This is a genomic window from Actinopolymorpha sp. B11F2, assembly GCF_040195635.1.
Lineage (GTDB): Bacteria > Actinomycetota > Actinomycetes > Propionibacteriales > Actinopolymorphaceae > Thermasporomyces.
Map to the genome: position 1 here is coordinate 1 of NZ_JBEFTX010000022.1, position 115,343 is coordinate 115,343.

Below are 115,343 nucleotides of genomic sequence, written 5' to 3' on the forward strand. Positions count from 1 at the left end.
CGTCCTACGGCATCGTCTCAACCAGAACCCAGAACTTCCCCAAGGACAACGCCATGTCCCACGGCACCGTGTGGGTCTACATGGACCCCGCCCCAACCAACCCGTGCCAATACTTCATCGAAGAGCAGTAGGAGCCACTCTGGCCTCTGCCGCAGCGGAGCCGCCCTCCGCCGACGGCCAATCTGCCTCGGCGGTGCGCGTCCTCGCCTGGTCCGCTGCGTTCAGCGCGTGCGCCGCAGGGGTGACAGTGGTCCTCAAGTCGATCGAACGCGCCCGCCAGGCCTAGCTGGCGGTGTGATCATCTCCGTATCGAACCGCCCGTCATCTGCGACGACAGGGTGGAGGCGCGAGGCCCTCAGCTTCAGCGGTCAGTGCCCGCGTCGTGGTCCATTCCGCCCTTTGACTACGACCGGGTTGTTCACGAAACGGTCCTATTCGCCGGTGAATTCCTAGTCGGCGGACCCGAGACTGGACGTCAGTGTTTCGACGCAGGTGGCCGGGCATAGTCCCATTGCTTGAGTCGTCGCGATAGGCAAGGGCCCGAAGTGGTCGCAAGGAATGTGACCAACGAGAACATCGCCCGTGTTGACGTCCTGGGAGGACACTTCATGCAGCCGGTTCCGTCACGGCGGTCCCATCGGCAGGTACCGTCAGGCACGGCGCGTCGTCGAGCATTCCTCCTTGGCGCGGCGGGCACATTTGCCGGACTGGGCACCATCCCTGGCGATGCTTTCGCGTCGCCGCGCGTGCTCGTTCCCGGCGCCGATGGCACACCGGGAGACGGTCGGGGACCGACCGAGTCATGGGTGGATCGGATGATCCGTCGCATGTCCGTGCGGCAGAAGGTCGGCCAGCTCTTCGTCACCCGTGTCTACGGCAGCGCCCCTGACACGGTGGACTCACGTAACACCGCGGATTTCGGCGTCCCGACACCTGCCGACGTCGTTGAGAAGTACCACCTCGGCGGTATCTGTTATTTCACCGTCACCGACAACGTCGTCGACCCGCCGCAGGTCGCCAGGCTGTCCAACGGTCTGCAGCGGGTAGCGGTCGCCTCCGGCGCTGAGCTTCCACTGTTGATCTCGACTGACCAGGAAGGCGGAACGATCGTCCGGATTGGTCCACCGGCGACCCAGTTCGCCGGCAACATGGCGCTTGGTGCCAGCCGCGATGTCAAGGCCGTACGCGACACCGCAGCCATCCTCGGCCAGGAGTTGCGTGCCATCGGGATCAACCAGGACAACGCACCCGTCGCTGACGTCAACATCAACCCCGCCAACCCGGTGATCGGTGTTCGGTCGTTCGGTGCGGACCCGAACCTGGTCAGCAGGATGACCGCTGCCCAGGTCAAAGGATTCCAGCGGGACGCGAAGATTCTCGCCACGGCCAAGCACTTTCCCGGGCACGGTGACACCGCGGTCGACAGCCACACCGGTATCCCGATCATCACCCACTCCCGGGAGCAGTGGGAAGCGATCGACGCGCCGCCGTTCAAGGCTGCGATCAGAGCTGGGGTCGGGGCGATCATGACTGGTCATCTGGTGTTTCCCGCGCTCGATCCGTCGGGCGACCCGGCCACCTTGTCGTACCCGATCATGACCGGCATATTGCGTCAGGAGCTTGGCTTCGACGGCCTGGTCACCACCGACGCACTGGACATGCAGGGGGTGCGCGACAAGTACGGCGACGACCGGGTGCCTGTGCTTGCGCTCAAGGCAGGGGTCGACCTGCTGCTGCTACCACCGAAGTTCGACGTCGCCTATGACGCGGTGCTCGAGGCAGTCGACAACGGCGAGATCAGCGAGATTCGGCTGAACGAGTCGGTCCGGCGGATCCTTACCTGGAAGTACACCTCGGGTCTCGTGCGCAACCCGTACGTCGACGTGGACCGGGTGGCCTCGATCGTAGGAACGCCCGCACACCTCGCCCGAGCCGACCACATCACCAACAAGACCACGACGCTGATCAAGAACGAGGTCTCGGTGCTGCCACTCTCGCTACGGCAAGGATCGACCGCCTTCGTCTGTGGCAGCGGAACAGGCACGCAGGCGTTGGCGGACGAGTTCGAGAACCGGAACGTGTCGACGACACCGCTCAACACCGGAACCCAGCCCACTGACGCCGACATCGAAACTGCCGTTGGTCAGGCTCGGATCGCCGACGTGACCGTGGTGCTCACCCAGCGGGCATGGGACACGAACAACACGGACCCGCAGCAGCGCCAGCAGCTCCTGGTCGAGCGGCTCCTGGCCACTGCCAAGCCGATCGTGGTCGTCGCCGTCCGGGATCCGTACGACATCGCGCACTTCACCGATGTCCAGACGTTCCTTGTCAGCTATATCGGCAACACTGTGGCCATGCGCGCCTGTGCCCAGGTGCTGTTCGGTGAAGTTAACCCAACCGCGAAGCTCCCGGTGGCGATTCCGAGCGTCACCGAGCCGGGCAAGACGCTGTATCCGCTTGGCTGGGGCCTTTCGTACTGACAGAGCGGTGAGCACGGCTGAGGCTCTTGTGCCCGACGCGAAGCCGGCCGAGGAGCTGACGCAATGAACGTGCACGAGTCCGCCCTGCCCTGGACGAGCGATCTGCGGGTGCGGCTCGACTGGCACAGGCCACTGTGCGCCGGCCGGTTGGTGAGCTTGCCTGTAGCGCTGCTGGGTCCGTCGTCGCCGGCCGGTGCTGGCGCCAACGACGCGCTCAGCAGTCAAACACCGACCAGCAGATGTCGTTTCGCAACCGCTGGTCGTCAAGTACGAGTTCGCGAATCGCCTCCGGGAGCTGGTCACGCTGCCACTGGCACTCGAGTCGGCCTGCGGCCGCAGCCTCGTCCTCGGGCGCGGCAGCACGTACGGCCTTGATCGCGTACGCGGCCGCACCGAGTTCGTGCGCCGCGACGTGGGCGACGGCCCCGGCCTGGCCAGCAGCGTACGCGGCATGCCGTGCTGCCCCACGCAGGTCTCTGGCCGCGCCCATCGCATGGCCGCCCGCCGCGCGAGCCTGCATCATCCTGACCTCGCCCCGCACCCAAGCGCGGGCATGCTCGATCGCCTGACGCGGTCGGGGGTCCTTTGGCTGAGCCGACTCGAAGAGGTGAAGGACGTGCTCCGCACAAGATGCCGCCCAGAGAGCAAGGAGATGGTGATCCGAGTCCGTGAGGGTCCCACCGCGGCGGATCGTCACGAAGCGAGGGTCCCGGACCTTCGGGAGGATCATGGTTCGCACTCCTTCTGCTCGCATCCGCCCATGCCCACGGGCGCGCACGCGCGACCAGGCACGCCCCAAGTAAAGCCTGCGTACCCGACAAGAGCAGTGCTGGCTCAGGAGACCAGGTGGCAGATGCTGAACGTAGGTCGTTCGCATGCTGCACGATTCCATCGCCCTGGACTCGGTGGAGACCCTGGCCGATCTCGCCAGCAGCAGGGATGTCCGGTGAGGGATCGGCGGATTCTGGCGGTGGTCACAACACACGGTGTGACCGTGACTCACGCCGGCTCGCCGCACGATGGCCCTGTCCCCGCTCGTCCGCCTGGGACGGGAGCATCCAGCCCCGCATGAAGCGCTGCCGACGGTCGAACGCCCAAGACCCACATGACCGACGGCTTGACTTCGAGTGCGCTCTAAGGGCCATTCTGGTCGCGTGAACGAGGAACCGGACGTCCAGACCTGCGGCGTAGCCGAGATCACCCCCGACGTCGACGAGCCGCTCACCGTCGGGCAGGTTGCCACACTGACCGGGCTGTCCGCCCACACCTTGCGCTGGTACGAGCGGGTGGGCCTGCTGGAAGGCGTCGCCCGTGACCGGTCCGGCAATCGCCAGTACACGCAGATCGACCTGCGGCGGCTGACGCTGCTGATGCGCCTGCGCGCGACTGGTATGCCGGTCAGCGAGATGGTGCGTTATGCCGAGCTTCTCAGGGCCGGCGCCCATACCGGGCTCGAGCGTGCAGAGCTGCTCGAGGCGCACCGCGATCGGGTCCTGAGCCACATCGCCGACCTCCACCGCGATCTGGACGTGATCAACAGCAAGATCGCGGGATACCGGCGAGCGCAGCCACCCGCAGTATCGGCGTAGTCGTTCACGCACGTTCCGGGCTTGACGCCGAGCCCTCCTGAGAAACCAGGCGTCGACACCTCACCATCCCAAGGGAGCACTGCATGCTGTATCGCACCATGGGCAGTCGCCGGACCGTCAGCGCTCTGTGCCTGGGCGCCATGAGGTTCGGCAGCGAGACCGAACCCGACACATCGACGGCGATCCTCGACCGTTTCGTCGAAGCCGGCGGAACCTTCATCGACACGTCCAACAACTACAACCAGTCGACCGGCCACGGTGGCGAGAGCGAGGAATTCCTCGGCCGCTGGATGCGTTCGCGAGGCAACCGTGACCAGCTTGTCATCGCCACCAAGTGCGGCGCCAGGACGACCACGCCCGGCAACCCTGACGATGCGAACTGGGAAGGCCTTGCCGCCTCAACCATCGACTCCGCCGTCAAGGGCAGCCTCACTCGGCTGGGCATCGAGCGCATTGACTTGTACTACGCGCATATCGACAACCGAGCCACTCCATTGGACGAGACCGTGGGTGCGTTCGGGCGGCTCGCCGCCGACGGCGTCGTGGATCTGGTCGGGTGCAGCAACACCACCAGCTGGCGGTTGGAACGCGCACGGCGCCTTGCCGCCGACCAGGGCGTCGCCGCATATTCGGTGCTTCAGCAGCGGTACACCTACTTGTGGCACAACCCAGTGCGGGGCCACATCGAACGTCTCGGTACCCCGCATTTTCGGCACGTCGGGATAGAGCATCTCGACTACCTCAGGGAGCATCGGGACATGACGCTGGTGGCGTACGCGCCCCTGCTGATCGGCTCGTACGCCCGTACCGACCGCCCGTTTCCGGCCGAGTTCGGGTATGCGCATCCGACTGCGTACGTACGTTTCGAAGTCTTGCGTCAGGTCGCTCACGAGCTGGGCGCCACCCCCAACCAGGTCGTGTTGGCATGGATGCTGCACCACGATCCGGTCGTCGTCCCGCTCTTTGGTGCGTCGTCGGTGGGTCAGCTCGATGAGGCGTTGGACGCGCTCGAGATCAGCCTGGACGCCGAGCTGATGGACCGCCTCACCAACGCCTAGGCTCTAGGTCGGCCGCGTTCCCAGCTCGAGCAGGTTCCGGTCCGGGTCGGCCGGGTCATACAGCACGCGTACGTGCGTCTGCCCGCGCAGGCCCGGTCCCGGATCGCGCCGGACGTAGTCACTGGTCGCGGTGTAGGTGCGGCCACTCTGGTCGTCGTGCCAGGTCGCGTGGACGACGTAGGGATGGCGACCATTCACGCGTATGTTGAACTCCAGCCCGATGTGCGCGATCTCCGCCCAGATCTCCCTGCCGTTCCGCCGTAACCACGCCCGCTGTGCCAGGATCCGCCGGCCCTTCACGAACAGCGTCACCCCGATCGGCGTGAACACGATCCCGAGACCGCCGGTGATCAGCGGGACGAAGTACGCCGCGCCGACCGAGGCGAGTCGGGCGTCGTTCGGATCGTCCGGGTCGTAGGCAACCTCGACGGTGTCGCCCACCTCGTATGCGGGTGGGTTCGATCCTTGGGAGCTCTGGAACGAATAGGTCTCGCCGTCGACGGTGAACTCCACCGTCGGGTACCAGGCGGTGCCGGACCCGTTGCTGCCACTGCTGCTCGAAGTCTGTTCCGTCAGCTCGACGACCTTGCCGTCGAGGCGCTCGGCAGAGCTCAGGAAGCTCACCGTGGAGACCACGACCCAGACGGTGACGACGAGCAGGATGCTCCCTACGAGACCAAAGATTCCGCCCAGCAGTGCATACAACCGACCCTTGTTCATGGACCAAGTCTGCCTCTTCCGCCACGACGCTCATCAAGGGATCCCGGCGGAGGAGTACACGGGACCTATGAGGGTTCCGGTCAACGATTGGTGAGGAGGGCTTGTGCGATATCGGTGTGGCGGGGCCAGACCCTGGTCTGGCCGGACTCGATGTCCCAGAGAACGTTTTGCAGGACGCGACCTGCGGTCCATGCTCTGGCGCGCTGTCGTTCCATGGCCAGGACCTCGGTCATCAGGTCGAATCGGCACCGGAGAGCGCGGTGCAGGTCGCCTGTGGCGATCAGGTCGTCCCATCGGTTGCCGAGCGCGGGGAGCAGCTCGAACCCAGGATGCCAGCCAGGGGGCACGGATCGATGGCAAGCCACGGCTCTCGCGGATCGCGGTGGTGGGTAGCCAGGATGTTGTCGTAGTGCAGGTCCAGTGCAGGAGCCGGTCACCGGCTTCTCCGAGTACCTCACCGACCGTGGCTGGGTCGGCCGGTGCGCTGCCGATGACGACGGCTTGGGCACGGCTGGGGGTTTCCGATGACCCGACGGCTCCGTCGAGTTCAGATAGGTCAGGCGTCAGGGCGACTAGTGCAGCGAGGTGGCCGCCTGCGGAGTGGCCCCAGATCCCGATCCGGTCCTGATCGACTTTGTAGCTGTCGGCATTGGCTCGTAGCCATCGGATCGCTGCTTTCACGTCGCGGATCTGGGCGGGGAACCTCGCGTCGGCACTCAGTCGGTAGTCCACACTTACGGCGACGATGCCATGCGCGGTCAGGAGCGCGCATCAGTAGCTGACAATGTCCGCGCGTGTTCCGGCAAACCAGCCGCCGCCGTATGTCTTCAGACGGGCTGATGAAAGTAGTAGCAAAGACCGTCGGGAGCGACGACGAAGAAGACCTGAAGCTTCTGCCCGTCGCGCTCGTCTACGCGCCAGTTGCCGATCTTGATGCCGTTGGCTTCGAGTTCCTTCCTGGCGCGATGAATGTCCGAGACCAGAATTGCGGCGCCATCCTGCGAGGCATCGCCACCGTTGATCGCAAACCCGATCTGTACGCCGTCGCGTGCGAGGATCACCGTGGGATACGGAGCATGCCGCCGCTCGACCTCGCTCAGGCCGAACGCCTTCGAGTACCACTGGGCCGCGACATCGAGATCGGTGACGGGCAGGGCGAGCACGTCCTTCTGGTACGGGAACGCCTCCTTGAACAATGGTGCTTCATTCACCGGAATCTCCCTGCCGTCAAGGTGTCAGCCCTGTTCGAGCACGATAGCGAGCGACGACGCCCCCGTGAGCCCCTACCGCGCCCGCAGACGGTTGCAGCCGTCCATAGGTCGCCCGGCCGGGAGCCATAGTGCTCAACCTTCGACGCATTGCGAAGATGCGTCAATAGCCCGGCTCGCCCGGGACCCTCATGATGATCGGCTGGCGCCCGCAGCGTGGCGTCGGCGACGGCGAGGTCCCTCCCAGAGCTGACCCGGCGCCAACTCCCTGTAGAACACCTCGAACTACGCACCGCATACGACGGCCCCACCTCCGATACCGGCTGATCGCAGGACGGGGGCAGTAGTCGCTCCCTCCGCACACCTGCTCCACCCCGTCCAGCCCGAGGCGGGACGGCTGGCATTTGGCGACCTTCTTGGAATTCGGATCAGGCTGTTGTCGGTGCAGCCGAACGCACGGTCCGAGGTCGAACCTGCTGACTGTGGCTGGTGGTGGGAGGCCCCGTCGGGCAACCTTCGCAGCGCCCCAAGCATCTACACAGTGCCGAAGTGCGGCAACAATTCGGGGAGAGGCACATCATGAGTAATCGCATCGGTATCACCGTCGGCGGCCGCGGCACTGGCCGTGGTGGGCGGTTCGGTCTCGGCATCAGTGAGCGCGCAGCAGCCCTACGAGCGCGAGGTCACCTCCTTGTGAGGACCCGCCGCGTCGGCCCGATCGTCGCGGCGGCGGTCCTGCTCTCGGCGACCCTGCTGGCGTTCGCGCCGACGCCACCGGCTCACGCCGCGACGAGCTACCAGGGCAGGGTCACCGCGACGGCGCTCAACATCCGGAGTGCCCCGACGTCGGCAGCCGCCGACGTCGGCACGCTCCGCTACGGGGCGACCATCAGCATCCAGTGCAAGGTGTTCGGGCCGTCCGTGGGCGGCAACTCGCTCTGGTACAAGCTGTCCACCGGGAAGTGGGTGACCGCGCGTTACGTCGCCAACATCGGGTCCGCGCCACGGTTCTGCGGCGACGGGCAGGAGTACGAGGGACGGGCGCTGTCGTTCCTGAACGTGCGCAGCGGTCCGCACACGGCGAACGCGACGGTGTCGTCCGCGCCACAGGGCACGTTCCTGGCACTGGTCTGCAAGGTCGACAGCCAGTCGATCGACGGCAACCCCCGCTGGTACCAGCTCACCGGCGACGGCGGCGGTCAGTGGGTCGCCGCCCGGTACGTGTCGAACGTCGGCTCCGCGCCGCCGTACTGCTGACAGCGCCACGGGACAAGAGGTGGCCGGGGGGCATCCCCCGGCCACCTCTTCTCGCGCACCGCTCGATACGCGGGGCCACTGACGAGTGCGGGGCGGCACGACCGGAGCGTCGCCCTTGACAGCAAGTGCGTGCGCGACGACTCTCTGGGTGCGAGGCCGAGGTGACCTGCATGAGGGAGCACGTGTGGGCGCCGGCCTGCTGGGGGGAGGACTCTCGTGTTCTTCGAGGAGTATCCGATCGTTCTGCTCGGGGTCATCATCGTGGTGATCGAGGTGTGGTTGCGGATCCGCGAGCCGATCTTCCATCTGGTCGCCCGCGCACTCCGCAGGAACACCCCGTCCTAGGCGGTGGGCTATGCCGGGGCCGGGCGCGTCGAAGCCCACCGCGGCCGAAGGACCGCAGCCCACGGTGCTGGGTGTCGCCGTCCGCGACGACAGCTGGTTCCGTCGGGTCGACCCGCGTCTCGAACTCGACCCGGGTGCGCGCGCTCCGGACCTGTTGAAGGTCCCGGCCGATGGTGCACAGCGGATCCTGCGCCAGACCGTACGTCTCGTCGCTGACATCCCGCGCGGGTCGTCGCCCGACGTCGTGTGGGTGGACGGTGCCAACGAGTTGCTGGTGCACACCGGCGGAATCGGTCTGAGCTGCCTCACCGGGCTTGTCATCGTGACCCTCCCGGTGACCTGCGACCAACTCCGCGAGGACGCGGCGACCCAGGTCCCGCTCGGGGTCGGCACTGCCGACGCGCCGAGTGGGCTGGTGATGTCGACACTGACCCGGCCGCTCGGACCGGACGTCGTCCTCGACGCATGGTCGACGGCGCTGATCGCCTTCGCGTGGGAGGCCGCCGTCCACCTGGCGCAACAGTTGTGCGCGGCCGCCGGCAAGGACGCGTCCGGCCGAGCGCTGGTTCCCGCGTCCATCGCGGCGGAACGCGATGTCCTGCTGATCCAGCCGATGGCTCGGCATCGCATCGCGTGGAGCCGGGCATGACGCTGAACGCCGAGAGCCTGGATGCGTTCGCCCAGCTCGCGAAGGCGATCGGACTGCTGGAGAGCAACGGCCAGCCCAACCCGTCGTGGTTCGGCGACCCGATCGGTGCGGCTACCTCCACCGGTAACCAGCACGGTCTGCGGCACCTCCTCGCCGACGACGACCAGCGAGAAGGCCTGCTCGGCTTCGTCGACGAGGCGCTCGGCCCGCCCGAGCGCGGCGAGCGGTCCAGGCAGACCTGGGTGCCGCTGTTCACCGAGTCCGACCCGCACCTGACCGTGTACGCCGTACTGGAGGAGACGGCAGGTCACGTCCGCCTCGGCGCAGGGCTGGAACACACGACCGCCGGCGGGCCTCCGCGCGTGGCGACCCGCGTCCACGTACCCCTCTTCAGGTTCGCGCGCCGTGGAGAGCCGGCGCCCGCCGAGGCCGGGACGATGCCCGGCTGGCTGCTGCTCGGTACGAACGGAGCGCGGGTCGAGATCGGGGTAGCGGCGACGTTCAGCGAGAGTGCACCACCTCCTCCCGGAGAGCCCGCGATCGCCGGGATCTGCTTCGACCTCGCCATCCCGACCGCCCCGGGCGACCAGCTCGGCGTGAAACTCGAGCTGCGCGGCCTGCAGCTTCCCGGTGCATCCGCGCCACGGGACATCGCCGTCGATGCGTCCAGCCTGGACGAACTCGGCTCAGACGTGCTCGACCTCGTCCTCGGACTGGTCAGGGCCCAGGCGGACGTGCTCACCGGCCTCGATCCAGCGCTGGCGCCGTTCCGCGCGATCGCCGGGCTGTTCGGTCTGCGCGCGGTGGCCGGGTTGCCGCCGCTGCCGCTGGCCGACCTGCCGGCGCTCGGCCCGTCCGCCCTCGTCGGCTGGGTGGAACAGGTGCTGGCCGACGACACCGCACGGGACGCGTGGCTCGGTGAGCTGGCCAGCCTGGTCGACGGGACGGTGGTGGCCGCAGACGACGCCGTACGCATCACCGCTGGACGGCTCGACGTCACAGTGGGGGTCCGCGTCGGTTCGGGCGCGGCCGTGCACGCGGTCCTGGTGCCGTGGGTGGAGGTGTCGGTCGACACGCGGTCTGGTGCCCGGGCACGCCTGAGCGCCGACCTGCTGCGTGCCGACACGGGTACCGGTGCCTGTACGGCGCTGCCCAGCCTCCGTGCGGAGGCGGTCTTCGGCGCCGACGCGGGCGGCACAGCGCTGCTGGCCGGCTCCACTCCGAGCGTCGGCAGTCTGCACACCGGTGTCGCGCTCGACCCGACCGGTCGACCCGCCTTCGTCCTCACCCTGCACGATGTGGTCGCGACCAGCGGCGGTCCCCACCACGACGTCCTCGACCTCTCCTCGCCGTCGGCCGCGCTCGACTCCGCGACGGCCGTACTCGAGAGTGCGCTCGCTGCCGCGATCGACGGCCTGGGTCCGTCCGGCGCGTTCGTCAACCGGCTGCTCGGCCTCGACCCTCCGGCCGGCATCGACCCGCTCGACGTGTCCGCGTTCTTCACCGACCCGCTGGGCGCGGTCCGAACCTACTGGAAGGACCTCACCGCCGATCCGGCCGCGACCGCGGACGTCCTCGGCCGGCTGCGTGCGCTGCTGACCGGCGCTCCTGTCGCGTCCGTAACCGGGTCGGGCACGACGACCGCCCCCTGGCGGGTGGAGCTGGCAGACGGCGTCGAGCTCGACGTGTGGCGGGACGACGACCAGCTCCTTGCCGATCTGATCGGTCGGGTCACCACGCCGGTCCTTGCCGAGTACGAGGTCGCCGGGACGCTCGGCATCACCCTGCTGCGCGCCGACCTGTCGCGGGGCACCGCCGCGTTCCTCGTGGAGGCGCACGGCTCGCTCTCGCTCAGTCGGCAGGATTCCGAGCCGGCGAGGCTCGCCCTCGGTGCGGCGGCACTGGAGGCCAGGGCGTTCGTCGCCCGGGCGAACTGGGCACCGGGACGCGGGTTCAGGACGACGTTCGGCGCCGAGGATCTCGCCGTCGTCGTCGGCGGATCCGACGAACGGATCCCGCTCGGCCTGCCCGCGCTGGACGCCGACGGGAGACTCGTCCTCCCCACACCGGACTGGGACGCGGTCGAGCGCGCCGCCGGGGTGTTGCTTGCGGAGCTTCGCCTGCCGGTGGTCGACGCGCTGCTCGCCCTGGTCGGCTGGACCGGCACGGGCGCCCACCTGCCGCTCGCCGGACTGGTCGGAGCCGACCCGGGCGCGGCGCTACGCGAGTGGCTGGCCGACCTCGTGCTCGACTGCGACCGGATCAGGCTGGCGCTCGGACCGGTGGCCGCTCTGCTCAACGGATTCCGCTGGTCGGCGCCGCTCGGGACGGGTTCGGTACGCGATCCGTTCCGTTGCCCGGTGGCGGGTGAACCGCGCGCCCCTGGCCTCGCTGTCTGGACCGAACCCGGCTGCCCACCGAACACCGATGATCTCCTCCGCAGTCTCGGCTCGTTGGCCGGGGGCGAACGCCCGGACCCGGCCGTGCTCGTCGGAGTGCTGCGCGGTTCCGCGCAGGCGCTGCCGGACCTGGCCGACCTGCTGGTGGGACGGGCCTCGCTCGCCGAGGGACTCGGACTGCTCCTCACCCGCTGGGCGGGCACGGACGGGTTGGTCGGTCGTCCCGCCGCGCTGCCGGACGACGTGACCGCCGTCGAGCTCGACGGCCTGAGCTACGACGAGTTGGTCGCGCTCGGCAGCGTGGGCCACCTGGTCAGCGACGTGCTCGACCCCGTTCCCGTGGCGGTGGTCCACGTTGGATGCGAGCCGACCTGGGTGACCGACCGGCCGGTGGGTACGGCGTTCGACCGCAGCGGGGCGGACTCGTCCGGGACCGTGCCGGCGGTCGGGGGAGGCACGTGGTTCGTCCGGCTGCCGACGCCAGCCGACGCGGCGACCGCCCGCCCCGAGCGTGGTGGCATCGGCGAGCAGGCCGCCAGGCTGGCCGGGGTCCTCGCCGACCGGAGCGATCCGGTTGTTCTCGTGGGGTACGGCGCGTGCGGTGCCGCCGTGATCCGGGCCGCGTCAACGCTGGCCGCCGTCACGGACGTCGTCACCGTCGGAACGCCGTGGGCGGGGCTCGCGGTCGACAGCCTCAGCGGCGGTCTCGGTGGAGACGCGTTGCGGCTGCTGCGGCGACTGCGTCGGGCGGACGAGGAGACCTGGCCGGACCCGCTCCTCGCGCTGGAGGCAACCCCGCTGGAGCAGGTCCGAGGAGTCGTCCGCCGCAGTCTCGACGTCCTTGCTCCCGGCCGTGACCTGCCGTCCGCCGGCGCCGAGGCGCGACGGCCCGGGCTCGCGGTGCACGCGGTGTTCGGCAGCCTGGACGAGGAGTCGCTCGGGCACGGCCTTGCCGCCTTCGTCGCGGACGGGATCCAGGCCAGGGTCGCGGCGTCCGCCCTCGGTTCGCCCGCGCTCGACACGGATGGCGACACCACGCCGACCGCGGTCCACGCCGGCATCGATCTACCGGTGACCGACCTGGACCTCGGCGGCCTGCGGGTGGGCGTGGGCGCGACGGTCGAGCTGTGCCAGATCGGCCGGGCACCGGACGGGCCTGGACTCGCGGCGTCACCGGTCCGCGGCGTGGTCGTCGACGTCCACCTCGGCGTCACCGACGGCTGGCTGGTCGGTGGGCCGGGCTCGGGCAGCACGATCGGCGAGCTGCGCTGGATGTCGGCGCGGATCGACGTCCCGCTCGACGGCCGGCCCGGCGAGACCGAGCTCGTCCTGCACGAGGCGCTCGGGTTCGGCGTCGACCGCGAACGGTGGGTCGTACGAGCGGACCCGACCGGTGCCGCGCCCGGCGTACCAGCCGCGGACCTCACCACCGCGGTGCCCGAGGTCCGGGTCCTGCTCGCGGACGTGGTGGCACGGCTGCGCGCAGCGTCCGCGGACCTCGCGACCCTTCTCGACCTGCTCGGGCTCACCCGCGACGGAGGCCTGGACCCGGACGGGCTCGACCGGTTGCTGTACGACACCGCCGTAACGATGCGCGCTCGGATCGCGGACGCACCCGCCGAGGTCGCGAGCCTGCTGCGTGCGCTGGTCCCGGCGGCTACCGGGACGGGAACTGCGGTGGGGTGGTCCGTCGGTCCAGCGACAATCGGCCTCGACGTGGCCACCGGCTCCCTCACCGGAGCGCTGCGGGCCACCACTCCCGGCCTGCCGCCGTTCGCGGTCGACGTGGCGATGGGTCCGACCGATGTGGCCGCCACCGCGAGCCTCGGAGCACTGGATCCGTCGGCCCTGGGCGGCGAGATTGGGGGCGGCCTGCGACTCCTCGCCGGGGCGAGCCCTGCCACCGTGCGGGTCGAGTGGGCGGCGCCGGACGGGAGTGTCCGCGAGGTGGCGCTGGTGCCGAGCCCTGACCCCGGCGCGGTGCGCGACCTCGCGACGGTCCTGCTTCCCGCGGTGACCGCGCACGGTCTGCTCGGTGCGCTGCGACAACAGGTCTCCACAGCCGCCGCGTCGGCCCTCGACGCCGCCCTCGACGCGGTGGGCCTGCTCACGCCGCCCGACCCGCTCGGCTTCCGGGACGTCGTCCTTCCGATCGGGCTGATCCAGGAGCCAGGCGGCTGGCTGCGTCACGGGGTGGCGAGCTGGCGGACGAACGCCGCCGCCAGTGCGGTCGCGCTGCTCGACGCGTTGGCGCCGCTGGTGGTGCCGAACCGTGGCGCCGCGGCCGGCTGGCCGATCGCCGAGGGCGCCGTGGTGAGCTACGCGGTCGAGTCCGGCGACCGGCTGCGCCTCGTCCTCGACCTGTCGTTCGACGTCGATGGCGGCGACGGGACGACGGTGACCACGCACGTCGGTGGCGGTCTGGTGATCGGGCCGGACGCACAGCCGCGGCCCACCCTGGACGTGTCGGTCGACGTGGACGGGCGGGGCCTCCGGTTGGCGGTCGCTCCCGACACCGACCCCGCCGTCCGGCTCAGCCTGCTCCGGCCGCCGGCCGCGCCGCTGCCGCTCTACCCCGACGGCCCCGGACTCGGTGCCGCACTCGCCGCCGCCGGCGAGATGGTCCTACCGCCGGTACTCGACGCGATCGCGGCGCATCGCGACGACGCCGGAACGTCACTGGTGAAGGCCGTCGGTCAGGCGGTCTTCGACCTCTGCGCGGCCCTCGACCTGCGGGACGGCACCGACTTCACCGCCGCCAGACTGGCCGCGTTCGCCGAGAACCCGGCGGCCCGGTTGGGCGCGCGGCTCCCCCAACTCGTCTCCACCGGCGCGGCGGCCCTGGCCGCCGCGCTCGATCCGGACGGGTCGGTGGTCACGGTCACCACCGGCACTGGCACTGGCACTGGCACCCTGACGGTCGGCTTCGGCACCGGCGCACCAGTCGTGCTCGTGCTGGACGCGAGTGGTGCGGTGCCCGCCCTGGAGCTTCGCGCCGACGTGGACATCGTCGGCGTCGGCCGGTTCGTACTCGAGCGGCTTCGGCTCTCGGCCGCGGGTGTCGAGGTGGCAGCGCTGCTCGGTCCGGTCGTCCTCGACCTGGGATCGTTCGCGCTGCGGCCACTGCTCGCGATCCGGGCCGGCAGTGCCCTCGGTTCGGGTCGCATGGTCGGGGTCGGGCTCGCCCTCGACGACGACGCCGCCCGGGCGGTCGAGTTCCGCTGGGGTCTGGACGCCGACCCGCCGACGCTCACCGCGGTGCAGCGTACGGCGCGCGGGGAAACGCTCGGGTCGGCGACCGAGGCGAGCCAGTGGCTGCTGGCGCTCGCCCTGTCCCTCGCCGGTGGCCTTGTGGCCGACGGCCTGAACGGCGTCCTCACCGCGGAGGCGACGGCCGTCCTGCGGGGCGTCGTGTTCGGCGACAGCCCGGGCAGCACCGAGGTCGACACCGGTCTGGCACTCGACCTCCTCGACGCCGATGCGCTGCTCGCCCGCCTGCAGCGGCTGCTCTGGAACGCCGCGCAGGAGCCCGCGTTGTCGGTCACGCTGGGCGGCCTGGTCACGATCGCCCTGGCGAGCACCGGCACCACCACCCGGCAGCTCGGCATGAGCCTGTCCATCGTTCCCGGCCGCCGGTTCACCCTCGTCGAGGGCGACACCCGGGTCGAGCTCGAGGTCGACGCCAGCTGGGTCGATCCCGACGTCCCGGCCGGCCTGGCCATCTACGTGCTGTCCGGCACGTCGGCGACGACACTGACGATCGACCCGGACGTCTCGGTCGCCGGCCTCGGCGTGCGCTTCACCAAGGCGTCCGGGCCATTGCTGTCCCTCGGCGCGGTGACCCTGGACGCCATCGCCACGCATGTCTACGCCGAGGCGTCGCCGGCCGGTACCGGTGGCGGCGTACGCCTCGAGCTCGCCGGCCTCGCGTTCTCACCAGGCGGCGGGGGTGGCACCAACGCGGTCGCCAACAGCATCCTGAACGACGCCGGCCAGGCCGGCGCGTCCAGCCGCCCGGCGTTCTCACCCTCGCTCGCCGTCCAGCAGCACCCTGGTCTCGACCCGGCCATCTCGCTGCGGGCCGGACCGCCGCCGGGGCCGTGGTGGATCCTGGTCCAGCGCCAGCTCGGCCCGCTCTATCTCGAACGGCTCGGCTTCGACTCCGTCGAGACCGAGGGGACAGTCAGCCGGATCTCGCTGTACTTCGACGGCCGGGTCTCGATCCTGGGGCTGACGGCGGCGGTGGACCGGCTCTCGCTCAGCTGGACCGGCGGCGACGTGCTCGACGTCGACAGCTGGGCGGTCGACCTGATGGGGCTCGCCGTCGCCGCGGACCTATCCGGCGCGTCGCTGGCCGGCGGCATGCTCAAGACCATCGGCCCGCCCGAAGACGGCCCGGTGTCGTACGTCGGGATGCTGCTCGGCCGGTTCGGCGTGTACGGCCTGTCGGTGTTCGGCGGCTACACCGACGACGCCGGCGACCCGTCGTTCTTCGTCTTCGGCGCCATCAACGGCCCGATCGGCGGCCCGCCCGCCTTCTTCGTCACCGGTCTCGGCGGCGGCCTCGGCATCAACCGCGGCCTGCGGGTGCCGGACGACGCCGCCCGCTTCCACGAGTTCCCGTTCATCGCCGCGCTCGACCCGGCCGCCCGGCCGCCCGAGGACCCGATGGACGAGCTCCGCAGGCTCAACGCGTACTTCCCGCCGCAGCGCGGCAGCTTCTGGTTCGCCGCGGGGATCAGCTTCACTTCTTTCGCGCTGGTCGATGGGATCGCCGTGGTGGCGGTGTCGTTCGGTGACGGGCTGGAGATCAACCTGCTCGGGCTGGCCCGGATGGCGCTGCCCCGGCCCGAGGCGGCGCTGGTGTCGATCGAGTTGGGTCTGCTGGCCCGCTTCTCCACCCGCGAGGGTGTCTTCCTGATTCGGGCCGCGCTGACCGAGAACTCCTGGTTGCTCTATCCCGACGTACGACTGAGCGGCGGATTCGCGTTCGCGACCTGGTGGAAGGGACCGCTCGCGGGACAGTTCGTCCTGACCCTCGGCGGCTACCACCCCGACTTCCACCGCGACGGCTACCCGCAGGTGCCGAGGCTCGGGCTGGCCTGGCGTGTCAGCGACCAGATCGCGGTCAAGGGCGGCGCCTACCTCGCGTTGACGTCCGAGGCGTTGATGGCCGGCGTCGACGTCGAGGTCACCGCGAACTTCGGCTGGGCGTGGGCGCGCGTCGCGTTCGGCGCCCACGGCATCGTGTTCTTCGATCCGTTCTGGTACGAGGTCGAGGCCTACGCGCGGATCTCGGCCGGCGTGAAGATCAGCACCTTCTTCGGCACGGTCAGGATCAGCATCTCGACGAGCGGCCGGATCACGGTATGGGGGCCGGAGTTCTCCGGCCGGGCGAGGTTCGAGGTCGGGCCGTGCGGCATCACCGTCCCGTTCGGCAGCGGACGCCGGGTCGAACCTCGGACCCTCAGCTGGCCCGAGTTCGTCGCGAAGTACCTCGAGGACGCCGGCGGCGGGACCGCCCGGGTCCTCTCGGCGATCACGGGGCGGGGCACGCTCCCGGCGGCGACGGGTGGCGACCGTTCCGCGCCGACCTCCGACGGCACGCCGACGCGGCCGTTCGAGGTGTACGCCGAGTTCGAGCTCACTGTCGTGACCACGGTGCCGACCTCTGCTGTCGACGTCGACCTGGCCGGCGGACCGGTGCCGGTTCCGGTGGTGCGCTCCGACGGCCTGCCGGCGACGCTCGGGCTGAAGCCGATGCGGGCCGGCAGTCTCAGCTCGACCCTGCGCATCCGGCTCGCGCGGAGGGATCCCGTCACCGGCGTCTGGACCGCGCTCCCCGACCAGCTCCGGGTGCTCGGGGGCAACCTCGCGGCCGCACAGCTGCGACCGGAGGGCAGCGCGGTCGGCCGGGAGTCGTTCCCGATCGGGGCATGGGGCGCTCCCGACGCGCCCGGCCTGCCCGCCGCGCCGCTGCCGAAGGGGGACGTGGTCCGGGCGGGCAACCAGGTCCGGCTCGTCGCCGAGGCGACGACGATGGCGCGCGGCCCGGAGATCGACTACTACCGGGTGGAGGCATCCCGGCGGCCGCTGCCGTTGCAGGCCGGTGGCCCGTCGCGCGGTGACCTGCTGGCGACGGCCGGGACCGTGGCGGTGCCGCAGCCGACGACCGTCGCGGCGGCACTGCAGGCAGCCGGCGAACGGCTCTTCGCGGTTCCGGTCGAGGCCTTGCCGGCCGGTGTCCTGTCGTCCGGCACGCGCAGCGGCCTGGCGCGGGCGTCGTACCGCGGCGAGGTCGCAGCGCCACCGCTCTTCGGCACGCTCGCGGACGGGATGGTCGAGGAGAACGCCCACGACCCGACCGCCGCACGCACTCCACCCCCGCCCCCACCCGAGCCCCGGCCGCTCCGGCCGCCTGTGGTGGTCGGCTACCTGACGGCGGGTAGCGGAGTGGCCGCCCGGGCCTCCGGCACCACGGTCTCCGACCGCAGGATCAAGCGACGTCCAGCACCGACCCTCGACTCCGTGCAGGCCCGGCTCGGCACGCATCTCCCCGTACGCCTGCACACAGTCGTCGCACCAGCGACGGAACGGTCCGGCACGCTCGCCGTCGAACGGGTGCCACGGACCGAGGCGACCGGAGCGGCCCGGTCCTACCCGCTCGGGAGCAGCGCGGTGGGCGGGACGGTCGGCGGCCTCACCGGCGGTTTCGAGCCGGTCGGCGCCACCGCCGACGGCCACGCCCGCGCCGCCCGCGCCGCCAGTACAGAGGCGGAGACAACCGGACGGCCGCTCGACTCCGGCGAGTTGATCGTGCTCGCGCTGCCGGACGCGTCCGTCGACGTTCCCCGCGGCCGGTCGGGGCCGCGTCCGGTGCTGGCGGTCGACGGGCAGGCCAGGGTGACCGTCCTGCGGGGTGACGGCGAAGTGGTCGTCGACACCACGACAACGGACAGACTCCCGCTGCCGGCCGGAGCCGCGCTGGTCGCCGTGCAGGCGGACGGCGTGGTCGACGACGGTGACGGGGTGGCCGGCTGGCACATCCGGTCGCGCGTCTGCTCGCTCGGCTCGCACGCGGCACTGGCCGCCGGTTGCGTCCTCACCGCCGACGGCGGCCCGGCCACCCGCGGTGCCACCTGGCTGACCGCGGGCGAGCTACTGGCCGCCGCCGCCGCCGTACGCACGCGGTTCGCCCGCCCGGTCCGAGCCGTCGCGATCGTGGTCGAGGAAGGCGATGCCGACCGGGTCGACGCGGTGTCGCTCGACCTGTCCGGCGCGCGCCGCGCGACGTACGCCAACGGCGACGAACAACCGCCGACCGTCCTGCTCAGCGGTGATCAGGCGGCGCTCGTCTATCCGGTGGAGCCCGAGGAGCCCGGCAAGCGGCCCGTCACGGTCCGGGTGCGGGCGGGCGGCGACTGGCAGGTGACCGGCGTACTCGGCGCCGAGCACGGCGTCGACGAACTGACCAGACAGGTCGTCCGCAACGGCGTCGTCGCGGCCGGCGGCCGGCTGCTCGCGGGCACCGCGAAGGGCTGCCGGATCAGCTGGGACGACCAGGGAACAGGTGACGCGCATGGCCGTCGGTGAGGGAAAGTTCGTGCTGTACTCCCGGATCGAGCCACCGTTGCAGGCCGGCGACTACCGCTTCACGACCAGCCAGGTGATGAGCGCCACCGGGCACGACCCGGGCCAGTTGCCGGTCGCCGAGCTGCCGACCCACGTCACCGTGCGCGCGCCCCGCTACACGCTGCCGCCCGACCAGGTGCTGTCGACGTACCCGCCGGCCGGCAACGAAGGCGCGTACGGGACCCGACTTCCGCAGATCGTGATCCGCCGCCGGACACTGCCCTGGGAACGCCAGGTGCAGAACGGCGTCCCGCCCTCGACCCCGTGGCTCGCACTCGTGCTGGTCGCCGAGGGCGAAGCCGAACTCCAGCTCAACCAACCGGTGTCCGAGTGCGTGACGCCCGGCCGGACCCTGCCCGGCAAGGCGGACGTCGAGCTCGGCAACTACCTGCAGATCCGCAAGTCGATGGTCGACCGGATCTTCCCCACCCAGCTCGACGTCCCACTGCTGGCGCACGCGCGCGAGGTGGACATCCACGACACCGAGCTGATGATGGGCGACGACGACGGCTTCCTGGCCGTGGTGATCAGCAACCGGCTGCCCCTGCAGGGACACGACGCGGACGGCACCGAGGTCCCCGTGAAGTACCTCGCCTGCCTGGTCAACCTCGAAGGACAGTTCACCAGCCTGCTGCCCAGCGCGCCGCAGCCCGCGCCCTTCAGCCCTCTGCCGGTCAAGGTCGCCACGACCTACGCCGACCAGGCCCAGTGGGACCACACCACGATGGGCCGGCAGCCGTACGACGTGAACATCGGGCCCGCCGGCACCATCGGCACCGTTGGCACCGTCACCGCCGTCCCCAACCCCGGAACGAGTGCCGTCCGCTCGACCCAGCAGGCGAGCTGGTCCGCCCAGCCGACGGTACGAGAGCACGCGGACGTCTACGCCGAGATGGCCCGCGACTTCAGCGAGGCGGTGGTGTCGGGCTATGTCGCGGGCGAGTTCGTCGCCGTGGACCCGACGCTGCGGTTCCCGGTACTGCTGCACTGGAGCTTCACGTCGTTCGGCACCATGACGTTCCGGTCGCTGGTCGAAGGGCTGGACTCGGGCCTGCTCGGCACGGTCGGGGACGCGGAGGCCCCCGACGACACGGTCGCTCCGGATGTGACGGGGCGGCCGCCGATCGAGGTCGTCGAGACCGGGCACACCGGGCTCGCGCACCGGACGAGACGCGGCGACCCGGTGCGGTCCTGGTATCGCGGCCCGTTCGTCGCGCATCCCACCACCGACTCACCAGGTGACCGGCTGCCGCTCGCGCACGCCGCCGACCAGCTCCGGATCGTCGTACCCGACGGCCGGGAGGACATCTCGCTCGCGGCGGCGTTCGAGATCGGCCGGCTGCTGGCGCTCGCGCGGCCGTCGATGATCGCGGCGCTGATGCGGTGGCGGCAGGACGGCTACCAGACCGCCCGCCGGAAGGCGGTGTGGAGCGACCACGTGCGGTTCCTCGACGAGGTGCTCGGCGGAGACCGATTGCTGGACGGACACCTCGGTGTGCGGCTGGGTAGGAGCCTGGGAAGCGCCGTCGCTACCAGGCCGGGAGACTTCCTCGGCGACCCCGCGCCGCTGGTGTCGCCCGGTCGACCGCTGCCGGTGGACGAAGGGCCGGAACGCCTGCTGGCCAGGGGATTCGGGCTTCCCGCAGACCTCTTCGACGGCGATGCCGTGACGGTGCTCGACCGGCTGCGCGACACTCCGGTGCTCCGGCCGGACGGTCTCCGCGACGCGATGACCCCGCAGGTGCGGGACACCCTGGCCCGCACCCTCCACCGCGAGGTCGACCGCCTGGTCGCCGACACCCTCGCGGGCGACGCCCGCCGGCCGGACGCGTTGGAACGGCTGCTGGCCGGTCTCGAAGCCGGTGCCGCCGAGGCGGCGGAGACCAGCGTGACGCCGCGGTCCGGACGCGAGGCGGCAGAGACCAGCGTGACGCCGCGGTCCGGACGCGAGGAGGGAGAGACCGGTGAAGGTTGATGCAAGCACGGTGCTGAGGGAGCTGCCGCTTGCGCTCAGCGAGCTGCCGCCGGTGGCCATCGCCACCGAGGACGACGGCGACGGCGCGATCCCGGCCGAGCTGCGGGAGTGGCTGGTGAGGCTCCGCCTGCTCGACGGCGTGCCGTTCGCCTACCTGGTAGCCGACTCCGAACTGCTGCCACCGGAGTCGATCCGCTGGTTCTACGTCGACCGGCGCTGGACCGATGCGCTGGTGCAGGGCGCGCTCGCGGTCGGAACGGTCAACAGCGACGACCGGACCCAGCTCTCGAACCAGTACCCGCAGGTGCGCGCCGAACTCGACAACGAGGAACGCAACCTGCGCCGCCAGGCCGGCTCGAACCGGTACGCCGGCGAGGCCGGGCCGATCAGCGGCTTCCTGCTGCGTTCGCAGGCGGTGTCGGGGTGGCCGGCGCTGCACGTACGGGCGTTCAGCATCGATCCGGGCCCGGACGCCGACGAGGCGAGGGTGCCGGAGGACCAGCCCGGGCGGATGCGGCTGCTGCGGTTGGAACGCCTCGCTCCGGCGGTGCTGCTGTGCCTGTTCGACGGCGTGCCGATGGTGGTCCATCTCGAAGAGCCCCGGCAGGGGGTGCAGTTCGGCTTCGACGCCACGGGCGACGACGAGAACGTGCGGGCCACGCTGCGCCCGCGCGACGCGACCACGTTCGACTACCTCCCGGGCGCACCGGTCGACGTGCCGTTCCGGGCCGGCGCGACAGGTGTGGTGGACATCCAGCAGTTGGAGCGCCGGCTCAAGGACCGTGCGGGCAGCGGCGCGGCCGACGGCCTGGACAGTTCGGAGTACGCCCTGCAGCTGGTGCGGTTCCCGTTCCGGCAGGTGTTCGGCGATCCCGCGCCCACTCCGGTGCGGTTCGTGTTCCGGCCGACCGTGTCGTACCAGGCGATGGTCGACCAGGTGTTCCGGACGGAGGGTCTCTGATGGTCGATCCGCAGAGCCGCCGCGACGTCCCCTTCGACCGCCGGTTCACCGCACTCGTGCAGGCCGGCGCCGCGCTGTCCACCATCGGCACCTGGGACGACCGGCTCTCCCGCCGCACCCGGATCCTCGTCCCCGTCGACGTCCAGGCGTTCGTCGTGCCGCCCGACGGGGGCGAGGTCACCGTCGCGATGACCGGCGGCCCGGGCGATCCGCCGCCGTTCGAGACCGGGAGCGTCCGGCCCGCCGGCGTCCACCTGCACTGGGCGATGCCCGACGCCCTGGTCTCGGGCGCGAGCGATCCGTCCGGAGAGTCTCTCGACCTGCCCCGCCTGCCCGACCGCTGGGTGGTGGTCCGCACCCTCCAGCCCGTCGGGAGTCGCGAAGTACGCCCGCGGGGCTGGGTGATCGACGCCCGCACCGGATCGGTCACCCCACTCGCGACCTATGCCGGCACGCCCGATCCCGCGCCACCCGACACCCCTGTGCTCGAGCCGCTCGACGCCGCGGCCGGTGGCTCGCTGATGTGGACCGCGTCGTACGAAGCGAGCGCGGGCCGGTTCGGCTTCCACGACCCGCTCGACGACCTGACCAGTGGAGAGAAGTTCGCCGGCGACCAGGCGGCGTACACGGTGGCCGGCTGGTGGAATGACCTCGGCGAGGACCCGCTCGCCGCCACGACCGGGCCACGACGGCTCGACGCGCGCCTCGCCGATCTCGGCTGGTACGTCGTGCACGACGCCGACGACGACGCGCTGGTCGAGGAGGACCCCCGCCTGACCCGGATGCGCGAAGGGATGGGGATGCCCTCGCCGAAGGACGCTGCTCCGGCGAGGATCACCGGCGCCGACGGGAGGACCGTCTCCGGCGCGCTCGACGACATCGCGTTCACGGTCAGGTCCCCGGTGCGGGCCGCCGATCTGGTCGTCATGACTCCGGCGCTGCCGCGTTACGCGACGCTGGTGCACGGCAGCGTGCTCGGCGTTCCGGTCACGGGTGCCCTCCCGTCGGCCGACGACCGGCCCGATGCCGCTGCCCTCGGACTCGCGCTCGGCCAGGACGTCGACGACGTTGTCTCGGCGTTCGGCGCCCAGGTGCTCGGCCTCGATGCGACCCTTCGGCGGTCGGCGGAGAGCCTGGTGGCGGCCTTCACCAGTGGCCTGATCGAGCAGATCGGCAGCCCCGACGGCCTGGAGGACCTCGCCGAACGCGAGCACGGCGACGGGTTCTGGTCACTGCCCGGCGCTCCACTGCCGGCGGCGAAACCGGACCGGCTGCGCGCGGAGGACACCGCTCCGCTCGGACCCACGCGGGTGGGCCGCAAGGGCCGGGCCGCACAGCCGCCGCACCGGCTGGGCACCAGGCTGGGATGGGCCGACGTCGAGCTCACGTTGACGTCCGGCACCGGAGCGAGCACCGCGGCCTCCCGGCGTACCGAGGAGACACCGCCCGCTCCAGCCGGGGCGGCGCTGTCGGAGTCCCGCGAGGTCATCCGGCCTGCACCGCGCTACTTCCGGCCGCAGCCGCCGATGCTCGCGTTGCGGGGCGTACGACCGAACCACCGGCACCACGGCGACGGTCTCTACGACGAGCAGGGCCGGCTGCGCTGCCGCTACCCGCGCGAGTGCGTACCCGCGATCGACGGTGTCGTCACGGGCTCTGCCGTGCTCGGCTCGCTCGGCTCGGGCGCGGTGCCCGACGAGGTGCTCACCGTGGTCCGCGAAGCCGTGCTGCTCAACCTGTACGGCCTTCAGTGGCTCGTCGAGGCGGGCGCACCGGACGCGTCGCTGGTCGAGGTCTACCGGACCAGGCTCGCCGCCGAGATGGTCCGGCTGTACGGCGTCGACGGCCGCTACGACGGCACGAGCCACCTGGCGGCCGCGGCACCCGCGCCGGCCCTGGCGCCGGGCGACCCCTGGGAGGGACGGTCGACGAGGGATGAGCTGCTCGACCGGCAGATCACCGCCGAACTGGCCGAGCACGCGCTGGTCAGGGGCACCCCGCCGAGTCCGGTGGCGATCACCACCTGGCGGCAGCCGTGGGTGCCACTGTGGCTGGAGTGGAAGGTCACCCTCGACGGGCACGACTCCACGGCCGGCTGGCAACTCGCCGGACTCGACCTGGACCCGACCACCGACCCGCCCACGGATCCGGGCGCCGACGTCAGCAGGACTCTCGTCGGTCGCAGCCCGCTGAGCCAGGGGGTGTCGCGGGCGCTGCACGAAGGAATCCGCCGCTGGCGGGAGGCTGAACTCCAGCGCGACGCGACCGGGAGCTCCACCCTGCCGACGTCCGACCAGGACCTGCTGGGGCGCCTCGGAGATCTGCTCGCCCCGCTCGATCTGGTGTCCGCCTCACTGGACGGCCTCCGCGAGCAGCTCCTCGGCATCCCGTACGTCGGCGTCCTCCACAGTGCCGACCACAACGACAACGACAGTGCCAACGACAACGACGGCAGCGACGGTGCCGACAGCCTGCCGCGGGCGACCGGCGCGCCCGTCCCGCTCTTCGGCGGGACGCTCCGGATCGACGCCCTCCGGTTGGTCGACGCGTTCGGCCGGGTGCTCGACATCCCACCGGAGGCGGTAGCCGGCACCGCCACCACGCTCGACCTTGAGGTGGACGGGCTCGCGGGCGGCATCCGGATGCGCCCACGGATCCAGCACCTCGCCCGGGCGCTCTTCCGGCTCGTCGACCCGGGACAGCCGGCCGGTACCGACCCCGCCGAACTGCGGGAGGCGTACGTCGACCAGCTCGACCCCGCCGCCGCGGTCAACCCGGTGGCAGGGTTCCTGCTGCCCGACCACATCGACGAGGCGTTGGAGGCGTTCACCGTCGCCGGTAAGCCGATCGGGCAGCTCGGCCACGACGCCGTGAGCGGCGCGGTGACCTGGGAGACAGCGCCGGGCCGGCCGCTGCCACCCGACGCCGGCCCGCTGGCCGGGCTGGACGGCCAGGCACGGATCACCGGCGAGATCGCCGCCGGCCTCGTGCAGGCCGACGTCGCGGCGCGCGACCTCGACCCACCACCCGGCATCAGCGCGTTGTCGGCACTGCTGCGGGTCATCGACACGACGCTGTGGACCGTCGACACCTTCGCGGCGATCGGTTCGCCGACCGTCGCCGGTCTGGTGGGCAGGCCGGTGACCGTGGTCCGGGCGACGCTGCGGTTGGACGCGCCCGACGACCTCGACGAGGTGGACGTGGTCGCGCCAGGCGGGCCGGCGGCGCGCCGGGCGGCGTACGACGCGATGCGCGAGCAACGGTTCGCGTTCCGGCTCGGTGCACTCAGCCGGACCGACGACGCGCTGCTCGGGTTCTACCTCGATGACGACTACGCCCACCTGCGCCTGGTGGACCGGGCGATCGCCGCCCAGGCCATCGACAGCGGCCGCCAGCGTGGGCACCTGGGCCTGCTCGGCCAGGTCGCGGTCCCGGACGTCGACCCGCTCGTCCACCCTTACGTCGTTCCCGACGGCACGATCTGGCTTCGGCCCGGCCAGACTGCGCGCCTCACGCTGCTGATGCTGCCGGTCGGCCGGGTCCACCTCACGTCCGGGGTCCTGCCACGCAAACAGCTCACGCTGTCGGACGAGTGGACCTCGCCCGGGCTGCGGAGGCTGGTCCCGTCGGTGCGGGTCGGACCGGTCCTCGTCGACCCGGCCGAGATCCGCCTACCGCTCGTCACGCTGCTCGGCGACAAGCAGACCTTCACCCGGCGGACCGGGCCGCTCACCTGGCGGGACGACCCGATCGTCGCCGCCACCCAGACCGCGTACCTCCCGCGACTGCCGCACGAGGCGCAGGAAGGCTGGATCAGGGTCACGCCCACCGAACCAGGCAACGAGCCAGGCAACGAGCCAGGCAACGGACCGGGCAACGGACCGGGAGAGCCGTCATGACCGAGCCGACGCCTGCCACGTCAGGTAGCTCACGACCGTCACGACCCAGGACCCGACGGTCGGGACGGGCAGCCGAGCGGCATTCGTTCGTCGCCAGCCGGGTCGGTGAGTACGACGCCACCGCACTCGCGACCGCGATGTCCGACCGGCTCGCGGCCGAGGCGTCAGCCGCCGGCGTCCCGATGGAGCTGTTTCCCTCTGGCGACGAACGCCGGTGGGTGCCGATCGGCCCGTCCGTGACCCGCGCGTTCTCGTGGTTCTTCGCGCCGTCGTTCCCCCGCGCCACCGGCCGGGTCCGCGATGTCGCGGTGAGCGGCGACGGCCGCCGGGCCTATGCCGCGACCGCGAAGGGTGGGGTCTGGTACACCGACGACGGTGGCGCCACCTGGTCGCCCGTGGGTGGCTGGGCTGCCAGGTCGGCGGTGGCCGGCGGTGTCCACAACGCGCAGTCCTGCGGCGCGCTGCTCGTCGCGTTCGCCGATCCGCCGGGCCCTGACCCCAAGGCCGACGCCGCACGGGACTTCGTCCTGGTCGGCACCGGTGAGCTGCAGGGCTTCGGCCGACCACCCGCCAGGCCCGCGCTCGCCGGGCGGGGTGTCCTCGCGGCGTTGGGGCCGGCGACCAAGCCCGGCAACGACCCCACCTGGGAGCCCGAGGCCGGGAGCGGTGTCTTCGAAGGCCTCGGCATCTTCGAGCTGGCGCGGGACCCGGCGGCGACCCCCGGCAAGGCGACGAGTCCCGGCGTCGACCGCGTCGCGGCGGGCACCAGCGCGGGCCTGTTCCTCGGCACCCGGCGCCCCGCGGCGGCGCCGCACAACGGGGAGTTCACCTGGACGGCGAAGCCCGCTCTCGGCACCTTCATGGGCCTTCCCGCCGGACGGCAGCCGATCGTCACCGAGGTGCTCTGGATCGCCCGCGGCGGCAATCCAGACGGCCGGATCCTCGTGGCGGTCGCGCTCGGACTCGAGACGCCCGCGCGGGCCGGCGTCGCACCGCCCGGCAGCGGGGTGGCCTACACCGACGACCTGGGCACGACGTTCCACTGGGTGTCGGGTCTCGACCCGACCGCGTCCGGGGCGGTTCCCATGGTCGGGCGGATGAGCTTCGCGAACCCCGAGGCGGACCGGGTCTATGTGCTCGGCGACCGCCAACCCGCCGCGCCGACGGCCACGGTCGCCACCGTCTGGCGGATCGAGACCGCGGCCGCGGCCGCCCCGTCGGCCGACCTGATCGCCGGCGTGCCCGTCGTGTGGGTGGGCAACTCGCTCGGCAAGAAACAGCGCGACTACGACCAGGCCATCGCGGTCGACGTGGTGGGCGGCGTGGACCGGGTCTATCTCGGCGGCAACACCGGTCCTGGCGGAGCGTCGCTGTGGTGCCTCGACGTCAGCGTCGGACCGGCGTTGGTGCCGACCGCCGGAGTCTCCCGCACGGGTTCGCCACCAGCCGGTGACGGTGCGGCCACGGGTGGACACATCGGCGGCAGCATCCACCCCGACGTCCACATGATCCGGCTCGCCGGCACCCATCCGAACCGTCAGGTCTGGGTCGCTACCGACGGCGGCGTCTTCGTGTCGACCCAGGCCGGTCGCGCCCACACGTTCGCCCCCCGGGCGACGGGCATGGCCGCATTGGAGGTCAACTTCATCGCCGCCCACCCGACGTCGAGCCACTTCGCCGCCATCGGTACGCAGGACAACGGTCGGCAGTCCCGGGTCGGCGACCAGGTGTGGCACGACACCATGGATGGTGACGGTGGCGGCATCGTGATCCACCCGAACGAGTCGCAGGTCATCGTCTCGCAGGCGTTCTTCGCGGCATGGGACTGCGATCCGCTCGCCGGTTTCGTGAACCCCCTCACCCAGGGAGCGTTCGTCGACCCCACCAGCGATCGGGAGAGCGAGGCGTCAGCCTTCTACTCCGGTGCCGCGGCGGTCCGGCACAGCCCCACGTCCGCCCGGATCGCGCTCGGAACCAACCGGGTCTGGCTCACCTCCGATCTCGGCGTCGCCGCGCAGAACACCTGGAACGTCCTGCCCTATCCCGGTGGACCGCTGACCAACCCACGAGCGGGCGGGAGCGACCCACCGGCCAGCCGCAACGTCGGCATCCCGGCAGGTACACCGCTGCCCGTGGTCAGCGGCGGCAAGGGACCGCTCGGCGAGGTGGTCACCATGAAGTGGGTCTCGTCGACCACGATCCTCGTCCTCTTCGCGAACGGGCTGGTGCGCTGGACCGAGGACCCGGTCACCCACCAGTGGACCTCGCGGCTCCTGGTCGCACCGAGCAACGTCACCTTGACACCGCCAGTCATCGACGCCCCGGACCCGGCCGTCAGCATGCTGAGCGACGTCGCGCCCGTGCCTGGTACGGACGACTTCTACCTCGCCACGACCGGCACCCTGGCGAACGCCGCCGACACCTGTCTGTACTTCCACGACGCGAGCAGCCGGTTCTTCGCCACGTCGCTGCGTACCCAACTGGCCGCTCTGGATCCGGCGTACGCGGTGGTCGTCGATCCGGTGGAGGTCTCCGAGGTCTATGTCGGCACCGTGACCGGCGTATGGAAGGGGGTGCGCGGCGCGGGTCCGCCAGCACCCGGCGCACCCTGGCCGCACACCTGGGCAACCGACATCAACGGACTCCCCCAGGTGGCGGTGCAGGATCTCAACATCTGGGTCGACCCGGACGGCTCCGCCGACAGCCCACGGCTGCTGCGAGCCGCTACGCAGTCGCGGGGCGTCTGGGAGCGCGACCTGCGAGCCGCACCGGACCCGAAGCGTACGTACCTGCGGGTGCACGCCCGCGACGACCGGCGGCGGCTGCCGACGCCGATGAAGAATCCCCGGGTCAAGCCGGGCCGGCCGGACGTCGTGCCGTTCGCGAGCCGGGACATCATGATCCGGCCGCGAGCGAAACCCGCCACGGCGCCACGGTGGCCGCTCTCGCCAGGTGCGTCCATGAACTTCGGCAACGCACCCGCGTACCAGCTGTGGACGTTCCAGACCGCGTTCCGCTGGCTCTATCCCTCTGTGCACGCCGACGGCCAGTGGCCGGGGACCTTCAGTGCTCTCCTGGAGCTCCACCGCAGCACCGCGCCCGCCCTCGGCCCGGTCGAACCAACGATCAACAAGGCGTTGTGGGACGCCGTGGTCGGCGGCACGCACCTCGACACCGCCGGAGCCGTCACCAGCAGCGCGTCCGACCCCCTCGCCGTGTACCGGCCGGCGTGGCAGACGCCGCTCGCGATGGACGCGGTCGCCACCGAGATCGACCTGCTGGAGAACGTCATTCCGCCGAAGGTGGTGAACGACGTCTTCCACGTGTTCGCAGAACCCAGCACGGTCGATGTCCTCATCCACCACCGCGACACCGAGCCGGTGCCCGCCGGCAACGCGTTCGCCATGCTGCTCTGGCGTTCCGGCCCCTCCCGGTCGGCGCTGTTGGCGACCGACGTCTCGCCGATCCCCGCCTACGTGGACGGGGTCCTGAGCGGCGGGCCCGTTCCGCCCGCTCCGACCGGGTGGAACCGCGCCGAGACTCCCGGCGGCTCACCGAAGCTTCCGTTGCCGGTGCCGCTGGACGCCCGACTGCCGCGCGCGGTGCCGATCGACGTGGACCTGTCCAGCCCCGGTATTCCGGCCAACCACTTCGTGCTCTTCCTCGCGGTGGCCGGATCCAGCATTGATCCTTGCGGCGAGGCGCCCGTCGGCCTACCGGCGGTGCCCAGGCCCGCCGACCTGGTCAGGGGTTGGCCGTACGCCGCCCTGCGACTGGTCAAGGTCTCCGCTCGTCCCTGAGCCGCGCGCGAAGTTCGGCGAAACGCTGGGACTGCCGCCGGACCCCCGCGTGGCGATCGAGAATGACTCTGAGACGGGCGTGCGCGCCCCCGACAGGGGGCGGCTCCTGGCGTACGCTCGTAGACGACGCAGCATGAATCAGCGTGGAATCAACGGGGTCCGAATGCGGTGAGCGGATTGCGTAAACCGCATGGAATCGCCCTTCATCGTGGATTTGTACTTGGTGAAATAGGCGCATGCCGACATTGGCAACAGATGCGGCCGACAGCCTGACTCGGGAGCTGGGTGGCCTTCCGGTCGAGGTGACGAGCTTCGTTGGCCGCCGGGAGGCGGCAGCCGGGGTGAAGCACGCACTGGCGCGGTCGCGGCTGGTGACGCTCACCGGCGTCGGCGGTGTGGGCAAGTCACGGCTGGCGTTGCGGGTGGGGCGCAACCTGCGACGTGCGTTCACCGACGGGGTGTGCTGGGTGGACCTGGCGAAGCTGCAGAACCCGGGGATGGTCGATCGTGCGGTTGCGGCCGCCCTGGGCCTGCGGGACCAGTCAGCACGTACGTACGAGACCGTGCTCGCGCACTATCTGGCCGACAAGACCATCCTTTTGATCCTGGACAACTGCGAACACGTGCTCGGCCCCTCCGCCAACCTGTGCGCCACTTTGCTTTCCACCGCGCCGGGCCTGCGGGTGTTGGCGACAAGCCGGGAGCCGCTCGGAATCGAGGGCGAGCACATCTGGCCCGTTGCACCGCTTTCCCTGTCAGAGGTGGCCGAGTCGGCTCGGGGGATCGACAAACCGACACGATCAGAGCACGGCCCGTCGGCGCTGAGCGGAGCGGATCGAAGTGTGGTGTCCACATACTCGGAGGCGGTGCAACTGTTCGAGGATCGAGTCAGATCCGTCTTGCCTGGCTTCGTCGTGGACCGGGCCAACGAACGTGTGGTGAGTCGCCTGTGCCAACGGTTGGACGGTGTGCCGCTCGCCATCGAACTAGCCGCCGTGCGGATGCGCGCGTTGGCGCCGGAGCAGATCCTTGCTCGGCTGGAGGACCGATTCCGACTGTTGACCGGCGGGAGTCGTGCCGCATTGCCGCGGCATCAGACGCTGCGGGCGACGGTGGACTGGAGCTTTGACCTGTGCTCGGAGTCCGCGCGGGAGCTGTGGGCTCGATGCTCGGTGTTTGTCGGCGGGTTCGACCTGGCGGCCGCGGAAGCTGTGTGTGCCGACGATCAGCGTTCCGCCGCCGAAGTGCTGGACGGGATCGCCGGCCTGGTCGACAAGTCCATCGTCATCCGGGACCAGCGGGGCACGTTGGCGAGATACCGGATGCTGGACACGATCCGGCACTACGGCCTCGAGCGACTGGCCGAACGCGGCGAGCGAGCCGCGCTTCTGCGGCGGCACCGGGACTACTTCCTACGGCTAGCCGAGGCCTCCGACGCGGAGTCGTGCGGCTCGGGACAGCTGGAGTGGCTACAGCGCCTGCGGTGGGAACGTGCGAACTTCTGGCAAGCCTTGGACTACTGCTGCAGCACCCCAGGTGAAGGACGAACAGGTCTACGAATGGGTGCAGCGCTCTGGTTCTACTGGGTCGGTTGTGGGTTCGTGCGGGACGGGGGTTACTGGCTCGACCGAATCCTGGCCCTCGACACGAGCCCGACGAAGGAGCGCGCCAGGGCAATGTGGCGGGCCGGCTGGATCGGATACCTGCAAGGCGACAACGAGGCAAGTCTGGCCCATCTCGAGGAGAGTCTTTCTCTCTCGCGCGCGTTGGGCGACGAGGCCGAGACGACCTACGCCATGCAGTTCCTCGGCGAGGCGGAAACGTTCGACAACAACGTGGTCCGCGGTGAGGTGTTGCTGGACGAGGCACTGGACCGCCAGCGCAGCTCCGACCGCTGGACCGCTCCTGGTCTCCTGGTCTTCGCACAACGAGCCTGGGTTGCCGCACACGTAGACATTGAGTACGCGGTGGCGCTTCTGTCCGAGGGTCGTGCCGTTTGCGTCGCGTTGGACGAGCGCTGGACACGCTCGTGGATCGACTGGCACCTCGGCGCCATCCTGTGGATAGGCGGCAGGCATCAGGAATCGGCTGTCCACCTGCGAAAGTCACTCCGCACCAAGCGGGAGTTCGAGGATCCGCTGGGCTTCCCCTTCGTCATCGAGCTTCTGGCCCTCGTGTCCTCATCGGAGGGAGATGCCGAACGCGCCGGTGTGCTGCTCGGGGCGGCGGAGAGGATGTGGCAACTCATCGGCAGACCGCTGGCAGGCATCAGGGTTCTGCTCGCGGGAAGCGAGACGTGCAGGACGCGTAGCCGGAATGCCCTCGGAGACCAGGCATTCGAAGCCGCGATCCACAAGGGGCGGTCGATGTCACAGACGGATGCGATTGCCTACGCCCTCGGCGAGAAGGCGACACCGACCGCCACCGAGCCAACAGGTGCGCCCCCACCCCAAGCCGGCCTGACCAGGCGGGAGCAGGAGGTCGCCGACCTCATCGCACGAGGCCAGTCCAACAAGGAAATCGCCAACACCCTGGTGATCTCGCAGCGTACGGCCGAGACCCATGTCGAGAACATCCTCATGAAACTGGGACTCAGATCCCGCACGCAGGTCGTGACATGGCTGACCAGACGCCACCGATGACCCCGGAGAAGCGCGCACTTCGGGCGTCCCGGTTCAAACTGCGCGAGGTTCAGCGGTACGCAGGCTTCCCCAGGTCGGCAGGCGGCGACAGTTTCGGCAGGATGGTGCGATGGCAGAGGCGGATCGACGTGATCTCGGTCGGGTGTTCAACGAGGTGCCGGAACTCTACGACCGAGTTCGACCGAGCTACCCCGACGAACTGTTCGCGGACCTCGTCACTATCACCGGCATGGACAAACGGTCGTCGGTGCTCGAGGTGGGCTGCGGTACCGGCCAGGCGACGCGCTCGCTGGCGGCGCTCGGGTGCTCAGTGACCGCCGTCGAGCCGGGCGCGGGAATGGCCGCACTCGCTCGCCAACGGCTCGCTACGTTCGGCAACGTCGACGTCGAGACGTCGACGTTTGAGACGTGGGACGACGACGGTCGACGCTTCGACGTCATGGTGGCTGCGTCGGCGTGGCATTGGGTCGACCCGTCGATTGGCTGGCGCCGAGCGCACGACGTGCTCTACCCCGGTGGTTGGATGGCGCTGCTCGGCAACGTCGTTGTCCGCCGGCCGGGAGAGCCGGAGGTGTACGCCGAGACCGCCGATCTCCACGAGCGGTTCTCCCCCGGGAACCCCGGCTGGGGTCATCCGCCACTCGAGGGCGACGTGCGCACAACCGACGAGGGTTGGGGACTGGTCGACGATCCCGGCGGCTTGTTCGGCCCCACGATCGTGCGGTGGTACCCGACCGTTCAGTGGTTCAACGGCGACGGCTTTGCCGATCTCCTTCGCTCGACGTCGCTGTACCGCAGGCTCGACCGCGACGTCCGTGAGCCCCTGCTCGACGCCATCGCAGAACGCATCCGCACGCGGATCGGCGACCGAGTGTCACGCCGTTACCTGAGCGTCCTTCGTGTCGGACAGCGCGCCGAGTGACCAAGAGGTGAAGGCTACGTCGTAGAGGGTCTCTTCCGGCATCGGCAACTGTCCGGCGCTGGAGGAACCGGTAGCGGTGTCGCGTGGACAAGCCGCTCGAGACCGATGAGTTTCCGTCTCGCCATCGGTCACCACACCGACACTGCACGCCCTGCGGAAGGAACGGAAAAGAACGATGTCAAGCCTCATGGTGGACTTCATCATCTCCCTCGACGGTTACGCGTCCGCGGACGGTTGGCCCGGCTACTGGGGCATGGAGGGGCCTGAGCATCTGGCGTGGATCAACGAAAGCGCCGAAAGCGAGCACACCGCCCTCATGGGTGCGACGACGTACCGGCTGATGTCCGGGTTCGCCGCCGAGATGGCCGACGATCCCGGCTTTGCCGCATTGACCGCGCTGCCCAAGGTGGTGTTCTCCTCCACCTTGAAGGCACCACTGTCGTGGGCCAACACGGAGTTGGTCGACGGGGACCCCGTCGAAGCCGTGCAGGACATGAAGCGGCGCGACTCCCGACCGCTGCGCACCTTGGGCAGCCTCACCTTGTGCCGGTCGCTGCTCGAGGCCGGCGTGGTGGACCGCTTCCGTGTGGTCGTCTTCCCTGTCATCACGGGCGCCACCGGGAAGGAGCGCATCTTCGACGGGTACCGCGACATCGCACTCGACTTGGTTGACAGCCGCACGTTTGACGGCCGGCTCCAGTTGCTCGAGTACGTTCCCACGGTGCTCGACGGGCCGCCTGGCGTCGGCGGCTGAACTGGCCTTCCGGCGGCGGTCAGCGCACGCGGTGAGAAAGTTGTTTGTCAGGGTTCGCCGGGCGTTGCTACGGTGCTGGCGTCAGGTGTGGAAGGGGGTGACGATCATGTCCGATCGAGTGACAGCGTCGCCCGAGAGCCGCCACCAGCCCTGATAGAGAGCCTTGGGCCTCGCTGCTGACATCACAGCGGAGGCTCCTGATGCATCTTTCCCTTCTGTTTCGCCTGCGCCGTTTCCTGGCCGGACAGCGGTCGAGGCTTGCTCTGTTCATCGCGTTGTTGCTGGCGTCGGCGCTCCTCGCCGTCGCGGTCCCGCTGGCATTTCAGCGGGTCGTCGACGATGGACTGGCGGTGGGCGCCACAACGGTCGCGATGACGTGGACCGGCGTAGCGCTCGCACTCGGCATGATCGCCACCGGGGCGGGCGCCGTCGCGAACGCCTGGGGCGCCGAGGTCGGTACCAGGATGTCCGAGGCGCTGCGGTTGGCGCTGTTCGACCAGATCACCGCCCAGCCGTACGCGTTCCATGCCCAGTCCAAGGCGGGCGCCGTGGTTTCCCGGCTGACGCGCAGCCCTTCAGCGGCCAACAACCTGATCCAGTCGATCTTCGGCGCGTTGGTCGGTCAGGGAGTGCTGTTGGTCCTGGCTGTGGTCACGTTGGGCAGTATCAACGTGAGTGCGGTCGTTGTCGTCCTGGCGATGGTGCCGCTGTTCTTGATCCCGTTCCGGGTGTTCACCCATCGCCTGTTTGCGGCCGGGCGCGACCAGACCGCCGCCACCAGCGAGGTCGAGCACTTCCTCACCGAACGACTCAACGTGGAAGGTGCCGTCTCCAGGCACCTGCTCCATTCACACCCCGCCGAATCCGCGGAATTCGCCGCCCGGGCAGCAAAGATCACGGCCGCCGTGATTCGGCGTAACAACAACTTCTACGGATCCCAGTTCTTCACCTCCGCCCTTGCCGCTCTGGGCGTGGCCGGCGCCTACGCTGCCGGCGCGCTGCAGGGTGCCTCGGTGGGACAGGTCGTCGCGATGGCCGGCCTGGTGAAGTTGATCTACGACCCGCTCGTGCAGATCAGCATCCAAGGGCTCAGCCTGAGTGGCGGCATCATCGAACTGGAGAAGATCTTCGCGGTACTGGACATGCCGGTCCACCAGCCGGCAGGTCAGCAGAGGCTCGACACGTCGGCGCGACGGCTCACGTTCGAGCACGTGTGGTTCCGGCATCCGGCGCCCGGAACAGCGACCCTGCCTGACCTCGCCGCGGAGACTCCCACCGTCGGCGAACACGACTGGGCGGTCGCCGACCTCACCTTCTCGCTCAGACCTGGGAGTACCACGGCTCTGGTCGGACCCAGCGGAGCCGGCAAAACCACCACGGCACTGCTCGCCGTCGGGGTGCACCAGCCGACCCGAGGTCGCATCATGATCAACGACCTCGACCTGGCCGAGCTGTCGCCGACCTCGCGGCACCGGGCCATCGGCATGGTGACCCAGGACGTCTTCGTGCTCCACGCCAGCCTCCGCGACAACCTCACGGTCGCCCGGCCCGGGGCGACCGACCGCCACCTCAAGGAGGCCCTGCGTCGCGCCCAGCTCGCCGCCCTCATCGAGACCCTCCCGCAGGGACTCGACACCACGGTCGGTGATCGCGGCTTCCGGCTGTCCGGCGGAGAACGTCAACGCCTCAGCCTCGCCCGGCTCTTCCTCGCCGATCCGGCCATCGTGATCCTGGACGAAGCAACCGCTCACCTGGACACACTGACCGAAGCCGCGCTCCACAACGCGATGACCCACCACCTGGCCGGGCGTACCATGTTGATCATCGCCCACCGGCAGAGCACGATCGAGAACGCCGACCAGACCATCCATCTCGACAAGGGCCGGGTCGTCGCTCCGTTCGCCGTCTGACGGCTGGCGATCCTGGTCGACGGGGCCCGCAGGGGCGAAGGCGGCCCTTGGTGCACAGGGAAAGCTAAGGGGTGTCGAGACAGACGAGAACGTCCACGGCGACCGGATCGGGGCCGTCGTTCTTCACCGTCAGACCACGCGGTCCGTCGGCGACGAGCGCCGCGAGCACATGGGGATTGGCCACGAGGAGCGTTCCGTCGACGACGATCGGGTCGCCGCTCGTCGTCCCGTGGCTCGGAGTCACGGTGACGGTCGCGGCGGAGCCCTGCCCCGAACCACCGCTGGTTGTCGCCCTCAGCGCCAGCAACGCGACCGTGCCACCGTCGGGCAACAGCGGGACCTCCACCTCGTCGGCTCCCCCGGCAGCCTCGAGCGAGCTCGACGCGAAGGTGTACGAGTCCGGAGCCAGGCTCGCACCGAGCGGCATCGTGGGCCCGCCCTGCACCTTGACCGACGCGGTCACGGAGACGTCGACCATGGGGACCTCCTCGAGACTGTCCTGCTTTCGTGCGTCCACAATGCGCCGGCGCCGTCAAAGCGGTGTCACCGCCGCGTCACCGAGCCCGTGACGCGGGTGTGACGAGCAGGTGACGGCGCTCGGGCACCGTGAGGAGTCGAGGCGATCATCGTCGAAGGAGCCTGCGATGCCTGCAGCACTCACCTACCCGGGCGTGTACGTCCAGGAGATCCCCAGTGGTAGCCGCGCCATCACCGGCGTCGCGACGTCGATCGTCGCATTCGTCGGGCGGGCCGCGCGAGGGCCGGTGGACGAACCGGTGTCGATCGCTTCCTTCGCGGAGTTCGAGCGCGTCTTCGGAGGCCTCTGGCGCGAGAGTGGACTCGGCTACGCGGTCCGCGACTACTACCTGAACGGCGGTAGCAGTGCACTCGTGGTCCGGCTCGCCGGTGGCGCCACCAGCGCCGAGCTCGACGTCGACCGCCTGGCACTCACGGCGTCCGGGCCGGGCTCCTGGGGCAACGTGCTCGAGGTGGACGTGACCCATCCGTCCCCCGGTGACGCGGCCGAGGTCGCGGCCGCACAGGGCGTGGACGCCAACGACCTGTTCCACCTGACCCTCCGTGAGGGGCCGGCAGAGTCCCCACGGCTGCGCGAGGACTTCCTCAACCTCACCGTGGTCGAGGGCCCGCGCCGGGTGGACCTCGTGCTGCGGGCCTCGCAGCTCGTCTCGACCGCGGGAGCGCTGCCCGCCGACCGGCCGGCCGCGGGCAGCTACGAGGTCGCGACCACAGCTCAGGGCGACGACGGTGCGGCTCTCCAGGCCGACGACTACGACGACGGTACGACGTTCGCGAGCGGGAAGAAGGGCCTCTTCGCGTTGGCGAAGACCGACCTGTTCACCCTGCTGTGCCTGCCGCCGTCGAGTCCGGCGGGAGACCTGCCGGACGCCCTGTGGGCCACGGCCCTGTCGTTCTGCCGGGACCGTCGCGCGTTCCTCCTTGTGGACCCACCCGGTACGGCGACACACACAACGGTGGAGGCCTGGCTCGCCGCCCGAGGCCTCTCGGGGGAGATGGCCCGCAACGGTGCTCTGTACTTCCCACGCATCCGCCGCCCCGATCCCCTACGCGACGGCGCGGTCGGCGAGTTCGTCCCCTGTGGCGCGGTCGCCGGTGTGATGGCGCGGACGGACGCCTCCCGGGGCGTCTGGAAGGCGCCGGCGGGCATCGACGCCGGCCTCGCGGGGGTCAGTGGGCTGACGGTGAACCTGGCCGACTCCGAGAACGGCGCACTGAACCCGAAGGGCATCAACTGCCTGCGGACGTTCCGTGGCGTCGGCTCCGTGGTGTGGGGAGCGCGGACCCTACGCGGCGCGGACATCCTGTCCGACGAGTACAAGTACGTGCCCGTGCGACGGCTGGCGCTGTTCCTGGAGGAGAGTCTCTACCGCGGCTCGCAGTGGGTGGTGTTCGAACCGAACGACGAACCCCTGTGGTCGCAGGTCCGCACCACGCTCGGCGCGTTCATGCAGGACCTGTTCCGGCAGGGCGCGTTCCAGGGTCGCACGCCGCGCGAGGCGTACTTCGTCAGGTGCGACGGGGAAACCACCACGCAGTACGACATCGACCGCGGGATCGTCAACATCCTCGTCGGCTTCGCACCGCTCAAGCCGGCCGAGTTCGTGGTCATCGGCATCCAGCAGAAGACCACCAGCGCGTCGGCCTGAGCGGCACGCGGAAAGGAGGGGCGACATGGCCGAGTTCACGGTGAACGCGACCCGCTTCGACCCGTACAAGAACTTCAAGTTCCGGGTGAAGTGGGACGGCCGGTACGTCGCCGGCATCAGCAAGGTGGGTGCCCTCAAGCGGACGACCGAGGTCGTGGCCCACCGGCACGGCGGTGACCCCAGCAGCAGTCGCAAGTCACCCGGTCGTTCGGAGTTCGAGGCGATCATGCTCGAACGCGGTGTGACCCACGACCAGGACTTCGAGCAGTGGTCGAACAAGGTGTGGAACTTCGGCTCCGGGCTCGGAGCCGAGACCTCGCTGAAGGACTTCCGCAAGGACATCATCATCGAGGTCTACAACGAGGCGGGCCAGCTGGCCCTTGCGTACAAGGTGTTCCGCTGCTGGGTCTCGGAGTTCCAGTCCCTGCCGGAGCTGGACGCCAACGCCAACGCCGTCGCGATCCAGAGCCTCAAGCTGGAGAACGAGGGATGGGAACGCGACTACGCGGTCACCGAGCCGACCGAACCGTCGTTCGTCGAGCCCTGACCTCTCGGCACCTTGACCGGAAGGACGGCACATGGGCGCTCTCCGCGATCCCGGGCGGTTGCTCGTCGCGTGGGAGGACGCCGCCGGTGCGCCGCCGGTTGCCCGCGGCACGGTCCTCGTCCACCGGGCCGGGCTGGTCGACGACGTCGACACCGCCCTCGACCTCCCGATCGGGGCGGTCGCGTCGCTGGCCGCCCGGCTCTACGCCGAGGAGTTCGGTGCTGTGGTTTCGGGGATCCTGACGTGTCACAGCTGTGAGCAGCGGCTCGACGTGGAGCTACCGATGGACTCCGTCGTCGCCGCGTCCCAGGACGAGTCCGTGGGCGCGGAGTCCGCGGTCGCACTCTCCGGCGGCCGCAGGCTGCTGGTCCGCGCACCGACGACGAGGGACCTGGTCGCCGCCGGCGGTTCACACGACCCCGCGCGGGAGCTCCTGAACCGCTGTGTCCGCGCCGAGGACAACGCCCCGGTCGATGCCGACGGCCTCGACGACGCCGCGCTGACGCTGGTGGACGCCGCGGCCGAGGAACTCGCCGGGTCCGCGGCGGTCGTCGTGCGTACGGCCTGCCCGTCCTGCGGCACCGAGGTGGCCGCGCCGTTGGACGTTGCCGCTCTCCTCTGGGACCGGGTGGCGTACGCCGCACCCGCCATCCTCGCTGAGGTCGCCGAGCTCGCCGCCGCGTTCGGATGGGCGGAGGCCGAGGTGCTCGCGCTCACACCGGTCCGACGTCGTACTTACCTCGAACTCGCCCGAGGAGGTGCCCGGTGAGCGGGTTCTTCGCGCGGATGGCAGCGCGAGCGTCCGGCCAGGAAGTGCCCGTCGCGGTGCGCCAGCCTCAGCCGTACGAGACAGCGACGGACCCAGGTACCGGCGGGCCGGGGCCGGCGCGAAGATGGCTCCCGAACGGAACACGGCACGCAGACGTGACGGAGCTACCCGCTTTCGTGCTGCCCGAGGTGCCGAGTGAGACCCGTGACCGTGCCATCGACCCACGGTTCCCGGACCGGCTGACGTCGAGTCAGCCCGCGAACGGCGTACCTTCGCACCCGTCCGCCCCGATCGACCGTGGGCGGGCGCGCCTCGGACCAGCCCACCCTCCGGCCGTCCTGCCCCTCCGGCGCACCACCACACCCGACGTCGCACCGCGTCCCGGGCCAGATTCGCCGGGCGGCTCGCACCCGTCCACGCCACTGATCGCCGCGGCCCGCCCGGACCGGGACCGACCCGGTGTCGATCCCTCCAGAGAGGCACCGGCCGGATCAGAACTGGACGGCCCACGGGAGCCGCTGGCTCAGGAGGCTTCGACCCCCACCACGCCCCCTCCGCGATCCGCCGGATCAACGCCCGCCGTCCAGCAGCCGCCCGGTTCGCGGCGTCGGCAGCAGCCTCGCGGAGCACCTGAGCCGTCCAGTCAGGCAGCTTCGGCGGCCACGTCGGGCGCGCCACTGTCGGCCGCGCGACGCGCCACGGGAAACACGCGTCCACCGGTACCCGATCTGGCGACTCTCCTGCGAACCCACGTCCTCCCGCACCTGGCTGACCGGGGTGCGGTGTCCCGCGACGAGATCGTGGTCGTCGACGACACCCCGAACGGCTCGCCGGCAAGACACCGCGACCCACCGGCGCCCGGGACCGTGAGCGTACGCACCGGACAGGTCCGCAGCCATAGGTCCGAGGCGTCCGGACCACGAGCCGATCGTGGCGCTCCGGCAGGAAGTGCAGCACCAGAGGTGAACGTCCACATCGACCGCCTCGTCGTGACCAGGGCACCGGCGCCCCCACCCACCCCCGCTCCGGTGCCGGCTCCAGCCCCACGGTCCGGGCGCACCCGGGTCGACCACGCCGGCTACCTCACCCGCCGCCGGGATCGCGGATGAGCAACTCATTGGCGATCGCTGCGGTCACCTCGGCCATCAGGTACGTCCTCGACCGGGCACTCGAACGTACGCATCCCGGGCAGGTCGGAGACGCGGCCGTGACGACGCTGCACCCATCCAAGCTGGTGACCACCGATCTCGCCGGAAGTGCGGGCATCAACGTGTACTGCTACCAGGGAACCCCCAACCACGCGTGGAACCTCACTGACCTGCCGACGCGACGCGGCGACGGCTCCACCGTCAAGCGCCCGATCGCCGCCCTCGACCTGCACTACCTCCTCACCTGCTACGGCGAGGAGACGCGGCTCGAACCGCAGCGGCTGCTCGGCCGGGTCGTCGGCGCCCTGGCCGCCACCTCCATGCTCACCCGGGGCGTCGTGACCGCCGCCCTGGATCTCTACAGCGGCGACGACACGGAGACACCGTTCCTCGGTGCGTCCGACCTCGCCGACGAGGTGGAGCTGGTCAAGCTCTCCCCGGCGACACTGTCGCTGGAGGAGATGTCCAACCTGTGGGGAATGCTGGACACGCCGTACCAGCTGTCGTTGACCTACCTCGCCACGGTGGTGCTGATCGCCGCGGACGTGACACCGAAGGTGGCGTTGCCGGTACGTCGGCGGGCTCTGACGGTGAGCCCTTCAGGGCCACCCCTGCTGGCGAGCGTCACGACCGACCCCGCGGACCAGGCGGCGGGGACCGGATCGACGGTCGTCGTCCGCGGCAGCCGCCTCCTCGGGCCTGGCGCGGGGGTCAGGATCGGCCCGGTGGCCCTCGCGCCACAGCCCGGAGCCACCGCGGACGAGGTGCGGGTTGTGGTCGCCGACACGGTGCCAGCGGGCGTACACGCGGTACAGGTGACCCACCGGTCCCCGGCCGGCCCGGCCGGAGCACCGTCCCGAGTCGTCGCAACCTCCAACGCCGTCCCTCTCGCCGTCCGCCCCTCCGTGAACGTGACGGGCATCGACGCCGACGCCGTAACCCTCGCGGTCAGCCCGCCACTGCAGGCCGGACAGCGTGCCACCGTGGTCCTCGGCCGGCTGTCAGGCGGTTCTCCGGAGGATCCCACCGACGTGACCCTTGTCCTGCCGCCGCTGCCCGAGGATGAGGCACCGCAGCCGTCGCTCGTCGTCCCCTCCGATGACATCCCGGAGGGTCGGTGGCTCGTGCGTCTCCAGGTGGACGGGGTCGACAGCCTGCCCGACCTCGTGGGTGAGACCTACGCCGCACCGTCCATCACGCTTCCGGCGCCATGACCGAGACCACCAGCGCCACGTGGGAGCAGGCCAACCGGGACGCTCTCGTCGCCGAGCTCGGCGTCCTGCGTGCGCTGCTCCGTCACCGCGCCGGGGAGGTCAACGGACCCGGACCTGACGAAGCGCGGGCGGCCGCAGCGTGCGCGCAGGAGCGGCTGCCGGGTCCGAGCGCCCTGGACCAGGTGGTGCAGGGTTTCGGCCTGACGACGTTCGAGCGGTCGGCTCTGCTGCTCGCGGCCGGGCCCGAACTCGTCGCGGCGACCGCTGACGAGATCGCGGCTGTCGGTGGTGACCCGCGGCCCACGTTCGCACTCGCACTGTCGACTCTCCCCGAGGCCTCCTGGGGCGCGATGACGCCGACCGCCCCGTTGCGGCGGTGGCAGTTGTTGCGGCTGCTCGACCCGACCTCGCTGACGCGTACGCCGCTGCTGGTGGCCGAACGGGTGCTCCACCACCTGGTCGGCGCGGGCTACCTCGATCCCGAGCTCGCCGCGGTCGCCCGGCCGGCAAGCACCGCGGTCGAGCTCGCCGACTCTCTCCGTGAGGCGGCCGACGCCGTCGCGGCAGCCTGGGCCGACGGCCGGCTGGTCGTGCTGAGCGGACCACAGCGGGCGAACCTCACCACCGTCGCGGCAGCGGCGGGTCAGGCGGCCGGTGGGCAACGGCTCTTCGTCGTGGCCGCCACGGACCTCCCGCGGGCACCAGCCGACCGGGACCACCTCCTGCGCCTGATGGAACGCGAGTCGGTACTGGCCGGCTGCGCGTGGGCAATCGATCTCGACGGTGCCCGAGCGGACGAGGTCGGCGGGCTCCTGCGGGCGCTTCCCAGCCTCGGCGTCCCCGCCGTGCTGCTGGCGACGGACGACACGACCGCCCCCGGTGGGGCCGTCCAGGTCAGTGTTCCCCGCCTCGGAGTCCAGGAGCGACACGCGATGCTGTCGGCCGCGTTGCGTCGGCGCCACGGCACGCGGCCCGGCCCGGACGACGCCGCGACGCTCGCCACCGCGGGCGTGTTCGACCTGGCCGTCGCCGACATCGAGGCGGCCGCTGAGGAGGTCGGGCGCGGGCGGCCACTCTGGGAGGCCTGCCGGACGCGGGCACGGAGCAGGTTCGAGGGGATGGCGCAGGTCGTCGAGCCCCGGGCCTGCTGGGACGACCTCGTGCTCCCCCCGGGTCGCCTCGACCAGTTGCGCGCGCTCGTCGGGGGCGTACGACACCGGGCTACGGTGCTCGATGACTGGGGCTTCGCCGACCGCTCGGCGCGCGGACTGGGGACCGCTGCACTGTTCGCCGGGCCCAGTGGCACCGGCAAGACGCTCGCGGCGGAGGTCGTCGCGGGTGCGCTGGGGCTGGACCTCGTGGTCGTCGATCTCAGCCAGGTCGTGAGCAAGTACATCGGCGAGACGGAGAAGAACCTGCGCAGGGTCTTCGACGCCGCCGAGGACAGTGCCGCCGTCCTCCTCTTCGACGAGGCGGACACGCTGTTCGGTAAGCGGACGGAGGTGCGGGACAGCCACGACCGCTACGCCAACCTCGAGGTCGGTTACCTGTTGCAGCGGATGGAGTCGTTCCGCGGCCTGGCGGTGCTCACGACCAACGCGAAGTCGGTTCTGGACCAGGCGTTCCTGCGGCGGCTCCGGGTGGTGGTGACGTTCCCGTACCCCGACCTCGCCGCCCGCGAGGCGATGTGGCGGCGGGCGTTCCCACCCCAGACGCCGACGTCCGGACTCGATCCGCGCAAGCTTGCGGGCGTCGACCTTCCAGGTGGCGGGATCGCGGCCGCCGCACTGACAGCGGCGTACCTGGGCGCTGACCGCGGCGAGGTCAACGCGGCCGACGTCGCCGCGGCGACCCGCTGGGAACTCGCGAAGACCGGCCGCACCGTCCCCGGCCGCTGAGGCTCCCTTGACCCATCAGGAGCTGGCGCCTGGACGGCTCCGGATGGGTGGCATGGCTGTCGCACTCGCTCCCTGCCCAGCCGCAGAACTTGCGTGGGACGCAACCGGCAGGGTCGCCCAGTCCTCTGCCGCGACCTCGGAGTCCGGACGGGTCACGGACGGGGGACTCACCGTCCAGCCGGTGATGGCCCGCAGGGATGCGTCGGTGGTGCCCCTGTCTGGATGCTCGTACAGCTGAGCCCAGGTCAGTGTTCGTCGGCTGGTCTGGCCGGTCATTCGCGCAACGTGGGCCAGGCTCTGCGAGCACAATGAGCAAGGGCTCCAGTTGATCTCCGCGGAGATTCCTCGGACGCTGCGGGCAAGCGTCGGATTGCGTTCGAGGAACTCCTCCAACTGTGCCTCGGCGTGGGTCGAGTTGCTGTGCTGCCTTGGATCATCACTCGTGTTGTACGTGACCAGATGACGAAGCCGCGATCCCGGCTCCGGCGGCGCCATGAGCCCACCACCGACGGACTTGTTTTGCGGCGCCTGTTGCCTTCGGGTCCGAGCACCATGGGGAATGACGGGCGGCAGTTCGATGTGCGTGGTCTGCAGGATGGGTTCTCCGCTCTCGTCGAGACGAATCGCTCCACCCTCGTCGCGGACCGCCGCCCGTACCTCCGAAGCTGCCTCCAACGGCACGTCGGTGTCCGCCAGTTCGAGCGTTACTCTCATGACCACGGCGCGAGGATGTTCGAAGAGCGAGGGAATCAGATCCACGAGTCGTTCGAAGGGGCTGGCGGCGGCGTGAACCTCGTAATGGCCGGTCTCGGTCGGACCACGAAGCTCAAGTCCGGTGAGCCCGCCCGGGTCGAGTTGCATGCGGATGCGGGCCAGGAGGGTGCCCACGTCGGCTGGTGTCATCGCTCTGGTCAGTTCAGCGCGGAGCATGGCCTGGGCCTGGCTCCTGGGATCACCCGAGCTCGCCGCGCCGGACGCTGGCTGTGTTCCGGCTGGTTCGGCAGCAGCACCACCGCCTGCGCCGGTCAACGCGGCGAGGGCGGCGGAGCCGAGGCGGACGGCCTGCTCGAACAGCCAGTCCAGCGCCTGGTCGATGAGCTGGCGGAGGCTCTGGATGATCTCGACGATCTTGTCGGGGACGTTGCCGATGCCGACCTGGTTGGCGAGGAAGCCGATGGCGATCGGGACGGCGTTGGCCAGGCCCTGTTCGATCATCTCCGCGCCAGGGACGATGTTGCCGGCGGCCACCTCGGCGAATGTCGTGACGTACTGGTTGACGATCTCGAGGATGTCCCGCAGGTACTCGATCGCGGACTGCACGGCATTGAAGAACGCGATGAAGCTGTTGACGATCGCCATGACGCCGGTCGGGTCGAGCATCGAGATCAGCCGCGCGGTGACGTTCTGGACGATCTCGGTGAGGATCCAGTCCCGCGCCATCCCGAGCAGGGTGTCCCAGAGGCCGCTCAACTGGTCGACGACGTACTCCCAGATCGCCGTCAGCCCGCGTTCCTGCACGTCCCGGATGAACGACCAAGCCCCGGTGAGCGTGTCGATCGCGCCGCGGACCATCGCGACGCGTTCCTCGCCGATGTGCTCGCCGAGCTTCTGCCAGAGCATCTCGACGCTGACGCCGAGTACGTCGAGGACGAGACCGAGGATGGACTGCAGCGACAGGTCGGTGGGGAGGGTGATGCCGAGCTGTCCGAGGCCGCGGAACAGCCAGTCGACCAGTCCCTGCAACAGGTACGACCCGATGTTGTCGAAGAAGCCGGTGAACCCGGCTTTGAGGGCCTCGAGCATGTGGACGAGGAACCCGACGGGGTCACGTTGGATGTCCTCGATGGCTCGCATCGCGTTGGCGATGATGCTGGCGAGCAGGTCGGACGGGAAGTTCATCAGCTGCAGGACGAGGGTGAGGACCACTTCGACCACGACGGTGACGAACTCCACGATCCGGGCGAGTGGGTCGCCGAACCGCTCGACCACGCGGACGAACGCTCCGATCGGGTCGAGCAGGTCGTCCAGTGAGAGCGTGTCCCAGATTCCGAGGAACGTGCTCGTGATGAGTTCGACGGAGATGCCGAGCCTGGTCATCTCGGTCTCGATGCGTTCGGCCGCCGATCCGATGACGCCGGACTCCGCGAGTTGGTCGTACGTCGCCTCGCCGCCCGGTAGGAGGGTGACGAATCCCTTGATGAGGTTCTCCGCCGTTCGCTCGACGACGTCGCCGGTGAAGGGGTTCTGCTCCAGGATCACGGTGAGCAGGTGGAAGCCGGGGATCTGGTGTGCGTACGTGGAGAGCCAGCCGAGCAAGGAGTGCTTGACAAGTTCGAGGACCTTGGCGATGACGGTGGTCGCGAAGTCGGCGATGCCACGGACGAGGTTGAACGCACGTGTGGCAAGGGATCCGAGGTTCGTCAGGAGGTCGGGGAGGTTCTCCGGCTGGATCGCCTCCCACGCATCGCTGAACAGTGCGCGCAGTGCGCTCAGCAGGGTGGCGAAGGTGGCGAACTGGGTGTCGAGCCAGTCGGCGGTCTCGTGGAGCGTGCCGCGTTCCTGCATCTGCGCCAGCACGTCCTCCTGCCCGATCAGCCGCAGGAAGTCGCCCAGGATGTCGACCGTGGCCGCCTCAACCGGCTGGTCCCGCAGCGGGTCGTGGTGCAACACCTTCCGGACGAGGTCCCAGATCGGAGCGATCTCCGGTGTCTGCAGGAGCGGTTCGACGACTCCGACCGCCGCGGTTCGGACGATCTCGATCACCCGTCCGACGATGGCCGCGACGAAGTTGCGGACGTCTGTCAAGATCGCGTTGACATAGCGGCGAACGATCGCCACGTTGCCGTCGATGCCCTCGGTGACGGACAGCTCGGCCCAGGCCGCGTCGATGTCCCTCCCGATGCGGGCGGTCGTGAGGTTGTGCTGGGCAAGGGATTCCGTCACGAGGTCGAACACGTCGCCGAGCACGTCGACGGCCGAGAGCACCTGACCGACGGCCGCGCCGAACGGGCCGTACGCCAACAGCTTCTCGACCAGTTGCTCGCGGCTGACCTGGACGGGTTCGTCGGTGATGGGGTCGCTGCCGGTGATCTGGGTGAGGAGGGTGTAGCCAGGAATCGACCGGGCCGCGGAGGTGACCCCGCGCAGGACGAAGTCCGGGATCCCGACCTCGGGGAGGGAGACGTCGGGCAGCGAGAAGTCGAAGTCCCGCATGAGGGTCGAGCGGTGGACGGTGAAGGCGTTCTGCTGGGCGACGTGGGTCGCCTCGTGCGCCATCAGCGACGCGTCCGACGCGGACTCGCCGGCGCGGAGGTAGATGGTCCCACCGGACGTGAATGCCCGGGCCTGCAGAGCGGCGGCCGCCGCGTCGACCTCCGGCCCCCGGCGGACGCGGACACTACTCAGATCCGTGCCCAGGTGCGGCTCGATCCGCGCTCGTACGCCCGGGTCCAGCGGCTGACCACCACCCGGCCGGGCGACGAGCGCCTCGACCGACCGCGGAACACCGGGTCCGCGGGCGGGCACCGGGCCATCTGTCGAGGCCGGTACGTCCGCGGGGCCGACCTGTCGCAGGACCTGCGCGGGCGTGGAGGTCGCGTGGCCCGGTGCCGCCGACGGGACGGCAGCGCCACGGCTCACCCGCGCCGCCACGGCGTCCGCCTGCCGTTCGAGCGGATCGCCGGGGCTGCTCACCGACAGCTTCGCCTGCACCGGCCAGGCAAGGGCGACTTCGCGGGGCGCAGGGGCGGGCAGCGCTGCGACATCGTGCCCGCCGTGTGCGCCGTTCGCGGGTTCGGGCTCGGATGCCGGTGCACGCGCCCGCTCGGCCGGCCGGTCGTGGGACCGGTCGGCCCGGCGGGTGCGGGTCGGCGTCAGCGCGGCCATCGGATGTTCGCCGCATTCATTCGGTGAGCCGGAACCACTGGACGAACGGGCCGCCGGTTACCGCGTCGTCGCTCGGCAGGAGGTACTCGGTGCGCCCGTTGCCGTCCAACGCCGTCACGACGTGGCCGTTGAGGTGAAGGTCGGGATCGCGTTCACCGACGATCGCCCAGCCGTCCAGGACGAATCGCCCGATGAGCGGACGCTCCCAGCCGGCACTGCGCCGTAGCCCGTCGAAGAGCCTCTCGACCAACCACTGCGCGGTCGCTCCGCTCGGCGTCCAGACGATGAGGTCGTTGTCGGCGTTCCACTCCGCGTCGAGTTCGATCGGCCGGAACCCGACCGGTTTCAGGTCGGGCCAGACCGACTCCAGCTCGCCGGGCAGCGGCCACGGGAGGTCCAGGACCACGCGGACGACGGGCTTGCCCCGAACGGAGTCCTGGGCGACGGGACCGTCGAGCCGAACCGTGATCCCTTCCGCCAGTTCGGCCGCCTTTATCACGTCGTCGTTCACGAACTCGCGGTTGCCGAGCAACTCGAGGCCGGCCACGTGCACGCCCGGGGCGTCGCCACGCCCGGAGGGCGGTCGTTGCGCGGTTACGATGACCGGAGCGCGGTCCGCGTCGTCGGCGACCCGGATCGTCAGCGAGTCGCTCGACGCACCGCCGGAGAACGACGGCTGCCACCACAACGCGACACCGCCGTCGTCGCCGGATCCCGCGGTGAGGCGGACCTCTCCCCCGGCACCCTCCAGTGTGTCCGGACTGGCCTCCCCCGGCTTGGCCGGCGCCACCAACGCGCCGTCCGTCGCCTCGGCGGTGACCTCGACACCCTTGACCGGGCCGCACGGGCTGTCGACGATCACGCGGACCGGCTCGGGCAGGACCTTGCGGTTCGGCGGGAGGTACTGCCCGTCCCCGCCCTGCAGCCGCAGTTCCACCGTGGTGGCGAGCTGGCCGAGCGCGTCCTGCACCGTCGTCGTGCCGGCGAAGCCGTCGCAGACCGGCGTCCACGCGACCTGCGACGCGACGCTGCGCCGCCCGGTGACGATCACCTGGACGCCGGTGCCGACGCCGTGGTCGTCCAGGCGCTGCATCACCAGTCGTTGCGTCGAAGCCGCGCCGGTCGCATTGCTCAGCGTCCACCGGACGGCGGCGACACCGTCCGGGCCGGTGGGTACGTCGCGCTGCGATCCGGATCCCGTAGCGTCGGCGACCGTCCCGCTCTGCGCCGTGAATCTCACCCGCGCACCGACGACCGGGAGCCCGCCGTTGCGGGCCACCACGCGGACCGGCTCCGGCAGGGGCGTACCCGGAAGGGACTCCTGCCCGTCGCCGCCCACCAGGTCGAGGGTTACGAGGTCGGTCAGGGACGGTGCGAACCTGCGGCAGTCCGACACCCGCGTCCAGCCGGACGACGTCCGTTCGACCACCGCGAGCGGTGCCACGTGGTGGACCGGACCGAGCGGCCGCGCCGGCACCGGGTCGCCGTCGGCGTCCGTCGGCCAGTCGAGCGTCCCGGACAGCGCGGTGAGGCCGTACGCGAGCCGCACCGTCCGCGCCGGAACCAGCCAGTAGTCACCGGTGCGGTAGGCGCCCCCGCCGTCGAACGCGACCCGGATCCCGCCCTCCAGGTCGTCCGGGCTGGTGTTCGCGACGCGTGTGGGTCCCTCCCACCGGCGGACGATCGGCGCGCGGCCCAGTGCGGCCCGGCTGGCCGGCGCGCCGTCGGTCCACACCACCGGGAGCCTCAGCCCGTCGGGAACGCCGACGGTGGCCAGGTGTCCGGGCAGGCCGCGCAACTGCCGGTCGGTGCTGGTCACCTCCACCGTGTCGCCTTCGCGGATCGACAACTCGTCGTCCCGGCCCACCCGGTCGAGGCGGAGTTCGGCGTCCATCCCGGTCGCGACCGTGGTCTCGATCGCGGTGAGTCCGGCCACGACGCTGCCGTTCTCTCGTGACCAGAGGTAGCGCGGCGTGCCGCCCTGCTCGTCGTGGATCTGGACGCGGTAGAGCTGGTTCTCCAGCCGCGTGTACCCGCCGGACGTCGTGATCCGGCACGGGTCCTCGTCGGGAGCCGCCTGCCGCAACGACGGCGTCATGGTGCCGCGGGTCACCTGGAGCCAGGTCGGGTCGTTCAGGTCGGAGCACTGCAGTGACCCCGAGATCTCGACGGCGCGGACCTGCCAGACCGTCCTGGCGCGCGTGGTCGTGTCCGGCCCGCCGAGCGCGGGCTCGCGCAGGGACGGTTCCTCGTCGGCGGTGACGTGGTGGGTCCACACGTCCAGGTAGAGCGCGTACCGCGCACCGGCGGTCGTGGACGGCTCGGACAGCCCGGCGGACGAGCCGATGGCGGCGAGGTACGGCTGGTCGGTGAGCGGGACCCCTGGACTCCCGGTCCCGCCCAGGCCGGCGTCGCACAGGATGCCGTCGACGTAGTAGCGGCCCGGCGTGATCCGCAGATCGGTCCAGGTCGTGCCGGATGGTGTGCCGCCGGCAGAGTCGACGATCCCGAACCCGGCGTCAGCGGCAGGACCGCCGGTGCGTCCCACGATGTCGCGGGTGCGGGTCTCGTCGTGGTACGCCGTGAGCTCGACCTGCTCGTTCCAGTCCGCGTCGAGAAGCACCCGCCCCTGCTGGAGCAGCACGGAGCGGTAACCCTCGCGCGGGTCGAAGGTCCAACGGCTGAAGTCACCCTGCATGTCCGCTCCCCAAGCTCCGCATCCGCGTTTCCGTTCTCCGCGCTCAGCTTCCGAAGATCCCGATCTCGACACCGACGGGCACGTACGGCACCAGCGCACGTGCGGCCGCCGTGGCGCGCAGTGGCCGGCGTAGGTGGTGGTGCACGCCCATCTCCGCCTCGCCCTCCCCGCCGGTACGGATCACCAACGGACAGGTGGCCGCCAACGCCAGGTACACCGGCGACCCCGGGTCACGCGCCGCATAGACGGGCGCGATCGCGGCGCCGCCAGGCTCGGCCGGCACACACCGGTACCGGCGTGGGGTCCGTGAGCCAGGTCCGGCGAAGGAGTAGCGCAGGCACCCGACCTGCCGGTGCTCGACGGTCACCGCGCCGTCGAAGACACAGCTCGACGCGTCCATCGACCGCACCTCCACGTCTCCGCGCACGGTGCACCCCTCGAACGACGCGTGCACGGCGGCGCCGCTGACCGCGGCGGCGCCGGCCAGCGCCATCGAGTCCCGGCGGGCGTGTGTCCGGGGCAGGAGCGACGGGGCAGCACCGTCGACCACGCTGTCGGTCATCGAGAGGACGGGAACCGGCGCCGTGAGCTCGATCCCGGACACGATGCCGCGCACGATCCGGACCTGGAGGTCGCCGTTCGTGCCGCCGTCCGCACCCTCGACCTGGATCCGGCCGGTGACAGTCGAATGTGCCACGGTCAGCGCACCCAGCCGACCGGGTTCGACCACCAGGTCGCCCTCGACGGCCAGGCCGTCCAGGACCAGGCTGCTGCCGGGTCCACCGGTGACCGTCAGCGAGCCGAGGACGTGCGGGCGCAGGCCGTCAGGTACGTACGCGCCGGGCGTGGGTGCGAGCACCTCACCGCTGCGCATGATCCGGGTCGGCCAGCTGGCCGCGACGAGGACCAGCCGGGTGGCGGGCGGGATGTCGACCCGCAGCGAATCGACGTACGACGCGCTGTCGCCGACCGAGACGACGTACGTGCCACCCGCGGGAGAACTGCCGTCGACCGCTGCCCACTCGTCGCGGACCCGGTCGAGCGCTTCGGTCAGGGAGCCGACCTCCACCATGGACGTGACCGCCCCGGCGCGGACCGACAACTGCCGGTCGGTGGCGGGCCGCCCGTCGTAGCGGTCCGCCGCCAGGAGGGCCTCGTGGCCGTCAGACCGGTCGTAGCTGCCGGCGCCCACGTCGGCCAGCCCGCCGTACGCGTAGCGGACGAAGACGTTCGCCGGTCGGATGACCTCGCCACCCTCGTAACAGGTCAGGTGTCCGGTCTGGGCGTCCACCATGACCGCACGGACGCCCGGCGTGGAGTCGACGTCCTCCAGCCCGCAGACCCGGATCCGGTCCGGGGGAAGGGCCGTGCCGGTGACACCGATGCGTACGCCGATCGGGAGCTGTGCGTCGTCCAGGTCTTCGCGGCGCGCGGCCTGGAGCAGAGAGAGGAGGCGGCGCGGTCGCAGCGGCACCGGCAGGTCGGCCTCCCCGGCCAGGTGCTCGATCCCTCCGGCAGCGTCGTCGCCCGCCGGTGCGGCGAACAACGGCACTTCCCGTCCGAGCGGATCGACCTTGAACCCGCTGCCGGATGCGCGGGCCTGCGACCATCCGCCGGCGGCGCCGGTGTCCGCGGCGAGGTCCGATGCGGTGCCCGATGCACCGACCTCATACACCTGGACGGGGTAGAGGAAAACGCCGATGTCGGGGATGCCGTACCTCCCTCGCCGGCTGGCGATCCGGCGCACCTCGGCGGTGTGCGGCAGCGGGTCCAGTCCGGGCGCGAGCGTCACCGTGCCGGCCTGGTCGAGGGCGAGCAGCTCGAGCCGCTGGGCGTCGCGGAGCGACGCGGTCGCGGGGCGTTCGAGGTGGACGTGGTTGACGTGGGTGGTCGCGGCGAGCAACCGGTAGAACTCCACCGCCCGGGCCGGCCAGCCGGTGACGTCGCGGGCGACCTGCTCGAGGACGGCAGCGGTGCCCTTGCGCCGCCGGTAGGCAACTGTGTTGGCGACTACCGAGCGACGGGTCGTGCCGGTGCCGAAGTCGGGCGGCACCTCGGCGAGACCCACCAGATCCGCGAGGTACGGCACCACCCACTCCGCGCAGGTCTCGACGAACCACGCGTCGTACAGGTCGCCCAGGTCGTTCTCGAGCAGGTCGAGCTCGGCCGCCACCGCTGTGAGCAGGGCGCGCAGGACTCCGCCCGCCTCGGCATCCCGCGCCACCACATGGGTCGGGAGCCGGCCCAGCAGGCGGGCGAGCGCGTCCTGCGCGTCGAGCGCACCGGACCCGTTCATTGGGCCATCACCCCGATCTCCACGCCCCCGGAGGAGAGGCCGAGCACCTGGGCGGGGAGCAGGTCGCCGTCCTCCCACCGGGCCGGCAGGGCGGACAGTACGTCGGCGGCGCTCGCGTCGGTCGGCAGCACCGGAACCGCGACGGACGGGTCCGCGCTCCCCGCGGGCAACGGCAACAGCCGTGGCATCGTGCAGGCGACGACGCCGGGTGTCGACCGCACGGTGACGAGGACGCCTGCCGCGGTCACGGGGGCGGCGAACGCTCGCAGCGCCGGCGCGAGCGTCCCGGCCAGCGCCTCGCGGACGGCCAGCTCGACCCCGGCCCGTCCGTACGCCGGGTCGTGCCTGATCTCGACCCGGATCCCGAACCAGCGCAGGTCTCCGTGCAGCAGTTCCAGCGGCGTGCCCGGATCGCGGGCGGCGGTGAGCGCGGTGCGGAGGTCCTCCACCAGACCTGCACTTGCCGGTGTCGCGGCCGTGCCGAGCAGGCTGACGGCGACGATCGTCGACCGGCCGTCCCACACGGCGTCGGCGCGTGCCGTTCCGACGCCGGCGAAGCCGCTGGCGAAGTCCTCGTGGTCGGCCACCGAGACGGCCCGGTCGAGGGTACGGATCCGCAGCGGCGCGTTCCGCCGGGCGTCCGCGAGCGTCTCCGGTGGTGCCCAGTCGTGGGCCGGTCCGGGATTCGTGACGCTCCGGATCCCGAACGGGCGGCGGGTGAGCAGGCTGAGTTGACCCGGCGTCGCCGCGCCGTCGGCTCCGATACCGACGCGGTACGTGGCAGTGACGTTCTCCGCGCCCGTCGACGCCCGAGCGCCGTGCGTACCGTCGCCGAGCACGAGCCGCACCGCGCCGTCCTCGCCGTGGCGGACGACGAACACCCGGTCGGAGCCGGTGGCGGTATCCAGCGACTCCACCTCGGTCCACGCCACGCCGTCGACCCGGAGCTCGAGGGTGCTGCGGGACCCTGCCGCGGTGGTCGCTCGGATGTACGTGAGCGGAGTACGGCGGGGCTGGAACTGTGCGAACGGCGCCCGGCCGTCTCCGCTGCCGAGCACCTGGCCGACGGTCTCGCCATGGGTCGCGTCGACGGTGTTGGCCAGCACCCGCAACGTCTGGGGATCGACCGCGGTCGAGAGCTCCCGGTCGAGGGTGACACGCATGACCGGTTCGCCGGCTGGGTCCGGGTCGTCGACCACCACACAGGCGAGCACGGTCGCCGCTTCGCAGATCGGCGGTGGGAGAGCAGCCGCCGCTGTCGCCGGTCCGGGTGCGGGGGCACCGGGCGGGTAACCGGTGACGAGCACCCTGCGGCCGGCCGGCAGCAGCGGGTCGGTGGCTTCCAGGTCCAGCTCGGGACCGCGGACGCCCTCCAGCCGTGGCGCCCGCGTCGCCGGCAGCAGTCGCGACTGGCAGTGCACCAGCGTCTCCCGCCGGCCGAAGGCCGTGAGGTTCTCGGTGAGGTCCACCCGGACCCGGGTGATCCGGCCGCTGAGGCCGTAGCGGCCAGTCCCGTCGGCGACCACCTGCTCGACGCGGTACAGCTCGCGGTAGTCCCTGCGTTCCAGCACCACCCAGGCAGCGTCCGCGATCCGGGTGTGGTCGCCGCCGACCAGCCGCGGGTGGTCGCCGTCCAGCTCCACCACGTCCGCGTCGCCGTGGTCGGTCAGGCCGTACTTCTCCCACTCGAGGACGCCGTCCGAGTCGGGGTCCGTGGTGCCGGGCACGCCGGTGTCGCCCGGCCCGCGCAGCAGGTTGGGGTCGGGCGCGTTCCAGCCGAACACGTTGGCACGTTCGGCGAACGCGAAGACCTGGACGTCCTCCTGCGCGACGAGCTCGGCGCTGCGCCGGTAGCCGATGCGGGGTCGCACCCGCACGAGAGTCCAGCCGGTCAGGCCGTCCGGGTCCTCGCTCGCGGTCTCGACGACGCGGAAGTCCCAGCGCTCATCGTCGTGCGGGACCCGCGCCGACTCACCCGCGCGGCCGTACCGTACGCGCTCCTGGCCCACCACCAGCACGGCGTCGCCGGGGCGGACACCGATGCCGGTGCCGCGCAGCCAGATCTCGGTGTCACCGAACTCGGGGACCTGCCGGCGCGTCGACGCTCCCGGTATCGCGTTCCACACCCGCCGCGCCGGAAGGTCCTGCGAGGTCTCGTACGTCTGCGGCAGCTGTCCCGCACCCGGCACGGTCTGCACGGGCGTACCACCCGGCACGTGCACCTCCACCGGTGCACCCGGCGCGTCCTCGACGGTGAAGGCCAGCTCCGCGGTCGCCGCGACGCCGGGCCGCAGCTCGTAACCGAGGGTGCGGGCCAGCTCGCGTACCGAGGAGAGCTCGGTCGCGGTGCGCAGGAAACCCTCCGCGGCGATACGTTCGGTGTAGAACGACACCACGTCGGCGACGTACGCCCACGCGTCCAGCACCGCGGCGGCGGGTTCATCTGTACCGTGCCGGGCGAGCGCACGCACCTCGGGCGGCTGGTTGTCGCCGGCCAACACCGCGCGCATCCGGAGCACCGAGGCCGAGTGCGGGGCGACCCGCCAGCTGAGCCCGGGCTGGCCGGGCGGGTTGTCCACGATCGGGGCCACCGGCGCCAGCGAGTCACACCCGCAGCCGCCGCCACACCCGCAACCGGCGTTCACGCTCGCCCCCGCAGCAGACAGGTGAACCGGCCGTTCTCCGGGTTGCTCGGGTCGGTGTCCGCCCGCAGCACCTCACGGGCCGCGGCATCGATCCGACCCCGAGCGACCTCGCCGGCCGGTGCGCGGCCCAACCGCCGGAACCGCAGGCCGGTGCCGTCGTCCCCGACGTCCACCCATGCGACCCCCGGCACCGCCATCGCGGTGGCGACGACGTCGCTCAGGAACAGCGACTGGCCGAACGTGAAGTTGTCGGGGTGGAAGAAGCCGCGGCGACCGTCGGGCAACCGACCGGCGGAGAACGCCCGTGCGAGTGCGGCGGCGATGTCCGCCCGCTGGTAGCCCGACGCCACGCACACGCCGAGCACGATCTCCAGGGGTACGTACACCGGCTGGGCAAGCTCCACGTCGACCCCCGCCATCCGGCGAACCTCCAGGACGGTCGAGATCGCTGCGGGCACCGCAGGGTCGCCAGCCCGGTCGGCTCTCGGGTCGACGGTGACCTCCTGGGCGTACCACGAACCGCTCCAACGGCGCCGGGCCACCGCACGCTGCACCGCCGGGTCGCGCATGGCCACCGCGGCGTAGTCGTCCGAGGTCACCGCGCGCAGCTGGGTGCGGAACGCGTGCGGTGCGAGTTCGCGGACCTCGGCGATCGGTTCGGGGTCGACACCGCCGACGGCTGGCAGCGGATTCGTCACGGTCACGCCGTCGGGCACGGTCGCGCCCGGGCGAGCCAGCAGCCGGGCCAGCGTTCCGGGTCCGACGTTGCCGGCCGTGCCACCGCCGAGCCGGTACGTCGCGGTCGGCGTCGTGCCGGCGACGGGACGACGGCCCGACACCCCGTCCCCGAACCTCAACCGGCTGGTCCCGTCGGACTCAGTCTCGACCACCACATCGGCCGCGAGCCGGCCGCTGGCCAGCAGGTCCGGACGGGGCAACCAGGTCCGGGAGCCGTCGTCCAGCTCCAGCTCGGCGACAGCCGTCCGCGGATCCGGCACCAGGGCCGCGGCCGCACTTGCCAGGACGACGGGCGACGGATCCGCCCAGGCCAGACCGATACGGCGTAGCCGCGGCCGGTAGGTCGCACCGACCGGGACCTGGGGAGGGTCGAGCCGCTCACCGGCAACGGTGCCGCCGTGGTCGGCGAGGACGACGTTCGCGAGGGCTACCGCCACGACCCGGGCGCTGCCGTCCTCGGCACGTTCGGCGACCGGCAGCGGAACGGGCAGAGCGTCCGCACCCGACCAGTGCAGCTCCAGCACCACCGACCGGTCCGACAGCGGATCCGTGTGCACGACCGGGTCCCGGTCCAGCAGAACCGCGTGCCGCCGGGTCGGGTCTCCGGTGAGCGCGGACCCGTCCGGGCCGAGCGGGGCAAGGACGAGAACGTCGCCCGCTCTCAGCTCGGGGTCGGCGTCGCCGGGTTCGCGCGCCACGAACGCCGAGGTCGCGCCGGCCGGCAGGCAGTGCTCCGGGTCGCCCCAGGAGTGCAGCCAGAGCTGGTTGCGGGCCGGGCGCAGGCGCACCGTCGCACATGTCTCGAACACGACTCCGCCGCTCCCCACCACATCGACGGCAGTCACCGGACCGGTCGCGGGCGGGCTCGACGGGTCGGGTGCGTCGGCGGCCGGTGTCCCGGCGGGGAGGACGACGTCCGCGGCACTGGTCAGGACCAGCCAGGTGCGCGCGCTGCAGCCGTCGTGCATCCGGTAGTCGAGCAGCCGCGCGTGCCGGCGTACCGACGTCCGCCGCCGGGCGGTGCCGAGGTACGCCTCGGCCGCGACCCCGTCCTGCCACGCGGCCAGCCGGTCCCCCATCGCCGCGAACAGCTCGACCAGCATCACGCCGGGGTCCGCCGGGTTGCGGTCGGTCCAGTCCGGCACCAGGGTGGCCACCCGGTCCAGCAGCCGGGTACGCAGGGCGTCGTAGTCGCGGGCGAGGTAGTCGAGCACCGGCGAGGTCACTTCGGCCGGCGGGCAGGTCAGGTCGATCCGGCAGTCGAGGTCGGACGGGCAGTCCACGGTGAACGTGAACGCGGCCTGGGCGAGCGGCTCGTCGAAGCCGTCGGGGACACCCACCCCGCCCGGCCCGAGCAGCTTCAACACGTAGGTCGACCAGTCACCGCTGGACGACGTACGGATGACCAGGACCCCTGCCCGCTCACCCGCCCCTGTCGTGCGTTCGACCAGCCTGCGGTCGGCGGGTGTCACGCCCGGGAGCGGGTCAACCGGTGCCGAGGACTCACCTCCGGCCACCGCGTCCGCCGGGTACGCCCACTCCACTCGGACCGGGTTGACCAGCGGGTCCGGGCGTACCCCACCGAGCACCAGCACCTCGTCGGCGCCCAGTCCTGCCGGCACCGGGCCGCGCAGCAGGCGGACCAGCAGGGTGCGCTGCCGAGGCGCACCCGCCACGAAACCAGGGGTTCCGGGGGCGTTGGCGAGCACCTCGATCGCGTCGATGCCGTCGAGGGCCGGCGTGCTGGTCCCCTCGACCAACGCCCGCCGGGCGTCGACGTCCACCGCGGTGGTCAGGGTGATGTCTGTGCGCGCGTCGTTCGGGTCGGGGTACGGCGTCGTCACGGCGCACCTCCGGGCGGTCCGGTGACCGTGAGCGTGCGGCGGCTCGCCACCGTGCCGCCGACCAGCGGGGCGTACGTCACCGTCACGGCCAGCGTGGACTCCGCGGCTTCGACCGTGACGTCCTCGACCCGCAGGAGGTCGCCCAGCCAGTGCTGAAGGGACCCGTGCACGAGCGCCTTGGTGGCGCCGGCCAACTCGTCCCCGCTGGGAGCGAACACCAGCGCGCTCACGCCGCTGCCGAAGTCCGGCCGGTTGACCCGTTCACCCGGACGGGTGAACAGGACGGACTCGACCAGCCCGCGCAGGTACGCGTCGAGATCGACCAGCGCCATCCGTCCCCGCCCGTCCAGGCGGAGCGGGAACGCGAGGTGCCGACCGCCGCGGGTCATGAGAGCTTCACCCGTGGCTGGGCGACGACGACGTTGAGGGGCACCCCGGTCGGCACGCAGGTCGCCGTCCCGCCCTGGATCACGAGCGGCTGGCCCATGGACATCACCCGGGTACTGCCGACCGCCCACATGGCGGCCGTACAGGGCCCGCCTGCGGCCGGCGGCAAGGAACATCCGGCGACGGTCCATGGCGTGGCCAGGCCCACCGCGGCCGCCCCGCCGAACTTCACCCGCGGGTGGGGAACGGTCGGCTGTGCCTGCCCGCCGTGCGCGCACAGGACGGTCGCGCCCTGCTGGACGCCGAAGCCAGGCATCAGATCACCTCCAGTGCGCCGTCGTTGACCGACACCGAGGCGGCGGTGAGCTTGACGCTGGCCGCACCCATGGAGAGCTCCATGCCGCTCGCGGTCATGGCCAGCTTCATCGGCACCGGAACGGCGGGCGACCCGACCTCGATCGTCACACCACCGGCACCGGGCAGGTCGCTGAGGGTGATCGTGACCGCCCCCGTCTTCCAGACCTTGACGTCCGGCAGCCCTGGCGACGGCGCTTCACCCGCGTTCCACATGGCGCCGGCGAGGATCGGGTAGTCGGGGTCGCCCGCCTCGAACTCCACCCACACCGCCGCCCCCACCGGCGGGACGGCGAAGAAGCCGACCCCGGACCCGGCGTACGGCACACACGGCTCGGCCCAGCTCATCCGCCCGTCACCGAGTACCGCGGGCACCGACACCTGCACCCGCCCGCGAAGCATCGGGTCGATGTTGTTCTCGACCTTGCCGCGGTACTTGCCGAAGAACGTGGCCATCAGCCCACCCTCCCGACCGGCACTGCCGGCACGGTCGATCCGTGGCCGTCGCGGGTGAGTTCGAACCTCTGGTGGTAGGAGCCGCGGGACAACTCGTGCTCCACCTTCCGTACGTACCAGAGGCCGTCGTGCGACCACCCCGCACCGCGGACGCCGACCAGACCGCGCGGGCGGAGCACACCTCCGTACCGCGCACCGTCCAGGGTTCCCTCGGCGATCACGGCGTCGGCGCTCCGGTCGACCTCCGCCTGCGCGCGGGCGACCGCGCCGACGGTGTTGCTGCTCGCGTCCCGCAACCGGCGCTGGCGTACGTCGCCCGCGTGGGTGGCCAGCAGCGGGAGAGCAGACAGTGGAGGCCGCAGGCTCGCCGGGCTGCGCACCGGGGTCGCGGCACCCGTGCGCCGGTCGGTGACCGCACCGCTGACCGTCGCCGGTGCGAGCGCCTCGACCCGGAAACTCATCCCGGACACGTTCGTCTCAGGACCCAGGTCCACCGACAGCGCAGGCTGCGGAACCCCGACCCGGACCGGCGGACCCCAGTAGAACGTGCTGGTGCCCGGCGCGGGCCCGGGAACGACGTACGCGACGTACCCGTGCCGGCGGGCGAGCTCGGTCAGGTGCGCCAGATCGGTGCCGTGCTGGGTCGGCACCCGGTCGATCGGGAGCGGCGGGTCGAAGTCGACCGGTGGCAGTGCCATCGGCACGATGCCCTTCGCCGCGTACGGCGCGAGGATCGTGAGCACCTGCGGGTAGTCGTCGAGTGCCGGGTGTTCGCTGTCACGTTCCTCCCGGTCGAGGAGATAGGACACGTCCTCGCCGGTGACGTCGAGCGTGGCCGCGCCTGGTTGGTCGCCGGGAGTCAGGCGGACCTCGGTCACGATCCCGTCCAGGAGGACCATCGGCACCAGCCCGAAGGTGAGCACCACGACCACCCGGGAGAACGCCGCGACCGGCGAGGACTGCAGCCCGGGTACGTCGAGCGCACCGTCCGCGGCAGACCGGCCGGCATCGAAGGTCAAGGTGAAGACCGAACGCTCCTCGTCGTTCTCGGTCACCACGACCGAACGCAGCCGGGCGGTGAACGGAGCCGGCAGCGGTACCGGGATCGTCGGACCGGCGAGGACGGTCAGCCGCAGGCCGAGGGCGGGCACCGGGCTCACATCCCCGGAACCGGGATGACCAGGAGGGCACCTTCCGCGTCCGGCCCTACCAGCGCGTCCGGGTCGAGTGCGGCGTTCGCGTCGGCGATCCGCCAGAACGCCGTCGGGTCACCGAGGTACCGCGCGGTGACGAGGTCCAACCGGTCGTCCGCCGCCACCGCGTGCAGCGCCATCGGCACGGCCGCGGCGGGATCGGGCACCGCCCGCCGGCGGAGGTAGCGGACCTCGCGGGAGCCGCCCGCGCCGTCCGGCACTGTCGCGCTGGCGATCTCGACGCTGTCGTAGCGACTGCCCGCGGCCATGTCAGGCCCCCGCGAGCCCGGCACCGGCGGAGACGACACCGGCGACACCTGCAGCGGTAGCCATGGTCTCCTTGAGGACCTGGTGGACGAGGAACAAGGCGTACCCGGGATCGGTGACGGGCAGGTCGTTGTACGACAGCACCTGCGCCGACAGGTCGACCGTCGCCCGGATCGGATTGAGCGCCGGGTCGAACGCGTCCTCGGTGACCGTGAGACTTTCCAGTCGGACCGGCACCACCCTGGACGGTCCCCAGACCAGGACTGTCAGCGGGCCTTCCGGCGGCAGGATCTCGATTGTCCCGGCCACCAGAAGCCCGGCGTTCGTGATGACGTGGACACTGCTCGGGTAGAGCAACATCTCCAGGGCCGCCAGGTGCCCCGCGATGCCGGTCGTGGCGGCGAGCGGGTCACCGGTCTCGAGCTGGTCGGACGCGTCCACCTCGACGTTCATCGAGATCGTCTCGACCGGCGCGCCCCACACCCGGTGAGCGTCCGCCGCACCGACCTGTGCGTCCGACGGCGCTTCCCTCGGCCGCAGCGCTCGGGTCACGGTGTCGGGGTTGTACTGGAAGACCACCACCCGGGAGAGCGGGCTCGCCGGGTCGACGGCGACGATGGCCCCCCGCAAGGTGCGCGGGCTCCCCGGAAAGCTCCCCATGAGGTGCAGGTTGGCAGTGCCGCGTCACCGCGCTGTCACGCAGGTGTCACCCGCGTCCTGCACCACCGCGTTCATCGACTGTGCTGCTCCTGGTGACGCGGCTTTGCGGCATGGTTGCGCGCTCGGCGATTTACCAGGCCGTGTCGGCGTCGGCGTACTCCTGGGACACGAGCCAAGGCATGATCCGCCAGGCCTCAGGCGCGCTGTCGTAGGTTCTCACCGACAGCTCCTTCCGACCGGCCGGTTTCCCGCCACGAAAAGAGTCCGCGGAGAGCGGGCGAGGGCTCTAGACCGAGTTCGGTCCACAGCAGATCGCGGCAACGTTCGTATTGACGGGACGCCTCCCAGCGATTCCCGGCGGCCAGATGGGCGCGTACAACCGCATAATGGGCGCTTTCGCGAAATGGCTCCGCACAGACCACGACGAGTCCCGCGTCGACCGCCTCGCCATACCGACCTGACTGCCTGAGTCGCTCACTCAGAGCCTCGAGAGCGTGGAGCCGCAACTGGTGGTAGCGCTCGCGTTCGACGGTGAGCCACTCATCGCCCCAGTCTGGTAGGAGCTCCGCGGACAGCAACGCGCGCGTCCCGACTGTCACGATTTCGTCGCATGGCCGTGCAAGGTCGAGAAGCCGCCGCGCACATACCTCGGCCTCGTGGACGTCAACCGCGACATCTCTCGCCAGGCCAATTCGCTGCGCGCCCACCTCGACGAGGTCCCGCGCCGACTTGTGCGCTCGCCACAACGTCGATCGTAGGTTGGCCGCAGCCTTCGCCGACGTCGTGTCCGGCCACAACACACCCGCGACACGCGCACGACTCAGCGGCCTGCCGTGGAGGGCGAGAAGGACGAACAGCCGCTGCACACTCCAGACCAGTGGAATGGTCTGTCGGCCGACAGTGAAGGTGAATCCATGAAGAAGGCTCAACGCCGCCGCTGACGTATGGATTCCGCCCATGCATGGCCCCCCACGAACCTGCCCTGCGAAGCCGATGACCGGCGTCGCGCGATCCATCCCCCATGCGGCATCAGCATGAGGGATCAGGATCTCAGCTTTGTGCGGGACCACCGCTTCGGCCTCGGATGGCTCCCGTGAGCAGGACGCTACAGGAGTGCGCAGGCGTCGTCAGACGTTTCGCGATCAAGGCCACCGGGAATGATGTTCCGCTCGCCAACTTGCTCTCGAGGAGACGCTGAGCTTGCTGCCACAGGCATCGCTCGCCTCGTCACCGTCGACCACCGGGGCGCGTCCGCACCGCCGTAGCTCGAGCGGCCCGCGGCTGCCGGCCCTGTAGCCGGGAGCCGACCGGCGATCAGCTGACAAGGGCAGCGATGGTTCGCGCACACTCCAGGGACTCGGTATGCGTCGTGTCCACCTCGAGGTCATAGGACACCCCCTGGTGAACCACCTCCGCCTGCAACGCGGCCATCCCCTGGATGCGATCTCCTCGTGCGATCTCACGGCCTGCGGCGACCGCCCTTTCACACCTGACGCCGACCCACAACACGGCCAGTCCGCCAAGAACCTTCTGCCACCGCTGCTGGGACGCCGCTCCGCCGAGGAAGACGTCATCGATGATGACCCTGGCGCCAGCACGGGCCATCGCCACGACGCCCTCCATCCAGGCCGCCTGCAGCGCCATGAAGTCCGCCCCGACGCTCACCTCGCCATCTGCGGCGAACGTGATCCCTTCGTCCGACCCCCGCATCCTCGCGGGCAGCGCGTCGACGAACGAGTCGCACCCGAACACCGGCCACGGATCCGGCAGTACGGCCTGCAGACACCGTACGATCCCGGACTTCCCCGAGCTGGAACCACCGTTGAGAATGATCACCTGAGTCGTCACCGCGCCACAGTAGAGCGCTTCCCGCACGGCCGAAAACGAATATCGGCAGTGCCACGACCGAGGTCTGGGGCGGCCCACCGATGAGTTTCGCCTGCGGGCTCGGTCTGTGTTGTCGTACGTTACGAGCCAACTTCGGATTGCAAGGAGTACGACTGTGGGCATGCACTGGACGTCCGAGGCATCAGGGTCTGGCAGCTACGCGGAAGTCAACGGGATCAGGCTCTACTACGAAACCCATGGTTCCGGGCGGCCACTCGTGCTCCTGCACGGCGGTCTGGGCTCTGGGGAGATGTTCGGCCCGACCTTGCCGAAACTGGCAGAGCGTCATCAGGTCATCGCTCCCGACCTGCAAGGTCATGGCCGTACGGCCGACATCGACCGTCCGATCGACGTACGCCTGATGGCCGACGACATCGCGGCGCTGATCGACCACCTCGGGCTGGACAAGCCCGACGTGGTCGGCTACTCGATGGGCGGCGGGGTTGCCCTCCAAACAGCGGCGAGGCACCCGGGCAAGGTCGGCAAGCTTGTCGCCTGCTCCGCGAACGTCTGGCGCAACGCAATCCCCGCCGAGATGCTCGAACAGCAGGGCCAGGTGAACGCCAACGCGGCGGAGTTCATGAAGGACACGCCGATGTACGAGCTCTACCAGCGGGTAGCGCCACACCCGGAGGATTTCCCGAAGCTGCTGGACAAGATCGGGCAGGCGATGGCCAAGGACTTCGACTTCTCCGACGACGTACGCAGTCTGCAGGTGCCGACTCTCCTCATGGCCGCGGACGCCGACATGGCGCCGCCGAGCCACTACATCGAGGTCTTCAAGCTGCTCGATGGTGGACTCCGCGATGGCGGATGGATGGGCGAAGGTCGACCGAAGGGCGGTCACGCGCTGGCGATCCTGCCAGGCCTGACGCACTACAACCTTGCCGTCTCACCACTTTTCGCCGCCACCGTCCTCGCATTCCTCAACGGTGAGAGCTAGGTAGACAGGCACAGGCGCGGAGCCGAATGGCGCCGCTCTGTGTCAAGTGGTTACAGCGGCCACGCCCACATCCTCCCAGCGCACCTGCGCCTCACTCGTCGACCGAGCACGACACTTCGGGTCGGCGGAGTGGGTGAGTCCGGCGACTCGCCCACTCCGCTGACAACCCCCTACGACTGCGGGGCTGCGGAGAGGACCAGCCGTCCGTAGTCGCCGAACAGTCCACCCGCCTGGATGTAGTACGTCGTGCCGGCGACGGTCGGCAGGTCCACCTGCGCCTGCAATGTCGAGGCGGGCAGTGGGAAGCCGGGCGCGTCATCGTCGCCACATACCACCGGCTCCATCACGCCGTCGGTGAGAGCGTAGACAGCCACGACTGTGTCGAAGTCACTTCCGGCGGTGTCGATGTCGAGGGTTTCGCCGTTCCCCTCGACCGAATACCACAGGGTGCGCTCGACAGGCGCCCACGCGCACGGGACGTCCGCTTCGGCATCGAGCGCCGCAGCACGGTTCGTGTCGCGGACAGTCTCGCCGAGGACGAGGGGCGTAGCCGCCTCCGGCCGGTCGTTGACGGGCGGCGGACCGGCCGGCTTCGGGCCCTCCGGCGATGTCACCACGGAACGGGTGAGGATCTCCAGGTGCTCGCAGGTGGCGCTCGCCGCGCCCCAGGGCAGGTCGACGGTCGCGCTGACGTCGTACGGCGTGTACTTCTGCACCACTCGGGCAATGGACGTCCGCAACTCACTGACTCTCGTCTCACCGGTTGCGGCCATGGTGACAGAGACCGGGAGCTCGGCCACGAACTCGCCGTTCTCGGAGTCTCGAAGCGGAAGCACCGCGGTGAAACTGTCGGCTGATGCGTCGACTGGGCCGAAGAGGTTGTACTGACGCCCACCGTGCTCGACCTCCATGGACAGGAAGTACTCGCCCTCTGCGGGGCCGAACACACCCACCACGGCATCGCCTTCACAGCGGGCCGAGTCGAAGAGCATGCGCTCGAAGCGGACTGTGGACTCGGGTGCGTTGCGCAGGTAGGTCGACTCGACCGACGACCCGGTGCAGTCCAGCGATCCAAGGTCATAGCCCGGGAGCGTCAGCGTGCCATCAGCGGCGAGCGTCGAGGCCACCGCCTCCGACCGTACGTGCTGGTTGCCGTTTCGGGAGTTGTCCGTGGTCTCGGTCTGTGCCGTGATCGAGGTCGTGGCCGCGAAGTCGCCCGTTCCCACGAACTCGCCTTCCGGGCTGTAGACATCGAGCACGAACCGCAGGTCTCCCTCGTTCCAGGAACCGGTCCCGAACGCCTCCACCAGCGGATCGTCGTCGGTACCGACCCGCGCGAAGGCGAAGTCCCCGAAGTCGGTGGACGAGCCCGCCGTCGCAAAGACCGGATCGCCCTTCGTCGTCGCGCCGGTGCAGGTGACGCCTGCCTGGAACGTGGTCACCGTGTAGGTCGGACCGGCAAAGGACGGTACGGCGGTCGCGACGCTCACCGACCCCGCCACCGCCAAGCCCGCGATGGCGCGGACAAACATGTTCATCGGATCCCCCTCTTCGCGGGTCCAGCACCCGCGCGCCGAGATCGTATGTCGGCGGCGACACCTTGGAAGGTGGATTGACAAACTTCCTGGCCTTGGTCGGCCTCGGCGTCGCGTAGTCCAGCGTCGTGGCACTGCGCCCCAGTCGTCGGGCGTACGAACGCCAACTGGCACTAGACATTCCTGGCTGAGCGGGTGCCCTCATGTGTGACAAGGTGGTAGGCGGGCTTGGAGAGTTCGGGTATGACGATGAGGCGTGGATCTCGTCCGACCAGCGCTGTCGCGTCGGCGAGCGCGTCGCCGACAGAGTCGATCGGCGTTGCGCCCATCCCCGTCGCGTGCTCCGGGCTCTGTGCGCCGGCGATGTAGACCGCCTGCGCCAGGTCGCGCGCAACGCTGCCCATGTAGATCATGGAGAAGGCGTGGAACGGATGGTAGCCGTGCTGGTGGCGGTAGGCGGAGATCCACTGCGGCTGGTTGCAGAAGTTGTCCTCATGGGCCGTCATCTCGTGCGGGTGCCGGCACGACTGCAGCAGGTCGTAGGCGGCGGCATAGGGCGGGAACTCGCGGCTGTTGAACCAGCCGTCGCAGATCGAGGTCGCGATGACGACCGGGTCAGGTCGTAGCGCGGCGCGGGCGCGGATCACCGAGGCGCCGATCGCCTGCATCATCAGGATCGGGTTGGTACCCATCCCGGCGCCGTAGTGGAAGCCGCGCGGCATCCCGATGACCAGGACGTCTGCTGGCGGCCCTGGGAGGCGCACCTCGGTACGCTCGCTCGCCATGCCCCACGACGCCTCCTCGACGGCACCTATGGCGCCGGCCCTCACCCGGAGCTGGCGTGACTGGCTGTCCAACACGGCGTCGACCGTGAAAAACGGCTGCGGCATCGCCGACTCCATTCGTTGCCTGATGGCAGCGAGTTGAGACCGGAAGTAACTCCCCGTCGTCGGCGGAGCGAAGTCCCGTCGCGTCATCGACGCCGGCGTGTGGTGGCATCGGATGGACCGCCAGCCGGTGAGGCCGGTGGAAGGCATCTTCGATCCGCCACTGAAACCGCCGTACGGGTTGCCAGACGCATGGCCGACCAGGATCGTGAGGTCCGAGTCCACGACGCATCGGTTCACCTCGACGGCGTCGCCGTGGTCGGACCGCTCCAGGGTGACCATGCCCTCGGCATCCTCGGCGTCGTGGTTGACAATCCGTTCGGGGCCCATCCGTCGAACGACGTGCTCACCGAGCAGCTCGGCCATTTCGTCCATGGTGTTCTTCCGGTGCAGGCCGATCGCGTTCACCAGCCGAACGTCGCTCAGCCGCACGCCTCCGCGTTCCAGCTCGTCGAGCAGGAGTGGTACGGCGACCCTGCGGTGCGCGGTGGCGTGCGTGCCTCCCTTGACGCGGTCCGGGAACGCGATCGTCACCCGCGACCCCGGGCGGACGAGGTCGCGGATCCGGTCAGACCCGAGCGGGTTCTCGAGCGCGGACCGCGTGGCCTCAACCGGGTCCTCCAGTGGCCACGGCTCCCGATGCGGCTCGCCGGTTCGAATCACGACGGCACCGTCCGGGAGATCGACCTCGACATGGCCGGAGCCGTACTCGAGCTGGACACGCCGCATAGGTGGTGTCTCCTCTCGTGCAACCGATTCCTCGGTGGGTTTCGTGGAGTGCGGACGCGCCCGCCTCGTCACTGCCCGGCGTCAGCCGACAGCGCGCGATAGAGCTCCAGCACGGCGCCCGAGTCCTGGCCACCGTGTCCGAGATGCACCGCGAGCGAATTGACCTGGTCCACCACGGTGGCGATGAACGCCGGTGCGCCGACCTGGCGCGCCATCTCCATGGCGAGTCTGTTGTCCTTCTGCAACAGCGCCAGGGCGAACGTCGGCTCGTAGTCGGCGACACTCATCCGCGGACCAAGCTCCTTGAACAGGTTGGACACTGTGCCGGCGCCGGAGTCGGCGACCGTCTCGACGAACACCGCAGGGTCCAGGCCCGCCAGCCGGCAAGCATTCAGTGCCTCGGCGGTGACCGCGTTGATGGCACCGAACATGAGATTGTTCAGCACCTTGAGGATCGACCCTGCGCCGACGTCGCCGACCCGGCGTACCTGACGCGCCACGGTCCCTTCGAGCAGGTCGCGGACCGCCGCCACGCCGTCCTCGCTACCTCCGGCCGGAAGCGTCCATGCACCGCACCTGTCGGGTCGGCCGAGTACCGGGGCGTCGACGTACTTCACACCGCAAACGGCGAGTCGCTGCGCCGCCTGCCGTGCCGTATCTGGATCGATGGTGGACAGGTCGGCGACCACGGTGCCAATCGCCGCACCGGCGAGCGGACCGTCCACGGTGCTCAGCACATGCTCCGGCCGGGGCAGTGACAGCACCACCGCGCGGGCCCGCGCGACCGCATCGGCGGGGTCGTCGCAGGTCTTGACGCCGGCCGCCGCCGCAGCGCGAAGCGCAGTCGTCGACGGGTCGAAACCGCGCACCAGATGGCCGTTCTCCACGAGCTTCGCGGCCACCCGCCCGCCCATGGTGCCGAGTCCGAGCACACAGATCTCGTTCACTTTCCACTCCGTTCCCACACCCCTGGTCTGTGACGCGGTGCGGTGGCCTCTCCCTCGGGCGACCATAGTCGTCGACGTGGCCGAGTGCTGTCTCAAGAGCCTTCGACCCACGCCGAACGTCGGGGCCACTCAACGGTAGGAGGTGTCCCACGCGCTCAGGGCGGAGGCCGCGAGCAGGTGGCGGCGATGCGGTGGTTCTGAAGCCTGTCCGGCTGCCGCGCATGGGCGCGGAGCCGTGCCCTCCAGCTGCGGGCGCGATCTGCCACCTGCAGCACAGCCAGGTGATGTCTATCGCGTGGGCCGGTACTTCAGGTGCGTCACTGCCGGCCCTGAGGCCACGTCGACGAGATCGAAGTCCAGGGCGCCAACATCGTCGAGCGGCCGTTCGCCACCGCCCAGGGTTATCGGCGCGACGTGCAGCACCAATTCCTCCAGCAGCCCGGCCATGAGATATTGCCGCACCGTGCCAGCACCACCGGCGATCTGCACGTCGCCGGCATCGGCCGCCTCGCGCGCCTGTTCCAGTGCCGCCTCAATGCCGTCAGTGACGAAGTGGAACGTCGTACCGCCCTTCATCGGCAATGGCTCGCGCGCGTAGTGGCTGAGTACGTAGACGGGGGCGTGATACGGCGGCTCCTCACCCCACCAACCGCGCCAGGACAGGTCCCACTCACCCCTGCCCGGGCCGAACATGTTCCGCCCCATCACGAACGCTCCCGTCGGATTCGGGGTGCCGGTAAAGGGAGACGCGTCCGGTGCAGAGCCCGCCCACGCCATCGTCCGCATCCCGCCCTCACCCAACGGATTCTCCAGGCTCTGCCCCGAAGCCGCCATGCACCCATCAAGGGACACGGTGACATCGCACCTCACGATCCCCATTACTGCTCCCATCCTCGAAGATTCCTGCCCTGATCGAGCGCAACGGGATGCCCGACTGGGCCGACCTCACGTCGCTCACCGACCGGTGGTCGTGAACCCGGCTCCGTGGACGGGTTCAGCCGTCGGCGGCGAGCAGCTTCCCGATCGCGTCGAGCAGACCGGCGGTGCCGGTCTCGCGACCGGCCGCGGCATCCGGCCCGGGACCGTGCACACCGTCGAGGTGGACGCCCTGCTCGGTGAACGTGAGCCGGGTCCGCGGGCCGGCGCCGTCGTCGTTGGGCTCGAACACGATCGTGCTGATCGACGTCGAGGCGTGCACCCCGTCGAGCCACATGTCGTACGTGTAGACGATCCGCTCGTTGGGCGCGATGTCGGTGTACGTGGCGCGGAACTGGGACAGCGGGCCGCCCTCGCCGCGACGCCCGTCGTCGATCGCCACGCCACCGACCCGGAAGTCGTCGGTGCGCTCGACATAGACGAACTCGTCGCTGCCGAACCACTTGCGCTTGATCTCGAAGTCGGCGAAGGCGGCCCACACGCGGTCGACCGGAACCGGGTACTCGCGCTCGAGCACGAACGTGGCGTGGGTCTGTGTGCGGTCGGTCATGTCAGTCCTCCTGTGTCGGTTGATGGTTGGTGAGGTAGTCGCCCAGGCGGTCGAGCTGGCGTTCCTGCGGGCGGCGGTGGGCAACGATCCACGCGTTGGCCGGGACCAGCGCGTCGGGCACGAGTTGGTACGTGCGCACTCGGCCGACCTTCTCCGACGACACGATCTGCGCCTCCTCGAGCACGCGGAGGTGCTGGACGACAGTGGGCAGCGCCATGCCGAACGGTTCGGCGAGCTGGCTCACCGAGGCCGGCCCGTGGACCAGCCGGGCGACCATCGCCCGGCGGGTGCCGTCCGCCAGTGCGCGGAACATCCGGTCGAGTTCGGCGTCGCCGTCGGTCCCGCCCGAATACTTAGGCACACAGCTAAGTATTCGTCTCCGGGTGAGGATGTCAAGGGTGCACTTTGTCCTTCCTCGCGCGCCCCGCGAGCTGGCGACGATCCATCGCCTGGGGATCTCGGCTCTGATCCGGGCACGGCAGGACTTCTACGTCTCGGCCGGTCCGACGGTTGAGGTGCATCGCTCGCCGCCGAAACCGCCCGTCGCCGACGTCAGGGTCATCGAGTCGTACTGCGACGACCGCCGAAGGGCGGTCCGGCGGAGGAATCAGAGGGCGAGCATCGCGCCGGCCACCTTGTCGGCCGCGGCGTCCCGCAGGGCGGTGCCCATGTCGTCGAGAACGAGCAGCCGCGCGGCGGGGATCGTGGCGGCGAGGGCCTCGCCGTTGCCGACCGGGAAGAACGGATCCGCGCGGCCGTGCACGACGAGTGTCGGCAGGGCTAGCTCGCCGAGGCGCTCACGCCACCGCGGCGTGCAGTCGAGCCGGGCGAACACCATTCCGAGCTGATTCGCCTGCTGCACAGCGGATTCGCTCGACGGCGTGCGGACCCAGATCCGTGCCGCGGTCGCGCGGGCCTGCTCCGGGTCATTGCCAAGCAGCTCGGCGCCGTCGGCGGCGAACGCGGCGACAGCGGTTCGGTCGGTCCAGTCGGGCATCGGGCGCGAGAACACCACGTCCATGGTCGCCGCGTCATGGTCCGGCAGATCGTCGTCGACCGGGCCCGGCGCGACTGGTCGGGTGCTCACCAGCGTCAGGGCCGAAAACGCCTTCGGATGGTCGAGCGCGGCTACCTGAGCGACCATCCCGCCGACCCCGACGCCGCCGAGGTGAGCCGTCGCGGCACCGAGGGTGTCGACAAGCGCCGCCGCATCGGCGGCGAGATCGCGCAGACGGTACGCCGGTGCCTCCGGGTCGAGGGTCGTCGACGCTCCGCAGTCGCGCAGGTCATAGCGAACCACCCACCGGCCACCCGCCGCGAGCCGCTCACACAACGAGTCAGGCCACGACAGCATCGTGGTCCCTCCAGCCAGCAGCACGAGCGGATCAGCATCGCGGCCAAAGATCTCGACGCCGAGTTCGACGCCGTTCGTCCGCACGGAGGTCACCGTGCTCATTGTTGTTCCTTCCCATCGGCTCGGATCCACTACTGCGTCTGACCCGAGATCCACCCGAAACTCATCGGCATCGTCTGCGAGCCGCGTACGCATGCGGATCCCTTGTGGGACCGGATGACCTTGAGCCATAGGCGTACGGCCGGTTCCGTTACGGCAGCGGCATCAATGTCGGCAAGGCTCCAGACGCGCAGCTTGGTCGACACCCTCGCCCAGATGGGCGGTTTGCCGGTCAATGTCCGGTGAGCTCCGAGCTAGTGATCACCGACCACGGCCATCGGTGCGCTCCAAGTCTGGGCTTGACGTGCTCGACAAAAGCCACCACAGCATCGGCGTGGATCTCCTGGTATGTCGGCGGGTTGGCCGAGTGAGAGCAGCTGGAAGCATGACACCGGGCTTCGGACAAGGGCACCGTCAGGTGGTGTCTGGACGCTCGCGGGCGGGCAGACTCACCGGCTGCCGGCGACATGGTTCGCGAACCAGGAGGTCAACGGGCGTAGCTCGGCAAAGGCTGCGAGCACCCGGTCGACCGCGTCTGGTGTGTGCAGCCAGTCTTCGCCTCCGAGCGGTCGTTTGGCGATCAGCGACCGGTGGCGCAGCAGGTCCGCCCGCGGATGGCCGACCGCGTATCCGCGGGGTATCCGCTTCATGACGCGACCCGCGACCGCGAAACCCTTCTCCCGCAGGGATCGCAGGAGGTCCGCGAGCTCGGCTCCGCTCGCCTCGGCCGCAACCGCAGTCCGATAGCGCGCCATCTGGGCAGCAGGAGACAATCGTCCACCGCCGTGGACCCCCAGACCGTCGAGATCGAAGGCCAGGCCGAGATCGACGAAGGGGGCAATCCGTACGGTTGCGTACTGGTGCTGCCAGCGTCCGTACGCCGGCGAGTAATAGCCGGCGACGGAGAAGTCGTCGTACGCCGGATCAGTGTCCGCGACATCGTGCAGCAAGGCGATCATCGGTTGCCGCACCAGCTGCTCACGGTCCTTGCGGCATCGTTCGCGTACGTCCACCGGCGGGTCCCCGTCGAGCTCGAGTAAGACGTCGTACGCCTCCTTCGGCCATCCGGTGAAACGTCCGCTCATGGCGAGCATTGTGCTCGGTGCGATAGGACGTCGGCAACGATGGCCGCGCTGGGCGTGCCAGCCCGGTGAGCCAGCGCCCGTCGCGGGACCGCGTCCATCGTCGTTCGAGGCCGACACTGCGGGCGAGCCGATGGCCCAGGGGAACAGGACGCCCGTCGAGGGTGAGGTTGCCGTATACGTCGCCCGGCAGTCACCGGGACGGCGTGTCGACCGGATTCGATCATCTTGCGCTCGTCGACGACTGCGATCCGGTCGGCGCGCTGTCGGGTCCTGGCGGGCGGAAGCGATCAGCTACCTGTTGAACTCTGCTTCTCCAGTCGTGCCAGAACGTCGATCCTGCAGTGACGGGTGGGTCAGCGTCGACCCGCCCGTCGATCAGTTCGCGAACGATGTCGGCGTGCCCGGCGTGCTGCGCGGTCTCGCCGACCATCCCGACCACGAGCACTCCGAGCGTTGTCTCCTGGCGACCCTCGGCCCAATGTGCCACGTGACCTTGGCTGTCCAGTTCGAGGTCGGCAATCGTGGCGTCGGCATGAGCACAGGCCTGGCGGTAGACGCCGGTGATGTAGTCGCTTGGCTCATCAAGTGTCGCCCACATGCCGATCTCGGTGTAAGGGTCATCTCGGAACCAAGACGGCCGCTCGAGCGGTGGACGGCCGAACGACTCCCCGAAATAGCCGTACTCCACGCCAGCCAGATGCTTGACCAAACCGAGCAGGTTCGTCCCCGTCGGAGTCAACGGGCGCCGCCGGTCGTACTCCGACAACCCGTCCAGCTTGCCGAGCATCACTGCGCGATGGCCACGCAGATTCGCCAGCAGCTCCGCTTTGAGATCGGTCATCACCGTTCACCTTCCGCTGGCGTGCCGACCCATGCACACGATCTTGCTCCTGCACGGCGCCATGTCTTCCCGGATTGACTTTCGGCCTAACCAGCGGGATCTCGAGGACCTCGGGTGCCACGTTGTTGCCATGGATCTCCCAGGGCATGGTGGCCGGCTCGTAGTGGCCGGTTCGGCGGACTCGCTTGACTGTATGGCTCTCGATGTCGCAGTTCGGCTTGACGACAGGATCGCTCACCTTGTCGTGGGCTGATCACTCCCGGCCGTGTTCGCATCGTCGACAGCGGACCCAGCGTCCACCGCGACCCGTCAGGTCTCTGGTTGATCCGCGTGCTGAGCTTCGGACATTCACTCGGCCAAGGCAAGGCACAATGAAATGGGCCGATCAGACAGAGCTGCGGGCTGCGAGACGCATGGTCACCTGGCCCGAACAAGCTCGCCTCAGCTGTAGTCCTCCTGTCGCGGCAGTTGGTCGTTGAGGACGTCGCCGCCGTAGATCCCGTGTCCTGGCATGGTCCCGTTGACGTCAGTGAACCCGTAGACGGGTGCGAGGTCCCTGGTGTAGACGGTTCTCCCGTTCCATCGGGACACGTCGGGGTCGGTGGCGAGCGCGAGGACCGCGCGGCCGGTGTAGCGGGGAGATTCGGAGCCCAGCCAGTCCGGCGGTCGATGTTCGGGCTCCCGCCAGTACCAGTCCTGCCAGTTCTCCTCGGTGACGCCCATTCCCTCGAGCATCGCCTCCGAGCGCAGCCAGCCCGGCGAGACCGCGACCCCGGTGATCCCATGAGGTCCAAGCTCTTCTGCGTAGGCGACCGCCAGCCGCATCACCGACTTCTTCGGCAAGTCGTAGAACAGGTGGTCGTGAAACTCGTCCGGCCGCCCATCGGTGATCTCGACCACTAGACCGCGCCGGCGTTTGACCATCAACGGCGCAACATGCCAGCTGGTGATGATGTGCGTGTCGACCGCGTTGTGGAGAACCTGAAGGCCGCGAGGCAGATCGTGCTCCCAGAACGGAAGGCGAAAGTCCCCGAGGTAGGGATCGCCGCCCCAGATGTCGTTGACGAGCACGTCCAAGCGGCCGTCCTGGTCTGTGTCGATGCGGTGCACCAAGTCGCGGACCTGCTCGACGTCGAGATGATCGACCTGGACTGCGATCCCCGTCCCACCGGCCGCCGTCACCAGTTCGGCCGTCTCTTCGATCGTCTCCGGCCGGCCGAACGGGGAACGCTGCCGGCTCGTCGTACGCCCGGTGCAGTACACCGTCGCCCCGGCCGCCCCGAGCTCCACGGCGATACCTCGACCAGCGCCACGCGTCGCACCAATCACGAGCGCGACCTGTCCTTCGAGTCGTTTCGGCATAGCCGCGGACGGTATCAACGGCCACCGACCATCCCTACGAAATTCCAGCCCGGGCTCCGCACCGGCGACTCCCCGGTCGCCTCCAAGCTGACGGCATACTGCTGGGCGCCATCAAGCGCAGGCCTGTGCGCAGGCGATGATTCCTGCCTTCCAAGGCTATTGTCCTCGCATGGGTGCGGAGTCGCGGTGGGAAGTGATTGCGCGGAAGCGGGAGGCAGCTGACGCTCTCCTGCTCGACGAGGCCGGTCGTCCGCTGATCGTGCAAAACTCGTGGGACGACGCGTGGAACATCCCCGGAGGCTGTCTCAACCCTGGCGAGCCTCCCCGGCTGGGTGCAGAGCGAGAGGTCAAGGAGGAGCTTGGTCTGCGGATTACGGTGGGCCAGCTGCTGGTAGCCGACTGGGAGCCTCCCTCTGAGACGCTGCCTATCGATGGGCTGATGACCATGTTCGATGGCGGCGTCCTGACGGCCGAACAAGTCGCGGCGATTCGCCTGCAGGAGTCGGAGATCCAGGCCTATCGCTTCGCGACGCCCGATGAGTTCCCGGCCACACTGCCTGACAATCTCGCCAGGAGGCTGCGAGCAGCGTTGAGCGCTCGAGAGTCTGGGATTCCCGTTTATCTGGAGGACGGTTACCCAGTCTGACGACGGGAGTGTAGGCGTTGCCGTCGGCGCGGGCTTGTCACGAGCAGACACGTGGCACGGCGTCCCCTCCGCCGAGACCGGGCCCCGAAGGGATGCCCGTGCGGGTGCCCGGGATGCAGCTGGCCCGTCTGGCCGACGTAGATGGTCTCTGTGGGAGGCTCCGAGCGACTTGAGACCTCAGCCACGATGTCAGCAAACTCATCGACTGTCGGAAGATGACCGGTCTCGCGACGACGCGTTTCGAGGAGGCCAGGTCGTGCCCGATCGAGCAGGGTCGGATCTGATGGCTGCTCCGCTGAGACCTCGCAACCTCGCTGTCCGTAGAGGCAGGCAGCTCGATTGCGACCTGCGCGGTAGCGCTGACCTTCGTTGCCCTGGTGCTCGTTGCAGTGCCATGGCTCGCGCTGCGTCGATCCGCTGAAATCCGGTGACCCCGAACGGCTCAACTCGTTCAGTCAGCCACTGTTCGATCTGGGCCGCGGCTGATCGGGCTGCGTCCTCCTCGTGTCGTGGCATCAGGCCGGACGCGCAGGCCTCGAGGAACTCGTCCCAGTCGTCGGTTCCGACCAGTCCATCTCTGGTCAGGTACGGATCCAACTCGGGTGCCCGCATCAGTGTTGCTGGATGCAACGGAGGCAGTGAGCTCGAGTCTGCTGCCTGCGACCCTCGCCGGCAGGCCGCAGGCTCCTCAGGTGGTTCAGCCGTTCAGTAGCGTGGTGGAGGTCAGGCTGATCGTCTCGACGCCCTGTAGTGCCCGGGAGACGGCGCAGGCTTCCTTCGCGGTCTCCGCGAGCTCGCGGAAGCGGGTTTTGTCGATCCCTGGTGCGTCGGCCTCGGTGTCGAGGTCGATCTGGTTGATCGTCGGGGCGCCATCGACCATACGCAAGTAGGAGCGCGCCGTCGTCCTGATCAAGCGCGGCGTGTGTCCTGCCTCGGTGAGGATGTGACAGAGCGCCATTGAGTAGCAGCCGGCGTGCGCGGCCGCTATCAGCTCCTCGGGATTTGTGCCGGCGCCGTCTTCGAAGCGTGAAGCGAACGAATAGGCGCCCGTCCAGACGCCTTCGCCGACCGTCACCTCCCCGGAGCCGCTGCTCAGGTCACCGTTCCATCGTGCACTGCCGTTGCGTGGTGCCATCGTGGGTCTCCTTCTGGTTTGTTGTCGTTACTTGGCTGGTGGTCTCGTGCCCGCGAGTCGGCGATCACGACCTTGCCGAAAGGGCGGGCGGACTCGTAGTAGTGGTAGGCGTTGACCGGCTCGTCGAGTCCCCTCCCACATGCCCTCGGTGAGCATGCCGGTGTACATGGTTCTGCTGGCTGGGATGGAGCCTGCCCACCAGCAGCACTACCCGCGGCTTTACAGCACGAGTGGCCCCGGTCGTCGTATTCCGGGTCATCCAACGCTATTCGCTGCACTATCACGGGAGGCTGGTGGAGACGAGTCGAAGGCCGGACGACATGGCGACTTGATTCCCGGGCGATCAGAGTTGTTGGGTGAGATTGACCGGGTTGCCGTCCGGGTCAGTGATGTGCGCGACCCGATGTCCCCATGGCATGTTCTTGGCCGGGCCGAGCACCGTCCCGCCGGCCGGCTCGACCCGTGGCAGGAGGTCGTCGACGGACTCGACGAATACGGCCAGGATGACCCGGCCAGGAGCGGCGTCGGCTCCCGACTTTGCCTTGACGATGCCGAGGTCGGCTGCGCCGAATCTGACACAGACGTAGAACGGTTCGCCGCGGCCGCCGGGAACACGCATGTACTCCTCGGCCCCGAACAGTTCGCCGTAGAACGACTTCAATCGATCGATGTTGTTTGTGGACAAGTTGGACTGGATCGCGGTAACGATGGGCTTGTTGGTCATGCCTAATAGACACAAGACAGGTCGGAAACTCATCGCTCCCGACGGAGATACCCTGGTAGGCACGCCAAACGCAACCCCTACTTGCTGGTGACTGCTCCGGCGTAGGCGACTTCGGCGTAGTCAGGGCCGGCGGAGGCTTCGATGGTGATCTGGTCCGCAGCCTCGCGCGGTACCCACCACATCCAGTCGGCGGTCAGGGTGTTGCCGGGCCACATCCCGCCGAGGAAGATGCCGCACTCGGCGTCCACGCAGGTCGGGCGGATCTCGTCGCCATCGACGATCAGGTCCAGGCTCGCAGTCGGGTCGATGATCTTGTCTGAGTTGTTGGTCAGGGTGATCGCGGCCTTCACCGGCATCACGGCGTCGAAGTCGGTGCTCGGGTCGAGCGCGAGGTAGTCCGCCCACGGCGTGCCCTTACCCGCGTCCGGCATCACCTCCGGAGCGCTCACGACGATGGAGACCCCATCGCCGTAGCTGTGCACCGCACCCCACGCCAACGTGTGTGCGGGTGTAGCCGTCGGCGTGACATCGACGGCCGGCTCGACCGGGTGGACCTCGGGTCGAGCGGCTGACCCCGGCGTCGTGGTGATGATCGGCAGCACGGTCACCACCAGGGCCGCGATGCCTCCAATGGCAGCTAGGACCACCACGCAGGCGATCGCGAACGCGCCCATCTTGTCGGTAAAGGACATGACCTACCACCCCCGTGTTGTGGAGCGATGCCGCTCCGCCCGACCCGCCACGCCCGCTCGTGGTGGACCGAACGCAACCTCAACGCTTGCAGTCCTACTTGGAGACGATCTCGAACTCACCTCCGACCACCTGCACGGTGATCGACGTGGTGCTCTTCGGGAAGCGGGAGCCCGCCAACCAGCGGCTCAGCGCGGCTTCCTCGGTCTGCCGGCGAAGCCACTCGGTGGTGCCGATCCGTACCAGCACCAGCGCCGCAATACCGGCGACGACTGCGACCGTGGCGGCTACCAGCCAGCCCACCGCCCCGGTGACCAGACCCACCACGATCAGCACCTAGCCGTACTGGAACGGCGCTAGCCGCGCGGACGTCCGACCCTTCCGACCGGGCTCGGTCATCAGTGCCACAGTCGCCCAGTCGTAGACCAGCTTTACCCACATGTTCCGCCGATCGGCGGTGGGCACAACTACGCTGCGGGTCCTCCAGTCGACCACCACCTGGTCAGCAATCTGCTCGACCACCTGGCGCCGATCGGTCAGGCCACCCCACGGGCCGCTGCCCCGGGCAGCCATCGCGGCCAGGTGATCCTGCGGACGCTCACACATCTGCGTGGCGAACTCCGGGCCCAGGTCACTCATGCCGCCAACGCTATGGCTTCGCAGACGGCTTGGCAGACGGATTCGTAGCACTGTGACATGCGGCGTAGATCGACCGCGGACCCGAAGCCGCTGTACGTGTTGCGGGCGCGGCGGTCCGCGAGCTGCACGAATCTCTCCCTGTCGCGAACGTCAGTCGGCCAGTGCCCAGATGGTGGCCACTCTGCTGCCGTGGTATCTCTGCTCTGGTTCGGATTTCGGTCGGATCGGCGTGCGGGACAGGACGCAGCCATGGCCGGGCACCCGCCAGAGGTCCAGGCTGCCCGGTCATCGATCGTCTTCCGGACATTCCCCACCATGGTCGGTCAAAGACCAGCCCGTTCGTCGGCTGAGCAGCGGTGACTTGTCCATGGTCGGGCGTAGCATCGCCTGCATGATTCGTGGACGCATCATCGCCGAGAGCCTCAAGACCGGCGCGGACATCCAGATGAAGGAGCTCAGGCTTGTCCGCCTCGGCCGCCACGACGTCTCCACATCGACCCTGCCGGCAGACGAACGCTCCGACCGCGCCGACCAACTCGGCGTGGTCGCCGACCAACCCACCAACTGGACGTTCGTCGACCTCGAAGGCCCGAACTCCCTCGCCGACGATCTTGCTCAGTCCCTCGCCGATGCCCTCCAACCAGCCCTTGGGTGGTGGGCAGACTTCACCATCGATGACACCGAGCACGTGGTCGTCTTCTCCGGACGGTCCTTTCGCTATTCCATCGGAGACGAAGCAAGCCGGGCAGAAGCAGTCGCCTGGGGCCGCTCCACCGGAACACCCGAACATCAACTCGACTGGGGCCCATAACAACCCGCCACAACCCGGTGCAGCGGCGTCACGCCATGGTCGACCGCGACGTCGACCACCAGGGTGGCGGACCGACTCTGATCTTGTCCGGTGAGGGATATCCGCTTCCGTACGCCCGGCAAGGGTTCCTGGCGGACACACGGCGTCATGTACCAGGGTGCCAACGTTCCGCCTGCCGGTCGACGGCGAGGGACACGCGAACGTCCTGGGCGTCTCGAGCCTGCACCCGTGGTCGAGTGCCCTACGGTGATGCCATGGGACTGCGCATCGGTGCCTTGGTCGTCGACTCACAAGATCCCGGGCCACTGGCCAGGTTCTGGGCAGAGGCACTGGGTTGGGTGATCAGCCAAGCCGAAGATCCTGAGTGGGTCGTCGAGCCACCCGAAGGTAGTCGCGAAGACTGCGTGGTGGCCGACCTCTTGTTCATCAAGGTGCCTGAGCCCAAGACGGGAAAAAATCGCCTGCATCTCGACCTGCGACCGGAGGATCAGTCCGCAGAAGTTGCCCGCCTGGAAGGGCTGGGAGCTACCTGCGTCGATGTTGGCCAAGGCAACAACCAGACCTGGGTCGTGATGGCCGATCCGGAAGGCAACGAGTTCTGCGTACAACCCGCTCATCCGCCGCAGCTCCGAACACAGTGGCTACAGCGGTACGAGGCCTACCAGCCGGTTCACACCTGAACGTGATGGCCCAGATGGCCGGCGACAAGCGGCGTCGCTACGCGGCGCTGTCGGCGTGCGATGTGCGGCAACTGGCGAGCACCGGCATCAGGCATCCGAACGCGAGAGGTTCGCCAAACGAGCAGCGTCCTGCAATGCCTGATCGCGGGTGTCGTAGCCCGCTGTCATGATGCTGCCATGCGCAGGACCAACAACGAGAAGATCCTGATCACGTCGCCGGACCCCAAGGCCGCCGCGGGGACGGCACCACCGACTGGCAAGGCGTCGGTTGCGGGGCTGCAAGCTGGTCCAGGGTGTGTGACATCGTGGTAGACCTCAGCGAACTGGCGACGGAGGAGCGGCGCGACCTAGCCGACTTCCTTGACACCCTCACGGAGGAAGAGTGGGAGCAGCCGTCGCTGTGCCCAGGGTGGTCCGTGCGCGACGTGGTGGGCCACATTCCGAGCTACGACGCGCTCGGTTGGCCCGCGGTGCTGGCCCTGTTCGCCCGCTCGGGGTTCTCGCTGGGCCGCTGCAACCAAGTCGGCGTCAACGAGAGCCGCCGGCTCCGCACGGAGGAACTGGTGGCCAGGCTGCGTGCGCATGCCGTCCCTCGGGGCATCACTGCGATGTTTGGCTGCGCCATCGCCCTTACCGACGGGGTGATCCATCACCAGGACATCCGCCGAGCACTCGGCCATCCACGGACGGTGCCCCAAGAGCGACTGGTCGCCGCTTTGGAGTTCGCACCCCGCGCGCGTGCGCTGCCGGCACCTGCGAACGTCCGCGGGCTCCGGGTGGTCGCGACTGACGTCAACTGGACTCACGGGACCGGCCCCGAGGTGCGCGGCCCGGGTGAGGCCCTGCTCGTCGCCCTCGCGGGTCGGCCGCAAGCCCTGGCGGACCTCGAAGGCCCCGGTCTCGACGCCCTGGCAGCAAGGCTGCGCCGGTGACCCGCAGGTGTCAGGTCTCTGCCACCTCGAACGAGTGGACGAGGCTGCGTCGCGGCGGCTCTGCGGAGTGGTCCTCCGATGGGCGATCCCTTTCCGTACGCCCGGCCAGCGTTCCCCCTACCTGACAGTGCCGGGCGGAAAACGGAGAAGACGCCGGAACCGCGCGGTGGATGGAGCGTTGAACGGTGATCAACCGCATTCGCCATCACCTTCGGTGACCGCTGGCCGGTGACCGAGACCTACTAACACCAACCGCCGGAAATACCGTTCGTGTTAGGGACCGCGACGCGTTCCTCCAAGCAGCGTTGGACAAGCTTTAACGCGGGCAGCTGGTCAGGGGAGGAACTTGGAGAGGGTTTCGGGGTCTCGGGCGACGGCGGTAGTGGAGTCGTCTGCGGTGATGATGGGGCGTTGGATGAGGATAGGGTGGGCGACCATCGCTTCGATCCAGGTCTCGCGGTGTGCGGTGTCGCGGGGGACGTCACGGAGAGGTTTGGCGTCGGGTTCGTTGTGGCGGACGAGGTCCCATGGCTCGAGGTTCAGGCGGGACAGGACATCGGTCAGCTCGGCCGCGGTGGGCGGGTCGTCGAGGTAGCGTCGGACTTTGTAGGCGACCCCGGCCTCGTCGAGGGCCTTGGTGGCGGTGCGGCACTTGGAACAGGCCGGGTTGATCCAGATCTCCACAGGTGAGTTCCTCCAGGTCAGCAGTGGTCTCGGTCGGCTGTTAGAGCATCAGTAGCAGCAACACCACGTGAACCGCCAGCGCGGCGCCGTACGACCACGTGCAGCAGACCAGTCAATGATCCGGATGACGTGACCGCCACCGATCAGCTCTGCGCACGGCGGTAGTACGGCTGTTCGACCTCGGTGGGCCGACGACCCTCGTCAAACAGAAGGTCACTGAGTCACCGCGGGTGAAGCACTTAGCTACGAGGTCGTCACGGAGGAGGCCCGCGGCGGTCCCGCGGCGGAACGCCAGCCGCCCGGCGGACGAGACCTGGGCGGCTGCCAGAAAACTTCGTCGCGTATTTGCCGCAGACAGCCGCTGAGAGGCGTTGACGGCCAGACGTGGCCGGACAAGACCAACATCCGTCGCGGCCGCGGCGACCACGTTCGGGTTCGCACCCCGCACCGATGTGCGCCGTGACGCGGCACGACCCTAAGTCGCCAATGTCCGGGCTCGTCAACGATCTATGTTCGCGGCACTACCGACCTACGCATTACGAGTCCGTTCTCGCACGCCGAGCGACGGGCTTCCCAGCCGCGTCTGAGCGCGGGTTGTGCGTGGCAATCGTTGGCTAGTAAGGGCCTCTTAGTGGATGTTCGGAGGCACCACGGGGGCACGCCAGGGCGTTCACCCTGTCGCAAGCCTGAAATGCGTGGGTCAGTCAGATCGCGGCTTGACACACTGCCTACTAGTCCCAGGCTGGCGCCAACCCTCCTGGCGCGGCTAGGCCAGTCCCGACCACTACTCGGACGATCCTGACCAACGACCTCGACCCCGCCCGCGCCCAGGAAAGCTCCTTGTGGCCACGCTCATATCTACGTATGTTGCCTTTCGGTCTTCTGGGCACGGCCGGCCGGACAACTGAGCAATGGCCCGGGAGATGGAGAGAGGTGCCGTGCTGATGTGGACCGCGCTGTCCAAGACGACCGGGCGGTATCTCCTGCATGCGCGGTTGCTCTGGCGCTCCGCGCCCGGACTCTCGATGCTGTGTCTGCTCGTCACCACCGCGTCGGCAGTTGCGGGCACCGCGGCACTGGTGACGACGGGACAGCTGATCGGATCGCTGCCTGCTCTGGTCCGCGACGGCGCGGGATCGGCAGCCGTCGACCGGACGTGGTTCTGGTTGGCCGCGACCACGGTGGCCTTCTCGGCAGGGCCGCTGCTGTCGGCGGTTGCTGCCGCGCTCACCCCTGCGGTGTCGGCCCGCTACCTGGCCACGACGTACGACATGCTGCTCGAGGTCGGCACCCATCCGTACGGCATCGAAGGTTTCGACGATCGGAAACTGACCGGGCGGTTGGACGGGCTGCGGCAGACGATGCAGGAGTGGACGTTCGTCTCCGGCGTCGACAGCACCTGGATCGTTGTCGGACACCGCCTGGGTGGAGTCGGCGCACTGGTAGTGGTGTGCACCTGGACGTGGTGGGTCGGCGTCATCCTCATGCTCGGCATGCTCGTGCTGTCGAAGGTCTTCACCACCTGGATCGACACCCTGTTCGACGAGCTTCTCGAGGTGACGGGCAACGCTCGCCGGGAGGCAACCTACGTTCGGCGGCTACTGACGAGCAGTGAGACCGGCAAGGAGGTCCGACTGTTCGGCCTTGGCGGCTGGCTGATCGACCGGTTCCGTACCACCTGGTTTGCCGCGATGACGCTGGTCTGGCGCCATCGCGGCCAGACGCTGCGGCCGATCATGGCGGTGCTGGCGCTGTCGTTCGTCCTCAACATCGGCGCGTTCGCGCTGCTGGCCCGGGATGCGCTCACCGGTGCCGTCTCGCTCGGGGTGCTGGCGACGTTGGTGCAGGCGCTGTTCGGGCTGGAGGCGTTCGGGCCGATGGGTGACCCACAGTCCGAACTCGCTCGGAACACCTCCGCGTCGGCGGAGCTGGTCGCAATGCGCCGCACCGTCGGACTTCCTGCCCTGCCCGGTCGTCGTCAGGTGCCCACCGTCGACGTGCCGGCCACCGACGTACAGGCCACCGACGTATCGGCCGTCGTGGAGGCGGCGGCTGGCGCGCGGAGACCCGCCGCGGAGCTGGCCGCCGTCACCGCGCCCGCGTCGGCGGCGGTCGTCCGGGACCGCGCCAAGCCCGCGGCGGCCACGGTCGAGCTGGTGGACGTGACCTTCACGTACCCGACCCGAGACGCGCCGGCCTTCCGCGATCTGACACTACGGATCCCCGCTGGGCAGTCGGTCGGAATCGTCGGCGTGAACGGCGCCGGCAAGTCCACCCTCATCAAGCTGCTGTGCGGGCTCTACCCGCCAGACCACGGAAGCGTACGCATCGACAGCAGCGACCCGGCGGTCGAACCCCTCGCCCGGCGTCGCGTCGCGGTCATCTTCCAGGACTTCGTTCGCTACCACCTGCCGCTGCGGGACAACGTCGGTTTCGGGGCCCGAGCGCTGCTGCATGACGAGGTTGCCCTGAAGCAGGCGCTCGCCGATGCCGGAGCCGTCGGTCTCCTCGACTCCCTGGAGCATGGCTGGGAGACCGTGCTGTCTCCGGAGTACGCCGACGGGACGGACCTGTCCGGCGGGCAGTGGCAGCGGGTGGCACTCGCCCGGGCGTTCGCGTCACTCGCGGCAGGTGCCGGTGTGCTGGTGCTCGACGAGCCGACCGCGTCGCTGGACGTCAGGGCGGAGGCCGCGCTGTTCGACCGGTTCCTGGAGGTGACGCGCGGCATGACGACGTTACTGGTGAGCCACCGGCTTTCGTCCGTACGCCATGCGGAGCGGATCGTCGTCATCGGCGCGGCCGACGGTGACCGCGGAGCGATCGTGGAGGACGGTTCCCATGAGGAGTTGATGGCCACCGGTGGTGCGTACGCCCAGATGTTCACCTTGCAGGCCAGCCGGTTCGCCGCGGCGGGTAGCGATGCTGTGCCGGGGGCCGCCGGATGAGCGCGCTGCGAAAGACCCTCACGTCGATGTGGCTGGTGCTGTCGATGGCCGTACGCGTCAGTCCGCGGGAGACGGCCGTGGCATTCCTGGAGACGCTGAGCAACGGGTTGCAGGCGTTGCACCCGCTGTTTCTGACCTGGTTCGTCGTCGGCGCCGCTACCCAGGACGTCGGCCGGATGATCGCCGCGACGGCTGCGTTCGGCGGTGTCACGAGCATCACGGTCATGCTGATGCTCGCGGGCAACACCGCGCGGATCAACCAGCGGGAACGCGTCGGTTTCGCGTTCGACTGTGAGATCGCGCGGATGACGGCGGCCATCCCGACTCTGGACCACCTGGAGTCGCCACGTTACCTCGACGAGCTCCGGGCGCTTCGTGATCAGCAGGGAGCCCTGGGCAACGCCCTGAACAGCGTGCTCAACACCCTGCGGAGTCTGGTGTTCATCGGCGGCACCATCGTCCTCGCGTCGACCGCGGACTGGCGGCTGCTCCTCCTCGCCGTCGCCGGACTCCCCAACCTGCTCACCACCACGTGGTCGGTCCGTTGGCAGGCTAGCGCCGAGAAGCAGTCCGCCGAGCCAAGCCGACTCACCACCCACCTGGTCGATCTCGGCACCACGTCGGCCGGCGCGGCCGAGATCCGGGTCTTCGATCTACGCGAGCCGATCCACCAGCGACTGCGCGCGGCAGTCGGTGCCTGGCGAGCGCCGATGACCAACCTTGGCCAGAAGAACGCCGCCGCCCAGGCGGTCAACACCGTCATCTTCTACGCAGCGGTAGCCGCCGTGCTCGGGTGGATGCTGCGCGACCTGGGGACTGGCCAGCTCAGCGTCGACGCCATGATCCTCGCGGTCATGCTCGTCGGACGGTTGCAGAACGTCGGCGACCAGCTGCAATGGTCGGTCAGGATGATCAGCCATACGGTGCGTACCACCAACCGCTTCGTCTGGCTTCGGGACTACTACAACCGCGTGGCCGCCGAGCACCACGGGACCAAGCCACCGCCCGCGCGGCTGGTCTCCGGGATCCGGACGGAGAACCTGGCCTACCACTACCCCGAGTCCGAGGCCACCGCCCTCGACGGTGTCTCACTCGACCTCCCCGCCGGCGCGGTCGTCGCCCTGGTCGGTGAGAACGGCGCCGGCAAGTCCACGCTCGTCAAACTGCTGACTGGGATGTACCGGCCCACCGCCGGCCGCATCCTCATCGACGGGACCGACCTCAACACGATTGATTTCGCCGCGTGGCGTGAGCGTGCCTCGGGAGCGTTCCAGGACTACGCGAGGTTCGAGTTCCCTGCCCTCGAGACCGTCGGCGTGGGGGACTTGTCCTACGTACGCGACCACGATCGAGTGCACACCGCCTTGCGGGCCAGCGCCAGCGAGGATCTCCTGGCCGCGTTGCCCGACGGCCTCGCCACTCGGTTGGGAACCACCTGGCCGGACGGGGTGGACCTGTCGGGCGGACAATGGCAGCGGCTGGCTATCGCTCGAGGCATGATGCGCCAGCATCCGCTGCTCCTGGTCCTGGACGAGCCCACCGCCGCCCTCGATCCGGCGACCGAGCACGCGTTGTTCGAACGTTACGCCGCAGCCGCACGGCAGGCAGGCGGCCGCGGAGCGGTCACTCTCCTTGTCACGCACCGGTTCTCCACCGTCGCGGCCGCCGACCTGGTCGTCGTACTCCGGCACGGACGGGTGTCGGAGATGGGCACCCACGCCGAGCTGATGTCGGCCGACGGGCACTATGCCGAGCTCTACCGTCTCCAAGCACGCGGCTATCAGTGACGCCGAGAGCACATCGACGCTGGGCGCATGCGTACCTCCGGTGCCGACTTCGTAGCCTGGTGCCCATGATGAAGCTGCCGCCTACGCCCACACGACCCTCTGCGACGCGTGCCCATGCGTCACGGATGCGTCACGTAACTCGCGATTTCGCGCGTTCACGAGCGCACGAGCCTTGCAGGACAACGACTTTTAGGGCTGAGGCGACCGGCCGAGCGAAACGCGGCGTGACGCCCATCATGTCGCCCGGACGGTGGTAGAGACTCCTTCCCCCAAGATCGCCTACGGGGAAGTCCGTCTGTTCACGTACGAGTGAGGCAGGCCAAGGGGCTGAAGCATGACGACTGCGCTTCGAATTCCGGATCGGTTGGCGCACATCGTCGTCTCGGCGTTCGGCGATGTCGGACGCAACTGGCTGGCGCGACTACCGAGTCTGGTCACTGACGCGGCGAGTGCCTGGCAGCTGCAGGTGGGCGCCCCGTTCGAGCCGGGCGGCAACGTCGGGTGGGTTGCTCCCGTACGTCGAGCGGACGGCAGCGACGCGGTGTTGAAGGTGGAGTGTCCGGGTCACCGCAACCCCTGGGCGGCAAAGGGCCTGCAACACTGGGCTGGTCGCGGAGCGGCGCGACTTTTCGACTCCGACGAGGCGAGCCAGGTCTTGCTGCTCGAGCGGTGCGTGCCCGGCACGAACGGTGATGACCTCGACGTCGCGACCGGGAACGTGGCCGTTGCGTCGGTACTCGCCGAGCTCCACGCAGTCGAGCCTCCTGCAGACGACGAGTTCGAGCCACTCGCGATGTTGGTGGAGCGCTCCCGCGAGACGATGTGGCACTGGTTCGATCGGTTTGAGCGGCCCGTGGATCGAGGCGTCGTCGCGCAGGCGGACGAGCTGTTCACGTCCCTGACCTCATCTTCTACGGACACGGTGCTGCTCCACGGCGATCTCGGGCCGAGCAACGTGGTGCTCTCGGAGCGTGGATGGTTGGCGATCGATCCGTATCCGGTGCTGGGTGATCGCGCGTTTGACGTGGGGCACTCTCTGTCGCGGTGTGACCTGCGGGACGCGCGGGAGCAGGTCGTCTTCTTTGCCGATCGTCTGGATCTTGATGCGCGACGCATCGCGGGCTGGACGTTCGCGTGCTGTGTGGAGCTCGCGCTGGAGTGCAGGTCGGTCGGAGACGCGAGGGGATTCCGCGAATCACTCGACCGTGCGGAACAGCTCTCATCGCAGCGCCTGGTGTAGCAAGGCTCAGGGATCTAGAAAGGGTGGCGTCTCGCTCGGGCAGATGGCGACCCGCCTAGCACGTTGGCGGGCAGCATCATCGTGACCATGCCGCATTCACTTGCGTCTTGGACGCGACTCGAGGAGCTACAGCCCTTCATTCGTTGGCTTGCCGCGCCGCCAAGCGACCCAGAAGGCGGTCAGCGTTAGACGAGCCGCTCGAGTGACGCGACGATCTGGTCCGTCGTTCTGGTCCAGACAAAGGGCTCCGAGTCGTTGGTCCACGCCTGGGCGTGAGAAATGCCTGGAAACGGGTGACGCGGCGCTGCGCATCGGTCAGGCCGTGGTCGACGTCGATCGCGCCGAGCACGCCAATCAGGTCGCGCCGCTGGTCGTCGACAGAGTGCTCATCCGGTACGCCGGGTGGCCGCGGCAACTGGCCATCGTCCCCCCGGCTCTGGACCGTCTCGTCCACGCAGTACGCCACCACGCACTCAGGTGGGTTCAGATAGAACCCGGAGACCTCGAAGGCCCAGGGGATGTCGTTCTGAATGCAGAAGGGGTGGCTGGCGGGGTCGGCGTAGACCCCCGATCCGGCCGCCTGAGGCAGCCGGATCGCACCCAACCGCTGGGCACGCTGGAGAGCACGTCTCGCGGTGAGGTGGTCGTGCCAGCGGTAGTCGACGTGCACCTGCGACGGATAGGCGGGATCGGGCCAGCGTGCCGCCCGGAACTGTGCGTGCTGGAATGCGAGGTCCGGCAGGTCGTCGTCCAGGGCGACCACGACTCGTTCCGGCGCGTCTTCCACCCGCCCACGGGCCTGGAGAAAGCCTTCGTAGAAGCTGGCCAGATGGCGCGGGCTGAAGCAGTCGAACACCAGCCGACGCACCACCGGACGGTCCGTGGACCCGTCGGGGTACAGGCAGAACGGGTGGCCGACGGGATCGGCGTAGACCCGGAAGCTGCCGCTGTCCGCCAGCAGGGTCGCGCCCAGACCCGTGGCGAGCTCGGCGGCGGTGTCGACGTCCGGGACGCCGAGGTCGAGGTGCATCTGCTGCGGGAACTCCGGATCGGGCCACCGTGGAGGCCGTCGGTCATTCCAACCGTCGCCGTCGAATGCGAGGAAGAACGCGCTGCCAGCACCATCCGCGATCAGCAACCACGGCTCGTAGACGACCTTCATACCCAGTAGCTCGCAATAGAAGGCCGCCAGCTCCCACCGGCCCTCCTTCCCGTTCAACGTCTGCGGCGACCCGATCGTGGGAATCAAGCACTTCAGAACATGCGCCATCGATCCGCTCCTTACGACCGGGGCGACAATGGGTCGACACTTGCAGAGGGGGTCGACAATTGCACTCGTACAGGTCACCTTGTGTCCCGTACGGTGTGATGGAACTCTGCGGCGCGGAGTACTCCCGGGCGATTCCCGATGCCGACTTCTGACGGACGTACGAACTGGCGGACGGGCCGGACTACGGTCGCGCACATCCAAGTCGGCGGAGCACTGCTCACCGACAGGTCGACCAAGGAGTCAGGTCTCGCTCTGGATCACGTTAGCCCAGCAGTCGATCAACGTCGACAAAGGAAACCACGATGTTGCAGGTCGTTGGGGTCAGACAGGGGTCAAGTCCTCCCGGAAACAGGACACCACGCTGTCCATGTCTGTCTGTATGGTGACGCGCGACTTCCTGCTACCCACGGCGGACGGAGATCGAGGATGACTGGTTCCGGTCCGATGGACGAGAAGGAGTATCTGCACCGTTGGTTGCGCATGGTGCGCGACGTGATGTTGTGGAAGCTCGAAGGACTCAGTGACGCTGACATTCGTCGCCCGATGACCCGCTCGGGCACGAACCTGCTGGGTCTGGTCAAGCACCTCACGGGTGGCGAGATCGTCTACCTGGGGGAGACCTTCGGCAGGCCAGCCACGGACGTGCGGCTGCCGTGGTGGGAACCTGAGAACGTCCAGAAGACCATGGAGACAGGTGGTGACATGTACGCCGCTCCCGACGAGTCCACCGAGTACCTCGTCGACCTCTACCGTCGCGCCTGCGCCCACGCCGACAAAACCATCGCCGATCTGGACCTGGACGACATCGGAACGGTTCCTCATGCCGGGGACAACGACATTGGAGGCGCCCCTGACGCCCCCAACCCCAAGCAGCTCACTCTCCGACAAGCACTCGTGCACGAGATCCACGAGACGAGTCGTCACGCCGGGCACGCTGACATCGTGCGCGAGCTCATCGACGGGTCGATCGGCGGCGCGAGGGGTAACCCCTTCGTTCCTGATCCGGACCATGAGACCTGGTGGCAGGAGTATCTCGCACGCGTCAAAGCATCAGCGACTGCCGCTGAGCAGGCTTCGAACGAACGTCCATAACAACAACGACCGCGCAGCGACCCCTTGACCCCCCAGATTGCGGGGAGAGACGAAGACTCTGCTCAGGCGGGAGTGTTGAATGACCGACACCAAAGCAGCCCAGGCGCTACGTGCACTCGGGCACGACCCACGCCTGCCCACCACCCAACTGGCCGGTTCCATGTCCCAATCCGGCGTCTACCGCGTCCGCATCGACGGCCAAGACGCGGTCCTGAAGGTCACCGCCGCCGACGAGGAACAGAATCTGGCCCGCCGCGAACTCGCTTTCTATCGAACCCTCGCCGGCACGGTCCCCGTCCCGACCCCGACCCTTCTGGACAGCATCGATACCGATGAGCTCACAGCGCTACTACTGATCGCGCGTGGTACTCGCCGGCACGCGGCCAGGTGGCGAGATTCGGACTGGCTCCTTGCCGCCGCTCAACTGGCAGCGCTGCATTCGACCGTCGTTCCAGACCGTCCTCGCTGGCGAGCCGGCGACTCCTGGCTGCAGAGGCTCCTTGCCAAACCGCCGGCCCGTGCCGTGGTCGACTACTGGGACAGCACGCCCGCCTCAGCCGCAGCCCGCCGCGGTCTGGCCGACACTGAAGCTCTCGCGCGAGCCATCAAGGCCCTTCCGGAATGCCTCGTCCACGGCGACTGCCACGCCGACAACCTGTTACAAGACGACGGCGACATTATCTGGATCGACTGGCAGGGTGTCCACATCGGAAATCCGGCCGGGGATCTTTCTTTCCTCTGGAGTCGCGCCAATGCCGATGGTGCCACCTTGCCACGCGATGCGATGCTGGCCGAGTACCTGAGCCACCGACCCGTCGATGCGTTACTCATGCGCCGCAGTCTCATCGCCAACGAGCTCGCGTCATCGCTGTATGGCTGGCCCGAATACGGCCATCTCCATACCCCGGACGAACGCCAACAGATAACCCAACGAGTAATCGACCTCGAACACGCATGGCAGGAGAGCCCAGGCGAATAGGAGACTCATCCGCCGCATGACCGAAATGACAGAACCTGACCTCGTACAGCCTGCAACTTCCTCGGGGGACCGTTCGGTGTCCGGTCGAACCCGCGGATCCCCAAACGGACAACACGAGACGCCGTCCGGCCATGCTTCGTACGTCGTCCCACTGGGGCTCGATCCGTCATCGTGAACACGATCCGGACCTGCCGAGACACCCTGACCAGGCACACCGTCCTCATGCTCCCGATGTCGTCGCGCACGGTGGGCGAACTGCCAAGAGCTGGCCGAACGATTACTCCACAGGTCCCGCTCAAGCCGAGGGGCGGAACGTGCTCATCAGGGGTGTCGCTCAACAGCTGGTGCCCGTTCTTGACCCTCATTGAACCGCCCGTTGTTGCACGTGGGATGCACGCATGGCACGTCCGGCGTAGCGTGCCGCCCATGACTCGTGATCTCGGTGAGGTTGTGCAGGCGGGCTACGACCAGGCGGTTGATCAGTACGAGCGCCTGGAGCAGGCGGATGAGCAGTGGCCCCGGTCTCGGTGGCTTACAGACCTTGAGCGCCGCCTCGATCCCGGCTCGTCGGTACTTGATCTCGGCTGCGCCACCGGTGTGCCCGTCGCCGCCCGACTAGCCGAGTCGTACCGAGTTACCGGCGTTGACATCTCCCCGGTTCAGATCGAGCAGGCCTCCAGGAACGTTCCTGAAGGCGAGTTCACCTGCGTCGACCTTCAAACCGTCACGTTCCCCGACGGGAACTTCGATGCCGTGGTCTCCCTCTACACCTTCGACCACGTGCCACGAGAACAGCACATCGACCTGCTCAACCGCATAAGGGGATGGCTTCGCCCCGACGGCCTCCTGCTGCTGAGCATTGAGGACCGAGACGAGCCGGGAACCGTCGCCCAGTGGCTCGGAGTAGACATGCACTTCAGCATGTTCGACGCCGACACTACCCGTCGACTCGTGCTCGACGCGGGGTTCACCACCGAACGGACCGCAGTCGAGGACCAGATCAAGGGCCAGGTAGAGATCCCGTACACGTGGATCCTGGCACGCAGACCGGTGGAGGCAGCCCGACACACGACTTAGGAGCCCATCCTCGGTTGTCCAGATCGGTTCAGGCTTGCCCGTTCGTGCTGTAGCAGAGCCGCTGACGACACCCGATTGTGCAGGCCAGTCCAGGATCGTCCAGCTGCCTATTGCACGCAGGTTGCACGCAGGCCCAACGCTCGCCAGCCGACTTAGTGGTGGAATCCTTGCCCTCGTGACGCACTACTTCCGTCGCCGATGGGAAGAGCCGCGCGGTGACGAACACGATGACTGGGGGCACTCGGACTGGTACTTCGAAGTTGGCGATGACGGCTGGGTGAGCCGCCAGGTCGAGTCCTACGATGGTGGACCGATTCTTCGGTACGACCTCGAGCACCAGGAGGATGAGTACGGCGGCCTGTCCGTAGTGCCCTTGGACGTAGACGAGTTCGAGCCGTTCGAGATATCACGCGAGGCATTCGAGGCCGTCTGGCGGAAGATGGGTGTCGGTTGACTGTCAGGCGTGGTCGTCCAGCCAGCGACTGATGGAGGGTGCCTGCTGCATGCGTTGAACGGCGTCGGTCTTCTGGGCGAGGGTGAGGGTCTCAGGCTGTTGGGCGAACGTGGTTGGTAGGACGTCCAGAAGGCTGAGGACATGCATGTCATCGTTCATAGTGAGGAGCGCCTCACAACGCCACTGCGGGGAGACGTCGGGTCGGTGCTTAAGGATGTGTACGAAGGCCGGCAACAGGTAGTGGATTGCGTCGGGAGCCAGGTGCCGACGCAATTGTTCGGGCGGTAAGCATTGGCTGAATCCGAGGTCTACGGCCTTGTCCTCCAATTCGAGCAGGCATGCGCTGTTTACGCCAAGGACTGTGCGCGGCAGATCCATGACTGTTGATCAACTCCCTCCGGTCGGTTCGGCTACACCACGGCTGTCAGATCCGTAGAGGCAGGCAACTCGATCGCGACCTGCTCGTTCTCGCTCAGTTGGTCGTCGACCAGGTGCTCGTCGTCGCCAGATGTTGCAGCTCGTTGGGGTCAAGCTGGGGTCAGTCCGAGTGAAGCATTACGAGTGGGTTCTCGGTTCTCGTGCGCAGGTCACCCCTCGATCCGGACGTCGCTGACCGTGGACTGCTGCTTGTAGGTGTTGGCTGTCGAGCGCTGGTGCGGGCCATTCGGGGGCACCTCGTGGGCATCGTCCGGTCCGGGGACTCTCAGCTTGGGCTCCACCACGCCGGGATGAGCCGCGACCACTTGATCACGAGAGAAGGACACGCTCAGTAAGGCTTGTGCCGACCATGCCTTGTCAGCCCAATTGCGGGCCACGGCCGCACTTGCCACGGGCTACGGCGCGGTACCAGGATGCCATGGTGACTTTCGAAGTCGAGAACTTCAATGTCGTGTTCGCCTGCCCTGGCGACTCGACAGAGAGCTACGACGCGGGAGCGCGACCCATCGCGACCTTCTACGCCGAACTTCTCGGGATGCTGGTCACCAGGGAAGACTGGTTCATGATCTCCAAGCAGGACAAGATCGGCCTGCACCTAGCGTTCGGCGACGGACCAATCGACTACCAGCCACCGCGTTGGCCAGATCCGGAGCATCCGCAACAGGTTCATCTGGACTTCCCTGTAGGTGATCTACACGCCGCGGACGATCTGGCGATCAGCCTAGGCGCCACTCGGTTGCAGGACGCGGGCGATTACCGGTCGTACGCTGATCCGATCGGCCATCCCTTCTGCCTCTACCGCGATCCCACCGGAGTCGAACCGTCGGAACGTCCGCTGTCCGGCAAGGTCGGCCGTGTCGTCTTCGACTGCTTCAGCCCACGGGCGCTCGCCGCCTTCTACGCCGAGCTGTTGGACATGCCCACGCGGGAGCTGGATACGCCGGAACGCGTGGTCATCAGTCGAGGCGACGCCCACGACTACGACCTCATGGCACAGCTTGCGTTCCAGCACGCGCAGTCCCCTGCGCCACGCTGGCCCGACCCGGCATACCCGCAACAGGTCCACCTCGACATCTGGGTCACAGACCCGAAGCAGGCACAGAACCTGGCGTTACGACTCGGAGCAATCCGACTGCCCGACATAGGCGGCAGCGCCCCAGTGTTCGCCGACCCTGCCGGCCACCCCTTCTGCCTCTGCTCCGACGGCTCGTGAACGTCGAGGACCCCAGCCTTGCAAAGGCATATTCGGGTCCCACGCTGGGCTGAGCGTCGACTGATCCGGCGTCCGTGCCGCGCTGGCGTGACCGCTGTTGACCGTGCGAGGCCGTGATCGTCTGCACCATCTGGCACGCAAGTGGCACGAGCGAGCAGCGGACCGCCAAGGCTTGTCACGTTCAGGTGAGCGCAGGCTGACGTCTCGATGGCGACGTGTGGCTCGTCCGGTTCCACCTCGGGTTGCGCCTCGACCACCGCGATTGCGACTCGTGGGGGGATCCTCCAATCAGACAGGCCCGGATCGGGAGGAATGAGTGGCACAGATCGTTGCCGGGGTTTCGAGGACGTTCAACGAGTACCTGCTCCTGCCGAACCGGACTGGCGTCGGTTGCTCACCTGAAGCCGTCGATCTGCGCACGCCCTTGGTGCGGTACCGGGTTGGTGCGGCGTCGGCGATCGAGCTTGGTTCTCCTTTCACGTCGGCGATCATGCAGGCGGTCAGCTCTCCGGACCTAGCGATCGCGCTCGCACGCAACGGCGGCCTGAGCTTCCTTCACCACAACCGACCCATCGACGAGCAGGCCTCGGACATCCGGAAGGTCAAGAACTTCAAGGCGGGCTTCGTCACCAGCGACACGAATGTGCGGCCACAAGACACGCTGAGGCATCTGGTTTGGGTCATGCGCCACACTGGCCATGGCACTGCCGCGGTTACGCACGATGGAAGCGCTGGTGGTCGACTGCTCGGCTTGGTGGCCTCCCGCGACTTCCATCCCGATCGACATGACCTCGATGTTCCCGTTGTCGACAGGATGACCGCCATCGCCGACCTACCGCACGCAGGTTCTGACCTCACACTCTCCGAGGCCAACTCACGGCTGTGGGAAGAGCGCCTTGACTGCCTTCCGGTGGTCGACGCCGATGGTCACTTGCGGTCTTTGGTGTTCCGCTCCGACTACGAGGACAACAAGCGCTACCCGAACCAGCTCGTAGACACAGACAAGCGTCTGCGCGTTGGTGCGGGCGTGAACACCCACGACTACGAACAACGCATTCCCGCACTCCTGGACGCCGGGGCAGATGCCCTGTGCTTCGACAGCTCCGACGGCTACAGCGACTGGCAGGCACAGGCCCTCACCTGGGCAAAGAAGCACTACCCGGAGATCCCCGTCGGTGGTGGGAACATCGTTGACGCAGACGCGTTCAACTTCCTCGCAGAAGCGGGCGCGGACTTCATCAAGGTCGGCGTGGGGGGCGGCTCCATCTGCATCACCCGCGACCAGAAGGGAATCGGCCGAGGCCAGGCCAGCGCAATACTCGATGTCGCCGCGGCCCGCGACACCTTCCGCGAGCGCACCGGTGAGTATGTGCCGATCTGCTCCGACGGCGGACTCGTGCACGACTACCACACGGCGCTGGCGCTCGCGATGGGATCAGACTTCGTGATGATGGGACGCTACTTCGCCCGCTTCGACCAAGCACCCGGGGCGAAGCTCCCCACCAAGGACGGCTTCGTGAAGGAGTACTGGGGCGAAGGCTCCAACCGCGCCAGCAACTGGAAGCGCTACGAACAGGGCGGCCAAGGACTCATCTTCGAGGAAGGCGTCGACGGCTACGTGCCGTACGCCGGCGACCTCAACGACGGCCTCGCGGTCACCATCGCGAAGATCAAGGCCACCATGATCTCCTGCGGCGCCACGAGTCTGCCAGAACTCCAGGCCACCGCTCGACTGACCCTCGTGTCTGAACAGAGCTTCCAAGAAAACCACGCCAGCGTCGCTGTACGCGACACTCCAACCACCGCCATCTGAGGCGGCGATACATGTACCGGGTCTCTCGTCGAGGGCTGCTCTCCCATCGGTCGGACAGCTTGCCCGTACCCGGGTTCTGTGCAGGGCGCCAGGCTCGACGAGTCGACCGTCAGGCTTGGCCTGGCGCCCTGCACAGGTTCCGGCTAAGCCGCTTGCGGTGGCCGTCCGATGGGACAGGAGCCCGGAGCTGCCCTCCCTGAGGGAGGATCGGGGTGCGGGGCGCGGAGCCCTGCGGTGTTCGTTGAGTGAGTCACCACGGCTTCCGCCCGGCGAGCCCGAGGACGGCGCCCCGGCGTCGCCCCGCAAGGGCGGCAGCCGGGCGGTGCGCCGCGTCAGCGGCGCCTTGACCCAGTACAGCCAGAACCAGCAACACAGCCAGCGGGCGCGTGGATAGCCGGCCGGGCGTTCGACCCCGCGCATTCCCCGCAACTACCCGTTTGCGGCCGCAAGTTACTGCACACGGCTGGACTCGTAGACGATCACTGCCGACGTCGGGACGGCCCAGCAGACCGGCTCTGACCTGCGAAAACGCTGGTGAGCGGAGAGCGTGGGATTCGAACCCACGTGGCGGGGGGTTACCCCGCCTAGCGGTTTTCAAGGGGGATGTTTCGCCGCATACGCCCTGCAGGTTCGTCGATCAGCAGCGAACTCCGCCGCAAATACGTCGAAGGACCGGCCGCGGCACTGGCAGCCGGCCGTGGACGGCCGGATCTGCGACGAGCCAGCTCGTGTATCCACCGAACCGCTGCAAGCAGTGGGCGCAGGCTCCTGGCCACAGGCAACACGCACCGGCAGCCGTATTGCCCGTCGGGTCCCTTCCCCACCTCAAGGGCAACCCGGCGAGCGCCCGTTTACAGGAGGGCCGTTAGCTGTCGTACGGACTGCCCCACGCTTGCTGACCTGGACGTTCGTCTGTCAATCCTGTGATGCGAGGCACTCGCAGACGGTATTTCATTGACAGAGCCATTGACAGACGTGAGTACCGGCGGGGGTATTGCGGTTACGCGGCCGACGGCTTGGGCTTGAAGTTCACTGCAAGCTCGACGTCGAGCGCGTGGGCGATTCGCTCGAGCACAGGCAGGGTGGGGACGGTACCGCCGGCTTCGAACCGGGCGACAGCGGATTGGGTCATGGACGCTGCCCGGGCCAGCTCGCTCTGACTCCAGCCGCGCTGCTCACGTAGCTGACGGACCGCGGCACCCAGCTCAAACGCTAGCCGGGCAGCCTCGTAGGCCGCTTCTGCACCCGGCTCGGCCATCCGCCGGTTGCGGATCTCCGCCCACTCGGTTCGCCCGCTCACCGCTCCTCCTCAGCTTCGACCGTGTGCGCCTCGGCCACACACCGCGCCCACGCTCGCCTTGCCCGGTCGATCTCCCGATCCTCCCGCATCCGGGTCTTACGGAACACGGTCAGCAGGATGATCCGCCGACCGGGCGCGATCCAGTACGTGATCCGCACCGCGTCCCTCTCCAGGTGGAACCGCAGTTCCCGAAGCTTCCCGTCCAGCTGCCTGGTGTACGGCTCTTTCAGCTGCGCCCCCTGCGCGGCCAGCAGATCAACATAGAACGCCGCACGACCAAAATGCCCACCCGACAGCTGCTCCAGCCACTCCCGGACCTCCGGTTCCAGCTCCACACTACCCCAAGCCATAGCAATGATGCTATGGGGTCTTGGGATCGCCGTACAGTCAAGATCGGGTAAGCAGCGCCGGCGATAGCGGTGCCTGGTGGCCAGAAACCTCCGTCAACGCGGTTGCAGACGCGTGGACTGATTGCCTTCGGTGCGTCCACACGTAAGGGCGTCCGCGCCCCTCCCGCACCCGTTCTTGCACCGCGCCTGACGGCATGCGGCGCGTCGAGAGCAGCTGATGACCGAGCCGATCAACGCCGCCTGACGGGTGGTGGCGCCGATGCTGGCTGGTGAGGCCGATCGTAAGCACTCCAAGACACACGAATTAGGAACCCATGCTCTCTTGTCCAGATCAGTCCAGGCAGTGCTGTTTCAGGCGGCCAGGCAGGCGTCCAGAACTCGTTGTTCGGAGCGGTCCAGATCCGTCCATGCCGCTATTGCACGCGGGTTGCACGCCGACCTTCTGTTCCGTAGAGGCAGGCAGGTCGATCGTGGGCTGCGCTTTTCCGCTTCGGAGGTCGTGGGCCTGGTGCTCATCGTCGCCTGGCGTAGCAAGTCGTTGCGGTCAGGCTGGGGTCATCTTGGGGTCAGCGCGCGTTCGATGCGCTTAACCGTCTGCGGTCGTGGCGTGACGAGGTAGTGCCCGCAGAATCCAAGTAGCTGCGGCTCCGGAACTCACGCCTCCCAAGAAGACGCCACAGAGCAAGCTCCACCATGGGGTGCTAGGCATAAGGCACATCAGTAACGGGGTTCCGTCCGGCGTAATGACGTCGTTGCAGCCAGGCGGGGCAAAGAACTGCATGTACACGAAGTCAGCGAGCCATCCGCCTCCGCTCGCTCCGAGGATAGCGGCAATCGCAACGATGGCGATCGACACTACGCGGGGCATGTGCCCTCCCGAGTCGGCAGAGGTGCCCTAGCCTAGCGATTCCGTGCCAGGCTACTCCTCGACCGAGTGCAGTCAGCGATCTCCTCCCGGCGCCGTGAAGGCGGCCAACCACTCTTCTCCGTCGTCCTCGCAACTAGCCAGATTGAGGTCGGAGCGGAACGGGTCAAGAGTCGAGCTTGCTCGATCGCGAAGCAATGCCGCGTAGTTACTTCGACCTGAAAACGCTGAGCCTTGGTGAGCAGGTGCTGGCGGTCTGTCGGGGTTGGGTGGCGGCGTGCTCCTGCGATGGGTGCTTGTCATGCTGCCAGGGTGCTGATCTTGACCAGGTTGTGTGTCAGGACGCCCGTGGCCGATCCAGATCATGGCTCCTTCGGTGCCATCGATCTGGGTGCGATCCCAGCCGTATCCGCGTTTGAGGGTGCTGATTCTGCCTTCGATGCCGGTTCGCCATTTCACGGTTCGTCGGAACGCCGGGCGATGTTCGTGGGCTCGCCGGGCGGCTGAGGGTTTGCCCTTGCGGGGGATGACGACGTTGCGGACGCCGAGGTCGGCCAGGTCGTCCTCGACGGCCTTCTCGCCGTAGCCACGGTCTGCGGTGACGGTGCGGGGTGGGCGTCCGGCGCGGTTGCGGATCCGGTCCACGGCCGGCGGGAGTTGGGGTGCGTCGGCCGGGTTGCCGCGCTCGACGATGTGGTCGACGATCACGCCGTCGTCGCCTTCGACGAGCTGGGCCTTGTGCCCGAACTCCACCGGCTTGCCGAGCCGGCCATTGGCGATCGGCCTGGCGTCGGCATCGTGCAGGCTGACCCGCCGAGTCGAGTCATCTGGTGTCTGCCCGGCAAGTCGCTGTCGGGTCTGTGCGGCGACCTGCCTGGTCGCGGCGATCAGGCCTGTCAGATCGTCGATGGCGCGGACCAGTCGTCCTCGTCGACGTCCTGTGGCCGCGTCGTGCTGACCCTTGGCCTGCTGGGCCCTGGCCTTGGTGCGTGCCCGACGCAGCGAGCGTTTCGCGTTGACCAGCAGCCTTTCAGCCTCGGTGGCGGCGGTCTCGGCCAGATCGGCCAGCTCCCGGTCACCCGCCGCACCGCTGCCAAGGCCTCGTCCCGACCGGCGGCGCTGCGCGACCGCAACCTGAACCCGATGGCGTGCGCCCGATTCCCCGCCGCACGGGACCGGTCCCGCAGGCTGGTGCGAGTCGCCCCGCCGGCGGCCTGGATCCGCCTTTTCGTGGCCGCGATCCGACCGATCGCCTTCGCCAACAGCCCCGAGTCGGTCGGGTAGGCCACGTTGGACGGCACCACCGTCGTGTCCGCCCGCAGCTTCGTGGTGCGCAGCACTTTGGTCTCGGTCGCCTTGGCCAGCGGGCCTCGTTCAGCCCCTCCACGGCCGCCGGGCCACAGCGCGTGGTCAGCTTCATCAGAGTCGTCGGATGCGGCACCGATCCCTCCAGGCCGATTCGGCAGAACCGCCGCCAGGTGATCGAGTCGCTCACCTCCCGGCACAAGCTCTCATAGCCAAGCCGATAGCGGAACTTCAGGAATATCAACCGCAGATAAGTCTCCATCGGCGTGGACGGCCGACCGATCCTCAGATCGAAGTACGGCACGAACGGCACAAAGAACGCTGGATCATCCAGCAGCGCATCGACCCGAGCCAGCTCCCCGGGAAGTCGCAGCAGCTGCTCCGGCAACACCGACTCGAACAATGACGGCTGATCGCCTACGGTACGAAAAACGATGGCCTCGATCCCTTCTAGCCCAAGGGGTCGGGGCCATCCTTCCGTTCCACAGGCGGCCGCTCACGCACCGCCACGCGCCGACTTTTTCAGGTCGAAGTAGTTAGGCGATCCTGTGTGGTGTCAACGTCTTCGGCTGTGGCGTGTCGTTGTCGGCATGGCGAGCAGAAATGGGCACGGAGCCCCTGTAACCAAGGGGATTGTCAAGATCACCTGGTTTCGCAGGAGCTCCGCGCATGTCCGATTCTGCCACCGTCACCGTGTCGCGTTCCATCACCGCCGCCCCGGGGGTCTTCGCTCCGGGCCACCTGGGCGAGCTGACGCAGTACCTGCCGTTCGAACTGGTCGACGACGTGCTGAAACAGACCAGGGCCGTGGAACACAGGTTGCGCGTCCTGCCCTCGAGGGTGGGGGTGTACTTCGTGCTCGCGCTGGCGCTGTTCCCGCGCCTGGGATACGCGCGAGTGTGGCAGAAGCTGACCGCCGGCCTGGCAGGCATGTCAGTGCCGAGTCCGTCGGAGAAGGCGCTGCGTGACCTGCGTCGCCGGCTGGGACCGACACCGCTGAGGGCGGTGTTCGAGGTGGTCGCCGGGCCGCTGGGCCGACCGCAGACGCCTGGGGTGTGTTACCGCGGGCTGCGCACCGTCGGCTTCGACGGCTGCAACTCACTCCGGGTCCCCGACACCGCGCCGAACCGGTCCTGGTTGGGCCGGATCCGCTACCGGATGGGGTTCGCCGGATACCCCACAGTGCGGTTGATGGCCCTGGTCGAGACCGGAACCCGCGGCCTGCTCGGTGCCAGCCTCGGCTCAAGCACCGACCGCGACGAGCCGAGGCTGGCGCGGCGGCTGCTACCGCTGCTGGGACCGGGCATGCTGGTCCTGCTCGACCGAGCCTTCGACGCCACCGGCTTCCTCACCGACCTGCACGGCACCGGCGCACACCTGCTGGTGCGGTCCAAGTCCACCCGCAAACCGCCGGTCCTGGGGCACCTGCCCGACGGCTCCTACCTGTCGACCCTGAACGGACTGGCGGTGCGGGTCATTGACGCCGACCTCGCCGTTTCTGGCGCCGACGGCAGCCATCTGGTCGAGCAGTACCGGCTGATCACCACCCTGATCGACCACCACCAGTACCCGGCCCTGGAGCTGGTCCGGCTGTACCACGAGCGCTGGGAGGTCGAGATCGCCTTCCTCGCCTTGCGCCACACCATCCTGCAGGGCAACGTGCTGCGCTCAGGCGATGAGTACGGCCTGCAACAGGAGATCTGGGCGCTGCTCACCCTCTACCAGCTGCTGCGCATGGCGATATCGTGGCCGCGGTAGCGACGCGGCACCTCCCGCTACCGCGGCCACGACCCCCTCCGGCCGGAGGCCGCGACTGCCATCACCGCGATCGACATCACCCTGCACACCCCAGGCCTGACCGAGCGACCTGCCCACAGGCGAAAGGCATCGGCACCTACCAGTCCCACCCGAAGACAACGCATCACCGCGATCATGAACACCGAAAGACACCGCAGCTGGAGCGGCCGGGAACTCGCCGACCGACTCGGCATCAAACCCCGCGTCATGCTTACCCAGTTGGCCGAATGGACCCGCTACGGCTTCCTCACACGCACCGGGCGCGGCACCTACGCCCAACCCGAACCGCAATGAACACCGAGGACGTTGACACCGCACAAGATCGCCTAACTACGCGGCATTGGATCACATAGTGACGCCGCAGGCGCCATTGAGGGCCGGAGTGGAGGCCGCAGACTGGCGTGCGAGGAGGGCGGGACGGTCAGACGACCGGTGACCCCAGCCGATTGTCGACGGCTCTGTGAAGTCCTTCGCTCGTCCGCCCGCGAGCCCGAGGACGGCGCCTCGGCGAGTGTTCCGCGGGGCGTCGCTGATGAGGGAGGCCGGGATTGGTGCTGGTTGCGTTGTCGGTGGTGGAGCAACGTCTGGATGCGGTGCGGGCGGTTCTTTCGGGTTCATCGGTGACGGAGGTGGCTGCGGCGGCTGGTGTGTCGCGTCAGTCGCTGCATGCGTGGATGGCTCGGTATCTGGCCGATGGTGTGGCGGGTTTGGCGGATCGTTCGCATCGGTCGGGTTCGTGTCCGCATCAGGCTCCTGCGGCGGTGGAGGTGCTGGTTGCGGAGATGCGGCGGAAGCATCCGCGGTGGGGTGCGAAGCGGATCTGGTTGGAGTTGTTGAAGAAGCCGCCGGAGGGTCTGGTGTTGCCGTCGACGAGGACGATCAACCGGATCCTGACCCGGCAGGGGCTGGTGGTGCCTCGGCGGCGGAAGCGTCCGCGTGGGTCGTATCGGCGGTGGGAGCGGCCCGGTCCGATGCAGCTGTGGCAGATCGACATCGTGGGCGGGGTGATGCTGGTCAACCCGGCGACCGGGGAGCTGCGGGAGGCGAAGGTGGTCACCGGTGTGGATGACCATTCCCGGTTCTGTGTGATGGCGGCGGTGGTGGAGCGGGCGACCAGTCGGGCGGTGTGTTTGGCGTTTGCCCAAGCCCTGCAGCGACTCGGCGTTCCCAACGAGGTGCTCACCGATAACGGGAAACAGTTCACCGACCGGTTCGGTAAGGGCGGGAGGTGATGTTCGACAAGATCTGCCGCAAGAACGCCATCACCCATCGGCTGACCCAGCCGACCTCGCCGACCACGACCGGCAAGATCGAGCGGTTCCATCTGACTTTTCGACGTGACCTGCTCGACGACTGCGGCCCGTTCGAATCGGTGGAGGCCGCCCAGGCCGCGATCGACGGGTTTGTGGTGCAGTACAACACCGACCGGCCACACCAAGCACTCGACGACCGGACGCCTATCAGCCCTGCCGACCGGTTCTCCCCGGCTCCAGATGAGCAGCGGGAGTTGCTCAAGCTGTGGACACCGCCGACACTCGCCCCAGCCCCACCGGCCGCTGCCCACGAACCGGCTGGTCCCGTGCCTGAACCGGTGTTGACGACGGCATCGTGGGCGGGTGGTCCGATCGGGTTCGACCGGGTGGTGCCACCCAGTGGGAACCTGCAGGTCGCCGGCCGGCAGTTCTGGCTCGGGCCGGTCCGGGCCGGCATGGTCGTCCGGTTCTGGACCGACGTCGACCTGATCCACCTGCTCATTGCCGGTGCGAGGGTCAAGGCCGTCCGTTCCCACCTCACCATCAACGACCTGGCCAGGCTGGCCGCCGAAGGCGCCGTCAACGCCGGACCCTCCCCACTGCCACCAGCCGAACGCAAAGGCGGCGCGGTAGAGATCTAACGGATCGTCTCCCGCGTGGGCATCGTCTCGCTGGGCTGCAGACAGATCCTCGCCGCCGAAATCCTCGCCGGCCGCCGGGTCGGCATACGCGTCGAGGCAGCCACGCTGATGTTCTACGACCTGGAAACCCGCGAGCTGCTCCGCACCCGACCCAACCCGCTCACCACCGCGAGATCCGCGGTTCCTGGCAGTGTCGCCCGCACCTAACCCAAGGATGAAAGGGCTCGTCCGACACGATGAGGATGACGTTTGGCGCAACGGTTGGTTCAGCCATGATCAAGCCAGGTCCGGGGTGCTCGGCCCGTCACGAGACCGGCCGCGTCGACGTAACCCTCCTCGCGCCCGCGCAGCTGTTCGACCAAGAGGCCGCGGAGGCGGTCCATGTCGGACGAGCAAGCGGGGTCGGCGGCCAGATCGTGACACTCCTTCGGGTCCGCGGCCAGATCGAAGAGCTGCTCTTGCCCCGAGTGCGACCACCAGATGTACTTCCACCGATCGTCGGCGATCCAGTGCAGCGTCTGCTGGAAGTGGGGGTGCTCGCCGTGGAGATGGTCTCGCCAGGACGCGGCTGGTGGATCGGCCAGCAGCGGTAGAACGCTTCGCCCTTCGACCGTGCCCGGAGGTTTCAGCCCGGCGGCGTTCAGCAACGTCGGCATCACGTCCCGCAGTTCGACGATCTCGTCCCGAACCTGGCCCGCTTCGATGCCGGGACCACTGAGGAGGAAGGGAATCCTGGCCGCCCCCTCGTACGGCAGGCCTTTCTGGAAGAGATTGTGTTCGCCGAGCATCTCACCATGATCAGAAATGAAGCACACGATCGTGTCCTCTGCCAGTCCGAATTCGCCGAGGATCTCGAGGAATCGGTTGATCTGGAGATCGAGATGTGCCAGGTGCCCGTAGTACCCCGCGCGGGCACGATGCAGGACCGCCGGCTTCATCCGCGCCGCGAACGGGTTGTGTCGCCAATCCTGGTAGTAGGGTTCCAGCGCCTCCACCCAATCTCCGACGACCGGGTGGTACGGCTCTTCGGCCAGGTATTGCTCATACGCCCACGCCGGTGGATCGAACGGCGGATGCGGGCGGTCGAAGGAAAGGTAGAGAAAGAAAGGACTCCGCGGATCGCGTCGATAGAGCCATGACATCGCTTGGGTGACGGTCCACGAGGTCGGATGCCAAGCCTCCGGCTTGTCCCAGGGCCGCGCCACCATGGAGTTGCTGTTGACCCCGTTGTCGCAGAAGTCCTCCACCGCGCTTGCGCCGGCCTGCATCCGCAGCCAGGGAAGGTAGTCGTCGAACTCCTCGTACGGCCGCTGCCGCTTGCGGACGTAGTGTAGGTAACCATCGTGCAGGATCACATCGTCGAAACCGAGCCTGGTCCGCTCGGGATAGACGTGCATCTTTCCGATGGCCTGCGTCTGATAGCCGGCGCGGCCGAACTCTCCTGCCATCGTGGTCGAGTAGTCCCAGGGACGGCCGTTCTCGAAGCCGATGCGCCGATGTGACCGCTGCGACAGGCCGGTCATCAGCGCGGCTCGGGCCGGGATGCACGTCGGAGTGGCCGAGTAACCCCTACGGAAGCGGGCTCCTCTGGCGGCGAGGGCGTCGAGATGTGGCGTATGCACCAGCTCATGGCCGTCCGCAGACAGGCAGTCTCCGCGCCATTGGTCCACGCAAATCAACACAACATTCGGCTGGTCAGCCATGGAGCCCCTCCATCGATTCAGGTACTTCGGTCAGCTCCGTCTCGCCCCTCGCCCAATCGCGTTGGGGGAGCTATGCGGATCCAATAAATCTGATCTGTGCGTATCGATCAAGAACGTCGGGTGCGCTGACGATCAGACGAAGGCAAAGGGGTCGGCGTAGAAACGGTCGAGAACCGAAGTCGCCGCCGCGATTACTGGTGCGTTGTCGTCGAGGGCACTCGGTGTGATCATTCGATCGGCGTCGAACCCGGACCGAGCCCATCGGCGAGCCTCAGCCCGGACTTCGGCTAGGTGTTCCGGCACTCGCAGCGGTGTGCCGAAGAGGATCACCTGGTCCGGCGCCATCATGTCGTGCACGATGGCGATCGACTCACCCACAGCGCGGGCACGATCCCGCAGTAAGTAGTCGGCAAGCCGATCCCCTGCTTTGGCTTTGGCGATCAGGTCACCCAGCAAGTGCCCTGGCAGAAGCACCCCTTCGCGTTCTGCACGTCGTACGATCGCGAGGTCGCTAGCCACGGAGGTCGCGCATCCGGACCGGCCACACTGGCACGGCACCAGCGCTGGTCGCGAGAGTGGAAGGTGCGCGATGTCACCGGCGCCTTCATCTCGTCCGTGATAAACCCGTCGATCGACCACGATGCCGGCACCGATCACGTTCCCGACATAGACATGCAGGAAGTTGGGAACTTTGAGTGCGGCGCCAAACCACATTTCAGCGCGGGCCAGCGCTCGCTCGGTCGAGTCGACGCGGAGCTTGCCGGGAAACTGGCCATCGGCGATCGCCGCTACGTCCACGTCGGTCCACCCGAGCAATGTGTGTGCGCGGACGACGCCATGCCGCGAGTCGACCCGGCCGCCAGTCGCGAAGCCGGTGCCGATGATCCGCGCTGGACTCTTGGCTGTCATCTGCTCGATCGCTTGCGATGCTTCGCGGACGACCAAGCTTGGATCGAGGCGTCCATCGTGCTCCACTCGCATTGTCTGGTCTACGAGTGAACCCCGCAGGTCAACCAGTCCGATGGTCGTCCAGCGCAACCCCACATGGATTCCTACGACATGAAAGCGATCAGTCGACAAGTCGAGCGGGACCCGCGGTCGTCCCCCTGCGCCTCCAACCAGGCCGGGCAGTTCACGCAACAGCCCAGCTTTGGTGAGCTCGCCGGTGATCCGCGTGGTGGTTCCGGAACCCAGCGACAGCATCCTGGCCAGATCGACCCTGGGGGTTGGACCGTGTTCGAGTAGCACCCTTAGCAGTGCGGCGACATTGTGACGGCGTACGTCGGAGCGGCCAGCCGCCATGCGCGCGGGCTCAACTCCAGTCTCTCGGGTCGCGATGCGCGTCATCGTCTCGTATTACCCCGCATTACCTCGTGTCGCTCATGGTAATCACTGACTGCGAACGCCAACGACCAGGGATTGACCATGATCAATACCACCCGGGGTGATCGAGGTTGAGTTGGAGGCCGACACCAGGCCGCATCGGCAGCTCCAGAGCACCATCGCACGGGGCGGGCTCTGGCGGCAGTGTGACCGCCGACCGGTCGACGTCCTCGCCGTAGATGTACTCCACCAGCGTGAAGTCGGGATGGATGGTAGACAGGTGGGCGGATACCGCTGTGCTCACCGGGCCGCAAGGATTGTGGTAGGTCAGCTCGACACCACTGACCCGCTCTGCCAGTTGTTGGAGCTGAACCGGACCGGCCGTGTACTTGGGGTCGAGAAGCAGAACCCGGAGGTGCCCGGTCGACAGCGCTGCCTCGATCTCCTCATGGGTAGACAAGGCTTCACCACCAGCGATGGGTGCCTTCGTGCGAGCCCCCAGCCACCGCATTGCGTCAGGGTCGGTGACGTCTACCGCGTCTTCGAGCCAGGCGATCCCCAGCTCGTCGAGCTGCGGTATGGCGTTCTCCAGCTGGTCGTGGCTGAGGTGATGATGAACGTCTACCATCAGGTCGACGCTCTCGCCGATGGCATCACGGACCGCTCGCACGATCGCCACTCCAGTGTCGACGATCGAGAGCCCATGCAGCACTGGCCCGTCAAAGGGCGCCACCTTGACCTTGCGATGACCATCGGCCACAGCCTGCGCCGCCTTTGCGGCGAGGTCGACCGGACGTCGTTGGCCGGCACTGCGGTTGAGGTTGGCATACACCGGCACGCGATCACGGCGCGTGCCGCCAAGCCACTGCCACAGCGGAACACCTGACGCATGCGCGGCGATATCCACCAGTGCCATCTCCAGACCACCCAGGATCGTCCGCTGCATGAACTGTCGCCGCGGATCGGCAACTGCTGCGCATGCTTGCCTGAGCTGCGTCGTAACAGCGTCGCGATCGGCGATCGCGTCGATCCCACGCAGCGGGCTAAGCACCTCTCGCACCGCTGAGGGGACCATCTCCGGCCACATGCTGTCCGAGCACTCGCCAGTGCCAACCAGCCCGTCGTCGGTCGACACCTCGAGGAACATCCAGGTCGAGCGCTGCGTCGCCGCCAGGCGTCGCAGCCTGACGTTCGTGATCCGACTGCCCATGGACGTCGCCTCCCCAGTTAAGTTGCTTATCGAAGCTAACTAGCGCGGGCCGGCCCGTCAACTCCCCTAATGGCCGTCAACTCCCCGCTCAGAACCGCGCCCGATCCGGGGTTGACGCCAGGCAAGGACCAACATTAACTTCGTTACACAGTTTTCATCCGATGGCGTTCGCTCAGTGGCGAGAGGAAGCACACGATGCGACCAGTCTCCCGAAAGCTCACCGCGGACCCGACCCGGCGAGACTTCCTGCGTCTAAGCACCGCCGGAGCCGTGCTCGCCGGCATGGGTGGGCTGGCAGCTTGCGAATCTGCTGTTGAGCAGCAAGCTTCCGACAAGACGGACAGCGGCAGGAACCGCCCACGGCCAGGGGGCGAACTCATCGTCGCCCAGCCGCAAGACATCGTTCCGAACGCGGTTCGAAACCAGGCCGCTCAAGACGCGAGCTGGCGACGCTCGATCTTCGACACTCTGATCGGCATCGAACGGAAGAGTGGTGAGATCCAACCCTGGTTGGCCACCGAGTGGGAGACCAGCGACGGTGGCAAGGTCACGACGCTAACCGTCCGTGACGATGTGACCTTCCACAGCGGCCGCCCATTCACCGCCGACGACGTCAGGTTCACCCTCGAGTTCATGCGTGATGAGCAGCCGGCCTGGTCATTCCAGTGGCTGCTCGAGAGGGCGACCAGCATTGACGTGCCGGACAAGACCACCGTCAAGATCGCGTTCGACCAGCCCATCAACAACCTTTTCGACGCGCTGGCCTTGATGATCATCGTTGACAAGGAGACGGCACCGAATCTGCTCGCCGCGGAGGCCAGCAACGACATCATCGGCACGGGGCCCTTCGCCTGGGGCGAATACCATCAAGGGGAAAGCCTGACGCTGCGGAGGAACGACAGGTACTGGCAAGACGACCAGCCTTTCCTCGACACCATCCGGATTCGAATCATCCCGCGCCCCGAGGCGCTGATGTCTGCACTGCGCTCCGGTCAGGTTCATCTCGGCACCAACATCAGCCCGCTCAACACCACCCAGGTGAAGAACGACGATCGGTTCGAGATCACTGCCTACGAGACCTACAGCGCAGGCGTCTACCTTGGCGGAAACGTCAAGTCGGAACCGCTTGACGACAAGCGGGTGCGGCAGGCGATCAACTACGCCATCGATCGGCAGCGGATCAACGACGACCTCTACCTCGGCCAGGCGAAGGTCACGGCACTGCCATGGTCCAGCGCGAGTGACGCCAACAACCTCGAGCTTGCTCGGCACTACGAGCGTGACCTGAACAAGGCCAAGGACTTGCTGGCCGCCGCAGGCGCTGAAGGCGCGACGGTGGTGCTCGAGACAAACGCCCAGTTCAGCAAGGTTGCGGAGATCGTCGAGTTCAACCTTGAGGAAGCCGGCGTCAAGCCACAGCTCCGCGTTCTGAGTGCCGACCAACAAGAGGATCGGTTTCAGAACCGTACATTCGAAGGACTGTGGATCGGCGTGCATGGCTACAACGCACTGTCCCCGGTCGACCTGATCTACAGTGCGCTGCCGTACAAGACCCAGCAAAACCTGTTCAACTTCGAGTCTGCAGAGTACACGCAGCTTGCGGAGGCCACGCTCACCGCCAACAGTGATCAGGACAAGCGCACCGCTTACGACGCAGTCAGTGAGTTTCTACTCGACCAGGCCTTCTGTTGCGACCTGGTGCAAGGAGCGAGCACCGTGGTGAGCTCGGGTGTGAGCGGATGGGACTACACCGTCTGGGACGACCTCATGCTGCACCGGGCCGGCCTGGAGTAGCTGTGCTCAACTTCGTAGCTCGACGCGTGCCCGCGGCGATCGTCACGCTTGTTTTGGCGTCGATTGCCGTCTTCTTCCTGATCAAGATGCTGCCCGGCAGCCCAGCGACAACGATTCTTGGCGACCAGGCAACGCCAGAGGCGGTGCGGGCACTCGAGGAGAAGATGGGCCTAGCCGATCCGCTGTGGCAGCAGTACTGGGACTGGGCGCGCGGTCTCGCAACCGGAGACCTCGGTCGGTCGTACATCTCCGGCGAGCCGCTGGTCGAGACCTTCCTCCGAGCAGGTGGCGCCACCCTCGAGCTGGCCCTGGGCAGCCTTGTGGTCACTGTCGTGTGTGGCTTCGCCTTAGGGATGGCTGGTGCAACGGTGCGGCTGCACGGCATACAGAGCATGCTGAAGGCCTTCAATGCAATCGTGTTTGGCGTGCCGGAGTACGTCGTCGGAATCCTGCTCATTCTCGCGTTCGCCATCAACGTTCGCTTGTTACCTGCCGGCGGACGAGAGCCGCTGCTGGAGGACCCGGAGATCGGGATCCAGTACCTGCTCATGCCGGCGATCGCCCTGGGTTTGCATTCGGCAGTTGTCATCGCGCGCTTTCTGGAGACTGCACTGCGGACGGAACTAGACGAGGAGTACGTCGAAACGGCGTTCGCCAAGGGTTCGTCGAGGCGCCGCATGTTGTGGCGACACGCCCTTCCGAACGCGCTTCCTTCCGTGATCACCGTGTTGGGTCTGCGAGTCGGACATCTGTTGGGCGGCGCTCTCATTATCGAAGCCATCTTCGCGTGGCCAGGGTTAGGGCAGGTGCTCGCCAACGCTGTCATCGCTCACGACTACCTGATCGTCCAAGACCTCGTGGTGTATTTCGTCGTCGTCTTCATTGCCATGCAGGTGGCGACTGACCTCGTCCACGCGACTCTGGACCCGCGCGTCCGCTTGGAGGGCGAATGACAGCTATAGAGGTGACGCAGCTCGCGCCAGCTCAGGGTGTCGGCGCCCGAACCGGGCGATGGTCCCGAGCGCTGCGTACGCCCTCTGGTGCGACCGGCCTGGTGGTCGTGACGGTGCTCGTTGCGGCCGGCCTGATGGCGCCAGTGCTCGCGCCATTCGATCCGGCCTTCCAGTCGACCGGCGCATCGTTGCTCGGCCCATCCAGCCAGCACTGGCTCGGCACCGACGAGCTTGGGCGGGACATCTATTCACGCCTGCTGTACGGCATCCGGCAGGACGTCATCATCACCGTCTTGGGGGTCCCGCTCGGGCAGGTCATCGGAGTCGTCTTAGGCCTGGTTGCCACCGTGGATCGACTAGCTGACGGCGTAGTCCAGCGCCTCCTCGACGTCAAGATGGCGTTCCCACAGGTCATTCTGGCTGCAACGCTGGCCACGATCATCACACCAGGATTCGCAACCGTGCTGATCGTGATCGTGATCGCTGGGATTCCGGTGACAGCACGGTTGACCCGTTCGGCCGTGCTGACGCAGCGCGAGCGCGACTACGTGGTCGGCGCTCGGGTGGTCGGTGCTGGCCGGGCGGCTATCTTGTTCCGGCACATCCTGCCGAACTCGCTCGACGCCCTCATCGTGCACTTCGTCATGGCGGCCGCGGGTGCAATCTTCCTCGAGGGCGGGCTTGCGATCATCGGCTTTGGCATCCAGCCACCCAATCCATCCCTCGGCGGCATGATCGAGACTGGCCTGCCATTCCTCGCCGAACAGCAGTGGTACGTACTCGGCCCGATCGCTGTGCTTACTGGCCTGGTCATCGGTCTCAACCTGCTGGCCGACGGCATCAACGCCGCATTGCGGCGGGGCTAGGGGTACGTGATGACTGAAGCCATTCTCCAGGTACGCGGGCTGCGAATCGAGTTTCCCACGCGCCTAGGCGTGGTGCAGGCGGTGCGAGGTGTTGACTTCGACGTGCACGCAGGTGAAGCACTGGCGATCGTCGGCGAGTCGGGCTCCGGGAAGTCTGTTACCGCGCGGTCATTGGTTGGGCTGGTCCGTGAGCCGGGGCGAATCGTCGACGGGTCGGTGAAGTACCGGGGCGAGGACGTCTTCGCCATGTCGGAATCGGCGCTGACGGCATACCGCGGCGGCGAGGTGGCTCTGGTGTCCCAGGATCCACAGTCCTCGCTGAACCCAGTGATGAGTGTTGGTGACCAAATCGCCGAGGCACTTCGACTGCACGGGGCTGACCGACGCGCGGCCCGCCGGAGGGCGGCGGAGCTGTTGGATCTGGTCGATGTCCCAGACCCCGCCAAACGGTTGGCCGGTTACCCGCACCAGTTTTCCGGCGGCATGCGCCAGCGGGTCCTGATCGCGATGGCTCTGGCAAACGACCCGTGCGTCATCATCGCTGACGAGCCGACGACAGCATTGGACGTCACCGTCCAAGCGCAGGTTCTCGATGTCTTCGCCCGACTCAACAGGGAGCTGGGCACGGCGGTCGTCGTCATCACCCACAATCTCGGCCTGGTCGCCCGGCTGTGTGACCGGATCCTCGTGATGTACGGCGGCAAGGTCGTGGAGCAGGCACCTGTCGATGCGTTGCCGAACGATCCCCGCCATCCGTACACCTGGGGTCTCCTCAAGTCCGTGCCGAGGATCATCGGGGCCGACAAAGGTCGACTTCCGGCCATCGAGGGCAGTCCCCCTGATCTGCGCCAGCCACCCGCCGGATGCCCGTTCGCACCGCGCTGCGACTTCGCCGACAATCGCTGCCGCGCCGAGATGCCGCCCATGTACCAGCACGGGTCCGGCCATGTTGCTGCATGTTGGCGAACCGCCGACGGCCTGCGCCTCGACCCGCCCACCCCAACGCCGCTACACGTGGGCACCACGAACTCGGACCTGTACGAGGGGAGGCCCGACGTCCTGGCTTTGCGTGAGGTGCGCAAGACGTACGTCGTTCACAAGCGCAGGCTGGTTACCCGCACCAGCGAGGAGGTACGCGCGGTTCGCGGCGTCGACCTCCACCTCCGAGCAGGCGAGACGGTCGGGCTGGTGGGTGAGTCCGGCTGTGGCAAGTCCACGCTGGCGAAGATAGTTCTTCAACTGGAGCGTCCCGATGGCGGCGAAGTGCTGGTCAACGGCAAAGACCTCGCTGACACGCACGGGGCCGAGCTCAAGAGATTGCGTCGCCAGGTGCAGCTGGTCTTTCAAGACCCGTACGCCTCACTGAATCCACGGCACACGATCGGCGACCTGGTCGCCGAGCCGCTACGCATCCACCGGATCGTGCCAGCGTCAGAGGTGCCAACCCGGGTGAGTGAGCTGCTCGAACTTGTGGGTCTGGAGCCGTTGATGGCCAACCGGCTCCCTCGAAACTTCTCTGGCGGCCAGCGGCAACGCATCGCCCTGGCGCGAGCTCTGGCCGTTGAGCCAACCCTGCTGGTGCTCGATGAGCCGGTCTCGGCGCTGGACGTGTCGTTGCAGGCGCAGATCGTCAACCTGCTGCAAGACCTCAAGGTGCGGTTGGGTATCTCGTTGCTGTTCGTGGCCCACGACGTCGCCGTCGTCCGCCACGTCAGCGACCGAATTGCCGTGATGTACCTCGGGCAGATCGTCGAGGAGGGATCGGCCGACGAGATCTGTGCAAGCCCCCGGCACCCGTATACCGCGGCATTGCTGTCTGCGGTACCGGAGCCGGACCCGGCAGTTGAGCGCAAGCGCGATCGAATCGTGCTCCGAGGCGAAGTCCCCAGCCCCCTCGATCCGCCGGCCGGATGCCCATTCCACCCCCGCTGCCCGATCGGACCGACGGCTGTGTCCGGGCGCGAGGCGTGCGCGTCGGAGCGCCCGAGGCTTCGCCTTCTGTCGACGGGACACCGGTCGGCCTGTCACTTCGCCGAGGAGCTCGACCGGATATGAGGCGAGTCGTCGACGCGGGCGCAGCAGGCCGGCGCACATCCCGACCATAAGGAGGTTTGCCACACCGCCCGAGACCCATCTGCACGTGAGGAGGATCCATGCACAGGTTACTCCGTACACTCGCAGCATCGGCGGCACTTGCCGTCGCTCTCGCCACTACCACTGCCCACCCAGCCGCCGGCGTAGAGAAGGACGCCGGCGTGGTGGGCGTAGCGGCCGGCGACGGCTCGCTTGTCATTGCAGGGACTGATACCCCCTTCGTACTGCTCGGGTTCAACAGCGTTGGCGTCCTCTATCCGGAGATGTACCCGCAGCTGTGTGACTCGACCGGGATGGACGCCGCCACCCGAACCGAACTCTCCGCCACCCGCGACGCCATGGTGAACCACACTGCACGAGAGCTCCGCGCGATGGAGAGCTACTGGAACGCCAACACGGTGCGGTTCCAAGTCAGCCAGGGGGCGCTCGCGCTCGAGGCCAACAACTCGGGGGCCGACCCGTATACGAGCAACGTGCTCGACGTCGTGGAGACGGCCCGAGAGCTCGGCCTCATAGTGATCGTCTCACTTCAGACCCAGGGCTACGGCTGCACTCCACACGTCGACGGCGAGCAGGTCAAGCTGCCCAACCACGACTCGGTTGTCTCATGGCAGCAGCTGGCTACTTCGCTTGGCTCCGACGAGGGCGTGATTCTCGAGATCTTCAACGAGCCGCAGACCAAGCGAGCATGCGACACAGGTGTGGACTGGTCGTGGCCGGAGTGGATGTATGGCTGCGACGGCGCTCCGTCCGGCGACATGGGGATGGTCGGACTGGGCAAGCAGGTACGAGCGATGGCGCCGAACAACGTCCTGCTCTTCGACGGCGACAACAACGGCGGGAAGTTCAACGAGTTCGTCCCTCCGCCTGATATCCCGGACAACTCGGCCTACGCTCCGCACACGTACTTCAATGCCGACGGTCCCACGGGCAACTCGTTGGGTGAGGGCTGGGACGCCCGGTTCGGGCACCTACAGGAAAGCGGTGAGGCGCTCGTCGTCACCGAGTGGAACGGCTCGGCGTCCTGCAAGGCGTTCGACCTCGCGCCGGTACTTGTGAAGGAGTATCTGCCAGCTCACCAGATCGGCTTGTTCGTGCATTCGTGGGACGCACCGGCGGCGGACCTCGTAGACAAGAACTACCACCCGGTCGACTCCGTAGCCAAGTGCCCAGAGTTCACCGGAGCGTCGCTCGCCTACGACTACTTCTGGTCGCAGACCACATAGCCCGTTCCAAACCCTCTGCTGATGGTGGGGGCTATCCCTGTTTGCCTACCCGCAGGCAGGGATGGCCCGTCATCTCTATCACCGTGTTCCTCGAGCAGGTCGTACAGCGCGCCTGACCGCTCCCTGCCGGTGGGGGTTCGCCGTGCTCGACCACGAGCTTGTAGCGGTCGGTGCGGTACATCGTTGTGCAGGCAGGCGGATCGTACGCATAGCCCGAGTCAGGTCAACCACCACTTCCCCAGACTCTCCATAGTGATGGCGGACTCAGGATCACCCGGCCTCTCGACCGTCGCGCACCTGCGATGCTGAGCCTCGCCCGATTCCCGTCCAACGACGTGGCCACACGTGACCTCCCACTCGTGCCAGGAGTATGCCGACGGCAGGTTCGGCAGGACCGAGTCCCTGAGGCTGCACAGGGAGGCGTACGCCTCGGGTGAGCGGCTTCGCCAGGCAGTCCTACAGTGCTCTCCCGCTCGATCAGTCTGAAGTCGGCGACGACCTGCTGGGCCGGGCGGCCGGTGCCCGCAATCCAGTCGGCCAGCATCTGAAGGGCGGTACGGGCGATGCCTTCTTTGTACGGCGCGATCGTGGACAGGGGAAGGCGTGCAGGCCCGTCCGCCCTCGATGTTGCCGACTGGTTTCGGCTGGCACCATCTGCGGTCAGTCAGCCAAACGCTATCCGATCACCGACGGTTCAGGATCCGCTCACGCGGTACGACGCCACACCGATCCGCCCAGGTCTGGTACGCAGCGGCGAGCCGGTCGATCACATCCGGATGCTCCGCGGCCACGTCGAGCAACTCGGTGCGGTCAGCGGTCATGTCGTAAAGCTCCCATTTCTGTCCAAATTTCCGGACGAGCTTCCACCTGC

Annotated in this window: 88 protein-coding genes and 3 pseudogenes (1 of these 91 running past the window's edge); 44 read left to right on the plus strand and 47 right to left on the minus strand. The window is 68.7% G+C overall.

Annotated features, from left to right (window positions below; all coding sequences use genetic code 11):
* The first annotated feature begins 827 nt into the window (after nucleotides 1–827).
* Entirely contained in the window at nucleotides 828–2,483 is a 1,656-nt protein-coding gene (locus ABN034_RS29615) for a glycoside hydrolase family 3 protein (RefSeq protein WP_349694277.1), read from the plus strand.
* A gap of 214 nt (nucleotides 2,484–2,697) precedes the next feature.
* Here the strand turns inward: ABN034_RS29615 and ABN034_RS29620 are convergent, their stop codons facing one another.
* The gene (locus ABN034_RS29620) at nucleotides 2,698–3,213 is read right to left on the minus strand and encodes a putative immunity protein (protein ID WP_349694278.1); all 516 of its coding nucleotides are present in this window, start codon (nucleotides 3,211–3,213) and stop codon (nucleotides 2,698–2,700) included.
* Nucleotides 3,214–3,637: 424 nt separating this feature from the next.
* Here ABN034_RS29620 and ABN034_RS29625 point away from each other — a divergent pair, with 424 nt between their 5' ends.
* A complete protein-coding gene (locus tag ABN034_RS29625) occupies nucleotides 3,638–4,072 on the plus strand; it encodes a MerR family transcriptional regulator (RefSeq protein ID WP_349694279.1) in 435 nt (144 codons plus the stop codon).
* A gap of 83 nt (nucleotides 4,073–4,155) precedes the next feature.
* Nucleotides 4,156–5,130: an aldo/keto reductase gene (locus tag ABN034_RS29630; protein WP_349694280.1), complete on the plus strand. Its 975-nt coding sequence runs from the start codon at nucleotides 4,156–4,158 to the stop codon at nucleotides 5,128–5,130.
* A 3-nt stretch (nucleotides 5,131–5,133) separates the two neighbouring features.
* Here the strand turns inward: ABN034_RS29630 and ABN034_RS29635 are convergent, their stop codons facing one another.
* The 4 genes and pseudogenes from ABN034_RS29635 to ABN034_RS29645 all read right to left on the minus strand — a co-directional run bounded on the left by ABN034_RS29635 (nucleotide 5,134) and on the right by ABN034_RS29645 (nucleotide 7,046).
* Nucleotides 5,134–5,850, minus strand: coding sequence for a DUF3592 domain-containing protein (locus tag ABN034_RS29635; RefSeq protein WP_349694281.1), 717 nt, complete (start codon nucleotides 5,848–5,850; stop codon nucleotides 5,134–5,136).
* An 80-nt stretch (nucleotides 5,851–5,930) separates the two neighbouring features.
* Nucleotides 5,931–6,197, minus strand: coding sequence for a hypothetical protein (locus ABN034_RS29640; RefSeq protein WP_349694282.1), 267 nt, complete (start codon nucleotides 6,195–6,197; stop codon nucleotides 5,931–5,933).
* 136 nt (nucleotides 6,198–6,333) lie between these two features.
* Nucleotides 6,334–6,612: pseudogene (locus ABN034_RS34670) on the minus strand (alpha/beta hydrolase fold domain-containing protein); the annotation flags it as partial.
* 65 nt (nucleotides 6,613–6,677) lie between these two features.
* Nucleotides 6,678–7,046 (minus strand): VOC family protein, encoded by a 369-nt coding sequence (locus tag ABN034_RS29645; protein ID WP_349694283.1) that lies wholly within the window; start codon nucleotides 7,044–7,046, stop codon nucleotides 6,678–6,680.
* A 591-nt stretch (nucleotides 7,047–7,637) separates the two neighbouring features.
* Between ABN034_RS29645 and ABN034_RS29650 the strand changes: the two genes are divergently transcribed.
* The 12 genes from ABN034_RS29650 (at nucleotide 7,638) to ABN034_RS29705 (ending at nucleotide 36,203) form a co-directional block, all read left to right on the plus strand.
* Nucleotides 7,638–8,315, plus strand: a complete 678-nt coding sequence (locus ABN034_RS29650) for an SH3 domain-containing protein (protein ID WP_349694284.1) — start codon at nucleotides 7,638–7,640, stop codon at nucleotides 8,313–8,315.
* A gap of 216 nt (nucleotides 8,316–8,531) precedes the next feature.
* Complete coding sequence (locus ABN034_RS29655; RefSeq protein WP_349330787.1) at nucleotides 8,532–8,660, plus strand: hypothetical protein; 129 nt, start codon at nucleotides 8,532–8,534, stop codon at nucleotides 8,658–8,660.
* Between the two features lie 10 nt (nucleotides 8,661–8,670).
* Nucleotides 8,671–9,309: a hypothetical protein gene (locus tag ABN034_RS29660; RefSeq protein ID WP_349694285.1), complete on the plus strand. Its 639-nt coding sequence runs from the start codon at nucleotides 8,671–8,673 to the stop codon at nucleotides 9,307–9,309.
* On the plus strand, nucleotides 9,306–19,301 hold the full coding sequence (locus tag ABN034_RS29665) for a DUF6603 domain-containing protein (protein WP_349694286.1): 9,996 nt from the start codon (nucleotides 9,306–9,308) through the stop codon (nucleotides 19,299–19,301). The genes ABN034_RS29660 and ABN034_RS29665 overlap by 4 nt, the downstream gene beginning before the upstream one ends.
* Nucleotides 19,288–21,315 carry a hypothetical protein gene (locus ABN034_RS29670; RefSeq protein WP_349694287.1) on the plus strand — a complete coding sequence of 676 codons (2,028 nt, stop codon included), beginning with the start codon at nucleotides 19,288–19,290 and terminating at the stop codon, nucleotides 21,313–21,315. The genes ABN034_RS29665 and ABN034_RS29670 overlap by 14 nt, the downstream gene beginning before the upstream one ends.
* Nucleotides 21,305–22,276 (plus strand): hypothetical protein, encoded by a 972-nt coding sequence (locus ABN034_RS29675; RefSeq protein ID WP_349694288.1) that lies wholly within the window; start codon nucleotides 21,305–21,307, stop codon nucleotides 22,274–22,276. The genes ABN034_RS29670 and ABN034_RS29675 overlap by 11 nt, the downstream gene beginning before the upstream one ends.
* The gene (locus ABN034_RS29680; protein ID WP_349694289.1) at nucleotides 22,276–26,175 is read left to right on the plus strand and encodes a hypothetical protein; all 3,900 of its coding nucleotides are present in this window, start codon (nucleotides 22,276–22,278) and stop codon (nucleotides 26,173–26,175) included. The genes ABN034_RS29675 and ABN034_RS29680 overlap by 1 nt, the downstream gene beginning before the upstream one ends.
* Nucleotides 26,172–29,975: a beta propeller repeat protein gene (locus tag ABN034_RS29685; protein WP_349694290.1), complete on the plus strand. Its 3,804-nt coding sequence runs from the start codon at nucleotides 26,172–26,174 to the stop codon at nucleotides 29,973–29,975. The genes ABN034_RS29680 and ABN034_RS29685 overlap by 4 nt, the downstream gene beginning before the upstream one ends.
* 236 nt (nucleotides 29,976–30,211) lie before the next feature.
* Nucleotides 30,212–32,617 carry a LuxR C-terminal-related transcriptional regulator gene (locus ABN034_RS29690; RefSeq protein ID WP_349694291.1) on the plus strand — a complete coding sequence of 802 codons (2,406 nt, stop codon included), beginning with the start codon at nucleotides 30,212–30,214 and terminating at the stop codon, nucleotides 32,615–32,617.
* Nucleotides 32,618–32,726: 109 nt separating this feature from the next.
* Nucleotides 32,727–33,539, plus strand: coding sequence for a class I SAM-dependent methyltransferase (locus ABN034_RS29695; RefSeq protein WP_349694292.1), 813 nt, complete (start codon nucleotides 32,727–32,729; stop codon nucleotides 33,537–33,539).
* A 175-nt stretch (nucleotides 33,540–33,714) separates the two neighbouring features.
* Nucleotides 33,715–34,293, plus strand: coding sequence for a dihydrofolate reductase family protein (locus ABN034_RS29700; RefSeq protein WP_349694293.1), 579 nt, complete (start codon nucleotides 33,715–33,717; stop codon nucleotides 34,291–34,293).
* A gap of 200 nt (nucleotides 34,294–34,493) precedes the next feature.
* Nucleotides 34,494–36,203, plus strand: a complete 1,710-nt coding sequence (locus ABN034_RS29705; RefSeq protein ID WP_349694294.1) for an ABC transporter ATP-binding protein — start codon at nucleotides 34,494–34,496, stop codon at nucleotides 36,201–36,203.
* Between the two features lie 64 nt (nucleotides 36,204–36,267).
* Here ABN034_RS29705 and ABN034_RS29710 read toward each other — a convergent pair whose 3' ends face one another.
* The gene (locus ABN034_RS29710; protein ID WP_349694295.1) at nucleotides 36,268–36,681 is read right to left on the minus strand and encodes a hypothetical protein; all 414 of its coding nucleotides are present in this window, start codon (nucleotides 36,679–36,681) and stop codon (nucleotides 36,268–36,270) included.
* 166 nt (nucleotides 36,682–36,847) lie between these two features.
* On the opposite strand from ABN034_RS29710, the gene ABN034_RS29715 reads away from it, so the two are divergent.
* From ABN034_RS29715 to ABN034_RS29735, 5 genes are all read left to right on the plus strand, one after another.
* Nucleotides 36,848–38,389: a phage tail sheath family protein gene (locus ABN034_RS29715; protein WP_349694296.1), complete on the plus strand. Its 1,542-nt coding sequence runs from the start codon at nucleotides 36,848–36,850 to the stop codon at nucleotides 38,387–38,389.
* Between the two features lie 25 nt (nucleotides 38,390–38,414).
* On the plus strand, nucleotides 38,415–38,936 hold the full coding sequence (locus ABN034_RS29720; protein WP_349330802.1) for a phage tail protein: 522 nt from the start codon (nucleotides 38,415–38,417) through the stop codon (nucleotides 38,934–38,936).
* A gap of 31 nt (nucleotides 38,937–38,967) precedes the next feature.
* Nucleotides 38,968–39,705 carry a hypothetical protein gene (locus ABN034_RS29725; protein ID WP_349694297.1) on the plus strand — a complete coding sequence of 246 codons (738 nt, stop codon included), beginning with the start codon at nucleotides 38,968–38,970 and terminating at the stop codon, nucleotides 39,703–39,705.
* A gap of 1,105 nt (nucleotides 39,706–40,810) precedes the next feature.
* Nucleotides 40,811–42,067, plus strand: coding sequence for a Pvc16 family protein (locus ABN034_RS29730; protein ID WP_349694298.1), 1,257 nt, complete (start codon nucleotides 40,811–40,813; stop codon nucleotides 42,065–42,067).
* Complete coding sequence (locus ABN034_RS29735; RefSeq protein ID WP_349694299.1) at nucleotides 42,064–43,965, plus strand: ATP-binding protein; 1,902 nt, start codon at nucleotides 42,064–42,066, stop codon at nucleotides 43,963–43,965. The genes ABN034_RS29730 and ABN034_RS29735 overlap by 4 nt, the downstream gene beginning before the upstream one ends.
* A 15-nt stretch (nucleotides 43,966–43,980) precedes the next feature.
* Here the strand turns inward: ABN034_RS29735 and ABN034_RS29740 are convergent, their stop codons facing one another.
* From ABN034_RS29740 to cpt, 13 genes are all read right to left on the minus strand, one after another.
* The gene (locus ABN034_RS29740; RefSeq protein ID WP_349694300.1) at nucleotides 43,981–47,850 is read right to left on the minus strand and encodes an eCIS core domain-containing protein; all 3,870 of its coding nucleotides are present in this window, start codon (nucleotides 47,848–47,850) and stop codon (nucleotides 43,981–43,983) included.
* A gap of 16 nt (nucleotides 47,851–47,866) precedes the next feature.
* A complete protein-coding gene (locus tag ABN034_RS29745) occupies nucleotides 47,867–50,548 on the minus strand; it encodes a DUF6519 domain-containing protein (protein WP_349694301.1) in 2,682 nt (893 codons plus the stop codon).
* Between the two features lie 43 nt (nucleotides 50,549–50,591).
* Nucleotides 50,592–52,844, minus strand: coding sequence for a phage tail protein (locus ABN034_RS29750; RefSeq protein WP_349694302.1), 2,253 nt, complete (start codon nucleotides 52,842–52,844; stop codon nucleotides 50,592–50,594).
* Nucleotides 52,841–55,435 carry a baseplate J/gp47 family protein gene (locus ABN034_RS29755; RefSeq protein WP_349694303.1) on the minus strand — a complete coding sequence of 865 codons (2,595 nt, stop codon included), beginning with the start codon at nucleotides 55,433–55,435 and terminating at the stop codon, nucleotides 52,841–52,843. The genes ABN034_RS29750 and ABN034_RS29755 overlap by 4 nt, the downstream gene beginning before the upstream one ends.
* 50 nt (nucleotides 55,436–55,485) lie before the next feature.
* Complete coding sequence (locus ABN034_RS29760) at nucleotides 55,486–58,071, minus strand: putative baseplate assembly protein (protein WP_349694304.1); 2,586 nt, start codon at nucleotides 58,069–58,071, stop codon at nucleotides 55,486–55,488.
* The gene (locus tag ABN034_RS29765) at nucleotides 58,068–58,460 is read right to left on the minus strand and encodes a GPW/gp25 family protein (RefSeq protein ID WP_349694305.1); all 393 of its coding nucleotides are present in this window, start codon (nucleotides 58,458–58,460) and stop codon (nucleotides 58,068–58,070) included. Before ABN034_RS29765 ends, ABN034_RS29760 begins: the two co-directional genes overlap by 4 nt.
* Nucleotides 58,457–58,774 carry a hypothetical protein gene (locus ABN034_RS29770; protein ID WP_349330813.1) on the minus strand — a complete coding sequence of 106 codons (318 nt, stop codon included), beginning with the start codon at nucleotides 58,772–58,774 and terminating at the stop codon, nucleotides 58,457–58,459. The genes ABN034_RS29765 and ABN034_RS29770 overlap by 4 nt, the downstream gene beginning before the upstream one ends.
* Nucleotides 58,774–59,268 (minus strand): phage baseplate assembly protein V, encoded by a 495-nt coding sequence (locus ABN034_RS29775; protein ID WP_349330814.1) that lies wholly within the window; start codon nucleotides 59,266–59,268, stop codon nucleotides 58,774–58,776. Before ABN034_RS29775 ends, ABN034_RS29770 begins: the two co-directional genes overlap by 1 nt.
* Nucleotides 59,268–60,419 carry a hypothetical protein gene (locus ABN034_RS29780; protein WP_349694306.1) on the minus strand — a complete coding sequence of 384 codons (1,152 nt, stop codon included), beginning with the start codon at nucleotides 60,417–60,419 and terminating at the stop codon, nucleotides 59,268–59,270. Before ABN034_RS29780 ends, ABN034_RS29775 begins: the two co-directional genes overlap by 1 nt.
* Nucleotides 60,420–60,424: 5 nt before the next feature.
* Entirely contained in the window at nucleotides 60,425–60,730 is a 306-nt protein-coding gene (locus tag ABN034_RS29785; protein ID WP_349694307.1) for a hypothetical protein, read from the minus strand.
* 1 nt (nucleotide 60,731) lies between these two features.
* Nucleotides 60,732–61,388 (minus strand): hypothetical protein, encoded by a 657-nt coding sequence (locus ABN034_RS29790; RefSeq protein WP_349694308.1) that lies wholly within the window; start codon nucleotides 61,386–61,388, stop codon nucleotides 60,732–60,734.
* Between the two features lie 194 nt (nucleotides 61,389–61,582).
* The gene (locus ABN034_RS29795; RefSeq protein WP_349694309.1) at nucleotides 61,583–62,347 is read right to left on the minus strand and encodes an AfsR/SARP family transcriptional regulator; all 765 of its coding nucleotides are present in this window, start codon (nucleotides 62,345–62,347) and stop codon (nucleotides 61,583–61,585) included.
* A gap of 355 nt (nucleotides 62,348–62,702) precedes the next feature.
* Nucleotides 62,703–63,236 carry a chloramphenicol phosphotransferase CPT gene (cpt, locus tag ABN034_RS29800; protein WP_349694310.1) on the minus strand — a complete coding sequence of 178 codons (534 nt, stop codon included), beginning with the start codon at nucleotides 63,234–63,236 and terminating at the stop codon, nucleotides 62,703–62,705.
* 160 nt (nucleotides 63,237–63,396) lie between these two features.
* Here cpt and ABN034_RS29805 point away from each other — a divergent pair, with 160 nt between their 5' ends.
* The gene (locus ABN034_RS29805) at nucleotides 63,397–64,218 is read left to right on the plus strand and encodes an alpha/beta fold hydrolase (protein WP_349694311.1); all 822 of its coding nucleotides are present in this window, start codon (nucleotides 63,397–63,399) and stop codon (nucleotides 64,216–64,218) included.
* A 170-nt stretch (nucleotides 64,219–64,388) separates the two neighbouring features.
* Here ABN034_RS29805 and ABN034_RS29810 read toward each other — a convergent pair whose 3' ends face one another.
* From ABN034_RS29810 to ABN034_RS29855, 10 genes are all read right to left on the minus strand, one after another.
* Nucleotides 64,389–65,756: a hypothetical protein gene (locus ABN034_RS29810; protein WP_349694312.1), complete on the minus strand. Its 1,368-nt coding sequence runs from the start codon at nucleotides 65,754–65,756 to the stop codon at nucleotides 64,389–64,391.
* Nucleotides 65,757–65,926: 170 nt separating this feature from the next.
* Nucleotides 65,927–67,369, minus strand: a complete 1,443-nt coding sequence (locus ABN034_RS29815) for a lactate racemase domain-containing protein (protein WP_349694313.1) — start codon at nucleotides 67,367–67,369, stop codon at nucleotides 65,927–65,929.
* Between the two features lie 68 nt (nucleotides 67,370–67,437).
* Nucleotides 67,438–68,382, minus strand: a complete 945-nt coding sequence (locus ABN034_RS29820) for an NAD(P)-dependent oxidoreductase (protein WP_349694314.1) — start codon at nucleotides 68,380–68,382, stop codon at nucleotides 67,438–67,440.
* 222 nt (nucleotides 68,383–68,604) lie between these two features.
* Complete coding sequence (locus ABN034_RS29825; RefSeq protein WP_349694315.1) at nucleotides 68,605–69,207, minus strand: dihydrofolate reductase family protein; 603 nt, start codon at nucleotides 69,205–69,207, stop codon at nucleotides 68,605–68,607.
* A 103-nt stretch (nucleotides 69,208–69,310) separates the two neighbouring features.
* Complete coding sequence (locus ABN034_RS29830) at nucleotides 69,311–69,802, minus strand: SRPBCC domain-containing protein (protein WP_349694316.1); 492 nt, start codon at nucleotides 69,800–69,802, stop codon at nucleotides 69,311–69,313.
* 1 nt (nucleotide 69,803) lies between these two features.
* On the minus strand, nucleotides 69,804–70,163 hold the full coding sequence (locus tag ABN034_RS29835) for an ArsR/SmtB family transcription factor (protein WP_349694317.1): 360 nt from the start codon (nucleotides 70,161–70,163) through the stop codon (nucleotides 69,804–69,806).
* 246 nt (nucleotides 70,164–70,409) lie between these two features.
* Nucleotides 70,410–71,258 carry an alpha/beta fold hydrolase gene (locus ABN034_RS29840; RefSeq protein WP_349694318.1) on the minus strand — a complete coding sequence of 283 codons (849 nt, stop codon included), beginning with the start codon at nucleotides 71,256–71,258 and terminating at the stop codon, nucleotides 70,410–70,412.
* A 446-nt stretch (nucleotides 71,259–71,704) separates the two neighbouring features.
* On the minus strand, nucleotides 71,705–72,340 hold the full coding sequence (locus ABN034_RS29845; protein WP_349694319.1) for a DUF2461 family protein: 636 nt from the start codon (nucleotides 72,338–72,340) through the stop codon (nucleotides 71,705–71,707).
* 220 nt (nucleotides 72,341–72,560) lie between these two features.
* Entirely contained in the window at nucleotides 72,561–73,181 is a 621-nt protein-coding gene (locus ABN034_RS29850) for a DinB family protein (protein ID WP_349694320.1), read from the minus strand.
* A 441-nt stretch (nucleotides 73,182–73,622) separates the two neighbouring features.
* Nucleotides 73,623–74,543 (minus strand): SDR family oxidoreductase, encoded by a 921-nt coding sequence (locus ABN034_RS29855; protein WP_349694321.1) that lies wholly within the window; start codon nucleotides 74,541–74,543, stop codon nucleotides 73,623–73,625.
* Between the two features lie 169 nt (nucleotides 74,544–74,712).
* On the opposite strand from ABN034_RS29855, the gene ABN034_RS29860 reads away from it, so the two are divergent.
* Nucleotides 74,713–75,189: an NUDIX domain-containing protein gene (locus tag ABN034_RS29860; RefSeq protein WP_349694322.1), complete on the plus strand. Its 477-nt coding sequence runs from the start codon at nucleotides 74,713–74,715 to the stop codon at nucleotides 75,187–75,189.
* 198 nt (nucleotides 75,190–75,387) lie between these two features.
* Here the strand turns inward: ABN034_RS29860 and ABN034_RS34675 are convergent, their stop codons facing one another.
* The 6 genes from ABN034_RS34675 to ABN034_RS29885 form a co-directional block, all read right to left on the minus strand.
* Nucleotides 75,388–75,801, minus strand: a complete 414-nt coding sequence (locus ABN034_RS34675; protein WP_502879118.1) for a DUF402 domain-containing protein — start codon at nucleotides 75,799–75,801, stop codon at nucleotides 75,388–75,390.
* A gap of 85 nt (nucleotides 75,802–75,886) precedes the next feature.
* On the minus strand, nucleotides 75,887–76,324 hold the full coding sequence (locus tag ABN034_RS29865) for an OsmC family peroxiredoxin (RefSeq protein ID WP_349694323.1): 438 nt from the start codon (nucleotides 76,322–76,324) through the stop codon (nucleotides 75,887–75,889).
* 343 nt (nucleotides 76,325–76,667) lie between these two features.
* Nucleotides 76,668–77,048 carry a VOC family protein gene (locus ABN034_RS29870; protein ID WP_349694324.1) on the minus strand — a complete coding sequence of 127 codons (381 nt, stop codon included), beginning with the start codon at nucleotides 77,046–77,048 and terminating at the stop codon, nucleotides 76,668–76,670.
* A gap of 77 nt (nucleotides 77,049–77,125) precedes the next feature.
* Nucleotides 77,126–77,740, minus strand: coding sequence for a hypothetical protein (locus ABN034_RS29875; protein ID WP_349694325.1), 615 nt, complete (start codon nucleotides 77,738–77,740; stop codon nucleotides 77,126–77,128).
* A 94-nt stretch (nucleotides 77,741–77,834) separates the two neighbouring features.
* Nucleotides 77,835–78,074 (minus strand): hypothetical protein, encoded by a 240-nt coding sequence (locus ABN034_RS29880; RefSeq protein WP_349694326.1) that lies wholly within the window; start codon nucleotides 78,072–78,074, stop codon nucleotides 77,835–77,837.
* Entirely contained in the window at nucleotides 78,075–78,377 is a 303-nt protein-coding gene (locus ABN034_RS29885; RefSeq protein ID WP_349694327.1) for a hypothetical protein, read from the minus strand.
* Between the two features lie 391 nt (nucleotides 78,378–78,768).
* Between ABN034_RS29885 and ABN034_RS29890 the strand changes: the two genes are divergently transcribed.
* The 3 genes from ABN034_RS29890 (at nucleotide 78,769) to ABN034_RS29900 (ending at nucleotide 80,800) form a co-directional block, all read left to right on the plus strand.
* The gene (locus tag ABN034_RS29890; RefSeq protein WP_349694328.1) at nucleotides 78,769–79,188 is read left to right on the plus strand and encodes a hypothetical protein; all 420 of its coding nucleotides are present in this window, start codon (nucleotides 78,769–78,771) and stop codon (nucleotides 79,186–79,188) included.
* A gap of 254 nt (nucleotides 79,189–79,442) precedes the next feature.
* Entirely contained in the window at nucleotides 79,443–79,868 is a 426-nt protein-coding gene (locus ABN034_RS29895; RefSeq protein ID WP_349694329.1) for a VOC family protein, read from the plus strand.
* A gap of 305 nt (nucleotides 79,869–80,173) precedes the next feature.
* Complete coding sequence (locus ABN034_RS29900; RefSeq protein WP_349694330.1) at nucleotides 80,174–80,800, plus strand: maleylpyruvate isomerase family mycothiol-dependent enzyme; 627 nt, start codon at nucleotides 80,174–80,176, stop codon at nucleotides 80,798–80,800.
* A 333-nt stretch (nucleotides 80,801–81,133) separates the two neighbouring features.
* On the opposite strand, the gene ABN034_RS29905 is transcribed toward ABN034_RS29900, so the two are convergent.
* Nucleotides 81,134–81,484 carry an ArsC/Spx/MgsR family protein gene (locus tag ABN034_RS29905; RefSeq protein ID WP_349694331.1) on the minus strand — a complete coding sequence of 117 codons (351 nt, stop codon included), beginning with the start codon at nucleotides 81,482–81,484 and terminating at the stop codon, nucleotides 81,134–81,136.
* A 944-nt stretch (nucleotides 81,485–82,428) separates the two neighbouring features.
* On the opposite strand from ABN034_RS29905, the gene ABN034_RS29910 reads away from it, so the two are divergent.
* The 3 genes from ABN034_RS29910 to ABN034_RS29920 all read left to right on the plus strand — a co-directional run bounded on the left by ABN034_RS29910 (nucleotide 82,429) and on the right by ABN034_RS29920 (nucleotide 87,456).
* Nucleotides 82,429–84,429 (plus strand): ABC transporter ATP-binding protein, encoded by a 2,001-nt coding sequence (locus ABN034_RS29910; RefSeq protein ID WP_349694371.1) that lies wholly within the window; start codon nucleotides 82,429–82,431, stop codon nucleotides 84,427–84,429.
* Nucleotides 84,426–86,216 carry an ABC transporter ATP-binding protein gene (locus ABN034_RS29915; RefSeq protein ID WP_349694332.1) on the plus strand — a complete coding sequence of 597 codons (1,791 nt, stop codon included), beginning with the start codon at nucleotides 84,426–84,428 and terminating at the stop codon, nucleotides 86,214–86,216. The genes ABN034_RS29910 and ABN034_RS29915 overlap by 4 nt, the downstream gene beginning before the upstream one ends.
* Nucleotides 86,217–86,550: 334 nt before the next feature.
* A complete protein-coding gene (locus ABN034_RS29920) occupies nucleotides 86,551–87,456 on the plus strand; it encodes an aminoglycoside phosphotransferase family protein (protein ID WP_349694333.1) in 906 nt (301 codons plus the stop codon).
* 136 nt (nucleotides 87,457–87,592) lie between these two features.
* Here ABN034_RS29920 and ABN034_RS29925 read toward each other — a convergent pair whose 3' ends face one another.
* The gene (locus ABN034_RS29925; RefSeq protein WP_349694334.1) at nucleotides 87,593–88,726 is read right to left on the minus strand and encodes a VOC family protein; all 1,134 of its coding nucleotides are present in this window, start codon (nucleotides 88,724–88,726) and stop codon (nucleotides 87,593–87,595) included.
* Between the two features lie 426 nt (nucleotides 88,727–89,152).
* Between ABN034_RS29925 and ABN034_RS29930 the strand changes: the two genes are divergently transcribed.
* From ABN034_RS29930 to ABN034_RS29945, 4 genes are all read left to right on the plus strand, one after another.
* Nucleotides 89,153–89,818 carry a DinB family protein gene (locus tag ABN034_RS29930; RefSeq protein ID WP_349694335.1) on the plus strand — a complete coding sequence of 222 codons (666 nt, stop codon included), beginning with the start codon at nucleotides 89,153–89,155 and terminating at the stop codon, nucleotides 89,816–89,818.
* Nucleotides 89,819–89,897: 79 nt separating this feature from the next.
* A complete protein-coding gene (locus tag ABN034_RS29935; protein WP_349694336.1) occupies nucleotides 89,898–90,797 on the plus strand; it encodes an aminoglycoside phosphotransferase family protein in 900 nt (299 codons plus the stop codon).
* Nucleotides 90,798–91,151: 354 nt separating this feature from the next.
* Nucleotides 91,152–91,874: a class I SAM-dependent methyltransferase gene (locus tag ABN034_RS29940; RefSeq protein ID WP_349694337.1), complete on the plus strand. Its 723-nt coding sequence runs from the start codon at nucleotides 91,152–91,154 to the stop codon at nucleotides 91,872–91,874.
* A gap of 175 nt (nucleotides 91,875–92,049) precedes the next feature.
* Nucleotides 92,050–92,328, plus strand: a complete 279-nt coding sequence (locus ABN034_RS29945; protein ID WP_349694338.1) for a hypothetical protein — start codon at nucleotides 92,050–92,052, stop codon at nucleotides 92,326–92,328.
* Between the two features lie 3 nt (nucleotides 92,329–92,331).
* On the opposite strand, the gene ABN034_RS29950 is transcribed toward ABN034_RS29945, so the two are convergent.
* Nucleotides 92,332–92,706: a hypothetical protein gene (locus tag ABN034_RS29950; protein WP_349694339.1), complete on the minus strand. Its 375-nt coding sequence runs from the start codon at nucleotides 92,704–92,706 to the stop codon at nucleotides 92,332–92,334.
* Nucleotides 92,707–92,915: 209 nt separating this feature from the next.
* Nucleotides 92,916–93,092: a hypothetical protein gene (locus ABN034_RS29955; RefSeq protein ID WP_349694340.1), complete on the minus strand. Its 177-nt coding sequence runs from the start codon at nucleotides 93,090–93,092 to the stop codon at nucleotides 92,916–92,918.
* A gap of 92 nt (nucleotides 93,093–93,184) precedes the next feature.
* Between ABN034_RS29955 and ABN034_RS29960 the strand changes: the two genes are divergently transcribed.
* Together ABN034_RS29960 and ABN034_RS29965 are read left to right on the plus strand one after the other, a co-directional pair.
* Complete coding sequence (locus ABN034_RS29960) at nucleotides 93,185–93,979, plus strand: VOC family protein (protein ID WP_349694341.1); 795 nt, start codon at nucleotides 93,185–93,187, stop codon at nucleotides 93,977–93,979.
* Nucleotides 93,980–94,295: 316 nt separating this feature from the next.
* Nucleotides 94,296–95,792, plus strand: coding sequence for an IMP dehydrogenase (locus ABN034_RS29965; protein WP_349694342.1), 1,497 nt, complete (start codon nucleotides 94,296–94,298; stop codon nucleotides 95,790–95,792).
* A 1,000-nt stretch (nucleotides 95,793–96,792) separates the two neighbouring features.
* On the opposite strand, the gene ABN034_RS29970 is transcribed toward ABN034_RS29965, so the two are convergent.
* From ABN034_RS29970 to ABN034_RS29980, 3 genes and pseudogenes are all read right to left on the minus strand, one after another.
* Nucleotides 96,793–97,092, minus strand: a complete 300-nt coding sequence (locus ABN034_RS29970; RefSeq protein WP_349330842.1) for a helix-turn-helix domain-containing protein — start codon at nucleotides 97,090–97,092, stop codon at nucleotides 96,793–96,795.
* Entirely contained in the window at nucleotides 97,089–97,442 is a 354-nt protein-coding gene (locus ABN034_RS29975; protein WP_349694343.1) for a type II toxin-antitoxin system RelE/ParE family toxin, read from the minus strand. The genes ABN034_RS29970 and ABN034_RS29975 overlap by 4 nt, the downstream gene beginning before the upstream one ends.
* 1,164 nt (nucleotides 97,443–98,606) lie before the next feature.
* Nucleotides 98,607–100,048, minus strand: a pseudogene (locus ABN034_RS29980) (ISNCY family transposase).
* Nucleotides 100,049–100,281: 233 nt separating this feature from the next.
* Between ABN034_RS29980 and ABN034_RS29985 the strand changes: the two are divergent.
* The 5 genes and pseudogenes from ABN034_RS29985 to ABN034_RS30005 form a co-directional block, all read left to right on the plus strand.
* Nucleotides 100,282–101,355: pseudogene (locus ABN034_RS29985) on the plus strand (IS4 family transposase); the annotation flags it as partial.
* Nucleotides 101,356–101,544: 189 nt separating this feature from the next.
* Nucleotides 101,545–101,703: a hypothetical protein gene (locus tag ABN034_RS29990; RefSeq protein ID WP_349694345.1), complete on the plus strand. Its 159-nt coding sequence runs from the start codon at nucleotides 101,545–101,547 to the stop codon at nucleotides 101,701–101,703.
* A 278-nt stretch (nucleotides 101,704–101,981) separates the two neighbouring features.
* A complete protein-coding gene (locus ABN034_RS29995) occupies nucleotides 101,982–102,641 on the plus strand; it encodes a helix-turn-helix domain-containing protein (RefSeq protein ID WP_349694372.1) in 660 nt (219 codons plus the stop codon).
* The gene (locus ABN034_RS30000) at nucleotides 102,641–103,303 is read left to right on the plus strand and encodes an integrase core domain-containing protein (protein ID WP_349694346.1); all 663 of its coding nucleotides are present in this window, start codon (nucleotides 102,641–102,643) and stop codon (nucleotides 103,301–103,303) included. Before ABN034_RS29995 ends, ABN034_RS30000 begins: the two co-directional genes overlap by 1 nt.
* Before the next feature lie 15 nt (nucleotides 103,304–103,318).
* Nucleotides 103,319–103,510: a hypothetical protein gene (locus ABN034_RS30005; RefSeq protein WP_349694347.1), complete on the plus strand. Its 192-nt coding sequence runs from the start codon at nucleotides 103,319–103,321 to the stop codon at nucleotides 103,508–103,510.
* A 59-nt stretch (nucleotides 103,511–103,569) separates the two neighbouring features.
* On the opposite strand, the gene ABN034_RS30010 is transcribed toward ABN034_RS30005, so the two are convergent.
* From ABN034_RS30010 to ABN034_RS30020, 3 genes are all read right to left on the minus strand, one after another.
* The gene (locus tag ABN034_RS30010; RefSeq protein ID WP_349694348.1) at nucleotides 103,570–105,006 is read right to left on the minus strand and encodes an arylsulfatase; all 1,437 of its coding nucleotides are present in this window, start codon (nucleotides 105,004–105,006) and stop codon (nucleotides 103,570–103,572) included.
* A 132-nt stretch (nucleotides 105,007–105,138) separates the two neighbouring features.
* Nucleotides 105,139–106,353, minus strand: coding sequence for an ROK family transcriptional regulator (locus tag ABN034_RS30015; protein ID WP_349694349.1), 1,215 nt, complete (start codon nucleotides 106,351–106,353; stop codon nucleotides 105,139–105,141).
* Between the two features lie 82 nt (nucleotides 106,354–106,435).
* Complete coding sequence (locus ABN034_RS30020; RefSeq protein ID WP_349694350.1) at nucleotides 106,436–107,539, minus strand: mandelate racemase/muconate lactonizing enzyme family protein; 1,104 nt, start codon at nucleotides 107,537–107,539, stop codon at nucleotides 106,436–106,438.
* Between the two features lie 195 nt (nucleotides 107,540–107,734).
* On the opposite strand from ABN034_RS30020, the gene ABN034_RS30025 reads away from it, so the two are divergent.
* The 5 genes from ABN034_RS30025 (at nucleotide 107,735) to ABN034_RS30045 (ending at nucleotide 114,472) form a co-directional block, all read left to right on the plus strand.
* Complete coding sequence (locus ABN034_RS30025) at nucleotides 107,735–109,333, plus strand: ABC transporter substrate-binding protein (RefSeq protein ID WP_349694351.1); 1,599 nt, start codon at nucleotides 107,735–107,737, stop codon at nucleotides 109,331–109,333.
* A 2-nt stretch (nucleotides 109,334–109,335) separates the two neighbouring features.
* Nucleotides 109,336–110,286: an ABC transporter permease gene (locus ABN034_RS30030; RefSeq protein ID WP_349694352.1), complete on the plus strand. Its 951-nt coding sequence runs from the start codon at nucleotides 109,336–109,338 to the stop codon at nucleotides 110,284–110,286.
* Complete coding sequence (locus tag ABN034_RS30035) at nucleotides 110,283–111,152, plus strand: ABC transporter permease (RefSeq protein ID WP_349694353.1); 870 nt, start codon at nucleotides 110,283–110,285, stop codon at nucleotides 111,150–111,152. Before ABN034_RS30030 ends, ABN034_RS30035 begins: the two co-directional genes overlap by 4 nt.
* Nucleotides 111,153–111,161: 9 nt before the next feature.
* Nucleotides 111,162–113,207 carry a dipeptide ABC transporter ATP-binding protein gene (locus ABN034_RS30040; RefSeq protein ID WP_349694354.1) on the plus strand — a complete coding sequence of 682 codons (2,046 nt, stop codon included), beginning with the start codon at nucleotides 111,162–111,164 and terminating at the stop codon, nucleotides 113,205–113,207.
* A 98-nt stretch (nucleotides 113,208–113,305) separates the two neighbouring features.
* Nucleotides 113,306–114,472, plus strand: a complete 1,167-nt coding sequence (locus ABN034_RS30045; RefSeq protein WP_349694355.1) for a cellulase family glycosylhydrolase — start codon at nucleotides 113,306–113,308, stop codon at nucleotides 114,470–114,472.
* A 223-nt stretch (nucleotides 114,473–114,695) separates the two neighbouring features.
* On the opposite strand, the gene ABN034_RS34680 is transcribed toward ABN034_RS30045, so the two are convergent.
* Both ABN034_RS34680 and ABN034_RS30050 read right to left on the minus strand, forming a co-directional pair.
* Entirely contained in the window at nucleotides 114,696–115,136 is a 441-nt protein-coding gene (locus ABN034_RS34680; RefSeq protein WP_502879119.1) for a substrate-binding domain-containing protein, read from the minus strand.
* A gap of 19 nt (nucleotides 115,137–115,155) precedes the next feature.
* Nucleotides 115,156–115,343, minus strand: the 3' portion of a protein-coding gene (locus ABN034_RS30050; RefSeq protein WP_349694356.1) for an arylsulfatase. It continues 1,390 nt past the right edge of the window; only the last 188 of its 1,578 coding nucleotides appear in the window; its start codon lies off the right edge, out of view; it ends in the stop codon at nucleotides 115,156–115,158.

Coding starts and splice junctions, on each gene's coding strand:
- ABN034_RS29615 (WP_349694277.1), top strand. CDS start 828: ATGTCCGTGCGGCAGAAGGTCGGCCAGCTCTTCGTCACCCGTGTCTAC.
- ABN034_RS29620 (WP_349694278.1), bottom strand. CDS start 3,213: ATGATCCTCCCGAAGGTCCGGGACCCTCGCTTCGTGACGATCCGCCGC.
- ABN034_RS29630 (WP_349694280.1), top strand. CDS start 4,156: ATGCTGTATCGCACCATGGGCAGTCGCCGGACCGTCAGCGCTCTGTGC.
- ABN034_RS29635 (WP_349694281.1), bottom strand. CDS start 5,850: ATGAACAAGGGTCGGTTGTATGCACTGCTGGGCGGAATCTTTGGTCTC.
- ABN034_RS29650 (WP_349694284.1), top strand. CDS start 7,638: ATGAGTAATCGCATCGGTATCACCGTCGGCGGCCGCGGCACTGGCCGT.
- ABN034_RS29660 (WP_349694285.1), top strand. CDS start 8,671: ATGCCGGGGCCGGGCGCGTCGAAGCCCACCGCGGCCGAAGGACCGCAG.
- ABN034_RS29665 (WP_349694286.1), top strand. CDS start 9,306: ATGACGCTGAACGCCGAGAGCCTGGATGCGTTCGCCCAGCTCGCGAAG.
- ABN034_RS29670 (WP_349694287.1), top strand. CDS start 19,288: ATGGCCGTCGGTGAGGGAAAGTTCGTGCTGTACTCCCGGATCGAGCCA.
- ABN034_RS29680 (WP_349694289.1), top strand. CDS start 22,276: ATGGTCGATCCGCAGAGCCGCCGCGACGTCCCCTTCGACCGCCGGTTC.
- ABN034_RS29685 (WP_349694290.1), top strand. CDS start 26,172: ATGACCGAGCCGACGCCTGCCACGTCAGGTAGCTCACGACCGTCACGA.
- ABN034_RS29690 (WP_349694291.1), top strand. CDS start 30,212: ATGCCGACATTGGCAACAGATGCGGCCGACAGCCTGACTCGGGAGCTG.
- ABN034_RS29695 (WP_349694292.1), top strand. CDS start 32,727: ATGGCAGAGGCGGATCGACGTGATCTCGGTCGGGTGTTCAACGAGGTG.
- ABN034_RS29700 (WP_349694293.1), top strand. CDS start 33,715: ATGTCAAGCCTCATGGTGGACTTCATCATCTCCCTCGACGGTTACGCG.
- ABN034_RS29705 (WP_349694294.1), top strand. CDS start 34,494: ATGCATCTTTCCCTTCTGTTTCGCCTGCGCCGTTTCCTGGCCGGACAG.
- ABN034_RS29710 (WP_349694295.1), bottom strand. CDS start 36,681: ATGGTCGACGTCTCCGTGACCGCGTCGGTCAAGGTGCAGGGCGGGCCC.
- ABN034_RS29715 (WP_349694296.1), top strand. CDS start 36,848: ATGCCTGCAGCACTCACCTACCCGGGCGTGTACGTCCAGGAGATCCCC.
- ABN034_RS29720 (WP_349330802.1), top strand. CDS start 38,415: ATGGCCGAGTTCACGGTGAACGCGACCCGCTTCGACCCGTACAAGAAC.
- ABN034_RS29725 (WP_349694297.1), top strand. CDS start 38,968: ATGGGCGCTCTCCGCGATCCCGGGCGGTTGCTCGTCGCGTGGGAGGAC.
- ABN034_RS29730 (WP_349694298.1), top strand. CDS start 40,811: ATGAGCAACTCATTGGCGATCGCTGCGGTCACCTCGGCCATCAGGTAC.
- ABN034_RS29735 (WP_349694299.1), top strand. CDS start 42,064: ATGACCGAGACCACCAGCGCCACGTGGGAGCAGGCCAACCGGGACGCT.
- ABN034_RS29740 (WP_349694300.1), bottom strand. CDS start 47,850: ATGGCCGCGCTGACGCCGACCCGCACCCGCCGGGCCGACCGGTCCCAC.
- ABN034_RS29745 (WP_349694301.1), bottom strand. CDS start 50,548: ATGCAGGGTGACTTCAGCCGTTGGACCTTCGACCCGCGCGAGGGTTAC.
- ABN034_RS29750 (WP_349694302.1), bottom strand. CDS start 52,844: ATGAACGGGTCCGGTGCGCTCGACGCGCAGGACGCGCTCGCCCGCCTG.
- ABN034_RS29765 (WP_349694305.1), bottom strand. CDS start 58,460: ATGACCCGCGGCGGTCGGCACCTCGCGTTCCCGCTCCGCCTGGACGGG.
- ABN034_RS29770 (WP_349330813.1), bottom strand. CDS start 58,774: ATGCCTGGCTTCGGCGTCCAGCAGGGCGCGACCGTCCTGTGCGCGCAC.
- ABN034_RS29775 (WP_349330814.1), bottom strand. CDS start 59,268: ATGGCCACGTTCTTCGGCAAGTACCGCGGCAAGGTCGAGAACAACATC.
- ABN034_RS29785 (WP_349694307.1), bottom strand. CDS start 60,730: ATGGCCGCGGGCAGTCGCTACGACAGCGTCGAGATCGCCAGCGCGACA.
- ABN034_RS29790 (WP_349694308.1), bottom strand. CDS start 61,388: ATGGGGAGCTTTCCGGGGAGCCCGCGCACCTTGCGGGGGGCCATCGTC.
- ABN034_RS29795 (WP_349694309.1), bottom strand. CDS start 62,347: ATGGGCGGAATCCATACGTCAGCGGCGGCGTTGAGCCTTCTTCATGGA.
- ABN034_RS29805 (WP_349694311.1), top strand. CDS start 63,397: ATGCACTGGACGTCCGAGGCATCAGGGTCTGGCAGCTACGCGGAAGTC.
- ABN034_RS29810 (WP_349694312.1), bottom strand. CDS start 65,756: ATGAACATGTTTGTCCGCGCCATCGCGGGCTTGGCGGTGGCGGGGTCG.
- ABN034_RS29815 (WP_349694313.1), bottom strand. CDS start 67,369: ATGCGGCGTGTCCAGCTCGAGTACGGCTCCGGCCATGTCGAGGTCGAT.
- ABN034_RS29820 (WP_349694314.1), bottom strand. CDS start 68,382: ATGGTCGCCCGAGGGAGAGGCCACCGCACCGCGTCACAGACCAGGGGT.
- ABN034_RS29825 (WP_349694315.1), bottom strand. CDS start 69,207: ATGGGAGCAGTAATGGGGATCGTGAGGTGCGATGTCACCGTGTCCCTT.
- ABN034_RS29830 (WP_349694316.1), bottom strand. CDS start 69,802: ATGACCGACCGCACACAGACCCACGCCACGTTCGTGCTCGAGCGCGAG.
- ABN034_RS29840 (WP_349694318.1), bottom strand. CDS start 71,258: ATGAGCACGGTGACCTCCGTGCGGACGAACGGCGTCGAACTCGGCGTC.
- ABN034_RS29845 (WP_349694319.1), bottom strand. CDS start 72,340: ATGAGCGGACGTTTCACCGGATGGCCGAAGGAGGCGTACGACGTCTTA.
- ABN034_RS29850 (WP_349694320.1), bottom strand. CDS start 73,181: ATGACCGATCTCAAAGCGGAGCTGCTGGCGAATCTGCGTGGCCATCGC.
- ABN034_RS29855 (WP_349694321.1), bottom strand. CDS start 74,543: ATGCCGAAACGACTCGAAGGACAGGTCGCGCTCGTGATTGGTGCGACG.
- ABN034_RS29860 (WP_349694322.1), top strand. CDS start 74,713: ATGGGTGCGGAGTCGCGGTGGGAAGTGATTGCGCGGAAGCGGGAGGCA.
- ABN034_RS34675 (WP_502879118.1), bottom strand. CDS start 75,801: ATGCGGGCACCCGAGTTGGATCCGTACCTGACCAGAGATGGACTGGTC.
- ABN034_RS29865 (WP_349694323.1), bottom strand. CDS start 76,324: ATGGCACCACGCAACGGCAGTGCACGATGGAACGGTGACCTGAGCAGC.
- ABN034_RS29870 (WP_349694324.1), bottom strand. CDS start 77,048: ATGACCAACAAGCCCATCGTTACCGCGATCCAGTCCAACTTGTCCACA.
- ABN034_RS29875 (WP_349694325.1), bottom strand. CDS start 77,740: ATGTCCTTTACCGACAAGATGGGCGCGTTCGCGATCGCCTGCGTGGTG.
- ABN034_RS29885 (WP_349694327.1), bottom strand. CDS start 78,377: ATGAGTGACCTGGGCCCGGAGTTCGCCACGCAGATGTGTGAGCGTCCG.
- ABN034_RS29890 (WP_349694328.1), top strand. CDS start 78,769: ATGATTCGTGGACGCATCATCGCCGAGAGCCTCAAGACCGGCGCGGAC.
- ABN034_RS29895 (WP_349694329.1), top strand. CDS start 79,443: ATGGGACTGCGCATCGGTGCCTTGGTCGTCGACTCACAAGATCCCGGG.
- ABN034_RS29910 (WP_349694371.1), top strand. CDS start 82,429: ATGTGGACCGCGCTGTCCAAGACGACCGGGCGGTATCTCCTGCATGCG.
- ABN034_RS29915 (WP_349694332.1), top strand. CDS start 84,426: ATGAGCGCGCTGCGAAAGACCCTCACGTCGATGTGGCTGGTGCTGTCG.
- ABN034_RS29920 (WP_349694333.1), top strand. CDS start 86,551: ATGACGACTGCGCTTCGAATTCCGGATCGGTTGGCGCACATCGTCGTC.
- ABN034_RS29925 (WP_349694334.1), bottom strand. CDS start 88,726: ATGGCGCATGTTCTGAAGTGCTTGATTCCCACGATCGGGTCGCCGCAG.
- ABN034_RS29930 (WP_349694335.1), top strand. CDS start 89,153: ATGACTGGTTCCGGTCCGATGGACGAGAAGGAGTATCTGCACCGTTGG.
- ABN034_RS29935 (WP_349694336.1), top strand. CDS start 89,898: ATGACCGACACCAAAGCAGCCCAGGCGCTACGTGCACTCGGGCACGAC.
- ABN034_RS29950 (WP_349694339.1), bottom strand. CDS start 92,706: ATGGATCTGCCGCGCACAGTCCTTGGCGTAAACAGCGCATGCCTGCTC.
- ABN034_RS29960 (WP_349694341.1), top strand. CDS start 93,185: ATGGTGACTTTCGAAGTCGAGAACTTCAATGTCGTGTTCGCCTGCCCT.
- ABN034_RS29975 (WP_349694343.1), bottom strand. CDS start 97,442: ATGGCTTGGGGTAGTGTGGAGCTGGAACCGGAGGTCCGGGAGTGGCTG.
- ABN034_RS29990 (WP_349694345.1), top strand. CDS start 101,545: ATGAACACCGAAAGACACCGCAGCTGGAGCGGCCGGGAACTCGCCGAC.
- ABN034_RS30000 (WP_349694346.1), top strand. CDS start 102,641: ATGTTCGACAAGATCTGCCGCAAGAACGCCATCACCCATCGGCTGACC.
- ABN034_RS30010 (WP_349694348.1), bottom strand. CDS start 105,006: ATGGCTGACCAGCCGAATGTTGTGTTGATTTGCGTGGACCAATGGCGC.
- ABN034_RS30015 (WP_349694349.1), bottom strand. CDS start 106,353: ATGACGCGCATCGCGACCCGAGAGACTGGAGTTGAGCCCGCGCGCATG.
- ABN034_RS30020 (WP_349694350.1), bottom strand. CDS start 107,539: ATGGGCAGTCGGATCACGAACGTCAGGCTGCGACGCCTGGCGGCGACG.
- ABN034_RS30025 (WP_349694351.1), top strand. CDS start 107,735: ATGCGACCAGTCTCCCGAAAGCTCACCGCGGACCCGACCCGGCGAGAC.
- ABN034_RS30035 (WP_349694353.1), top strand. CDS start 110,283: ATGACAGCTATAGAGGTGACGCAGCTCGCGCCAGCTCAGGGTGTCGGC.
- ABN034_RS30040 (WP_349694354.1), top strand. CDS start 111,162: ATGACTGAAGCCATTCTCCAGGTACGCGGGCTGCGAATCGAGTTTCCC.
- ABN034_RS30045 (WP_349694355.1), top strand. CDS start 113,306: ATGCACAGGTTACTCCGTACACTCGCAGCATCGGCGGCACTTGCCGTC.